The following is an 84,023-nucleotide window of genomic DNA, read 5'->3' on the forward strand; positions in this document are numbered from 1 at the left end:
TCGCGGTGGCCGGGGCGGCGCTGAACAGCGGGGGCGGTTCCGGCGACCTGGACGCGGCGGTCCGGCAGATCATCGCCGCGGTCGAGGCGTCCGAGCAGGAGATCCTCAACCACATCGACGGGCTCGCCAGCGCCGAGGTCAAGGCGTGCGCCCGTACTCACACCATCGAGTTCAGCGACATCGACAACATGAGCCCCACGGTGCGGCAGCTGTGGGCGCAGAACGCCACCAGTTGCGCCGCCTTGGCCACTGCGTACCTGGAGGCGGTGCAGAGCCGGCCGGCCGCCGACGCGATCGGTCTCGCGATCGCCGAGATCTACGCGATCGCGATCGGCGCCCGGGCCCGGGCCAATCTGGTCAACGGCATCGATCTGCTGGTGCGCGACCAGATCCGCAGCTACGAGACGCTGGTCGTCAAGCTGGTCCCGTCGTGTTCGCATCGCTGGGAGTTCGACGACAACCCGCGCCACATCTACCCCGTCTACATCACCTGCGAGGCCTATCCCGGCAAGGTCGGCACCGACATGCGGCTGATCGGCTACCTGCCCGGCCGGCCCGAGCCGCGCGTCCCCTACGAGCGGGCAATCGCCAACACCGACGCCCTGACCAGCCGCGGCGTGGCCATCGCGGCCCTGCCCCGGTTGCGCACCCTGCCGGTCTGACCGCCGATGTGACAGATGCGCTTCTCGGAGCGCATCTGTTGCGGTCGAGACCCGCCCTCGCACCGGCCCTCGCGGAGATACCGCACGAGCCGCGGACTAGCGGATCTACACCTGAGGATCATCGCGTACTCGAGCGAAGGCCAACCGCCGTCCTAATGCCCACGAGGCCGCTGCGGCGAAGGATCTGCCGGCTTCCGTCACTGGCAGCGCCAGACGACCGCCTGGATGGTGCCCGTCGCGTCGTCGGACTGTCCGGCGATGGTACGAGGCTTCGGGTCGACCCCCGCCTCACGGAGGAGGTTGGTGGCCACCCCGGTCGCCCAGCCGTTCCGGATGCTGAAGACCCGGGCGGTCGCGGCCTGCGCACCGCCGAGGCTCGGCATCGGAAGCACTCGGTGGGTGCCGTCCGAGAACCAGACGTACGGTCGGGCATTGTCGACGGTGCCGACCGCGCCGACCGCGCCGACCGTTGTGCCGTCCTCGTCGATGTCGCTGGCCGTGGCCTCCGACGTGCCGGCGGGCACCGGCAGCCGGATCGGCTGCGCGGTCGCGGACGGCCAGACCAGCGCGGCCTGGGCGTTGTCGTCGCCCATGACCGCCCCGGCCTCGTTGATCGCGTACGCGGATCCGCGCCGTACGCCCGGCAGCTTTGCCACCTTGCCGTCGTGGTAGACGTACGGGACCGGGCCGGTGTCCGCCTCGCTGTCGCCGACGTAGCTCCAGCCGACCGCGGTACCCGTCGAATTGACGTCCTGCAGCGATTCCTCCAGATCCCCGGGGAGCATCACCTTCTCGCCCTTGCCGTTGTGCCAGATGACCGCCTGGTAGCTGCCGCCCTTCGGGTACGTGTGTCCGACGATGTACCGGCCGGTCGGGTCTGCGCCGGACACCAGTGCCATCGGTGCGTTGCCGGGTTCCGGCGGGTGTGGAGCTAGGGCCGGTGCGGGCAACCGCTCAAGCCTGCAACTGGTGGGCGGTGTCGCCGTCGGGGCGCTCCAGCCGGCGATGCCCGGGATCGTGTACTCCGCTTTCGGTGGTGCGGGAGCGGCGGTGCGCGGCGTACCGGTCGCCGCGGTAGGTGGTGGTGCGGCGTCGAACACTCCGCCCGCGACCGCGACCGCGACCGCGACACCGGCGACGGCGAGTGCGGTCACCGTCGCGACACCGGCGTATCCGGCGGCGCGTCGTGTCCGGCGGCGGCGCCCGGCGGCGATGGCCCGCCGGATGTCCACTGTGGAAGGAGTGGCGGCTCGTCGTCGAGCGACCGCAGCAGATCGAGTTCGGATGGCATTATCGGCTCCCCAGTTCGTGTCGGCCCTGCGGGCGGGACGGGGCGCCGGGGACCGGTGGAAGGCGAAACCCGATGGTCTTGCCAACTCGGCCCGTGCGATGATCGACATCTGGGTCGCTAGCTCAACTGGCAGAGCATTCGACTGAGTAGCGCGTCCGCTTTCCGTCTGTGCGGTTATGGGCGGGCTTCCTTCTCCTAGTTGGCTCGAAGGGTTCGGGGTTCGAGTCCCCGGCGACCCACTGTGCCGCGGCTGCAGGCCGGCAACTGCCGGAGTCGATCCCCGGGTTGGCGTCCGGTCTGCTGTTTTGTCGGGCGTCGCAACCAGCGGAATGGAGGACCGCGTGCTTGAGAAGCTGATTATCCAGAAGACACTGCGCGTGCCGGCGAGCACCGGCGCGGTTGGCGACGGCACGGCGGTGGCCCGGCAACTGGATGCGGCGCTGCTCGACGTCGGGTTCTCGGCGTCGCGGGCTTTGCTGGAACACGTCGGCGCCCTGGCCCCTGGGCCGGCGCTGGATCTCGCCGCCACGGTCGTGTCCGCGGTGCGCGAGCTGGTCGGCGACCATGTCCAGCACAACGCCTATTTCATCGGCTTCCCGGACGATGTGCCGGACACCGTCGAGTTCTGGATGGAGCGGTTGCGGGCGGCCGTGCTCACTGGCGGCGGTACGGCGACCGACGCGCAGCTGCGGGACGCGGTCGTCTCGGGTGGGGTGAACCTGCTCGACCTGCCGGGCTACGGCGCCTACCAGCACAGCTACGCCGAGCTGTTGGCCGCGCACGACGCGATGATCACCGGGGCCGGTGACCGGGTGACCTTGCTGCGTCTCGGCGACACCACCGAGGTGGAGGCAGCGCGGCTCTATCTGGCCCTGGCCGGTAGCTCGACGCCACACGGCGAGGCGGACCTCGCGATCCTCGGCGAGCTCGCGGTCGCCTGCGTGGACGGCACGCAGCCGGCCGAGATCCCGGTGCGGGAGAACCGTGCCGTACTCAACGGGATCCGGCTCGTTCTCGGGCGGCCGCTGGTTGCCGTGGACACTACGAACGATGTGCTGCGCCTTGCCTGCCAGGTCTCCGGCGGGGACGCCTCGCTCGAGACGCCCACCCGGTTTCGTGCCTTCCGGCGCCGGGAGCGGCGGATCCTGCTCGCCGCGCTGAACGAGGTCGTCGGTGCGAACCCGGCCAAGCTCGGCGACGTCGTGCGCTACGCGGAGCGATGGAAGCGGCTCGGGGAGCGGCTGCACCCGCACGAGTACGCCGAGTTGCCGCACGCGCGGGAGGTGTTCGCGGTCGCCCGTGGCGAGCGGCGGGTACCCAACCTCGCCGGCCGGGCGGAGGCGGCGATCCGCGCCGGAGCCATCGGCCCGGCCGCGTCGGTGCTGTCGGCTGCGCCGGGCCTGCTGCTGCGATCCGCGGACCGGCTCCTGCGGCAGGCGTCGGCGTCGGAGCGAACCGCCGTGGTCGAAGCAGTCGCGGGTGCGCTCGGCTCGGCGTCGGGCCGGCTGCTCTGTTCGCTGCGGGAGCATGTCGGCAACCGGCTGACGCCCGCCTCCGCCCGGATGTACGTGGGCCGCTCGCGGCGCGCGTGGGTCGGGCCGGACGAGCGACCACCGCTGCCAGCCGAGGTGGTGGCCGAGTTGTCGGCACTGCTCGACGCGGAAATCAGCGCCCGGCTGCCGGAGTCGGACCGACCGCTGGTGGTGGACCCGGAGGTGCTCGACGTCGCACTGCCGCTGTCCGGCAAGGCGGCCGAAGGCGGGTTCGCGGTGCTGCCGAGGGGCTCGCGGGCCTCGGTATCCGGTGAGCTGCTTCGCTTCTTCACGTACTGGCGCCAGACCAATCGTCGCACCGACTACGACCTGTCGGTGCTGCTGCTCGATGACGAGTTCCACACCGCGGGCCAGGTGTCCTGGACGAACTACCGCCACGCCGGCGCGGTGCACTCCGGCGACATCACCGACGCGACGAACGGTGCGACCGAGTTCATCGACGTGCCCCTGACAGTCGACGGGCACTATGTGGTGCCGCAGGTCTACATCTATGCGGGCGAGTCGTTCGATGAGGTCGCCGAGTCGATGTTCGGGTACCAGACCCGCACCACGGACCAGCGCGGCCTCCCGTTCGACGCCCGGACCGTGCGGGCGCGTTCGCACCTGCGCGGCCAGGGCCGAGTCGCGCTGCCGATGGTGTTCGCCAGGGGCGAGCGTGGCTGGCAGGCCGTGTGGCTGCACCTGTACCTGCGGGGTGCGCCGTCGTTCAACCGTGTGGAGGAGAACACGTTCACCACCGCCGACCGGGTACGAGCACTGATGGAGCGGCGATACCTCACCGTGTCCTACCTCGTCGACCGGTGGCGTGACCGGACCGAGGTGATGACGTGGAACGGCCGGTTGCCGGACGAGCCCGTCACGTTCATCGGCATCGAGGCGCCCGAGGAGCTGCCGGACGGATCGGAGGCATATACACTGGACCGGCTCACTGAGCTGATCCCGCTGTGAGCGGCGACAGCCGAGGCCATGCGGGCGCTTCCTGCTATCCCGTTCGATTCGGGATCTCCGCGCAAGCGGAGGATCTGGTATTCAGCGCCCGCGCTCTCCTCGGACTGTGGCCGGCGGGCCACGGGAACGCTTCCGGCCACCTTCCGGGCTGACCGAGGGAAATCCTTCAGAGACACAGCACTCCCGATCCCCGTCGCTGCCGGCGAGTAGCAGATACTCGACCATCGATACGCCGACTTCGGATGAAGCCGGCGTGCCGATGGGATCTCCCTCGTCGCTGCCGACGCGGTACCCGACGATGACGACCGCCGCGCCGTGCTGTTCGAGAAGGACCGCGTCATCGTCGTACCCGATATCGGCCGGCCGGCACGTCGTCATTGGTTCCGGGTCGGCGCGCACCCGGCGTCGTACCTCCGTCACCGTCAACCGTGCCTGGTGCGGGCGGACCACCGTCCGACACGTCTGCCCGGTGAGTCGGGTCGGTCAGGGGCGCAGCAGCGTCTTGATCGCTCGGCGTTCGTCCATCGCCCGATAGCCGTCGGCGGCCTGTTCCAGCGGCAGGGTGAGGTCGAAGACCTTGCCGGGGTCGATGGTCCGGTTGTAGATCAGTTCGATCAGCTCGGGCAGGAAGCGGCGCACCGGGGCGGGTCCGCCGTGCAGGTGCACGCCGGAGAAGAACAGCTCGTCGCCGGGCAGTTCGACACCGTGCGCGATGCCGACGTAGCCGACGTGCCCGCCGGCACGGGCGGATCGGATCGCCTGCATCATGGATTCCTGGGTGCCGACGGCCTCGATGACCGAGTGCGCGCCGAGCCCATTGGTGAGTTCCTTGATCTGGGCCACGCCCTCGTCGCCGCGTTCGGTGACGATGTCGGTCGCGCCGAACTCCAGCGCTAGCTTCTGCCGGGGCTCGTGCCGGCTCATCGCGATGATCCGCTGCGCGCCCGACTGCTTGGCGGCCAGCACGCCGAGCAGGCCGACGGCGCCGTCGCCGACGACTGCGACGGTCTTTCCGGGCCCGACCTGGGCGGCGGCGGCGCCGAACCAGCCGGTGCCCAGCACATCGGAGGCGGCGAGCAGGCTGGGGATCAGGTCCTTGGCAGGCATGTCCGGAGTGGCGACGAGGGTGCCGTCGGCCAGCGTGATCCGCGCATACTCGGCCTGCGCGCCGGTGGGGCTGGCGAGCTGCCGGTGTACGCAGTGGGTGTGGTAGCCGGCCCGGCAGATCTCGCAGGTGTTGTCCGAGGCGAAGAACGAGCCGATCACGAACTGTCCGGGCCGCACGGTGCGGACCGCGCTGCCGACCTCCTCGACGATGCCGACGTACTCGTGGCCCATCGGCCGTGGCTCGGTTATCTGCTGGATGCCCCGGTACGGCCACAGGTCAGAGCCGCACACGCAGGCTGCAGCCAACCGGATGACGGCGTCGGTGGGCTGCTCGATGGTCGGGTCCGGACGGTCCTCGACACGTACGTCGCCCGGGGCGTAGAGCACTGCTCCTCGCATGAGAGCTGATTCCTTCCGACAGTGGTGTGAACGCGCCGGGATCCGGGGCGTCCGAATGGTGGATCGGTTCGGTTGCCGCGAAGACCTGCTTGGTGGCGGTGATCGCGCACGTCACCTTCGGTCAGCCGGCGTAGCAGGCCAGGTGGGTGTGGCCAGCGGTGACGACCGCAGGTCACGCTTGACGCATTCCAGGAAACCTGCTGACGGCACCCGGCGGGAGGGCTTGCCGGGACAGGTAATGACAGAACCCCTCTCGGCGAGGCAAGGGGTCGTAGCGTGGTTGCCATGGACACCCGGGACGAGGTTCGCGAGTTCCTGGCCTCCCGGCGTGCCAGGATCACCCCAGAGCAGGCCGGCCTGCCCTCCTTCGGGGGCACCCGCCGCGTTGCCGGGCTACGCCGCGCGGAGGTCGCGTTGCTGGCCGGAGTGAGCCCCGACTACTACACCCGCCTGGAACGCGGCAACCTGTCCGGCGTCTCCGACAGCGTCCTGGACGCCATCGCCCGCGCCCTGCAGCTCGACGACGCCGAACGCTCCCACCTGCGCGATCTCGCCCGCGCGGCCAACACCACCCTGCGTACCCGGCGACGCCCGGCCAAACAGCAGGTCCGGCCCAGCGTGCAGAACCTGCTCGACGCCATGACCCACGCCGCCGCGTTCGTCCGCAACCGTTGCCTGGACATCCTCGCCGCGAACCAACTCGGCCAGGCCCTGTTCGCACCGGCCTTCGACACCCCGGACCGGCCGGTCAACCTGGCCAGGTTCTGCTTCCTCGACCCCCGCGCCGAAGAGCTTTACGCCGACTGGGAGGACGCCGCCAACATCACGGTCGCAGTGCTGCGCACCGAAGCCGGCCGCGACCCCTTCGACAAAACCCTCACCGACCTGGTCGGCGAACTCGCCACCCGCAGCGACGAGTTCCGCACCCGCTGGGCCGCGCACAACGTCCGCCTGCACCACAGCGGCGCCAAACAGTTCCACCACCCTGCCGTCGGCCGGCTCGACCTCACCTTCGAAGCCATGCCGCTACCCGCCGACCCCGGCCTCACCATGGTCGCCTACAGCGCCCCACCCGACACCCCGGCGCACGAAGCCCTCCGCCTGCTGGCCAGCTGGGCGGCGACCACCGCCGATACCCGCACTACCTCCGGCAAACCCTGACAACCACCCGGCCCGAAGCCCACTCTCCGGTGCTGACCCGCCCACTACGGCAGGACGCACGCGCATCGGCTTCTTCTCCGACCAGCACCAGCGGCGGGAGCGGGCCAAGCTGGTGCCGCCCGGCGGGGCGCGGTGGACTCGGCCCGGCCGGGGTCGACCGGTGGGCGTCAGGGTTTGCGGCCGACGACGCCGTAGGCGGTGACGTCGCGTGCGCTGGGCCGGGGTTGCGGTTCCGACTCGGCCCGCCACTCGGCGAGCGGTACGATCCCTGGCGACACCAGATCCAGGTCGGTGTAGAACCGGCGGATCTCCTCGGCGTTGCGGGCCCGGCCCTGCCCGTTCGCCGGGTTTTCTCGCCAGGCCGCCTCGATCTTGGCGGCCTGCTCCGGCGGCAGGAAGTCGTTGGTGAAGTGCGTCATCACCAGCGCGCTACCGGAGGGCAGCGGCGCGAGCAGCTCCTCGACCAGGCCGTACGGGTCGTCCTCGTCGACGATGAAGTGCATGATCGCCACCAGCAGTACCGCCACCGGCCGCTCCAGGTCGAGCGTGCCGAGCAGGCCCGGGTGGTGGAGGATCTCCCGCGGCCGCCGCAGGTCGGCGTCCAGATAGGCGGTACGCCCCTGCGCGGTGCTGGTCAGCAGCGCCCGCGCGTGCGCCAGCACGATCGGGTCGTTGTCCACGTAGACGATCCGCGACTCGGGAGCGATCGACTGCGCCACCTCGTGGGTGTTGTCCACCGAGGGGATGCCGGTGCCGATGTCGAGGAACTGCCGCACCCCGGCCTCCCGGGTCAGGTAACTCACCGCCCGGCGGAGGAACCGGCGGTTCTCCTGGACGGCCATTCGGGCGCTCGGGTAGACCTTCAGCATCGCCTCGGCCGACTTGCGGTCGGCGGCGAAGTTGTCCTTGCCACCGAGCAGGTAGTCGTAGCGGCGAGCCGGGTGCGGCACTGTGGTGTCGATCCGGGTGGCGACACCCTCGACCGACGGTGACGGGGAACTCGGGTCGGGCACCGACACCTCCAGACCTACATCGAAGCCGCGCCCATCGTACGCGTCCCCCGGTGGGGGGCGGCGGGCGCTGGGGCAGAATCTCGTCGCGGCCGGCGTCGGTCACCCTTACGCGCCAGGGCCTGGCCCGAAACCAGCCCACAGGTACTGCCGGGTCCGTCCACGCGGACAGTCGACGGTGTCGCTACCCCTGGTCTTGGGCCGGTTACTGTGATCGGTCCATCCCCAGCTTGCCGCTGATCGCTTGTCATCCTGGAGTCGCGTTGTGACCCCGTCTATCCGGCGAGGACGCCGCGGTTGGTGGCTCGCGCTTGGCGCGGCCGGATTCGTCGCGGTGGGCGCCATCGCGCCGTGCCCGGTCTCGCCGGCCGAGTTCCGCGGCGGCGGGCAGCGGCGCCGACGCATCGAGGAACGCTCCGCCGACCGCACTAGGGTCCGGCAGCCGCTGCTGCCAGCGCTCGTAGCCCACGTCGAAGATCGCCATCAGCACGCCAAGCAGTTGCTCGACCAGGCGAGCGCGGTGGCCGAGGGTGACACGTTCACCGTCGTCGGACGGGTCTACCGGCGATATCTCTCGCCGATGGACTGCAAACGGACCCGGCACGAAACCCGGCCGGTGCGCGCGGTCGGCGTCGCCACCGGCGAAGTCATTCACATCAGCACCCTGGAGGACAACGCCTTCTGGGAGTGGGCGATCGTTGAGACGTTGCGGCACTCCGGCGTGCGCATCGAAGAGCTGGCCGAGCTGTCGCACCTGAGCATCCGGCAATACGAACGCCCCAACGGCGAGATCATCGTCCTGCTGGTGATCGCTCCGTCGAAGACCGATCGGGAACGCGTCATCCCGATGTCGACCGAGCTGTTCCACATCATAGCCCAGATCGTGCGCCGTCACACCCAGGGCGGACAGCCGATCGCGATGGTGAGCCGGTTCGACGCGCACGACAAGGTCTGGAGCATCCCGCTGCCGTTTTTGTTCCAGCGCCAGCGCGGCACCAGCCGGCACGTCATCACGCCATCCACGATGGCGCTCATGCTGCGCCGCCGGTGCGCGGCACTGGCTGAGCAGCACCCAGGCTTCCGCGGCCTGGCCTTCACCCCGCACGACTTCCGACGGATTGTCTCCGCCACCGAGCTGATCAACAGCGGACTGCCGATCCACATCGGCGCCGCGCTGCTCGGGCACCTCAACATCCAGACCACCCGCGCGGCTACGTCGCCGTCTTCGACGACGACGTGGTCCGCCACTACCAGCAGTACCTTCAGCATCGGCGCGACCACCGACCGGCCGCCGAGTACCGCGACGCCAGTGGCACCGAATGGAGCGAGTTCCAGGAGCACTTCGACAAACGCCGAGTCGAGCTGGGCTCCTGCGCCCGCCCCTACGGCACGCCGTGTCAGCACGAACACGCCTGCATCCGCTGCCCGATGCTCAACGTCAACCCGAAGATGCTGGACCGGCTCGCCGAGCTCGAAGAAGACCTCCATGCCCGGCGCGCACGCGCGGAGGCCGAAGACTGGCTCGGCGAGATCGAAGGCCTCGACCTGACCTTGCGGTTCCTCGCTGACAAACGGCAACAAGCCCTCCGGCTGAGCAAAGTCACCGGCACCGCCGGTCTTGGCATGCCCGGCATCCGGCCGCCCACGCGATAGCCGAAATCACCGACGAGCTGGCAGGAGGTTTGATCGCCTCCGGCCAGGCCACAAGGTCATTAGCTGCTGTTGCTTCGCCCGGACGGCGACGTGGTGCTGCTGATAGGAGGCATGGTGACACGACGATGGCGAGGCGTGGTCGCGCTGACCACCATCAGTCCCGGGATCTACCTCATCACCCCCGGTAGCATGCCCGCCTGGTTGTGACGGAGTACGTCGGCTCCACCAAGACGGTCACAACCGGTCCCACCACAGGCTGGTCACTACTACCGGCCGGTCACCGAACGTAGCCTCAGCCCACGCCTCTCACGCGGCGATTGGCGGTAAACCGGGCGTTGTCCGTGGCAGATCCGGATGCCGCTGATGCCTGCCGCAGCCCTCGCTCTTGACCTATAGGTCGATGATCTGCTTATGTTGATGGCATGACTAAATCGTTCGCGGCGATGCGCGAACCCACGTACTTCATCCTCGCCGCGTTGCAGGGCGAACCGTTGCATGGCTACGCGATCGTGAAGCGGGCACAGGAGCTGTCCGGTGGGCGGGTGCGTCTGACGACTGGCACGTTGTACGCCGCGTTGGACCGGCTCACCGGCGAGGAGATGGTGCGAGTGGCTGAGGAGGCGGTGGTCAATGGCCGTGCCCGCCGTACCTATGAGCTGACCGAGCATGGTCTGGCCGCACTGCATGAGGAGGCGGCGCGAATGGCCGCCGCGGTTCGGGTCGTCCGAGACCGTTCCGTTGGGGCGAGGGTCGCGACGGCGTGGACGGTGCCGGCGTGACCGGCTTGGAGCGCCGCTACCGGTGGCTGTTGCGCGCGTACCCTCGGGCCTATCGGCAGTACCGGGCCGACGAGATGCTGGAAACGCTGCTGGCTGCGGGCGAGACGGACCGCAGACACCCGAATCTCCGGGAATCCCTGGCCCTCTTGATGGGGGGTCTGCGGGCCCGCAGCGGCGTGGACCAGCTCGGCTCTCGGGTCGCATTGCGGTACTCCGCGCTGCGATTGACGGCGCTGTCCCTCCTCGTGTGCGGCATCGCTCTCACGGCCCTGCCCGTCGTGTGGCGCTTATGGCTGCTGCTGCCTGGCTCTTCCTCCACCGCTCTAGTCACCGGGAGTCTGGTCACGCCCGCGATATGGCTTCTCGCACTGGCCGCCGCAGCATGGGCTCGCTACCGCCTCGCACTCGCCATAACCATCATCGCGTTCATCGCTGACCACTGGCACTCTGTAGCGCATAACCAGTTGTACGTGGAGCAATGGACGGGGGGCGAGGTAAGTGGGTCGAGGCTTCAGGCGGTTCTCCACCTGGCCGTGGACTTTCCGACGTGGGCATGCGTGTTGGCCGCACTGACGATGCTGCCATTGCTCAGTACGCGTCAACCACAGGTCAGGCGACCATGGATCTGGCTTGTCGTGGCAGCGACGGTTGTGGTGATCATGACGCCTAATCCGCTCAATGGTTGGGCGGGTGGGTTTGGGCAGACAGTCATCGTGGCCGCTTGGCTCATGGCAGCCATCGTGGGGGCGGCATTTGATGTGCGGATATGCGTCGTGGCCAGCGCGCTTCTTCTGGTGCCGATCCTCGGTGTTTTGGCCTACGAACTGATGGGCTGGATGCGGGACGGCTGGGGAATCGGCAACCAGACACTACTTCTCGCAGCGATGGTCGGAATGCTCGCGGTCACACTGACGGTCAGCAGGACGGCTACTCGCCGGCAGATCGCCCTATAGGTCGCCCGGTCGCCTCGCAGACAGCCCTCGATGGGCAACTGCGGGGCGGCCCGCGCCTGTTGGGACTGTGTCCTTCAGGACGCCACCCTCTTCGCGCGATCGAACGCACTTTCCTCGACATGAGCGCGCAGCTCCACGTGTTGCGGCAGCGGTCCCGGCGGTCACGCGCGGCTACGCGATCCCCTGCAGGACCAGCTTGCGGTGGGGCGTCTACGTCCCCGTCTTCGCCGTCGACGGCATCGACGGCATGAGCATCTACGTCAACGTCTTCCTCTTCCTCCTCGCCGTCTGGATCGCAGCCGGCCGCTTCTTCGCCAGCCGCCCCTGATCGTGAAAACATCCAGCCGTTGGGGACACATCCTGCTCCCCGTCGTCCTGATCGGGATTGGCCTGCTCATCCTCATCGAGGGCGGCGCCTTCGGCCTCTAATAGCCAGCCCCACACAGCGGCGGTGCCCACCCGGGCACCGCCGCTCCTCATTCCGGAGCAACCACAACCACAAATCTCGGCCCTCCAGCGCTGCGCACCTGACCAGGTGCGCAGCGCTTTCCACCCCTCGCTTCCGCCCCGACCAAGGTGCAGATAAGAACGAGCTGCCTGAACCGGAGCGGATCAAAGTGCCCGCGCTACTGTCCGAGCCTGGCATGGACTCGGTCCTCGACATTCACATGGCGGCGTTGGTGGCGGTCGACGCACACCAGAGCGGGCGCCGGCCCTCGCCGGACCGGAGCGGGCTCACCGGCTATCTGCTCGACCGCGAGCACTGGAACTGGGTCAACCGGTACGGCCACCCTGGGGACGAACTCACCGGGGGCCGGCGGCGCGACTACCTAACGCCAGCGTCCGAAATGCACCAGGTCGTCTTCGCCGCCGGACTCGCCGGGCCGGTCTCGACCGTGTTCGGGCGCCGGTTGGTCGACGCACTCTGCCCAGACCTGTCGGTCGACACCGCCTCCGCGCTCGCGGACCACGCCGCCTGCTACCCACCGGCTGCCGGCACGGTGCTGGAGCCGTTGTACCCCGACCGGCTGACCGAGGACTTCCTCGCCCTCACGATCCCCGGTCACGACGCGGACTACCTCGCCCAGTCCTGGGCGACCCACACGGTGAGCCGGCTGGCCGACCTGGGCACGGAAGCCGACGAGGTACGCGCCGCCACCCGCGCGGTCACGTTCCTGGTCGCGGCCGCCGAGCGGTGGACACACCTGCCCGGCGCGTGCCTCAACGCCGTACTCGAGCGCCGGCCGGGCCTCGCCGTGCGCGCCGGTCCCGGTACGGTTCGCGTGGTCGCCGAGCTCGGTGAGGTGACCCGCAGTAACCTCGCCGCCAGCCGCCGCTCGGCAGGTCAGCTCGCCGAGGCGCTGGCTGCCGCCCGCTCCGCGGCGGAGACCCGACGCCGGATGGCGGAGCGGCAGCCGTCCGTCTTCCTACCCTCGTACGCCCTGTCCTGCTACCAGCTTGTCCTGCTGCTGATCGAGGACGGCCACGCCGCGTCGGCGTGGCAGACGTTGGCCGAACTGGACCGGTTCTGTGCCGGTGTCGTCAAGGCCTTTGCCGGGCGCCGCTCGGCGGAGTTGGCTCAGCTGCTCGCACCCGCGGCCACCCGGGACGTGGGGGCGCACGGCGCCGGTGCGGCGGCTGACAGCTTCGCCGGGCTCTGCCGGAGCACCGCCCAGGACATCGTCGACTACGAGCAGACCATCGCAGCGCTGTTCCCGCGCCAGGGGGAGATCGTCGAACAAGCGGGGCGCCGGACGGCGCGCAGCGCTCCGGTTGACTTCCTGGCCGATATCGGGGCCGCGTTGCACGCCGAGCACAGGCTGTGGGCGGCGGTTGGCGAGGTACAAACCGCGTGGGTGGCCTGCCGAGGGGCGGTGGAGTTCTTCCGACTGGTGGCCCGCGCCGCGCCGGGCGAGCATCTGATCTCGCTGTCGCAGACGCTGGACGGCACCATGCGGCTTGCGGCGGTGCTGGGCAGGGCCGAGGACGCCTGCACGTATGGCGCCGAGGCGGTCGACGGCTACCAGGCGGCTGCGGACCTGGACCCGACGACGTACGAGCCGCAGCTGGCGACCCTGCTCATCGATGTCACCGAACGGTTCCTCGCCGCCGGCCGGCGCGAGGACGCGTTCGGCTATTCCGAACGGGCCGTGGCGGTTCTGCGGCGCTGTGCCGACCGGGAGTCGGACGCGCTGCCCGTGCTGGCGGGTGCGGAGGGCCAGCACGGGTTGCTCGCCTCCGTGCTCGGTCAGCATGACCTGGCGCTGACGCACACCGCCCGCAGCGTCGAACTCTACCGGGAGCTGCTGCCACGCGGAGGTAGGGAGCACGACCCGGGACTCGGCCTGGCGCTGTGCCGGTACGGCTTCGTGCGTATCGCCGCCGATCGGGACCGGCTGGTGGCTGCCGAGGCCGTCATGGAAGCCCTCGAATGGTACGGAGAGCTCGAACGCCGGGGAGAAACGCCGGATGAGGAGTTCACCACCCTCGTCACCAGCCTGATGCGGTCCGCGGCCGGCGCTCCGGGCGGCGACGAGGAGTGACGATCGGCGGGGCGTGGCGTGCCGGTCCACAAGTGCATGGGCAGCAGGTGGTCGCGCCCAACCAGGTCACCTGGCCAGGTCGGATTGACGCCCTTCTCGCGTTCGACCCGCCCATACCGGCGACCATCGGCCCGCGCGGTCCCTCGGCCGCGACCCCGAGGCTTGGGGCGAGAGGGTAAACGGAAACGGGCTCGACGACAGATTGCGCCGATGGGAGCATCACCGGGTGGTACCACTGCGGATCATCAGAGGCGATGCAACGAGTCCTCAGGCCAAGGGACCGAAGATCATTGCCCACATTTGCACCGATCTCGGTGGGTGGGCAAGGGCTTCGTGCTGGCGGTCTCCCACCGGTGGCCGGAACCCGAGCGCGCCTACCGGCAGTGGCACCGTGAACGCTCCGACAACGACTTCGGCCTTGGCGCTACCGAGTTGATTCAGGTTCGGCCCGACACCTGGGTGGCCAACATGGTCGCCCAGCGCGGGATCCGTACCGGCAGCGGCGGGCCGCCGATCCGATACGACGCCGTCGAGCGTTGCCTGGCTGTGGTCGCCGAGCATGCTGCGCGGCTGTCCGCTACCGTTCATATGCCGCGCATCGGTTGCGGCTTGGCCGGTGGCCGGTGGGAGCGCATCGAGCCCCTCGTCATTGCCACCCTGTGTGACCACGACATCGCCACCACCGTCTACGACCACGATTGACCGGTCGACACGCCGCCTGGCTACCCGCCATCGCGGCGAGGGAGTGAGCCGGATCTGGAGTCCACCCGCCGGGGGTGGACGGCCTCTCGCTGCTGCGGCTGACCGACTTGCGGCACGGCCCAATCCGCTGTTCGGTTGGCTGGACGAAGCGCCGGCCGGCAGAGCAGAGAGCCGGCCTGCCAGGTAGCGGCGAAGGGCGCAGCAGGTCGGGTCTTTGCCCGGCAAGCGTCGCGGAGTAGGGGCATTGACAGCGGATCCTACGATCTCCGGCGTGTCACGTCCCCGACCTTCGCTAACGCGCATGCGGATTGTATTCACCCTCGGGCTGCTGGTGGGTCTCGGCGTTACCGCAGGATTCGTATCGTCGACCTTGCGCGACATGAGGGGATTCGACGTACTCGGTGAAATCGTGAAGGTCGAGCATCACGGCACCAAGACTCTCCTGACGGTCCGTTTCACGGCGAGTGACGGCCGTCGATGCGAGTCGCATTTTCGCTCGTTCACGGACAGGTCAGCACTTGGCGTGGGTGATCAGATCCAGATCCACCATCCGAGCGGATCTCCCTGTATCAACGTCCGCGAAGCAAGCGAGCCGGACTCATGGATGCCGGTCGTCGTCATGGCATTGCTCACCATCGGGTTCGCATCAGGTGCATACGTGGCGTGGTTTCCGCCGACCATTCCGCCCTCCCGATATTCCGGCCTGCCGTAACAAGCCTGAAGTGCCGGTTGATCGCCAGCCGTTTCCGCGCCGAGGCTGCGGCGATCAGCTCGCGGAGCTGCTTTCCACCCGCCTCGGCGAACGCCGCAGCCGGCGGGGCGGCGCGGTGCCGCTCGCCCAGGTCGGGTAGTCGGGGTCGGTGTCCATGCGGCCGGCGGTCGCCTCGCGGATGACGGGCGGGGGAAGTCCGTGTCCGCGATCTACGCGGGGATGGCCCGGTACCAGCCGCAGCCCACTCCACTCCTAGGATCAGCGCGTGAAGCTGGAGGAGGGCTGGCAAGAGTGCACGAGGAGTTGGCGGGGTGGCTACGGCAGCTGCGTGACCTGACCGGACGGAGCCTGCGCGAACTCGCCCGCGACGTCCACGTCAGCAGCTCCTCACTGTCGCGGTACTTTTCCGGCCAGGCCGTTCCACCCTGGCCGACGGTGGTGGCGCTCTGCAAGGCAGCCGGTCGCGACCCCAGGCCACTGCGTGAGGTGTGGGAGCGGGCCAAGGACGGGCCCCGGACGAGCACGGCCGCCCCCGACCCGCAGACCGGCGAGTTCACCGTGTGGGACGAAGCCGAAGGGGGACGTTGGAGCAAGCCTCCGGCGTTCCAGGGCGGCGGCGGTGGGCTGGTCTCCACCGCCGACGACTACCACGCCTACTTCCGGATGCTGCTCAACGGCGGGATGTACGGGAGCGAACGGATCCTGTCCCGGCCTGCCGTCGAGTTGATGACCACCAACCGCCTCACGCCCGACCAACAGGCCGCCCGAGACGCCATGGCCCGCAACAACGTCCATGTGTCGTTCGGTCAAGGGCAGCACGGCGGCTGGGGCTTCGGGATGGCGGTGCGCGCCTACCGTGGCGACTACGCGTCCATCGGCCAGTTCGGCTGGGACGGCGGAAGTGGTACCTCGACCTACGCCGACCCGGAAAACCAGCTCACCGGAATCCTGCTCACCCAGGTCGGGATGTCGGTCCCGAATCCGGCGCGGCTCATCCACGATTTCTGGACCACGGTCTACCAGGCAATCGACGGCTGAGGCCCACGCTGTACCCGCCGCGCTCGGCGTGCCCCGTCTGCCGCTGGCGGACGTGTCGGCGACCATGGCAGGCAGCGGACCGCGCCGAGCCGCAGGACGCCTTCGACTACCAGGACTACCGCATCGAGTAGCCGGGCCGGGAACCAGAGGGCCTGCCACCGCGAACCGGAACCGTGCCTCGGGGAGGGGCAGCCACCGACGGTGTACCTGAAGTCAGCCGACGTTTGACATGAAGCGCGGTTGAGGTTTTAGGGTCTTGGCGGTCAACGCCCAGCGTCCTCGCTGTGCTTCGTGTCAGACCGAAGCAACCCGTGGCGGTCGGCGGCCCGGCGCCCGTCGTCGCTGCCGTGCTCGAGGTCTGTCACGGGTCGACGGGCGGCTGATCGATCACACCAGGACGTTCGTTACCCCAGCACCGTTGCCGGAAGGAACCTGATGTCACTGCCCCGCCTTCTCCGTCCCCGCCTCGTCGCGAGCGCTCACTGCGACCTCCCCTGCGGCGTCTACGACCCGGCCCAGGCCCGCGTCGAGGCTGAGTCGATCAAGGCCATCTGCGAGAAGTATCAGGCCAGCGACGATCCGGAGTTCCGGACCCGCTCGCTGATCATCAAGGAACAGCGGTCCGAGCTGGTCAAGCACCACCTCTGGGTACTCTGGACCGACTACTTCAAGGCGCCGCACTTCGAGAGGTACCCGGAGCTGCACACGCTCTTCAACGAGGCCACGAAGCTGGCCGGCGCCGGCGGTGCGAAGGGCTCCGCGGACCCGGCCGTGGCGGAGGAACTCCTCACGAAGATCGGGGAGATCTCGAAGATCTTTTGGGAGACCAGGCAGAGCTGATCCAGGGAACCGGGTGCGACCCTGCACCCGGTTCCGCAGATGCAACGGCCGCCACTGGCGCGGTACCTGCCGAGCGGGCTGCCGGCCCGGGCCGTAACGCACCGGGGCCGGCAGCCGCGCAGGCCAAGGGCGTCCTGCGTTACATGCTGGCGTTGTAGTAGACGCCCCGGTATGCCCGATCCACCGGGGATGTTTGCAGGATCCAGCCGGTCCATCCCTCGACGCGCGTGTAGATCCGGACGCAGAAGGACCCCGCAACCCTTCTCAGGAAGTCCCCGTGTTCGACGCCTGGCTCGTCGCCCGTGCACTGCGCGGCGTTGTACTGCAGCCGGTGGCTCGCATCCACGTTGACGCCCGAACTTTCCAGGGTGATGTCGTCCTCGAACGACGACATCACCGTCCAGTCTGTGCCCATGGCCGACACGGGCAATGTCGGGCGTCCGCCGGTCCCGGTACCAAGAACCTCGAGTTCATCAAAGAAGACGCTGCCCGGTATCATCTGCCGGCACTGCAGCCAGAAGGCGCAGAAATTGGCATCCTGGGCCCCCTCGTGTGGGGTGGCGAGAGTGATCACGTCCTCGACGTAGAGGTAGGGCGGCCAGCCCGGAGTCTTGCGCTGCACGTTCAGCAGCGCCGAGCGGATCACCAGGCCACCCATGGAGTGCGCCACCACGTCGACCTTGAGGCCATTGCTGGAGTATTCGTTGTAGATGACGTCAGCGAGCCTGTGTGCGACGGTGTGGATCGACGTGTTGCGGTTGCCGTCGTGCTGGAAGGTGCAGTTCGTGCTGCCACCGTAGTAGCCGAATGTCGACAGCGGCCCAGTCCAGCCCTCGTTCCGGAGATGCGTGCGCGCATTCAACCAGGTGCTGCTGCAGTCGTGGCCGCCGGAGGCTGCGAAACCGTGAACGAAAATTATCGGATTGTCCTTGGTGTCGCCACGGCCGGGAGCTGCCTGGGCAGGAGCTGTCACGGCCATCGTCAGGCCGGCGGTAACCGCCAGCGAGGCCAGCATGGTCAGGACTCGTCGCATCTACTGCGTCCTCTCGGACAAACCGCTGATATCCAGCTCCGTTTGCTGAAGTACGCCGATCGTCGCGTTTCGCGGGTTCGCTGTGACCCAACGAATCCGCGAACTTTGTCGGCCTGGACCGTCGGCCACTCGAGGAGGATCATGAGCGGCCGGAACGGGCAGTGACGGGTCGCGGAGTTGCCAGCCTCGTCGAGACGACGACCAGGGCCGGCGTCGATCGGGCGTTCTCGTACTTCATCGCCGGGGTCCGGCCGGGCGCGGTCGCGTAGATGATTCCGGCGGTACACATCGGAGTGCCGACGTCACCGCATGGCGTCGCCTACCTCGCGTGCTGGCTCGCCATCGCCATGCTGTCGCGCTATGCCGACGGTGCCTGGGGTCAGCCCGGCATTCTCCGGAGCCGATGGTTCTGCACGTTGGTCATCGGGGCCGTTGCCCTGCTGGGCGCCGGCATCCTCGTCCTCCGCCGTCAAGCCCGCGTCTAGCAACTCCAGCGACCACCGGCTCTCCGCTTACCGCCCCCGCACGGAGCCTCCGAGCGCGGGCCGGTGCCGTCCTCGACGGGAGGCGCCAGTCGAAGACGAGATCACCGGTCGAGGTCCGCGGCCGTGCCGCCCTCGTCGTTCGGTCCGGCACGTTCCATGCCGATCGCGAGGGTCGCCAGCTTTTCCAGTGCGCTGTTGAGATGGACGATCTCGTCCTCGGTCAGGGCGGAGAGGAAAGCGGTGTTCCGGGCCCGCGCCGCGGCGATCAGACCCTTGTACGTGCGCAGGCCGGCCGGCGTCAGGGAGATGGGTGAACTGTTGCCAGGGCCGCTGGAGCGGACGACAAAACCGCGGTCGGCGAGCTTCGTGACGATACGGCTCATTTGAGCGGGATCGATGCCGGCGAGTCGGGCAATGCGATTCGTGGTACTCGCCACTCCGCCTCCGAGCAGTGCCAGCGCTCGCCATTCGCCCAGGCTGACATCGAATTCCCGACGAAAGAGCAGGGCCGCGCTGCGCTCGAACGCGTTGACCACCCGGTGCAGCCGAAACGAGAGCAGTTCGGTTATCACCAGATCCGCCGCCAGTGTCTCCCTGCCTGCGGTCGCTTCCACCATGCGCGCAAGTTTGCCACGCCGGATCCGGACCACTCCGGGCTGGCCGCGCCACGGCGCCCGCTGCGGCCCGGTGCCCCGGTCGATCTCCGCGGCGTCGGCACGCGCAACCGTGTCGATGTCCGGGGGATCGGGCGTGGTTCACGCCGTCGGCTCGGGCCGTCGCGCCGGTGGCCGACGTGTTACGAGACTGTTGACAATCACAACACCCGGTGCACATACTCTGCGATCATCAACACCGGCCCTGGCCCCGTTCGTCCTGGCTGCGGGCGGTCGGCCTCTGGAACGGAGAACCCATGCAGACTCCGCGGTACGAGTCGATCCGCTACCTGTTGCGGCCGTCGAGCATCGCTGTCGTCGGCGCGTCCGACCGTCCCGACCGGATCGGGGGCCGCCCCCTGCGGATACTCGCCGACCGTGGCTACGGCGGGTCGATCTACCCGGTCAACCCCAAGTACGAGTCGGTGCAGGGCATCCGCTGCTATCCGGACATCGCCTCGCTGCCGGCGGATGTCGAGCTGTTCGTCATCTGCATTCCCGCGGAGGCGGCGGTTGCCGCGCTGGAACAGGCGGCCGAGCGTGGGGCGCGGGCGGCAGTGGTGTTCGGCGGCGGGTTCGCCGAGGCCGGCGCAGACGGAAAGGCGCTCCAGGATCGGCTGTCACGCATCGCCGAATCGGCCGGAATCGCGCTCGCCGGTCCGAACAGCCTGGGGCTCGCGTCGTTTGCCCACCGCTCTTTCGCGACGTTCGCGACGACCCTCGAAACCATGCCGGCGATCGAGGCGGGCGGGGTGGCTCTCGTCTCGCAGAGCGGTGGTACCGCCTTCAACCTGCTGACCGAGGCGTACTGGGCGGGCGGGCGCTTCTCGCACGTCATCGCCACCGGCAACGAGGCGGGTGTGACGTTCCCCGACTACCTCCGCTACCTCGCCGCCGACCCGGCCACCTCGGCCGTGATCGGGTACGTCGAGGGCGTCGCCAGCGGTGACCAGTTGGCGGTCGCCCTCGGCGAGTTGCAGTCCGCGGGCAAGCCGGTCTTCCTGCTGAAGTCCGGAGCGTCCGAGCGGGGAAGCAGGTCGGTGGCCTCGCACACCGCGCAGTTCTCCGGTGTGGACAGTGCCTTCGACGCCGTTTTCGACCGGTTCGGTGCGGTCCGGCTGCAAGGCATGGACGACGCGGTCGACGTCGCCCGCGCGCTGACCATCGAGACGCCGGTCGACGGGCTGGCGGTGGCGACCAACTCCGGCGGCGCCGCGGCGTACCTGTCGGACGCGTGCGACCGGTTCGGCGTACCGCTGACGGACCTCGCCGACGACACGATGCGGGCACTGCGGGCGGCGCTGCCGGCGTTCGCCGGGCTGACGAACCCGATCGACTTCACCGCCCAGGTGATCAACGACGTCGACCTGATGGCGAACACCCTGCGGATCCTCGACCGCGACCCCTCGGTCGACACGCTGCTGGTCTTCCTCGGCAGCATGGAGTACCTCGGGGAGAAGCTGATCGACATCCTCGTCCGGACGCGTGCCGAGCTGCGCAGTCCGCTCGTGCTGTCCTGGCTCGGCGTGAGTGACCGGATCCGCCTGGCGGCCGCCCAGGCCGGGCTGGTGGTCGGCGCCGACCCGGCCCGGGCACTGCGCGGGATGGGACTCGTCCGCGCCGGTCGACGCGGCCAGCGGCAGGCGCCGGGCCGGTCCGGTGCGGCAACGGCGGTCGACCTCGGCGGGGCGCTGCGCGGCGATCTGCCGTGGCTCGGGACCGGTCAGCGGTACGGCCTCGACGAGGCGCGGACGATGGAATTGCTGGATCGGCTGGGCGTACGCACACCGCGCCGGGTCGGCGTCACCACCGGGTCGGAGGCGGTGGCGGCGGCCGAGGAGGTCGGCTACCCGTGCGTGCTCAAGCTCGTCGAACCCTTCCTGGCGCACCGTGCCCGGCAGGGAGCGGTCGAGGTCGGGCTCGACGGACCGGACCGGCTCTCGGCGGCGTACGAGCGGATGACCAGGCAGTTCGGGATGACGAAGGCGCTGGTCGTCGAGCAGGTCCCGGCCGGACCGGAGCTGATCGTCGGGGTGCTGCAGGACGCGACGTTCGGCAGCCGCGCCGTGCTCGGCAGCGGCGGGATCTGGGCGAACGAGATCGGCGACGTACGGACCCTGGTACCTCCGTACGACCCGGCGTACGTCGCGCACGAGTTGCGGCGGCTCAAGCTCTCGGCACAGTTCGAGACGCAGGCGCCGGTCGACGCGTCGGGGCTGCCCAGGGAACTGGCTGCCGTGCTGGCCCGGCTCGACGCCGTCGTGCAGGACGGCGCGGCCGGGATCGGGGAGATCGAGTGCAACCCGATCAGGGTGGTCGACGGCGGGACCGTGGTACTCGACGCGCTGGCCTTCACCACCGAGCGGGCCGGCCGATGAGCGGGGCGGCATCCGAACCGGCGATGCGTCGACCGGGCCTCGGGATCTCCACCGACGTCGGGCACGCGAACGCCCAGCGGATCGAGCTGCGCCGGTACGACCTGGTCGACGAGCTGATCGGGCACACCTCGTACACCGAGACTCTGCTGCTGGCCGTGACCGGCCGGCGACCCTCGGGCGCGCAGGTCCGCGCGGTCGACGCCGTGCTGGTCAGCCTGGTCGACCACGGGATGCAGCCGAGCGCTCTGGCCGCCCGCCTGACCTACTCGGCGGCACCGGACGCGCTCCAGGGCGCGCTGGCCGCCGGCGTGTTGGGCGCGGGCAGCTCGCTGCTCGGCTCGATGGAGCAGGCCGGCAAGATGTTGGCCGACATCGGCGCGCGGGTACGCGCCGGCACCGGACCCCGGGTCGCGGCCGATTACGCGGTCGCCCGGATCCTCGACGACGGCCGGCGGGTACCCGGCTTCGGGCACGGGCTGCACCGGACGGGTGATCCTCGGGCGATCCGGCTGCTGCAGGTCGCGACCGAGCTGGGTGTCGCGGCCGAGGAGACCGGTTGGCTCGCCGCGGTCGGTGCCGCGATCGAGGAGCGGGCCGGTCGCCGGCTCGTGGTGAACGCCACCGGCGCATCGGCGGCGATCCTGCTCGGTGTCGGCGTTCCCTGGCACCTGCACCGAGGGGTGGCGATCGTCAGCCGTACCGCCGGGCTGCTCGCACACATCAACGAGGAACTCGACCAGCCGATCGCCCCGCAGGTACGCAGCGCGTTGCGCGAGGCGAGTTGGCTGGACGAGGAGCGCGGCCCGGCGGGAGGCCACGATGCATGACCCGTCGACGATCGTCGGCAACAGCACCGGCTGGGCGCCGTTCGTCTGCGAGCGCTGGCGGGCCGAGCGGGTCCGGGAGGTCTCCGGGCTCGCCCAGCACCCCTACCTGCCGGTGGACGGCCGGGCCGAACTGGTCCCGCCGTCCTTCCTGAGCGCGCAGTACGTGGACGCCTTCGCCCTGGGCATCCCCGACGCGCCCGCGCGGCTGAACGGCGGGAACGCGTGCCGCTGGCTGGCGGAGGTACGGGTCGGCGACGCGCTCGAACGCGACTCCACCGTGATCGACGCCGAGGTCAAGAACGGCCGGACCGGCCGGCTGGAGCTGTACACCGTCGAGACGGTGTACCGCCGGACCGACTCCCGGGCCGAGGTGGCGAGGCTGCGGTACACCGCGATCCGGCGGTTCCCGGAGTCGCCGACGGCCTCGACGGCGCCGTCGACGGCGACCGGAACGCGGCCGACCGCAGGTGGCCGGCCGACCGGGGCGGACCTGCCCGGGGGCGCGATCCGGGTCTTCTCCGCCAGCGTGTCCAGTCGGGACGTCGTCCGCTACGCGGTCGCCACCGAGGATCTCTACGAGGCGCACTACGACGAGTCCTACGCGCGGGCGAGTGGCCTGCCCGGGACCATCGTGCACGGCCTGTTGAAGATGGCCTGGCTGGCGCGCGGCGCGCTGGAGTACGGCGGCACCGGCAGCGTGCTGCGGGAGCTGTCGGCGTCGTACCGCGGGATGGACCTGGTCGGAGCCGACTTCACGGTGTGGGTCGAGCCCGACCCGGCCGGAGGTGGCGACGGCGGGACGAGACTCCGGCTGTACGGGCAGTCCCAGAGCGGCGCGGTCTCCACCGTCGGTACCGCCCTGCTCGAACCGGCGCCGGCCGCGCCGGCATCCGTCGCGGTCCGGGCTGGCCTGGGCCGCACGCGTACGCAGACCCGATCCCAAACACAGGAAGAGGAGTGAGTGTCGTGGCTGAGCCCGCCACCGCCGAATTCGACGCCGGTCTGCTGCCCGGCGAGCCCGGTCGGACCCTGCTGATCGCCGGGAAGTGGACGACCGCCGGGACGACCTTCGACGTACTCGATCCGGCGACGCTCGACGTCGTCGGGCGGGCCGCCGACGCAGGGGAAGCGGAGGCGCGAGCCGCGGTCGACGCGGCGGTGGCCGCGTACGGCGCCTGGCGTACCGAGGCGGCCGAGACCCGGGCCGCGCGGCTGCGGGCCGCCGTGGAGGCCGTCCGCGCCCACGCCGAGGGGCTCGCCCGGCTGCTCTCGGTCGAGAACGGCAAGCCGTACGCGGAGGCGCACGGCGAGATCCTCCGGGGCGCCGCCATGCTGGAGTGGGGGGTCGAGGAGGGTCGCCGGGCGTACGGCCGGATCACCCCGTCCTCGGCCAACGGCCGCGGCGTCGTCCTCACCTCCCCGGTCGGCCCGGCGCTGCTGGTCACGCCCTGGAACTTCCCGGCGAGCATGCTGATGCGCAAGATCGGCCTGTCGCTGGCGGCCGGCTCGCCGGTGGTCGCCAAGCCGGCCGAGCAGACCCCGCTGATCGCGGTCGCGGTGACCAGGCTGATCAACGAGCAGCTTCCGCCGGGCGTGCTGAACGTCCTTACCACCTCGCGGCCCGCCGAGGTCGTCAACGCGGTCATGGACGACCCCCGGATCCGCAAGGTGAGCTTCACCGGTTCCACCGAGGTCGGGCTGAGCCTGGCCCGCCGGCCGGGTGCCGTGCTGCGGCGCGTCTCGCTGGAGATGGGCGGCCACTCGCCGGCCATCGTCTTCCCCGACGCGGACCTGGACAGCACGGTCGACAACCTGATGTTCGCGAAGTTCCCCAACGCGGGCCAGAGCTGCATCTCGATCAACCGGCTCTTCGTGCACCGGTCCCTGCTGGCCGAACTGACCGGTCGGCTCGCCGAGCGGATCGCGGCACTGCGTCTCGGCCGCGGGCTCGACGCCGGGGTGACGACCGGTCCGCTGATCGACTTCGCCGGCCTGGCCAAGGTCGAGCGGCACGTCGAGGACGCGGTCGCGAAGGGCGCCACCGTGCTGGCCGGCGGCGGGCGCTGGACCCCGGACGACGCCCGGCTCAAGGGCGCCTTCCACGAGCCGACCCTGCTGACCGACGTGCACGAGGGGATGGAGATCGCCCACGAGGAGACCTTCGGGCCGGTGCTCCCGGTCTATCCGTTCGACGACGGCGACGACGTGATCGCCCGCGCGAACGACACGATGTACGGCCTGGCCGCCTACGTCTTCGGCTCGGACTTCAACCGGCTCTGGGACGCGATGGAGCGACTCGAGTTCGGCGTCATCGGGGTCAACGACGCCATGCCCAACCGACCGGAGCTGCCGTTCGGCGGCTTCAAGAACAGCGGGCAGGGCCGGGAGGGCGGCACCGAGGGCATCGAGGACTACGTCGAGACGAAGGCTATCGCGATCAAGCGTTAACGGCGTCCGGCTCCTGGGGATGAGCGCCGGCACCGCTGGCGGTGCAAGCACGGAATTGCGACGTTCCACCACCCGCCCGGTCCGGGCGTAGAGATCAGCCACCACCGGCTGGCCGGAATAGGAGACCTGATGTTCCACCGCAGGCGACCCCCACGTTGGATATCCGCGAGCACACGCACCACCCTGGCCCTCGTACTCGCCGCCGGGGCCCTCTCGTCCTGCTCACTCGACTCCGGCAGCGTCACCGCCGCCGGTGAGGAGTCGGCGTCCGGCGAGGTCCTGGTCGGCGTCGCGCTGCCGTTCTCCGGCGCGGTGTCGCGGACCGGCAACCTGTACCGCAAGGGCATCGAGCTGCGCCTGAAGCAGGCCGAGGAGTCCGGCGAACTCGGCGACATGTCCGTCAAGGTCGACTTCCAGGACGACGCGAACAACCCCAGCGAGGCGGTACCGCTGGTGACCCGCTTCGCCCAGGCCGGCGCGGTCGCCATGTTCGGTGCCCACTCGTCGCCGGTCGCGCTCGCCCAGGCGAACGCGGTCCAGGCGGCCGGGCTGCCGGAGTTCGTGTTCGGTGCCAGCAACTCGATCAAGAACCCGTTCCAGTACCAGGTGAACGCCCGGGACTCGGAACAGATCAAGAACGTCATCAACTTCGCCGCCCGCAACAACTTCCGCCGGGTCGGCATCTTCACCGACACCGGGGCGTACGGCACCTCGGCCAAGCAGCAGCTCGACGCCATCCTCGGCGCGTCCGACCTGGAGATCGTCGGGTCGGAGACGTTCGAGCCGACCGCCTCGAACCTCGCCCCGCAACTCGTCTCGCTGCGGCGCAAGAATCCGGACTTCGTGGCGATGTTCAGCTTCGGCACCCCGTACGCGGCCGTGGTGAAGGGCAAGGCGGAGATCGGGTGGAACGTGCCGATCGTCGGCAACGTGGCCGCCGGTGACATCGCGGTCGGCGAGATCGCCGGCAAGGACGCCGACGGCCTCTACTTCATGACGCCGCTGGGCGACGAATCCCAGGCCAGTCGCGCCCTCGCCGACTCCTGGGCGAAGGCGTACCCGGACGACCCGCTGACCTTCGAGGGCGCGACCGCGTACGACGCCATGACGGTGCTGATCCGGGCGTTGAAGCAGGGCGGCACCAGCCGGCAGGCCGTGCAGGAGTGGCTGTCGAAGGCCACCGCGATCGAGGGTCTCGCCTGCGGCAAGTCGCCGTGGAACCTGACCGAGCGAGCACCGATCAAGGCCGACGACCTGGCGTTCCGGCTCTGGAAGACAGGAGAGACGGTCGCTGTCTGACCGCACCCGGAGATGACTGAGCTACTTTATTTCACGATCATCGGGCTCTGCATCGGCTGCGGCTACGCGCTGGTGGCACTCGGCATCTCGACGCTGTTCAACGGTACCGGCGTGCTCAACTTCGCCCAGGGTGACATCGTCATGCTGGCGGCGCTGTTCGTGGCCGTCCGGACCACCGCGGGCGGCGGGTACCTCAGCGGGTTCCTGGAGGCGGTCGCGGTCGTCCTGGTCGCCAGCGTGCTGCTGGGACTGCTCTTCGTGCGGCCGGCAATCGCCCGGCGCCGGGACATCGACCTGATCATCGTCGGTACGATCGGCGTCTCGACGGTGCTGGCGAACCTCGCGAACAACGTGCTGGGCTCCGAGACGTACCGGCTGGCGAGTCCGGTCACCGCCCAGGCGGTCAAACTGGAGTCGTTCAGCATCTCGTTCGACTACTTCGCGATCCTGCTCGCCGCCGGGCTGCTGATGGCCGCCTTCTTCGTCTTCTACCGGAAGACCGACGTCGGGTTGCAGATGCGCGCGATGTCCGCCGACGTGGACGCCGCGCGGCTGTCCGGGGTGCAGATCGCCCGCCTGACGGTGGTCGGCTGGGTTTTCGCGGGCATCGTCGGCGTGTTCGCGGGCGTACTGCTGGGCACCGTGCTCCTGGTCAGCGCCAGCATGGGTGTGGCGTTGACGATCAGCGGGTTCGCCGCCGCGATGATCGGCGGGCTCCGGCACCCGTACGGCGCCGTCCTGGGTGGCGTGATCATCGGTCTCGCCGAGAACTACGCGGCGGGGTACCTGAACACCGCCGCCCGGCAGGCGATCGCGCCGCTCATCATCATGGCCGTGCTGCTGGTGCTGCCGCAGGGCATCCTGGCCGGCCGCGGCGCCAAGGCGAGGGTGGTCTGATGGCGGCGGCACGCGGTACGACACGAGCGACCCGGCAGGGCCTGCACCTCGGCGAGGCGGCGGCGATCGCCGCCGGGGCGATCGCGCTCGCGGCGGTGCTGGGTCCGCACGAGGCCCAGATCGCGGCGATGACCGCGATCTTCGCGCTGGCCGGCGTCGGGCTGAACATCCTCGTCGGGTACACCGGACTGGTCTCGCTCGGCCACGTCGTCTTCTTCGCCATCGGCGCGTACGGCTGGGCGAGGCTGGCCGAGTCCAGTTCGGTCGCGCTGGCGGTGCTGGTCCCGATCCTCGTCTCGCTGGTGGTGGCGGCGGTCATCGTGCTGGTCACGCTGCGGGTCGTGGGCTACTACTTCGGCATAACGACCCTGGCCATCGGCCTGCTGTCGGTCGTCGTGGTACAGAACGCGACGCCGCTCACCGGCGGGTACGCCGGAATCAGCGGGATCCCGCAGATCGCCGTCCCGGGATTCGCCGGTCCGGGGCAGGTGCTGGTGATGTCCGGCCTGGTGCTCGCCGTGGCGTACTACCTGCAGAGCAGCCTGCGGGAGTCACCGCTCGGGGCAGCGATGCTCGCCACCCGGTTCGACGTCCCCGCGTCCCAGTCGCTCGGCCTGTCGGTGGCCTGGGTACGGCTGCTCGCCTTCATGATCAGCTCGGTGCCGGTCACGATCGCGGGAGCGTTCCTCGCCCAACTCGTCCACTACATCGGGCCGGACCAGATGTCGCTGGAGACCTCCATCCGGCTGATCGCCATCGCCATCATCGGCGGTCGGGGTTGGCGCTGGGCGCCGGTGCTCGGCGCGGTGGTCGTGGTGACCCTGCCCGAGCTGCTCCGGCCACTCGCGGAGTACCGGCTGGTGTTCTACGGCGTCGCGCTCGCCTTCGTGGCGCTGTTCATGCCACGCGGGCTCAACCAGGTCGTGAGCTGGGTCGGCGGGCGGATCCACGCGGCGAGAGGAGGCACCGGATGAGTACCGTTCGACTCTCCGTACGCGAGATGACCGTGCAGTTCGGCGGCGTCGTCGCGGTCGCACAGCTCAGCCTCGACGTCACCGGCGGCGAGATCGTGGCCCTGATCGGGCCGAACGGCGCGGGCAAGAGCACCGCGATCAACGGACTCTCCGGGTTCGTACCGGTCACGGTGGCGACGATGTCCGTGCGGTTCGGCGACGACGTCATCGATCTCCGCCCGTTGTCGCCCCCGCAGCGCAGCCGGCTCGGCATCGTGCGTACCTTCCAGACGCCGCGGCTGATCCCGGAACTGACGGTGTGGCAGAACGTCGCCATGGGCTCGATCGCCGGCGACGTGCGCCACCGGTGGTTCGAGGTGCTCGGTGGGCCGGGGCTGTCGCGGGGCGCGCGGGACCGGCGTGACCGCGCGGTCACGGCACTCGCGGCGCTCGGGCTCGACCGGCTCGCCGAGGACAGTCCGGCCGAACTCAGTCTCGGCGAGCAGCGCCTGGTCGAGATCGCCCGGTCGATGGTGTCCGGCGCCCGGGTGCTGCTGCTCGACGAGCCGTTCGCCGGGCTGTCCCCGGTCGAGCAGCAGCGGTTGGCAGCCGAGATCGACAAACTGAGGTCGGCCTCGGTCGCCGCGCTGCTGGTGGAGCACAACCTCGAACTGGTCCGGTCGCTGGCCGACACCGTGGTGGCGATGGACCAGGGGGCGGAGTTCGCCCGCGGAGACGCGGCCACGGTCCTGGACTCGCACGAGGTCCGCGAACGGTACCTGGGTGAGGTGGCGTGATGAGTGACGATTCGACCCGGGTGCCGGCGGCGCTGGAGTTGACCGGGTTCTCCGCCTACCACGGTGCGGTGGCCGCAGCGTCGGACGTCTCGCTCCGGGTCGAGCGGGGCAGTGCGGTGGGCGTGCTGGGCCCGAACGGCGCGGGGAAGTCCACGCTGTTGCTGGCCGCGGCCGGTTTCGTCCGGACCACGGGTGGGCTGTCGATCGGTGGGCAGGCCGCCAACCGGCTGTCCCCGGCCAGGCGGCGCCGGCTCGGCCTGGCGATGGTGCCGCAGGAGCGGGCCGCCGTCCTGGAGCTCTCGGTCGCCGAGAACCTGCGGCTGTCCTGGCTCACCGGCCGGCGGGCCACCCCGTACGAGCAGGCGCGGGAGTCGGTGCTGGAGATCTTCCCGGTACTGGCGGGCCGGCTCGGCGATCCGGCGGGAAACCTCTCCGGCGGCCAGCGCCAGATGCTCGCGGTGTCCCGCGGGCTCATGGCGACCTGTGACGTGCTGCTGCTCGACGAGCCCACGGCCGGCCTGTCGCCGAAGCTGATCTCCGAGTTGGTGGACGCGATCCGCACGCTGAACGAGCGCGGCATCACCGTCCTGCTCGTCGAGCAGAACTTCTCGGTCGTCGAGCGCACCTGCTCGTACATCCATGTGTTGAACGGCGGGCGCGTCATCTGGCACGGCCCGACCACCGGCATCGACCGGAACAGTATCGGCGACCTGTACTCGGGAGCCCGTCGGCACCAGCCGCCGGCTCCCGGGGCGCCGGATCCGACGCGGAAGGCCCGGGTACGGCCGGAAACGGACCAGGCCGTACCGGCCGGGTCCGGTGAACTGGGGGAGACCTGATGGAGACGGTGTTCCTACCCGGGAGCGGCTCGACCGCCGAGTTCGTCTCGCCGGCCACGGTCGTCAGCGGCCGGGGCAGCACCGGACTGATCGCCCGGGTGCTGTCGTCCCGGCTGCGCCTGTCCGACGGCGCCTCGGTGTTCGTCGCGGTCGACGACGCCGTCGCGGGCGCCGGACTACTCGGGCCGATGCTCGACGCGCTGCGGGCGACCTACCGGGTGACGGTCGTCGGCGGGTTCGGCGCCGAACCGGACGACGACCGCATCGACCGGGCGGCGGCGCGCGCCCGGGAGGTCCGGGCGGACGTCGTCGTCGGGGCCGGGGGCGGGTCCGTGATGGACGCCGCCAAGATGATCGCGCTGCTGCTGGAGAACGCCGGCGGCGCCGCCGACTGGCTCGGCCCGGTCGCGCCGCCCGGCGGTGTCGCCCCGCTCGTCATGGTGCCCACGACCTGCGGCACGGGCTCCGAGGCGACCCGGGCGGCGATGGTGACGGTGGCCGGGTCGAAACGCATCTCGGCCACTGCCGGGTACGTCGGCACGGCGGTGGTGCTCGATCCGGCGCTGCTCGACGGGCTGCCCGGACGGATCGTCGCGATCACCGGGATGGACGCGCTGTCGCACGCGGCCGAGTCGCTGATGTCCACCGACCGCTCGCCGATGACCGTGCACCATGCCAGGGCGGCGATCGCCCTGCTGGTCGACAACCTGGAAGCCGCCTGCCACGGTGACGTCGAGGCCCGCGCCGCCTGCCTCTGGGCGTCGCACCTGTCGGGCCAGGCGCTCAACGCGGGTGTGCTGCTGGGGCACTCGCTCGCCTACTGCGTCGCGCACGAGCGGTCCGTACCGCACGGCGTGTCGTCGGGGCTGGCGTTGCCGTACTGCATCGCGTTCAATGCGAGCGGGCTGGAGCCGGACTGCGCCCGGACCCTCGCCCGGGCCCTCACCTCGGGACGCGGCGACGACCTCGTCGACGCGGCGAGCGAGGTGCAGGCACTGCTCAATCGGCTGGACCTACCGACCACGCTCACGGAACTGGGCATCGGCGCGGACGCCGACGACCGGATCGCACAGCGCTGCGCCGCGGAGTACCCGCGCGCGAACAACCCGACGTCGATGACCGTCGACGCGCTGCGCCGGCTCGTCCCGTCGATGCGTACCGGCGATCTCGGCGCGGCGTTCGAGGCGGCGCTGACCGGGACGACGACCCTGGGCCGCGAATGACGGCCGACCAGGCCGACGGGGCTGCTACCTGCGGACGAACCGGCCGCGCAGCCCGGCCGGGACCAAGAGCGCCTCCGGCCGCATGACAACCGTGTCCGGGTCGACCACCGTGACGTCGTAGTCGCGTACCAGCGCGGCGACGGCGAGCACCAGTTGCAGCAGACCGAGTTGGTTGCCCAGGCAGATCCGGGGTCCGGCCCCGAACGGCAGATATGCGAACCGGGCGTGCGGCTGCTGCGTCCCGAGCCAGCGGTCGGGCAGGAACTCTTCCGGCCTGTCCCACCACCTCGGGTCACGGTGCATCAGATAGACGGGCATCATGATCTGTTGGCCGGGCCGGAAGGTCCACCGGCCGAGCGTCGTATGGGTACGCACCTCGCGGCCCATCAGCCAGGTCGGGAGGTACGCCCGCAGCAGTTCCTTCACCACGGCCTCGGTGTAGGGCAGGTCATCGACCGTGATCGTCCGATGCGCCCGCTGTGCCAGCACCTCCGCCTCCACCCGGATCCGGGCGGCGATCCCGGGTTCCCGCGCGAGGACCAGCACCGCCCAGCCGAGTGTCGTGCCCGGTACGCCGTGCGAGGCCCGCAGCATCACCGACAGCGTCCGGTAGACGGCCTCGTCGTCGAGCGGCTCGGCGTCGCCGCCGAGCATGGTGTCGAGCAGATCGCCGGCCGTGTCCCGGGGTCCGGCACGCCGCTGCCGGATGCGTTGGTAGAGCAGTTCGGCGAGCCTCCGGTTGGCCGCCTTCGCCGAGCGGACCGCGGGTACCGGCATCCAGCTCGGCAGGGACAGCGAACTCGACATCAGGGCGGTCGAGCGCTCCGCCGCCTCGGAGACCGCCACGGCAACCTCCTCGACGGCGGCGGTCTCGTCGCCGGCGGCCTTCTCGGCGCTGCCGCCGAGGCAGTAGTCCGTAGTCGCGTGGATGACGAAGGACTTCATCACCGCCGCCACGTCGACCTCACGGCCGAGCACGGGACCCAGGCGGGCGTGGAAGATGTCCACCAGGCGGTGGCTGTGCGCGTCCGTCGCCGCCCGGTTGACCGCTGGTCGACTCTTCCTGCGGCCGGCCATCGCCGTCGGGGTCTGCCGCGCGGTCGCCTCGGGCGGGGCATCGTCGAACAGGGCGACCTCGATACCGAAGTCGGTGTTCGTGCGTACCAGGACCTCGTGGACGAGGACGGGGTCGGCCACCACACTCGTGCGAGGGCTGAACGCGAACACGTCGCCGTAGTCGTGCTGGCACCGCCGGAGGAACGCGATCCGGTCCTGTTCGTAGTCGTACCGGTTGCCGACCAGGCGCCGCCCGCGCGGCCCCGCCGGGTACTCGCCTGTGGACATCTTCGTGATCCCTCGCACCTGGACGGGTATGAGTCGGCTGGATCCGCGACGGTGCCGCCTGCGCCGCACGGGGTGCCCGCGACGGTGGCCGCCGGACCGGCCGCCACCGTCATCCTCGGGTCAGGGGACCCACGGGTAGCGTCCGCCCATCCGGCCACGGTCGAGCCGCACCAGGCGGGCAAGACCCATCAGAGCGAGCTTCGCCATTGCATTCACCTCCCGGACTACCTCGTCGGGTCGCGTCGGCGTTCACGCTGTCATCCGAGGCATGTCCGTAGGCCTGATCTGCTGTTCGGATCTGTACGGGTCTGTTCGGAACGGGGTCGGAGGCTGCCGGGCCCACCGCCCGGTCGCCGAGCGGCCAGCAGACGGGCGAGCTCGGCGATGAAGCTGTGCTGGAGCACCTGAACCTGCTCGCCCGGCACACCACCCGCGATCACGTCAGCGGCCACCACCGCCAGCACGCGGCAACCGGCAGGCGAGACCCGGCAAGCCACGCCCGGTTGAACAACCTGGGAGCCGGCTACGGCTTGCGGCCGACGGCGCAGTACTGGTCGATGACGTCGGACGGGGTGGACGCGTCGGGCTTCCACCTGTTGACCGACACCACGCCGGGTTCGACCAGGTCCAGGCCGTCGAACAGCCCGGCGATCCGTTCGGGGCTGCGCAGGTGGTACTTCGGGTTTGCCGAGGCGTTCCAGATCCGTGCGGCTTCGGTGACCGCCTCGCTGGTGTCGCTGCCGTCGTACATCGCGAGGTAGCTACCGGACGGCAGGGCGTCCATGATTCTCTTGATGATCGACTTTGCTTCGTCGTCGCTCTCGATGTGACCGACGATGCCCATCAGGAACAGCGCCACCGGCTTCGTCAGGTCGAGCGTCTTGGCCGCCTCGCGCAGGATGATGTCGGTGTCCCGCAGGTCGGCGTCGATGTAGTCGGTGACACCCTCGGGGCTGCTGGTGAGCAGCGCCCGCGCGTGCGCCAGCACGAGGGCGTCGTTGTCGACGTAGACGACGCGGGCGTCCGGTGCTACGGACTGGGCGACCTGGTGCGTGTTGTTGGCGGTGGGCAGGCCGGTGCCGATGTCGAGGAACTGACGGACGCCGGCCTCGCCGACGAGGTAACGCGCCGCTCGGGTCAGATAGGCCCGGGAGAGTCGCGCGTTCTCGGCGAGCTGCGGGAGGGTCTGGATGATCTGGTCGCCGACCGCACGGTCGGCGGCGAAGTTGTCCTTACCGCCCAACAGGTAGTTCCAGATCCGAGCCGTCTGCGGCACGGCCGTGTCCAGCTTGACGATCTCCTGCTGGTCGTCGGCAGCCGAACTCTCTGTCACGTGCGCATCCTTCGGTCGAGCGGGAACGACGCTGTCGGATCGCGGCAAGCATAGTCGGAGTCCGCACAGGACGGTCGGCGTGGCCAGGGAAGGTGTCCGACCGGGCGCCCGGAGGCAGCGGAGGCAGACCTGGCACCGCCCCGCCGGAAACGCCATGGGTGAGGGTCTGCCCGGTCCGGAACGTACGCCCGGACCGAACGTAGCGGCGCCTACGAACCTCCGTCTGACGTGGTGGGTCGGGTGGGGGCGGGTGGTGGGCAGCATTGCGCGAGGTAGCCCTGCAGGTCGGTCAGTCGGGTGACGATGCTGGTGCTGTCGACGCGGTAGCGGACGAGTTTGCCTTCCCTGGTGGAGGTGAGCAGGCCGCCGCGGCGCAGCAGAGCGAGTTGCTCGGACGCGGTGGACTGGCCCAGGCCGCAGCGGGCGGCGACCTCGCCGACGGTGAGCTGCTGTCCGCCGACGAAGAGCGTCATGATCTGCTGGCGGGTCTCGCTGGCGAGGGCCTTGAGAAAATCCTGGGTGTGCCCCTCGAGGGCCGGTGGTGTGCTCATCGCGCTCCAGTGTCCATCGACACATCATTTCATGGTTTCGGGATATGACGATATCTTGCGGTCATGAGTGTTGTCGACATGGTGGTGGTCGGAGGCGGTCAGGCGGGTCTCGCGACGGCGGGTGTGGCATCCGCCCGCGGCCTGTCGGCCGTGGTGCTGGACGCGTCACCGGGGCCGGGTGGATCGTGGCCGCGGTACTACGACAGTCTGACCCTGTTCTCCCCGGCCCGGTTCTCGTCGCTACCGGGCCTGCCGTTCCCCGGCGATCCTGACCGGTACCCGGTGCGGGACGAGGTGGTCGCCTACCTGGGCGCGTACGCGGACCGGGTGGACGCGGACGTGCGGTGGGGTCGGCGGGTCGAGCGTGTCGCCCGGGTCGGGGACGGGTTCGCGGTGGCGGCGACGGATGGCACTCTGCTGCGGGCGCGGACGGTGGTGGCGGCCAGCGGCGGGTTCGGCCGCCCGTACCGACCGGAGTTGCCGGGCCTGGAGACGTTCACCGGCCGGGTCCTGCACTCGGCGGACTATCGGGAGCCGTCGCCGTTGCGCGGGGCTCGAGTGGTGGTGGTCGGGGGTGGGAATTCTGCGGTGCAGATCGGGGTGGAGCTCGCCCGGGTGGCACGGGTGAGCCTCGCGGCGCGGGGGCGGTTGCGGTGGCAGGCACAGCGGATCCTGGGCAGGGACTTCCACTGGTGGCTGACCCGGACCGGGCTGGATTTCTCCCGGTTGGGGCCGCGCCTGGTGAAGGGCACGGTGCCGGTGATCGACGACGGCGGCTACCGGGCGGCGGTGCGCGCCGGTCAGCCCGACCACCGGCCGATGTTCACCCGCCTCGATGGCGACAGCGTGGTGTGGGCCGACGGGGCCCGGGAGCGGGTGGACCTGCTGATCCTGGCGACCGGGTTCCGGCCCGACCTGGCGTATCTGGCCGGTACGTCGGCGGTGGACGGGCAGGGCCGGCCGCTACACGTACGGGGGGTGTCGACGGCGGTGCCCGGGCTGGGGTACGTCGGGCTGGAGCACCAGCGCAGCTTCGCTTCGGCGACGCTGCGGGGCGTGGGCCGGGATGCCGGCTACGTCCTGGGGAACCTGTTGCGATGATCCACCCGGCATCCCGTGTCGATCTCCTCGACCATGCGTAAGATCGGATGCCGATATCGGTTCCGTCACTGTTCGGCGGGTGTGTGGAGGTGGAGCGGGTGCGGGAGTTCCAGCGGGGTGCGGTGCGGCTGCACATCCTGCATCACGCCGCGGAGCAGGAGATCCATGGCGCGTGGATGACCGAGGAGCTGGCCCGGCACGGCTACGACATCAGCCCCGGCACCCTGTACCCGACCCTGCACCGGCTGGAGGCGGACGGGTTGCTGGTCTCCGAGCAGCGGGTGGTCGAGGGGCGGACCCGCCGGGTCTACCGGGCCACCGAGGCCGGCCGGCAGGCGCTGGCCGAGGACCGCAGGGCGCTGCGGGAGTTGGCGGACGAGGTGCTCGGCGACGGCGCCTCCGGCTGACCCGGAGGACCGAAGGTCTACCGCCGTCGGCGCCCGGTGACGGCGCGGCGGATGGCATAGGCGGCGACGCCGGCGGCCAGTACTGCGGCGCCGGAGACGACCGAGGAGATCGGCAGGGTGACGGCGAGCGCCACGCAGCCGGCGAACCCGAGGACGGGGATGGCTCGGGGTGGCCGGTTCTCTGCCGGGGACAGGGTCCAGGCCGAGGCGTTGGCGATGGCGTAGTAGACGAGGACGCCGAAGGAGGAGAAGCCGATCGCCGAGCGGAGATCGGCGGTTGCGGCCAGGACGGCGACTACGGCTCCGACGGCCAACTCGGCCCGGTGCGGCACCTTGAATCGTGGATGCACGGTCGCCAGGGCGTGCGGCAGGTGCCGGTCGCGGGCCATGGCCAGGGTGGTGCGCGAGACGCCGAGGATCAGCGCGAGCAGCGAGCCGAGCGCGGCGACGGTGGCACCGGCGCGTACGACCGGCCCCAACTGTGGCATGCCGGCGGCGTGCACGGCGTCGGAGAGCGGTGCGGCGGTGTCCGCCAGTCGCTGCGGGCCGAGCACCAGCAGCACCGCGACGGCCACCGCCGCGTAGACGCCGAGGGCGATGCCGAGCGCGAGCGGGATGGCGCGGGGAATGGTCCGGGCCGGGTCCCGGACCTCCTCCCCGAGGGTGGCGATGCGCGCGTACCCGGCGAAGGCGAAGAACAGCAGACCCGCCGCTTGCAGGACTCCGCCGGCCGTCGTGTCCGTGCCGACGTCGAGCCGGGTCGCGTCGGTCGCGCCCCAGCCGAGGGTGGCGACCACCACCAGGGCCAGCACCGCGAGGACGGCGGCGACGATCACCCGTGTCAGCAGGGCGGACTTTTCGACCCCGAGGTAGTTCACCGCTGTCAGTGCCACCACGGCGGCCACGGCCACCGCGTGGGCCTGGCCGGGCCAGGCGTAGAGGCCGACGGTGAGTGCGATCGCGGCGCAGGAAGCGATCTTGCCGACCACGAATCCCCAGCCCGCCAGGTAGCCCCAGAAGTCACCGAGCCGTTCCCGGCCGTAGACGTAGGTCCCACCGGAGGCCGGGTACCGGGCGGCCAGCCGGGCCGAAGACGTGGCGTTGCAGTACGCCACCACCGCCGCGAGCCCGAGGCCGGGCAGCAGACCGGAGCCGGCCGCGTGTGCCGCCGGAGCGAGCGCGGAGAAGATGCCCGCGCCGATCATCGCGCCGAGCCCGATCACCACCGCGTCGAACGTCCCCAGCCGGCGCCGCAGCGCCGCTGGCGGCGCGCCGGCCGCTGACTCAACCATGCCCACTCCTCCACCCGGGATCACCGCCGACATTACGGGAACCAATATCGGGAAGCGATATGCGCTGGCGGGTACGTGGAACTTGCCGGGCACCGGTCACGATCTGCCGCGAGCCGTGTGGCCGACGGCGGTGCGGGAGATCCGGGCACTGCTGGTGTGGGGGCCCTTCCCGTCCGGGAAGGGCCCCCAGGGTTTGTCGTGGATCGGCCGGCCGCTCCGGGCCGCCGTCTCAGCGGCCGACCGGCGCCCGCCTGGCCAGCGCGGCCCCGTCGGCGGTCTCGAATGCGGCCAGCACCGAGGTGGCCCGCCCTTCGCCGACCGGTACGAACACCCGCTCGTGCTGCCCGGACCGCAGCTCGACCGTCTGGCTGCCCAGCGCGGTGTCACCGGTCCAGGAGTAGAGGTACGCGGTGCCCTTCCGGGTCGCCCGGACGTCGACCAGGATGCCGCCGTCCACCCGCTTCGGCACGCCCATCGTGAGGGCGCTGGCCGGCAGCCGGTGGACCGCCGCCGGGGCCACCCCGTCCGACGCCGACTGGGCGATGGTCTGCGGGCTCTGCACGCTGCGGGCCGCGGTGTCCGGGAAGACCGGCGCGCTCGGCTCCCGCTGCGGCGGGGTGTAGCCAGGCAGGGTGGTCAGCCCGTACCGGTACGGGTCGGCCCGTACACCTTGGAAGGTCGACCAGCCCAGCCGGGACTGCGAGCTGAGGTCCTGGGTGTCCGAGTCGTAGACCAGGACGTTGAACCCCATGTGCGCCGGGTCCACCGCGTCCGGCAGCACCGCGAACGGAATGCTCGCCTCGATGGTGTACCCGGTGTACGGTTCGCTGACCGTGCTCGCCACGGTCATCCCGGGGGCGGTGACCGCACCCGGCCCCTGCCGGTTGTCGGCGTCCCGCTGGAAGCACGGCGGGTTGCCGTTGGCCGGGTCGTCGGTGGTCGGGAAGATGCCCGCCTTGAAGACCGTCGAGGTGTTCGCCGAGTCGCCCGTCGGATCGAAGATGATCTCGACGCTGTCGGTGCGGCGTTGCCGCTTGCAGTCCTGCGGCACCACCTTGCGGCCGAGTACGTCGTCGGTGACCTGGACGATCACCTTCAGCGCGTCGTCGGTGAAGGCCACCCTGCCGGTGATCGAGGCGTCCTCCGGGGTGGTCGGCTGACCCTCCCAGATCCGGGAGAGGTTCAGCTCGGGTCCGGGGTACTCGCCCGCGCCGGCCATCCCGTCGACCGTGTGTCCGGCACCGGCCCGGGGGATCACCGTGGTCGGCACGATCTCCAGCGCGGCGTCCTCGACGGTGCTCCCGGTCGTGCTGCTGGTGGTGATGGTGATCGGGTAGTCGCCGCCCTCGTTCGCGGTCGGGAGCGCCGGGTCGGTGTTGGTGACCCTGAAGGTGACCGATCCGGTCGCCCCGGTGGCCAGGCCGGCGTACTCCTTGCTGGGCTGGTCGACGGCGAAGCCCGCCGGCACGCCGAGGGTGACGCTGCCGTGCTGCGTGGTCGGGCCGGCATTGCGCAGGTCGATCCGGATGTCCCGGCTCTGCCCGGAACCGATGGTGAGTACCGGGGCGATCAGCGTGTCGAGCTGCGGGAAGCCGGACTCGGCGACCCAGCCGCGGAAGACCGCCACCTCGGGCAGTGCCGCCAGTGTGCCCCGCACGTCGGCGACCACCCGGACCGGCTCGTCCGTGCTGCCCCGACCCTGCCGCTGGGTGGCCAGCGTCGCGCTGAGCAGGTGCTGCTGGTTGGTCGTCGCCTGCCTCGGCACGGTGACGGTGAAGGTGGTCCGCTGTTCCCGGTCCCCGACGGTACGGCCGAGCGAGCCGGAGCCGGTGACCGTCCAGCCGTCCGGGGCGCGCAGCGAGACCCGGGGCGCGGTCAGCCGTTCGCCGGGAGCCGCCCGGACGTGCGCGGTGGCCTGGAACGACTCCCCGGGCGCCACGTCGAACCGGTCGGTGCTCAGGTAGAGCTCGGTGCCCCTGGCCAGCCCGCCCTTGGCGGCCGGCAGCACGGAGCCGCGCAGGATCGCCGCCGGGCTGGTGTCGTCGGGGTCGTACGGCACCCGGCTGTCGATGAGGGTGTAGAAGTCGCACCTGATCTGCGCGGGGTTGGTCGGCGCGGCGGCGGTGTTCGCCCAGCCCTGGGTGACGTACTCCCGTCGCGCCTCGACCTCGGTCTCCGCCCAGGTCCGGCCGGCCGGGCCCGGGGTTCCCTCCCAGACTCCGAAGACCTGGTCGGTGGGGACGGTCGGACTGAAGGAGCCGGCGCACTCCGGGCCCGGCGACGAGCTGCCGGTGCCCCCGGTACGCAGGAACTTGGCCGGACGGAAGGGCTTGAGGCCCTCCTTGCTGAGCTGTTCGGGGAAGGCCGTCGGGTCGGCCGCGGCGGAGTACGCCTCGGCGGCGAACCGGGCGGCCTGCTGGTGGTTGCCGTGGTTGCCCTCCACAGGGGAGGGATTCATCGTCATGACGATCTCGGGCCGGGTCTGCCGGATCACCCGGACGATCTTGGCAAGGGTCTCGTCGTGTCCCCAGATCTGCTCGCTCAGCGGGGCTGACGCGGTGTACCAGAAGTCGACCCGGTCGAGGTTGTAGAGGTTCTGCACGCCGGCCGTGGCGATCGCGGTGCGCTCCTCGCGTTCCCGGATGATGCCCAGCGGCGGGCCCTCCTCCAGGCCGACGGCGTTGCCGCCGCCCTCGCCCCGGGTGATGGTCACGACGCCGGCCTTGGCGCCGTAGTTCTGCTTCCACTGGCCCAGCGTGGCCAGGCTGCCGGCCTCGTCGTCCGGGTGGGCGCTGATGAACAGTACGTCGAGGTCGACGGCGTCCGACGGTCTGCCGCCACCGGGGGTGGCGACGGCGGCCGTGGCCGGGACGAGGACGGCCAGGGCGGTGACGGTGGGAAGTAAGAGTCTTCGTGCAAGCATGTGGATCCCTTCGGACCATGCGAGACGGACACGTGGTGAGACGCGGAGCAGGGTGGACGGCGGGTTGCCGCCATGGCCGGCACGGCTGGGCCGGCGGTGTGGTGGGTGCCCGGTGGGCGCCGGGGCGGCACCGGTCACCGGCGAGTACGCGGCGGGTGCGGCTCGGCCGAGCCCGCCGGAAGGCCTTCGCCGGGTGACGCTAAAGATCCACGGCGGGATGAGTCAATACCCTCGGCCGCCAAATTCTTCTTTCGAGGAAGAAACTAACTTCCTCCCGATTTGCCTGCTAACTACAGCCGATTCCTTTTCTGTCCTGCCAGTGCCCGCTGGTCCCTGAATAGGTAGAGATCCGGCAGCTTGCAGCTCGCCCCGGGGGAGCGAGATGGATTCGTTACTTGACGCCAATAGTTTGTTCGCCGTAGGAAGAAAGTGTGATCGACGTGGTGACCCCACCAACCAGCCCCGTCAGCCGGGAGCGGTCGAAGGAGATCAAGCGACTCTCGGTGATCTCCGCCGCCCGGCAGGCCCGGCTGCTGTCCCGGGCCGAGCTCACCGAACTCACCGGCCTCAGTCCGGCCACCCTCACCCCGTTGGTCCGGGCGCTGATCGCCGAGGGCTACCTCATCGAACGCGGACCGGGCACCTCCCGTACCGGACGGCCCCGGGCCATGCTGGAGTTCAACCCCCGGGCCGAGCTGGTCGCCGCGGTCTCCCTGGAGCCGTCCCGGATCAGTTGCGAGATCGCCGACAGCGACGGTGTGGTGATCGCCCACCGCACCGCGCGGCTGCACCGGGACATCGTCGGGACGATCTGCCGTTTCGTACCGGAGCTGGTCGGGGACGGCCTGCCAGCGCTGCGCGGGGTGGCCATCGCCGCACCCGGGGTCTCGTCCGGCGGCGCGGTCCGGCTCGCCCCGTCGGTCGGCCTGGTCGAGGGGCAGCCGATCGGGGACTCGGTCCAGCGGCAGCTCGGCGTACCCGTGGTGGTGGACAACGACGTCAACCTGATGGCGGCCGGCGAGCACGCGGCCGGGGCCGGCAGCGACGTCAGCGACCTGCTGCTGCTGCACGTCGCGGACGGGGTCGGCGCCGGCCTGATCCTCGGCGGCCGGGTACGGCACGGTGCCGCGGGCGCGGCCGGCGAGGTCGGGTTCCTGCCGCTCGACCCGGCGGACCGGGGACACGACGGGGTCGGCCCGTTCGAGGCGCGCTGGTCGGCGAACGCCATCGCCGAGCGGGTCGTCGCGCTGCGCCCCGGACGGCGTCCCTCGGCAGCCGTCCGCGAGCTGGTCGAACTGAGTCGTACCGACGCGGCGGCGGCCGGCTACCTCGGCGAGGTACTTGGCGCCTGGGCCCGGCTGATCGTCTCCTGCGTCTGCGTGGTCGACCCGGGCCGGGTCCTGCTCAGCGGCGCCGCCGCGGACCTGGACGACGCCGCGCTCGCCCAGCTCCAGTCACTCGTCACCCTGGCCGCTCCGGCTCCCACCGAGGTCCGCCGCGCGGTCCTCGGCGACCGGGCGGTGCTGCACGGGGCGGTGAGCTACGCGCTCTCCGCGGCCGTCCCGGCCCTCCCGGTCGGCTCACCCTGATATCCCCCTCGAATCCCCTCACCCCGGAGGTAGTCCCCATGAGACGTCGATTGGCGCTCGTCGGAGCGCTCGCCGCGATGGTCACCGTCGTGGCCGGCTGTGGCGGCGGTGGCGACGACGACGCCGCAGCCGGCGGCGGCGCCGAGAAGCTGGTCATCTACACCGCCCGCGACAAGAAGGTCGCCGACTTCGTCACCGAGCGGTTCACCGCCAAGTACCCGGAATACCGGGGCAAGGTCGAGGTGCTCACCCTCGGGGCGCAGGAGATCCTGGAGCGGGTACGCGCCGAGAAGGCGAACCCGCAGGGCGACGTCTGGTGGGGCGGCACCCAGCAGGCGTTGGCCAGTGGGGGCACCGAGGATCTGCTGGCCGCCTGGCAGCCGGCGTTCGCCGCGAAGATGGACGCCGCGTACAAGGACCCGCAGGGGCGCTGGTTCGGTGAGATCCTGCTGCCCGAGGTCATCATGTACAACAACAAGGCGCTCACCCCGGAGCAGGCGCCGAAGGACTGGGACGACCTGATCACGCCGGCCTGGAAAGACAAGATCATCATCCGGGACGTGGCCGCCTCCGGCACGATGCGGTCGATCTACGCCTCGATGATCCAGCGGCTCTCCCCGGACGGCGGTAACCCCGAGCCCGGCTACGAGTGGCTGCGCAAGCTGGACGCCAACACCACCAACTACGCCGCCAACCCGTCGGACCTCTACCTCAAGCTCTCCCGCCAGCAGGGCGTGATCAGCCTCTGGAACCTGCAGGACGTGCTGCTCCAGGCCAATCAGGCGAACATGCCGTTCGGCTACGTGATGCCCGCCTCGGGTGCGCCGGTGCTGGTCGACGGGGTCGCCGCGATCAAGGGCGGCAAGAACAACGACGGCGCGCAGAAGTTCGTCGAGTTCCTCTACGACGACGCGCTCCGCGCCGAGCTGGCCCGCGACTACTTCCAGATTCCGGCCGTGCAGATCGCCGAGCAGCCGGAGTGGCTGGCCAACCTCGGCCTCAAACCGATGAACGTCGACTGGGCCGTCATCGCCGCGCACGAGACCGAGTGGATCAACCACTGGAACGCGGAGATCAAGAACAAGGGCTGACGCCCGGACCGGCCCGGGAGTACCCCGGGCGGGTCGCGGGGCGGACCGCCCTCCGGGTGCCGGCCCGGTCCACCTATCCGGGCCGGCACCGCCCGGGGATCGGGCCGGCACCCCTGCGCACACCGAACGGCCACGACGAACCCCGTCGGGGACACCCGAGAACCACCAGAAGACGCGCGTCCCGGTCGGACGCGGGGGAGGGACATCATGATCGGCGTCACGCTGGAGTCGGTGAGCAAACGCTTCCCGGGCACCGGCGACGCCGCGGCGGTGGACGGCGTCGACATCAGCATCGACGCCGGTGAGTTCTTCACGCTGCTCGGCCCGAGCGGCTGCGGGAAGACCACGACGCTGCGGATGGTCGCCGGGTTCTACTTCCCCACCAGCGGCCGGATCCGGTTCGGCACCGAGGACGTCACCCGGAAACCGCCGAACCGGCGGGACACCGGCATGGTCTTCCAGAACTACGCCCTCTTCCCGCACATGTCCGTCGCCCAGAACGTCGGGTACGGGCTCAAGATCCGCAAGGTTCGCGGGGCGGAGGCGCGGCGCCGGATCGCCGAGGCGCTCGAACAGGTGCACCTCGGTGGGTACGGCGACCGTCGCATCGACCAGCTCTCCGGTGGCCAGCAGCAGCGGGTCGCGCTCGCCCGGGCGCTGGTGATCCGGCCGCGTACCCTGCTGCTGGACGAGCCGCTGTCCAACCTGGATGCCAAGCTGCGCGAGGAGACCCGGGCGGAGATCCGCCGGATCCAGCGCGAGGCCGGCATCACCTCGATCTACGTCACCCACGACCAGGCCGAGGCGATGGCGATGTCGGACCGGATCGCGGTGATGGAGGCCGGCCGGGTCCAGCAGATCGGCACCCCGCAGGAGATCTACCACCGCCCGGCGAACACCTTCGTGGCCCGGTTCATCGGGCGCAGCAACGTACTGTCGCTGCCGGTGCTCGCGGCCGGCGCCGAGAGCGTCGACGTACGCCTGCCGAACGGGGCGAGCCGGACGGTGGCGGCGCCACCGGGACACGACCTGGCCGGGTCCGACACGGCCCTGGTCTCGATCCGGCCCGAGCACATCGGGCTCGCTGCTCCGGACGACCCGGAGGCGCTGCCCGGCCGGATCACCGACCTGGAGTTCACCGGGATGGCGACCAACCTGACCGTCGAGGTCTCCGGGCAGGAGTTGATGGTCGCCGCGGTCGAGGTCCCGGGCGGGCCGGCCGTCGGTGACCGGATCGGTCTGCGACTGCCGGCCGCCCGGATGTGGGTGGTGCGGCCGTGACCGTGTCGACGACGACCGCGCTGCGAGCGCCGGGGGCCGATCCCGGCGGCGGCGACCGCACCGGGCCGAGCCTCGGCCGGCGGATCGCCGACCGGCTGCGCGGTGGTGCCGGCGGCGGTTGGTTCCCGTACCTGCTGGCGCTGCCGCTCGCCCTGGTGCTCTGGGGATACGTCGTACAGCCGATGCTGGCCACCTTCGTGGAGAGCGGCGACGGCGACGGGGCGGAGAACTACACCGCCTTCCTCTCCGGTGCCGGAGTCGCCCGCAGTTCCCTGGTCACCTCGCTCGGCATCTCCGCGGCCAGCGTCCTGCTCTGCGGGGTGGTCGGCGTCGCGATGGCGTTCCTGCTCAAGCGGTTCGCCTTCCCCGGCCGCCGGCTGATCGAGGCGATCATCCTGGTCCCGGCCGCGCTGCCACCGCTGATCGGGGCGATCTCGTTCCAGTTGCTCTACGGCGAGACCGGGATCCTGCCGCGCGGCCTGCAACAGCTCCTCGGCACCGACGAGCCGGTGCTGCCGTTCAGCGGCATCGCCGGGGTGCTGGTGGTGCACACCTTCACCATGTACCCGTTCTTCTACCTGGCCGCCTCCGCCGCGCTCGCCGGGATGGACCCGTCGGTGGAGGAGGCCGCCTACAACCTCGGCGCCGGCCGGGTACGGGTCTGGCGGACCGTGCTGCTGCCGATGCTCACCCCGGCGCTGGTCTCCGCCTCGCTGCTGGTCTTCATGACCTCGCTGGCGTCGTACACCGCCCCGCTGCTGTTCGGGGTGGACCGGACGATGACCATGCAGATCTACATCAACCGCACCAACGGCGACCTGCCGATGGCCTCCACGTACGCCTCGGTGCTCGGCGTGGTCTCGGTGCTGTTCCTGCTCGGGATGCGCTGGTACGAGGGGCGGCGCAGCTACCGGTCGCAGTCCAAGGGAGTCTCGGCGCACCGGCGGGAGATCCGCAGTCCGGTCGGCCGCTGGCTCGCCATGGTCGGCTCGCTGCTCGCCACCGGGGTGCTGCTCGCCCCGGTCGCCACGATCGCGCTGGTCGCGTTCTCCGTCGACGGCACCTGGACCACCCAGGTGCTGCCGACCGACTACACCTGGGAGAACTTCGTCAGCATCTTCGCCGAGCCCCGGGCCTTCCAGCCGATCCTCAACTCGCTGCGGATGAGCCTGCTCGCCACCGCCGGCTGCGTCGTGGTCGGCGTCCTGGTCGCGTACGCGGTGCGGCGGCTCACCTTCGTCGGCCGGGGCCTGCTCGACGTGGCGGTGATGCTCGCCTGGGCGCTGCCCGGCACGGTGGTGGCGATCAACCTGATCGCCGCGTTCAGCACCGGCAACCCGTTCAGCCTCGGCCAGGTCCTGGTCGGCACCTTCTGGATCATGCCGCTGGCGTACTTCGTGCGGTTCCTGCCGTTGGTCTTCCGGTCCAGTTCGGCGGCGCTGGCCCAGCTCGACCCCTCGCTTGAGGAGGCGGCCCGCAACCTGGGCGCACCCTGGCTGAGGGCGTTCCTGACCATCACCCTCCGGCTGATGCTTCCCGGGGTGCTGGCCGGCGCGCTGCTCGCCTTCGTACACGGCGTCGGGGAGTTCGTCGCCTCGGTGCTGATCTACACCTCCAGCACCGCGCCGATCTCGGTGGAGATCAACAACCGGATGTACTCGTTCGAGGTCGGCACCGCTGCGGCGTACGGAATGCTCCAGGTGGTCCTGATCTTCATCGTGATGGTCCTCTCCGGCCGGCTGGAGAGCGGCGGCCGGGCGGCCAGGGAGGCGACACAGTGGACGAACTGACCGAACCCAGAGTGAACCTGTTTCCACCTCCCCTGGTGGTCCGACGGACCGCAAGGCCGGACGCGGTGCGTAAGCGCCGCGCGGTCCAGGTGGAAAAAGGTTCAGTGCAGGGCGGCGCCGAGGAGAGCGTCGGCACCGGCCCGGTCGACGACTGGCCGGCCGGCGGCGGGCTGATCGCGGCCAGCCGGATCCCCGGGACCCGGCTGGCGGAGGTCGTCGCCGCCGCCGACTTCGCCGTCCTGCCGGTCGGGGCCGTCGAGTGGCACGGCCCGCACCTGCCGCTCGGCACCGACCTGATCCTCGCCGAGGGCTTCGCCGGGGAGAGTGCCGGAACACACCGGGGAGTTATCTTCCCGCCGGTGGCGTACGCGGCCTGTCCCGGCCAGACCCGGCCCTGGCCGGGTACCGTGGCGATCCGTCCCGAGGTGGCGGTCGGCTACCTCTGCGACGTGATCGAGGGGATCGTCGCCGCCGGCTTTACCCGGTTGCTCCTGGTCAACGGGCACGACGCGAACATGTCCACGGTGCGCGCCGCGATGGAGTGGGTCTCCGGCCGGCGCAAGGCCAGCCTGCTGCTGGTCAACTGGTTCCAACTCGTCACCCCGGACGAGACCGCCGCGCTCTGGGGCGACCGACCCGCCCGCGGACACGGCGGCGCGTACGAGACCTCCGGAGTGCTCGGCTTCGACCCCGGTGCGGTACGTCTGGACGCCGCCGCCGACCTGCCGCCGAGGTCCAGGCTCGGCACGGGGCATCCGTACGTGCTGGTCGAGTCCCGGCCCGACCCGTGGCAGGGCTGGTCCGGGCACGTCTCGCTGGCCAGCGAGACGGCCGGGCGGCGGGTCCGGGAGCTGGCCGGAGCCCGGCTGCGCGAGGTGGTCGACGCCTGGCTGGCCGCCCCGCCACCCGGCCCGCCGGACGCCCGCCCGATCGACGCCGACCCGGCTGATCCCGGAGCGGCGGGTCCGGACGGGTTCGGGGCGGCGGGTCCGGACGGGTTCGGGGCGGGACAGTGATGGTCGACCGGGGACTGGAGGTCGTCGACTTCCATCTGCACTTCCGGATCGGGGCCGACCCGACCATCCGGGCCGCCGAGGAGTCCGTCGGGATGCACCCGGGGGGCGAGCGGGAGCGGGCGGTGCGGGCCGCAGCGGCGGCACCGTACGCGGCGGCCTGGCGCCGGGCCTGGGGATTCCCCGACCCGGAACCGCCGGCGCCGCACTGGCAGGACGAGGCCGACCGGTGGGCCGCCGAACTGCGCGCGCACGACATCCGGCGGGCGGTCTTCGTCACCGGCGGGGGCAACGACGCGGTGGCCGACCTGGTCGACCGGCACTCCGACCTCTTCCTCGGCTTCGCCCACCACGACCCGTTCCAGCCCGGCGCCGCGGCCGAACTGGAACGGGCGGTAGGCGAACGCGGGCTGCGCGGCTGGAAGATCTTCGCCCCGCTGCTGCCAGGCCCGCTGGACGACCCGGCCCTCGACCAGGGCTGGGCGACCGCCCAGCGGCTCGGCGTACCGGTGCTGGTGCACGTCGGTCACTACGGCAGCGCCGGCGGCCACTCGGCCAGCCGGTACGACAACCCGCGGCACCTCGCCGTCGTCGCCCGCCGCTTCCCCGAGCTGGCGTTCGTGGTGCCGCACTTCGGCGTCCAGCACGTGCAGGACCTGCTCTTCGCCGCCTGGGGCTGCGCCAACATCCACGTCGACACCTCCGGCTCCAACCAGTGGGTGCGCTGGATGCCGTACCGGCTCACGCTGGAGGAACTCTTCCGGCGCTGCTACGAGACGATCGGCCCGGGACGGATCGTCTTCGGCAGCGACTCCTCCTGGTTCCCGCGCGGCTACGTGCGCCGGTACCTCGACGACCAGCTACGGATCTGCCGGGAGATGGGAATGCCGGACGCCGACCTGCGCGCGGTGTTCGCCGGGAACGCCGAACGGCTACTGCGGCTGACGGGATGACCACCGCCGGCCCGAGCCGGGCCGGAGCGGACGTACCGCCTCCGGCACCACGAAGGACACGAGGGACACCATGACACGCACAACGTCGCTGACGACCTATCAGCAGCACCATCTGCGCCCCACCTACGACCACCATGCGCCGTACCTCTTCGGCCCGATGGTCCGGGCGAGCCAGGCGCACGTGGTGATGCTCGTCGAGCGGGGCCTGATCCCGGCGGAGCGGGGGACGCGGTTGCTGCGCGGGCTGGGTGAGCTGCGGGCGCCGGCCGGCAGCCCGGAGGCCGCCGTGCCGCCGCCGTTCGACGGCAGTGTCGAGGACGTCTACTACCTGGTGGAGAAGCGTCTCGCCGAGGCGTGCGGCATCCCGACCGCCCAGCTCGACGTACAGCTCGCCCGCAGCCGCAACGATCTGGACGCGGGTGTGTTCCGGATGGTGCTGCGCGGCCAACTCCTCGACGTCCTGGACCGGGTGCTGGCCACCGCGGCGACCGCGCTGTCCAGGGCCGACCGCTACGCCGACGTGGTGATCACCGGGTACACCCACCGCCGGCCGGCGCAGCCGACCACCATCGGCCATGCCCTGGCCGGGTACGCCGAGGCGCTGGCCGGCGAGGCGGTGGCCTACGCCGACCTGCTGGACCAGCTCAACCGCTCACCGCTGGGCGCCTGCGCCTTCGCCGGCACCGACCTGGACATCGCCCCGGCCCGGGTGGCCGAACTGCTCGGCTTCGCCGGCCTGGTGACCAACTCGTACGAGGCGGTGGCCGGCGCGGACCATCTGGTCCGGGTCGCCACGCTCAACGCCCAGTCGCTGGCCACCGGGGCCCGGCTGGCCCGGACCCTGATGGACTGGCTGAGCTGGCGCTGGGTGGAGACTCCGGAGGAGTTCACCCAGGGCAGCAGCATCATGCCGCAGAAGCGCAATCCGGTGGTGCTGGAGCATCTCGTCTCGATGGCCGGTGCGGCGGCCGGTGACGCCGCCTCGGTGCTGAACAACGTCGGTGCGGCGTGGTGGGAGGACTCCAACAACGCCACCACGGACGTACAGGTGCGGCTCTGGGAGAGCTGCGACCGCGCCGAGCGGTTCTTCGCGCTGCTCGGGGGTTTCCTCGACCGGCTCGTACCGCTGGCCCCGCCGAGCCGGGAGGAGATCGTCCGGTCCGGGGCCACCACGACCGCGGCCGCCGACGCGCTGAGCCGGCACGGGGTGCCGTTCCGGGCGGCCCACTCGGTGGTCGGCGTGCTGGTCCGGGCCGGTACCCCGGACACCTGGACGGTGCAGCAGGTCCAGGCGGCGGCCGGGACGGCCGGCGTCGCCGAGAGCCTCGACGAGGCCGCGGCGGCGGACCTGATCTCCGCTGCCGTCCGGCCGGAGTTGGTGCTGGTCCGGGCCCAGGCGGACGGTCCCGGTACGGCCGCGGTACGGGCCCAGGTCGAGACGCTGCGGGCGATCGTCTCCGGCGTACGGGACCGGGGCGACGCCCTCCGGGTGCGCCTGGCCGACGCCGACCAGGCCCTCGACAAGGCCGTCGACGGCCGGATGGCGCAGTGAGCCTGCGGGCCGAGCCGACCCGGGTCGGGGGAGGGCAGCGGATTTCCGGCCCGGCGCCGGACGCCGCGGCGACACCCGGCCGGGTGCTCGGGATCGACTTCGGCGGTACCAAGATGGCCCTCGGGCTGGCCGACCGGGCCGGCCGGCTGCTGGGCGTCGAGCGGATACCCACCGAGGCGGAGCGGGGCGCCCGCCAGGCTCTGGACCGGGCGCTCGACCTCGCCGGCCGGATGCTCGCCGGGGACGGCGGGGAGCTGGCCGCCGTCGGGATCGCCTCGCCCGGAGTGGTCCGGGAAGACGGTATCGACCTGGCCCCGAACGTACCCGGCTGGGACCGGCTGCGGCTGGCCAAGGCGGTCCGCGACCGGCTCGGGGTAGCGGTGGTGCCGGTGGCCAACGACCTGAACGCGGCGGCCCTGGCCGAGCTGCGTCTCGGCGCGCTCCGGGACGTCGACCCCGGACTCGTCGTCGGGCTCGGCACCGGGGTGGCAGCCGCGGTCACCGTCGGTGGCCGGGTGCTGCCCGGGCACCACGCCGCGGCCGGGGAGATCGCGTACGCGGTCACCGGTGACGCCTGGGCCGGCGGCCCGGCGATGCTGGAACGGGTCTTCTCCGGGGGCGCGCTCGATCGGCTCGCCACCCGGTTCGGGCTGACCGGCGGGGCCGCGGCGCTCTGTGCCGAGGCGACCCGGCCTGGGCCGGTCCGGGACGCACTGCGGGCCCGCCTCGACGAGCTGGCCCGACACCTGGCCACCTGCTGCCTGCTGCTCGACCCCGGCCGGGTGGTACTGGTCGGCGGGGTGGCCCGTGATCCTCTGGTCCGGGAACTGCTCACGGAGCGGCTGGCCGAGGTGCTGCCGTACCGGCCGGAGGTCGTGCTCTCCGACTTTCCGGACGACGCGGCGCTGCTCGGCGCCGTGACGATGGCGGCGGAGGCGGCGCCGGCCGCCGGGCTGGGTTGACCAGGCTGCCGGGCTGGGTGACCAGGCCGCCGATGAGCGGCCCGTTGCGCCAGTGCCCTTCCCGTTCGCGTCGGGCGGTACGGGAAGGGCGCTGGCAGCGAGGCGATGCCTGAAACATCGGCTGGCTGGTTCGCGCCGCTGTCTGGTGACGGCCGGCGGCCCACCCTCCGACTGCTGGCGAATCTGCCCGCCGGTCGGGCATTCTTGAGTGAACCTGTTTCAACCCGAACGGCGCGACGCGTCCGTCCGGACTCCACCTGGGCCCACGACGGAGCGCAAGGGGAGGTTGAAAGGTCCGATCGAGGCCGGCGCCGGCGCGCCGAGAAGAGGGTGGGGCCGTGACCTCCGCACCGTCCGATCAGCCGCCCAGAAGAACACCCACCTGGCAAATCGTCGTGGCCTTCATGGGCGCCTCGGCCGCGCTGCTCACCGCCGTCTGGGGCGGTGTGGCCCTCTTCTACCAGGCGGGCCGGTCGAGCGTCGATGCCTCGGCTCCACCGGTGGCCCACTCCGACCAGCCGGCACAGGTTTCCACCTCGCCGACGGGCCACCCGACCGTGAGCCCCGGTCCCGGCGGGAGCGGCGCGGACAGCATCCGCCGCCAGGGCAGCGTCACCATCGCCCGCGACGACGTCATCGACCTCGACACCGGACGCGCCGACTGGGCCGCAGAAGAAGCGCCGGGCGCGACCGCGACCGACCTCGAGTTCACCGACGCCGGACCGACCCTGGTCAGCGTGCACGACGCGGTGATGGCGCGGCTGCCCGCCGACCGCACCGGCGAGCACTTCCGCGACTGCGCCACCCTCTCCGCCGAGTACGGCGGCACCCCGCTACGGGCTGACCAGATGCGCCCCGGTGTCAGGCTCTGCGTCATCACCGACCAGAAACACGTCGCCGTACTCCAGATCACCGACGTACGCGGCGGGGCTGACCGGGAACCGGAGCGGGTAACCCTCGCCGTCACCGTCTGGTCCCGCCGGCACAGCGGTTGAACGTGGCGTGGCGAATACGCGACCCACATGGTGGTGCCGGCGATGGCGGTAGGTTGCACAGTCATGGCCACGACCGCCGACGTCCGTCACGACCTCGCCAGCCTCGCCGACCCGAGCCGGGTGGAGGGAGTGAGCCGGTTTCTGCAGATGGTTCCGGGCGGGTACGGCGAGGGCGACCGGGCCATCGGCGTCGCCGTACCGGACCAGCGCAGGGTGGCCGGCCGGTACTGGCGCGACATCTCCCTGGCCGAGACGGTGGAGCTGCTGACGAGCGGCGTGCACGAGGAGAGGCTGACCTCGCTCTTCATCCTGGTGCGGAAGTTCACCAAGGGGGACGAGGAGGAACGGGGCCGGATCTTCCGCATCATCCTGGCCAACACCGGCAGCATCAACAACTGGGACCTGGTCGACTCGTCCGCGCCGTACATCGTCGGGCCCTGGCTGGTGGACAAGGACCGGAGCGTACTGGATCGGTTGGCCGGGTCGAGCCTGGTGTGGGATCGGCGGATCGCCATCATGGCAACTTTCGCCTTCGTCAAGGCCGGAGACTTCCGGTGGACCTTCCGGATCGGAGAACGGCTGCTGCGCGACCCGCATGACCTCGTGCACAAGGCGGTGGGCTGGATGCTGCGCGAGGTGGGGAATCGCGACAGAGCGGCGGCGGAGGAGTTCCTCGCCGCCCGGTACCGGGTCATGCCCCGGGTCATGCTCCGGTACGCCATCGAGAAGTTCGAACCGCAGCGACGCCGGGAGTACCTCTCCGGGCTGGTGTAGCCGCTCCATATGCCGGGCGCTCTCAGGGTTTCCTGTGAATGAGCTGTCGTGGCGGCGGTCAGCCGGGTGATGGGGCGCTGACCGCGCCGCCGGATTCTCCGGATTCTCCCAGAAGCTCTCAGCAGCTGGTCAGCCCGGCCGGTCAGGCTCTGGCCCATGACAGTGATTGAGGTACGGGGGCTGACCAAGCGGTACGGGTCCGACACGGTGGTGGACGACCTGTCGTTCACCGTCGAACCCGGGCAGGTGACCGGTTTCCTCGGCCCGAACGGCGCCGGCAAGTCCACGACGATGAAGATGATCATGGGTCTGGCCGCCCCCACCCGGGGTTCCGTCACCATCGCCGGTCGCCGCTACCGCGAACTCCCGGTACCGCTGACCGAGGTGGGCGCGCTACTCGACGCCAGCGCCGTGCACGGCAGCCGGAAGGCGTACGACCACCTGCTGGCGCTCGCGGTGAGCAACGGCCTGCCCCGGCGCCGGGTCGACGAGGTGCTCGCCCGGACCGGGCTCGAGGGTGTGGCCGGCAAGCGGGTGGGAGGGTTCTCGCTCGGCATGCGACAGCGACTCGGCATCGCGGCGACGCTGCTCGGCGACCCGCGGGTGCTGATCTTCGACGAGCCGGTGAACGGGCTCGACCCCGAGGGGATCCGCTGGATCCGGGACTTCATGCGCTGCCTGGCCGGCGAGGGCCGGGCGGTGCTGGTCTCCAGCCACCTGATGAGCGAGATGGCGCAGACCGCCGACCACCTGGTCGTGATCGGCCGGGGCCGGCTCATCGCCGACACCGGCATGACCGAGTTCATGCACGCCAACGGCGAGGGCACCGTGCTCGTCCGGGTGCCCGATCCGGGCGCCTTCGCGCAGCGGCTGGTCGCCGCCGGGGCCACCGTGCGGGACGGTCTGGAGGCCTCGCTCGTCGTCTCCGGCATGACGAGCGGGGAGATCGGCAAGCTTGCCGCGTACCACGGGGTCGTGCTCAGCGAACTCACCCCGCAGCGGGCCTCGCTGGAGGACGCCTTCATGGAGCTGACCAAGGCCAGCACCGAGTATCAGGGAGCCGCAGCATGACGTCGTCCGGCACCGCGACCGACCTGAGTTTTGCACACACCCTCCGGGCAGAGTGGATCAAGCTCCGCAGTCTGCGCTCCACCTGGTACACCCTGGCCTGCCTCTTCGCGGTCGGACTCGGCATCACGTTCCTCGCCCTGAGCTCCGCCGGGACGGAATACGAGAGCGCGACGGCCGCGGAACGGCAGGCTTGGGATCCGACCGCCCTCAGCCTGATGACGTACATCGTCGCTCAGTTGATCATCGGCGTGCTGGGCATCCTGGTCGTCACCTCCGAGTACGCGACCGGGCTGATGCAGACGTCGCTGACCGCCACGCCCCGCCGGCACCGACTGCTGGCGGCCAAGGTGGTGCTGGCCACCGCCGTCGCCATGGTGGCGGGCCAAGCGCTGATGTTCACCGCCTTCTTCCTCGGACAGATCCTCCTCGGCGCGCAGGACGTGCCGAACGCGGGACTCGGTGATCCTGGTGTGCTCTCCGCCGTGGCGGGCGGTGGACTCTATCTCTCGGCAATGGCGCTGCTGGCGGTCGGTCTCGGCACGATCATGCGAGCCACGGCGGGAGCCTTGGCCACCCTGGTGGGGATCGTCTTCCTGGTACCCGCACTCGCCGGCCTCTTCCCCTCGTGGATCCAGGATCTCTTCGACTTCTGGCCGACCCTCGGCGCGGCAGCGGTCCTGACCACGGTCCCGGACCCCGACTACCCGCACCCCTGGCTGAACCTTGCCGGGATGTGCCTCGGGGTCGCCGCCGTACTGGCCGCCGCGTTCGTGGTCTTCCGGCGTCGTGACGTATGACGGGCACCGTGGCGGGCTTCGCCGGTCGACTGCGCGGTGAGCTGTTCCGGAGCCGAGCCTCCGTACCCTGGCCGGCATGGAACGATCGGGTCAGACGATGAGCTCCCGGGGAGGTACCGAGCGGTTGCTGGTGGTGGACGACGAGGCCACCGTCCGCGAGCTGCTCGCCGCGACGCTGCGCTTCGCCGGATTCCGGGTGACCTCCGCGGCGACCGCCACCGAGGCGGTCGCCGCGGCCACCGAGGAGCCGCCAGATCTGGTGCTGCTCGACGTCATGCTGCCGGACATGGACGGTTTCGAAGTGGTCCGGCGGCTGCGCGAGCAGCGCCTGCCGGGCCGCAGCGGGCCGGTGCCCGTGCTCTTCCTCACCGCTCGGGACCGTCAGGCCGACAAGATCACCGGGCTCTCGCTCGGCGCCGACGACTACGTGACGAAGCCCTTCGACCTGGAGGAGCTGATCGCCCGGATCCGGGCGATCCTCCGCCGAACCGGGGGGCAACAGGCCGACGTGCTGACGGTGGGCCCGCTCGCACTCGACGCCGAGGGGCACCAGGTGACGCGGGCGGGGCGACCCGTCCGGGTCTCCGCCACCGAGTTCCGGCTGCTGCGCCATCTGATGGAGAACGCCGGGCGGGTGGTGTCCAAGGCACAGATCCTCGACCGGGTGTGGCACTACGACTTCGGCGGCGACGCCAGCATCGTCGACACCTACATCTCCTACCTGCGGCGGAAGGTCGACGCCGAAGAGCCCAAGCTCATCCACACCGTGCACGGCGTCGGCTACGTGATCCGGGAGCCCCGGCAGTGAGGCACCGGCTGAGCCGGTTCTCACTGCGGGCCAGGCTGCTGCTGCTCACCACGAGCCTGCTGCTGGCCGGGCTGAGCCTCATCGGCGCGGTCGTCTCCGACCACCTGGAGCGCTATCAGCTCGACCGGATCGACAATCAGCTGCGCTCGTTCACCGCGATCATCTCCCGGGTGTCGGCCACCGGGCCGCCCGAGGCCGAGGACACCGCCGTCCATCCCGAACTCCTCGACCCCGCCCTCGACCTGATCGGCAGCCCGTACCTGGTGTACCTGGACGCGGACGGCGCGGTGGCCAGGAGCATGCGCTCCTCTCGGCTGGACAGCGCAACCCTGCCGCCGAGCGGCGCGCTGCGTACGATCCGCACCGACGGGACAGCCGTCGACCTGCCCGCCGCCGACGGCTCGGGACGCTGGCGGGCCGTCGCCCGACCGACCGTCGGCTGGGGCGGGACGGTGATCGCGGCCGCACCGCTCACCGAGGCCGACGCCACCGTCGCCCGACTCCGGGCAAGCAGCCTGATCACCGGCGCCGTGCTGCTCGTCCTGCTCACGGCGGTCGGCTGGTTAGCCCTCGACCGTGGCCTGCGACCGCTGCGCCGGATCGAGCAGACGGCCGCCGCGATCGCCGGCGGCGACCTCACCCGACGCGTACCCAGCCTCGCCCCGCCAAGCACGGAGATCGGGCACCTCGCGGTCTCCCTCAACACCATGCTCGGCCAGCTCGACCGGGCCTTTGCCGACCGGGCCGCCTCCGAGTCCCGGATGCGTGTCTTCGTCTCGGACGTCAGTCACGAGTTGCGCACCCCGCTCTTCGTCATCAAGGGCTCGACCGACCTCTACCGGATGGGTGCGCTGCGGCAGCGGGCCGACATCGACGAGGCGATGCACCGCATCGACCGGGAAGCCACCCGGCTGACCGCCCTCACCGAGGACCTGCTGCTACTCGCCCAGCTCGACGACGCGCCCGAAGGACAGCTCGACCCGGCCCCGATGGACCTGCGTACCCTCGCCAACGACGCCCGACACGATCTGCGTGCCCTCGACCCGTCCCGCCCGATCGACCTCACCGGGCCGGGCGGCAGCGGCCCACCCGGCCCAGCCCCGGTCCATGCCGACGAGGCCCGGCTGCGACAGGTCGTCGCCAACCTCGTGGGCAACGCCGTCGCCCACACCCCGCCGGGCACCCCGGTGCGGGTCGGCGTCGGCACGGCGGACGGCCGCGCCGTGCTCGAAGTGGCGGACGAGGGTCCGGGGATGACGGCCGAGCAGGCGGGTCATGTCTTCGACCGCTTCTACCGGACCGACCGCTCCCGAAGTCGCTCGGGCGGCGCCAACGCAGGGCTCGGGCTCGCCATCGCCCGCTCCCTCGCCCGTGCCCACGGCGGCGATGTCGAGCTGGAGACCGCCCTCGGCGAAGGCGCCTGCTTCCGGCTGGCGCTGCCGCTGCTGCACCATTCCCGTACGGGCTGATCTTCCTCGCCCTGCTGGACTTCCCGGACGGCTGAGACGTTGATGATCAGACAGCGTCCGCGCCGCCGTGACGATCTGCGCCGGACCCAGCTCCGCAGAAGTACCGGACCGCCATGGGCACCCGGCGAACTAGCCGTGTTGGTGGGACCCGCGCGGGCAGCAGCGCTGCGGTGGCCAGGTCGACCTCTCCGGCCGGGCCGATGACCAGCCCGGTGAGATGCGACGACCGCTCTTCTCTGGAACGCGTCCCGGCGCCGAGGCGGACTGCCCGAGGATTCCCGGTCGGGCGGCGTATGGTTGGGGGCCTGTGGCCGACCTCCGGCTTGTGGAAAACCAGCAGATCGGTCGTCTGGCCGAGATCCACATCCGCCACCGGCGAGACCTCGGTGGCCAGGGCCTCCGGAGCGAACGGACGTACGGTCAGGCACTCGGGCCGACGGGCGCGTAACCCGTGCCCGACCATGTCGACCGCCAGGGTCGGGCGGTGGTACGGCCCGAGGTGGGCGATGACCTCGTTCCAGCACCAGGCAGCATGCCAGGAGCCGTGCAGGAGCAGAATCGGGGTGGAGGTGGGGGACATGGCCACTCCTTGAGGTGGTGGTGCAGTGGGGGTCGAAAGGACCGCTGACCGTACTGCGGCAATCACCATTCGTGAGGGCTTGACGGTCTACAGCTCACCAGAGGGCGTCATGCGTTGCCGAGTGGGAGATCCCGAGTGTGGACGGGCCGGCTCGATCACGACCTTGATGGCGCCCGACGCGCGATCGGCGGCGACCCGGAATGCCTCCGCGGCCGCGTCCAGCGGGAAGCGGTGGGTGATGAGCGTGGCGGGAACTTCCGGTCTCTCCGCGAGCATCCGCGCGGCCTCCTCGACCTCTCGTACCCCGTCGTGTCGGCCGTAAGCGATGGAGTGCACGAAGGTCAGCTCCTTGGTAAGGCTGACTATTCCGGGAACTGGTTCGTCCTCCGGGTAGACACCGGTGGACACGACGCGTCCTCCGGGACGGGCGGCTGCGGCGGCACTTCCGAGGCTGGACCGGCTCCCCGCGGCGTCGATCACCACGTCGTACTCGCCGCCGGGTTCTCCGCACCCGAGCTCCTCGGCCGCGCGCCGCTGGTGCGGATACCTCGCTTCGACATCGACGTCATGACCCGCAGCCTGTGCCGCTGCGGCGGCCAGTAGCCCGATGGAGCCGCCGCCGAGCACGAGCAGACGCTCAGCGGGACGCGCCTGGGCGCGCCGGACAGCGTGCCAGGCGACCGCGGCGGGCTCGATCAGACATGCGTCACGGACGTCGAGGCCGTCCGGCAGGGACAGCAGGGTGTACTCCGGCACCCGCACCCGTTCGGCCATCCCGCCGTCGCTGAACACTCCGAGGTTGCCGTGAACCTCCTCGGTACAACGCTGGGTACTGCCGACCCGGCACTGTGCACATTCGCCGCCATAGATGGTGGGCTCGACGAACCAGCCCTGTCCCTCGTCGTCGATTCCCGCGAACTCGTGTCCGTAGACGAAACCGGAGACTCCCGCTGCGGCGAAACCCACGTCTGTTCCGCAGATTCCTGCCGAGACGACCGACAGGCGTACGCCGTCACCTTCGGGCTCCGGCACGTCGACGGTGCGTATTCCATCGTTGTTGACGACCGCACGCATCGCGTACCTCACTAAACATAGGAGTGAATTCATTTGCCGCGTCGATCCGCGCTGAGGCGTCCGATGACACCGCTGCCACGTACAGTCCGGGTTCCGAAGGGGATGCGCGCCAGATCTGCCGCTCAGCCGTGTTGGCGTCCGGTGACGGCCAGCGAGCCGAGGAGGGCGAGGGCCGCGCGGCTCGCCGAGGCCGGTTCGGCGTGGTACACGACGAGTTCCTGGCCGGGGCTGGAGCGGACGTCGAAGGTCTGCATCGTCAGGGTCAACGGACCCACGTCGGGGTGTCGGAAGCGCTTGCGTTCGAGTGCCTTGCCGCGGGCGTCGTGCCGGGCCCACAGTTCGATGAACTCCGGGCTGCGTTCCAGAAGTTCGGTGAGTACCTGCCGGATCCGGGGGTCGGCGGGGGCCTGGCCGTGGCCGAGCCGGAATCCGGCCACCGAGTTGACCGCGACATCATGCCAGTCCTGGTAGAAGGTTCGCGCGGCCGGGTCCGTGAAGACGACATGCATGAGGTTGCGCGAGTGTGTCCAGTCGTGGAACAGAGCATCGGCGATGGTGTTGGAGGCGAGTACGTCGCAGGCGCGGTTGTAGATGATGGCCGGGTTGTGCGGCCAGGCGTCCATCAGCTCCAGCAGGCTCGGGTCGACGGGGCCGGTCCCGGCCGCGGTCCTGGTCGACGGGCTGAGCCCGGCCAGCCGGAACAGATGCTGGCGGCCGTCCTCGTCGAGCCGCAGTGCGACGGCCAGCGCGTCCACCACGTGTGCTGACGGCGTCCGTTCACGACCCTGTTCGAGCCGGATGTAGTAGTCGGTGCTGACCCCGGCCAGCAGTGCCACCTCTTCCCGCCTGAGGCCGGGAACCCGGCGATGGCCCGTGCTGCGGAGGTTGGCCTCGGCCGGTGTGACCTGGGCCCGCCGGGCGGTGAGGTAGGCGCCGAGATCAGACCGCGTCATACCGCCATGCTAGGCCCCGGTACGCGGTCCGTCCTGGGTGTGATGCTCCCAGGAGGAACCCGGCCTGCCGGGAGACGCCCGGATCCGCCAGTGTCGAGTCATGTCGATGAACCAGACAGATGCCGGCGGCCGCAAGGTCGTCCTCGTGACCGGGGCCAGCAGCGGAATCGGTGCGGCCATCGCCGCCCGGCTCGCGGCTGAGGGCCACCAGGTGGTCGCGGGCGCGCGGCGGACCGATCGCCTGCGAGAGTTGGCCGAACGCTCCGCGAAGGCAGCCGTCCGCTCCGGCGGCGGCCTGCATCCGGTACGGCTCGACGTGACCGACCGTACCGACTTCGCTGCCGTCGCCCGGGCCGCCAGGGATCGGTTCGGACGGGTCGACGCACTGGTCAACAACGCCGGAGTCATGCCGTTGTCGCGATTGGACTCGCTGCTGCTGGACGAGTGGGACCGGATGATCGACGTGAACGTGCGCGGTCTGCTGCACGGTATCGCCGCAGCCCTGCCCATCTTCACCGCGCAGGGGTCCGGGCACTTCGTCACGATCGCGAGCATCGGCGCCCACCAGGTCGTTCCCACCAGCGCCGTCTATTCCGGCACCAAGTACGCCGCCTGGGCGATCACCGAGGGACTGCGCCAGGAGTCCGATCCCGCCGTCCGGGTCACCACCGTCTCCCCGGGTGTGGTCACCTCCGAACTCGCGGAGTCGATCACCGAACCCGGCGCCGCCGAGGCGATGCGCAGCTACCGTGCGCACGCGATCAAGCCGGAGGCCATCGCCGACGCCGTGTCGTACGCCCTCGCCCAACCGGCCGAGGTCGACGTCAACGAGATCGTCGTCCGGCCCGCCCGGCAACGCTGAGCTTCGCCGAGGCCGCTGGCGGTGGTACCGACGGGCGCGACCAGCGTCCCGGCCGAGGGTGGTCGGGACGACGTACTTCGGCAGTTCCTTGAGGGCGGCGAAGTCCGCCATGTCCGGCCAGACCGGCGCGAACGCCTCGTAGCTGGTCCGGCCGAACATCAGCGCGGTGGCCTCCTCGGTCTCCCGGCCCTTGAGCTCGTACGCCTCAGGTACGAACTCGATGTCCTGCTAGCACAGCCGCCGCTGCGGTGGGCCTCGGATCGGGTGCCGCCGCCGGGGGAGTCGACGACGCCGTCCAACGCGACGAAGGCGCTGTAGATCAGCGTGCGCATCTTCGATGTCCTATCGGTGGTCTGGGTCGGTGTCCTCAGTCTTCGCCGGTCTGACGTGCTCGACCACGATTAGGCGAAAACCTGATCCACGGCGGCCGCCTGATCGAGAGGCAGCTCAGGGTGCCCGGATGGCGCGCCGGACTCTCCGGACTCCGAGCCCCCGCGTACGCCGAGGACGCGCTCGACCTCTACGTCAAGGGCACCGGCCGGGCGATCGTACTGACGTGTCCGGCAGGACACCGGCTACCAGCCCGGTTACGACACCGAGCACGCCGCCGCCGACTACATCTCCTGGTTGCGTGCGGGCAACGAACGCTGACCACCCGACTCGGGGCGTGACTTCATTTGGCGTCAACTGAATGTCCGAGCGGTCAGTCGGTCTGTCTTGTCTGGACGATCCGCCTACGGGAACGTGGACGCACCCGACCGGAGGTGAAGCCCCGATGATCAGTACGGCGGTGTCTCTAGCTATGGCGGCGACGTTGGCCGTTCCACCCGTGGGTACCGGCCGGACCCTCGATTTCTCCACGGCGGGTCGCGGTACGACGGTCCGGGTCAGTGTCTCCGGCACCGGCGAGCAGGGGAACAGCCTCGCGTTCGACGGCGCGACAAGCCGGGACGGGCGCTACGTGGCGTTCTCGTCGTACGCCTCGAATCTGGTTTCGGGGGACACCAACGAGGACGCTGACGTGTTCGTTCGGGACCGCGTGGCGGGCACCACCACCCGGGTGAGCGTCGCCGGCGACGGCAGCCAGGGCAACGCCTGGAGCGTGGAGCCGGTGCTCAGCGCCGATGGTCGCTTCGTGGCGTTCACCTCCCGGGCGTCCAACCTGGTCCCCGGCGACGCGAACGACGAACCGGACGCGTTCGTCCACGACCGGTGGACCGGCACCACCCGGATCGCCAGCGTGTCCACCGAGGGTGCCCAGGCAGACGGCGGGGCCAGCGGTACGCGGATCAGTGCGGACGGCCGGTTCATGGCCTTCGACTCGTGGGCATCCACCCTGGTTCCCGGCGACACGAACGGTATCGCGGACGTCTTCGTCCGCGACCTGCGCAGGGGCGTCACGAGCAGGGTGAGCGTGTCGAGCCTCGGTGCGGAGGGCAACCATCTGAGCCAGGAGCCGGCGATTTCGGCAGACGGCCGGTTCGTAGCCTTCTCGTCGGAGGCCTCGAACCTGGTCCCCGGCGACACCAACGAGTCGCCGGACGTGTTCGTCCACGACCGGCGGAACGGGGTGACGAGCCGGGTGAGCGTCACCGACGACGAGGGCGAGGCGGTCGGGCCGGCAGCGGAGCTCGGCAGCCGGAGCCCGGCGATCAGCGCGGACGGCCGGTACGTGGCGTTCACCTCCTTCGCCCTCAATCTGATGCCCGGCGACACCAACGACTTCCCGGACGTGTTCGTCCGCGACCGCCGGGCCGGCACCACCCGCCCCGTCAGCGTGTCGTCCGTCGGCACCCAGGCAGACGCGGCCGGCCGCGGCCCGTCGATCAGCGCCGACGGCCGGTACGTCGCGTTCAGTTCGGCGGCGACGAACCTGGTCGCGGGGGACACCAACGAGGATCTGGACATGTTCCTGCACGATCGCCGGACCGGCAGCACGATCCGGGTCAGTGTCTCCACCGGTGGCGTGCAGGGCAACGGCAGCGTCCTGCCGGGCCAGGTCAGCAGCGATGGCCAGCACGTCGTGTTCTCCTCGTACGCATCCAACCTCGTCGCTGCCGACAGCAACGAGACCCAGGACGTGTTCGTCTGGGACCGCCGTGGCACGGTCGGCTGACCGGTCTGGCGGCAGCGGCCGGATGACCAGGCACGGCGGCGCCGGACCCGGCGGTCGACCGGTCGCTCGCTGACCAGCACACCAGGTGAGACCGCCGAGCCGTCGATATCCGGCCCGGCGGGACCGGTGCGCCCCACGGCCGGCGGAACCCACTGTTCATGATTCCTTCGACGTCCCGTTAGCCCATCGGTGCTACCAACGAGCACGGTCCAGACAGACGGTCGGCCGGCAGCGTTGGAACGGGAGCGCACGTGCGGGTAAGAGGGCTCATGGCGGTCGTCGTCGCGACGATGGTGATGGCCGCCGGATGCACCAGCGAAAAGTCCAGCGAAGGCGGGGGCGGTGGTGACGGCGGCGGCACCACGTCGTTGAGGATCGTCGCCGGATCCGAGCAGGAGACCGTGGTCAACACGATCGTCAAGCCCTGGTGTGCCAGCAAGGGCTACACCTGCGACGTGACGTTGAAGGGTTCGGTCGACCAGGCCCGGCTGCTCGCTGCCGGCAGCCGGGACTACGACGCCTACTGGTTCGCCTCCAGCGTCTTTTCCCAGCTCGGTGACAAGGCCAACGTGCTGCGGGACGTGAAGCCGATGTTCCTCACCCCGGTGGTGTTCGCCGGTTGGCGCAGCGAGATGCGGCGGCTCGGCTTCGCCGGCCGGCCGGACGTCGCCATCGCCGACATTCTGCGGGCCGTGGAGTCGGGCCAGACGAACGTCTGGGTCACCAACCCGACGCAGTCCAACTCCGGCGCGACCGTGCTGTTCGGCTTCCTGAACTACTTCGCCGGCAACGGCCCGGGTAGGCCGTTGACGCAGGAGCAGTTGGACTCCCCGGCCGTGGAGCAGGGCGTGACCCGGTTCATCAACGCGATGGACCAGACACCGCCGTCGACCGGCACGCTGATGACCGAGTGCGTCGCGCGCCCCGACGCCTGCCGGACGATGTTCACCTACGAGGACCTGGTGATCGAGAAAAACCAGGAGCTGATCAGGGCCGGCAAGGAGCCGCTCGTGGTGGCGTACCCACGCGGGTCGCTGGCGATCAGTGACGCGCCGCTCGGCTTCCTCCCGGATCCGGACAACGCCGACGCCGGCAAGCGGAAGGTCTTCACCGAGTTGCAGGACCATCTGCTCAAGGACGCCGGGGCGCAGGCCCAGCTACTGAGGTTGGGACGGCGTCCGGCCAGCGGCGTCGGGTTGACGCTGGACGACCCCGACCTGTCGGTCTTCAACCCGGAGTGGGGCATCCAGGCGACCGTGAACGAGCAGGGCATCCAGTATCCGGCGACGCCGGTCATCGAGGCCGCGCTGGACCGGTACCAGACCCGCTACCGGCGCCCCGTCAACACCTTCTACTGCCTCGACGGCAGCGGGTCGATGTCCTCGAACGATGGCTGGGACGGCGTGAAGGCCGCCGCGCACCAGGTCTTCGACCAGGACCAGGCCGCGCTGAACTTCCTGCTGACCCACCCGCAGGACGTGACCACGGTCGGGATCTTCAACAGCGGGGTTACCGCCGGGAGCCCCTGGACGGTGCAGGGCAACGACGGGGCGGGGTTGCACGGGCTCACTGAAAAGATCAACAGCTACGAGCCCACCGGCGGCACCAACATGTACACCTGCCTGCGACGCGCCATGGAGGAACTGGGTGGATCGCAGCCCAACGACCGCAGGCGGCTGGTGGTGCTGATGACCGACGGCCAGTCCGACACCCGCTACCGGGAGTCGGCCCTGTCCGGGTTGAAGGCGTCGGGTGTACCGGTGATCGCGATCGCGTTCGGCCGGGACGCGGACCCGGGACAGCTCAAGGAGGTCGCGTCGGCCACCGGCGGCGCGTTCGTCCAGCAGGACGACCTGGTGGCGGCACTGCGCCAGGCGGCTGGCTACAAGTGACGAACGGTTCGGGCGGCGGCCGCCGGACCGGCGTACACCGGCGGGGGTGGTCCCGGTGAGAGGGAGACTGGCGGCGCCGGTCGCGCTCGGCACGGCCGTCGCGGTCTTCGGCGGGATGTTCGTGCTCACCGACAGCTTCCTGTGGGCGCCGCTGCTGGCGATCGCGGCGGCGGTCGGGGTGTACCTGATGATCGACGACCGTAGTCCCGCGCAGGCGCTGGGCGACGACTACGTCGACGAGGCGCGCGCCAAGGTCGGGGAGGCGCTCTCGATCCTGCGCGGCATCGAACGCCTCAACTCCGAGGTCCAGGCGCCGACCGCCCGCGCCGCCCTGGAGTCGGCCTGCCGGTACGTGCCGGAGCTGTTCGACCGGGTCCAGGCCAAGTCGCCGAACAGCCTCTACTCCACCGCCAGCCAGATCGCCGGCCACCTGAGCAGCCTCGACGGAGCGGTGCGGCAGTACCTCGACATCCAGCGTGAGCCGGTGCTCTACACCGACCCGGAGGCGCTCAAGCGCAGTGGCGAGCTGGCGTTCGAACGCTTCGCCGCGTTCGCCCTGGACAGCGTGCGGCTCGTCAACCAGGGAGAGATCGCGCAGTACCGGGCCAACCTCGACACCGTCGCGCCGCCGAAACTTCCTGAGTGGGGATGAAGGAGTAATCGTGAGATCGCCCAACGTTCGGTTCCTGGTCGGACTGGTCATGGTGATCGTCGTCTGCGTCGTCGCCGCCCTGCTGTGGTCGAGGTCCGGCGGGACCTCCACGCCGGCCGCGCTGACCACGCTGACCTGCGTCGGCGGCTCGGAGAAGTCCGAGCTGATGGCCGACCCCGAGGTCACCCGGGTGCTCCGGGACAGGTACCGGCTGGAGGTGAGCTTCCAGCCTCTCGGCTCGTACGACCAGGTGCAGCTGAGCACCGACGAGCTCAGCGCGCGCCGGGTCGACTGCCTCTGGCCGTCGAGCGCGAGCGCGCAGAGTGTCTTCGAGGCGCAGCACCAGGGGGCCTTCCCGGAGTACCGCGCGGAGAACCTGTTGCAGTCGCCCGAGGTGGTCTACGCCGGACCGCGCGGCACCGACGCGCTGGTCAAGCTGGGCGTCGTCCAGCAGCGGGACAGCCGTTTCCACATCGTGAACATGAAGTCCCTGCTGTTGGACTACGTGCTGAAGAAGCAGACCTGGGACGGCAACGGGGCGGCCGAACTACGGGGTCCGATCACGATCTCCAGCACCGATCCGGCCAAGTCCAACAGCGGCTTCGTACTCGCCCAGCTCCAGTTGAGCATCGTCGCCACCGACGACGTGTTCCAGGCGCCGAACCTCGCGCAGGCACGCCTGGCCCTGCCGACCATGCGGGCACTCTACGACGCGCAGGGCCTGCAGGCCCGCACCTCCGATTCGGGGTTCCGGGAGTGGCTGACCCAGGGCGGGGAGTTCAAGTCCCCGCTCTACGCCGGTTACGAGAACCAGCTCATCCAGCAGGTCGTGCAGAGCGGCGCGAACAGCGCCAACCTGCTCAGGAACATACGGGTGCTCTATCCGGACCCGACCATCTACAGCGACCACCCGGTCCTGGCGCTCAACGCCACCGCCGCCGGGTTCATCGAGGCGATGAAGGATCCGGAGATCCAGAGCATCGCGTGGCAGACGTACGGCTTCCGCTCGGCGGTCCAGGTCGGGGTCAACGACGTCGCGGACTTCCCGGACATCGACCTTGCCGAGCAGATCCGTACCACCCCGGCGCCGGCCGCGGACGTGACACTCGCGCTGCTGAGCTGCATGAAGGACGCCAAGACCTGTCAGTGAGAGAGAACGGACCTGTCATGACCGACGGATTACAGATCGACTTCGGCAGCATCGTGGGCGGAGCGGCCGACCCGCCGGCCGGTGCCGCCGACACCGCGATCACCAGTACCCTGACCAGCGGCCAGCCAGCGGAGCTGGTCTGCGTGGACCTGCTCAGCCCGGCGCAGCGGGCCCAGGCCGAGGCGGCGGCCGGGCAGCTCTACCCGGCGATGCTGGCCAACACCGACCAACTCGCCTCGTTCGGCAACAGCGCGATCGACCAGGTCAATGCCCAGGTCAGCCGGATCTTCCACGAGGTCGGCCGGGTCAACATCCCCGAACTCACCGGCATCATGCACGAGCTGAACGACCGGATGCGCACCTTCCGGCGCAAGTACGACCCGAGCGACCCGAAGATCCGGGAGACGTTCAACAGGTTCTCCGACGCCGTCAAGGGGCTGTTCCGGAAGGGCCGCGACCTGCTGGAGATGCTGTTCGAGGAGGCCAGGACGGTCGAGCAGCAGTTGGACCGGGTAGCCGGGCAGCTCAGCTCGAAGCAGGTGCAGCTCAAGCGCAACGTGGTGCTCTGCGACGAACTCTACAAGGCCAACGAGGCGGCGATCGGCCAGCTCATCGGGGCGATCGCGGTGATGGAACTCGTCCGGGAGGTGGCGCTCGCCGACGCCCGGTCGATCACGGTGACACCGGGTGCGGTCGACGAGCGTGATCAGCAGGAGCGTCTCTCGCTGGTCACCGAGTTCATCCAGGCCCTCGAGGTACGCATCAACGAGTTCCAGCAGCGGCTCTTCGTCGCCTGGTCGACCTCCCCGCAGGTGCGCAACATCCGTACCCTGAACTACGGGCTCGGCCAGCGCCTCGCGCTGCTGATGAACCTGACCATCCCGACGATGAAGCTCACCATCGCGCAGTGGGCGCTGCTGTTGCAGGCCAACCAGGCCGCCGACATGCAGCAGGCGGTCGCCGACGGTGCCAACGACGTGCTCTCCGCGTACGCGCGGGCGTCGAAGGCCGCCGTGCCGCAGATCGTCCGGACGATCCAGACTCCGACGATCCGCCCGGAGACGCTCCTGGAGGTCGCGGAGTCGATCGACGCACAGGCCCGGGGCATTGAGGAGGCCGTCAGGTACGGCCAGCAGAAGCGTGCCGAGGTGGTCACCGCGATCGTGACCGCCAACGGATCGATGTCGCAGTCGGCGAATCGGCTCTCCAAGACCGTGGTCGAGCTGGTCAGCCGGGCGAAGGAGCCGCTGGCGCTACCGGCCGGGCCGCACCTGCCCGCTTCGGTGCTGGAGCAGGCGTCGGCGGTCGACCTGACCCGACAGTCCGGCTGATCCCACCGACCGTTCCGCCGGCCGGATGGGTTAACTCGGTCGTGCGGGGTTCCGAGCCGTGGTTGACTCGGGCGAGGTCCAACCGACGAACAACCTTTTCCACCTCCCTTGCGGTCCGTCGTGGCCGCGAGGAGGTCGGGGCCACGCGCCGCGCGGTTCAGGTTGAAAAAGCTTCAACGACCAGGGAGATGATATGCGAGCCACGTCCACCTCCATCGGACAGGAAACGTCGATTTCTTCGAGGGGTGTGGCGGTTGGCGCGGAGAACGCTGAACCTGGGGATCCTGGCGCATGTCGACGCCGGTAAGACGACTCTGACCGAACGGCTGCTGTACGCGGCCGGGGTCATCGACACCGTCGGCGAGGTCGATGCCGGCACGACCCGCACCGACACGCTGGCGCTGGAACGCCAGCGTGGCATCACCATCAAGTCCGCCGTCGTGTCGTTCGAGATCGCCGGCGTGACGGTCAACCTGATCGACACACCCGGCCACCCGGACTTCATCGCCGAGGTCGAGCGGGTACTCAGCCTGCTCGACGGCGCCGTTCTGGTGATCTCGGCGGTCGAGGGCGTCCAGCCGCAGACCCGCGTCCTGATGCGCGCGCTACGGCGGTTGCGCGTACCGACGCTGCTGTTCGTCAACAAGATCGACCGGGGCGGTGCCGATGCCGGGCGGGTACTCGAGGCCGTCAGGAACCGGCTCACGGCCGCGATCATCCCGATGGGTACGGTCGGCGGGATCGGTACTCCCGCGGCAAGGTTCGTCCCGTACGGTTTCGGCGACCCCGTGTTCCGGGTGGCGCTGACCGAGGCGCTCGTCGACCGGGACGACTCACTGCTGGCCGCGTACGTCGAGAATGAGCGCGCCGTCACGGACCGGCGGCTGCGCGGGGAACTGGCGGCGCAGACGCGGCGGTCGTTGGTCCATCCCGTCTTCCTCGGGTCGGCGATCACCGGGGAGGGCGTGGCCGTGCTGATGGCCGGCCTGGCCGAACTGCTGCCCGCGGAGGCCGGCGATCCCGGAGCCGCTGTCTCCGGCCGCATCTTCAAGATCGACCGTGGGCCGGCGGGGGAGAAGATCGCCTACGTCCGGATGTTCGCCGGCACGCTGCGCGTCCGGCAGCGGTGCTGCGTCACGGGCGTCGGTGGCGCCGAGGCCGAGGCCAAGGCGACGGCCATCAGTGTCTCGGACAACGGTGGGTGGGTCCGACGCCCGGAACTCGCCGCCGGCGAGATCGGCCGGCTGTGGGGTCTGACCGGGGTACGGATCGGCGACACGATCGGTCGGCCACCCCCGACCGGCAACGAGCACCATTTCGCCCCGCCGACGATGGAGACCGTTCTCGCCCCGGTACGCCCGGCTGACGACGGCGCGTTGCGCGCCGCGCTGGCGTGGCTGGCCGAACAGGATCCGCTGATCGCCGTCCGGGCGGACGACACCGGCCGGGAGGTCTCCGTCTCGCTCTACGGTGAGGTCCAGAAGGAGGTCGTCCAGGCGACCCTGGCGACCGAGTTCGGCATCGAGGTCACGTTCCGCGAGACGACCGTCGTCTGTGTCGAGCGTCCGGTCCGGCGCGGCGAGGCCGTCGAGATCCTGAACACCGAGTCGAACCCGTTCCAGGCCACCATCGGCCTGCGGATCGAGCCCGGTCCGGCCAACTCGGGAACCGAGTTCCGGATGCGGGTCGAGCCGCACGCAGTGCCGATGTACGTCTACCGCAACGCCGGCACTTTCGCGGAGCACATGAGCCAGTACGTGCGCCGGGCCCTGCGCGAGGGCAGGTTCGGCTGGCAGGTCACCGACTGCGTCGTCACCATGATCGACTGCAGCTACAGCCTGGCCGACGGCCCGCCGTCGAGGCGGGGCCCGCTGAGTACCCCGGCGGACTTCCGCAACCTCACGCCGATCGTGCTGATGCGGGCGCTCGACCTGGCCGGAACCGTGGTCTGCGAGCCGGTGCTCCGGGTGAGCCTAGAAATCCCGGTGTGGGCGATCAGCGCCGTGCTGACGGCCCTGGGCCGCCTCGGCGCGGCAGTACGGCAGCAGTCGGTACGGGGCGACCTGACCACGATCGGGGCGGTCGTACCAGCCGCGCGACTGCCGCACCTGCAACGACAGCTACCGGGACTGACCGGGGGCGAGGGCGTCGTCGAGTCCACGTTCGACGGCTACCGGCCGGTCCGCGGCGAACCACGGACCCGGGCGCGGACCACCGCCGATCCCCGGCACCGCGAACGGTACCTGGCCTCCCTGACCCGGCAGGGTGCCCGGGGTTGACGCGACCGCATCGCCGCTGGGCCGGTCGCATGGTACCCGCCGGTACCGGTACCGGTACGAGTGCGACACCCGCGCGATCACCGGCAGGCAGGCGACGGAACGCCGTGAAAGCCGGCTGCTGTCCTGGATGGACGGATGGCCGGCTGACGGAGGCCTGTGTGACACTCGTTGCGTGACCTGGCCTCCACCGCCGGGCCCGCCCGGCTATCCGGGCGTGCCCCCACCGCAGACCGGCATCGCCGTGCCAGCACCGGCCCCGCCGAAGTCCAACGGGCCGCTCATCATCGGCCTGGTCGGTGGGATCCTGGCCCTGTGCCTGGTCGGAGTCTGCGGGGTCGCGGCGGTCGGCGTGGTGATCAACAACCGGAAGGACAGTTCGCGGACCACCGTCGGAAGCACCTACCCGCCACCCGAGGCGGTCCGCACGACCGCGCCGGCACCGCCGACCAGGCCGGCGCCGCCACCGCCGCCGGCCAGCATCGGGCAGTGCATCGGCGTCGACCAGGCCGGGAACTTCCTCGGGGTCGGCAACTGCAACGGCACCAGCGGCACCTACCGGGTGGTGTCGGTCGACTACGACCAGCGCAACTGCGCCGACCCCGACGCCCCCTACATCACCGAAGACGGATATCGGCTCTGTCTGGAGCGCCACCTGGTGCGCTTCTTCTGCTACCGGTTCCCGAAGGGTGACGGCTGGATCGTCCACGCGCCGAAGTGCAAGGCGAAGGGCACGGTTCACATCATCGACATAGTCCCAGGCGCATCCAACGGTGACAGGTGCACGCGGGACCACAGGTGGAACCGCTGGTACCGGTTCACACATCCGACCGTCGTCTACTGCGTCATGCAGTACTGACGCCTGTCGCGGCGCCGTCCGCGTCTTCCGCGGCAACGCTTGTCCCCCGGGCGAGCTACCAAGGAGTGTCCACCGTGCGGTGACGATTCCGGGCCGACGAATCCATAGCGTTCGAGACAGCCACGGCGCTTCGGCCGTGGCCTTCTCGCGAAGGAGTCGTCATGCGACTGTTGAAGCAGTTCGGGGCCGTCGCGGCGGTCGCCCTCGCCGGCAGCCTGGCCGTCGGTGCGGTGCGGGGAAACCCGTTCCTCACCCTGGGTCTCGGTCTCGCGACCGCGGTGCTCGCGTTGCTCACGTACGCGTGGGTGGTGCGGCGCACCGAGCGTCGGGCGCCGGTGGAGGTGGCCGGGAAAGGCGCTGGTGCTGCCGTCGGCCGGGGACTGCTGATCGGTGTCGGGATGTTCGCGGCTGTCATCGCGAACATCGCGCTGCTCGGCGGCTATCGGATCGACGGCATGGGCTCGGCGGCGGGCGCACTGGCGCTGCTCGGTTTCATGGCCGCAGCTGCCGTGACGGAGGAGCTGATCTTTCGCGGCATCCTGTTCCGGATCGTCGAGGAGCGTATCGGCACGTGGGGATCGCTGGTGCTGACCGGCCTGCTGTTCGGCCTGGCGCACCTGTTCAACGCGCACGCCACCCTGTGGGGCGCGATCGCCATCGCGGTCGAGGCCGGTGGCATGCTCGCCGCCGCGTACGCCGCCACCCGCACCCTGTGGCTGCCGATCGGCCTGCACTTCGGCTGGAACTTCGCCCAGGCCGGCGTCTTCGGCACCACCGCCTCCGGCAGGACCGGGCCGGAGGGTCTGCTGGACGGCGTACTGTCCGGGCCGACCCTGCTCAGCGGCGGCGGGTTCGGGCCGGAGGCGAGCCTGTACGCGGTGCTGGCCGGCGTGGTGCTGACCATCGTGTTCATGTGGCTGGCCCGCCGGCGTGGCCACCTGGTGCCCCGCCGCCGGCGCTCCGCCCGGACCGACCCGACCGCTACGCTCGCGCGGTGATCGACCTTCGACGGGTCCCGGACCGGTGGCGGCGGTATGACGTCACGGTCCGGGATCTCCCGTTCGCGCTGCTGCTCGCCGTCGCGTCGCTGCTGCCGGCGTTCCACGGCCAGGGGACCCAGGTCGGCGACCTGCCAACCCGCCCCTTCGACGCGCTGGCCGTCGCGGTGATCGCCCTGCAGGCCCTACCGCTGGCGGTACGCCGGCGGTGGCCGGCCGTGTGTCTGGTCCTGGTGTCGCTCGGCTTCGTCGGCGACCAGCTTCTCGGTTACCACGCGTTCGCGGGCACCGCGCTGCCGATCGCCCTGCTGAGCGCGGGCGCCTACCTGGAACGTCACCGGCGTGCCGCGGCGGTGCTGCTCTCCGCGGCGTACCTGCCGCTGGCGGTCGCGCTGCACCGGCTCGGCGCCACCGAGCCGGTGGAGGGATTCGTGGTGTTCTACCTGGCGCTGGTCCTCGCCTGGGGAATCGGATCGTGGCTGCGATCCACCCGGGCCGCCGAGGCCGAGCGCCGGCACCGCGTCGCCGAGGCCACCCGCACCGCCGAACGCACCCGCATCGCCCGGGAACTCCACGACGTGGTGACCCACCATGTGACGGCGATGGTCGTGCAGGCGGAGGCGGCACGATACCTGACCGCCGCCCCCGCCCGGCTCGACGAGACCCTCAGCGCCATCACCGACACCGGCCGGCGGGCCATCACCGATTTGCGACACCTGCTCGACCTGCTCAACCCCGACCACGGGACCGACGCCAGGATGCCGTCCGTCGGCGACCTTCCCGGGCTGGTGGAGCAGACGCGCCGGGCCGGGCAGCCGGTGGAGTTCACCGAGCAGGGCAGGCCGGCGGAGTCGACCGGCAGCGCCGAGATGGCGGCCTACCGGGTGGTGCAGGAGGCCCTGACGAACGCCCTCAAATACGCTCACGGCAGCCGCACCGTGGTCCAGGTGCAGCACGGCGCAAGGGAGATCACCGTGGAGGTCAGCACCGACGGTTCCGAGTCGCGGACCGCCTCGCCCGGCGGAAGCGGACGGGGCCTGGCCGGGCTCCGCGAACGCGTCGACGTGCTGGGCGGCGAGTTCAGCGCGGACCGGCAGCCGGGCGGCGGCTTCGTCGTGCGGGCCCGCATCCCCGCGGGGAGCCGCTCGTGACCACGCCGGTCCGGGTACTGGTCTGTGACGACCAGGCGCTGATCCGCACCGGGTTCTCGACGATCATCGACGCGCAGCCCGACCTCGAGGTGGTGGGCGAGTGCGGGGACGGGCGCGGCGCGGTCGACCTCGCCGGCCGGCTGCATCCGGACGTGGTGGTGATGGACGTACGGATGCCGGTACTCGACGGCATCCAGGCGACCCGCCTGCTGGCCGGGGTCGGGGTGGCGCAACCGGTCAAGGTGCTCGTGGTGACGACGTTCAACCTGGACGAGTACGTGTACGAGGCGCTGCGCGCGGGGGCGAGCGGATTCCTGCTCAAGGACGCCCCGCCGGCACAACTGCTGCACGGCATCCGCACCGTCGCGACCGGTGCCGCACTGCTGGCACCCGAGGTGACCCGGCAACTCGTCGGCAGGTACGCGGCGCGGATCCGTCCCGCCGAGGGCATGCCGGACGGCGCCGGGTTGACCCCGCGCGAACTGGAGGTGCTGCGCCTCATCGCCAACGGCCTGTCCAACAGCGAGATCGCCACGACCCTGGTGATCAGTCAGGAGACCGTCAAGACGTACGTGTCGCGCATCCTCACCAAGCTCGACCTGCGCGACCGCGTACAGGCGGTGGTCTACGCCTACCGCAGCGGCCTGGTGACCTGAGACTTCCGCCGGCCGGCCCGTGTCACCCGCTCGGTCGGTACGCCCGTCGAGAGGAGTGCCCGGGGTCACCGGCCGGGCGGATCGAATCAGACATCGGTTGTCAGGTAGCGATGCCACGATCAGAACCACGAGTCACTTCGCGCTCCCGCTGCTGATCCGGAACCCGGGCGGGCTCGTGGTCGAGATGACCGACGGCACCTTCGAATACAACCGTGCGTACCGTCACCGGGTGGGCGTCTACTACGACCTGGTCAAGGGGGCGGTGGAACGGCTCACGCTGGCGCAGAGCCACGAGCCGGCGCCGTACGCGAGCGCGGCGGTCGCGGTGACTCCGGGAGGCTGCGGTCGGAGCTGATGCTCGACCTGTTCGGAGTGACCGAAGCGAACTGGCGGGAGGCGGCGGTCAAGGAGGCCCGCCTCGTCATCTCCGAGTCGCCGACCTACGTCGGCCGGGGAGTCGCCGCGCTCGCCGCCGATCCCGACCGGGCGCGCCGGTCGGGTACGTCCGTCTCCAGCGGCCAGCTCGCCCGGGTCTACGGGTTCACGGACGTGGACGGCAGCCAACCCGACGCGTGGCGATACATCGTGGAGGTGCAGGATGCCGGCAGGCCCGCCGACGCCACCGGCTACCGGTGAGGCAGGACCGTGTCCGCCGGACCACGGTGCCCTGCGGGCAGCCGCCTGCCATCCTCTGCCCGGATGAGCAACGATCCTGCCGACGAGGTGCAGCGGGTGGCGGGTCGGCTCAGGCGGACAACATCCCGTTCTTCTACCCGGGATTCGCCCGGCGGGCACGCGGCCCCGCCGAAGGCGAAGCCGTGCTGTACGTCCAGGCCGACGATTTGGATCGCCGGCCGAGTCGCTGACCCAGGCGAAGCCTGACCGGCCGCCACGGCCGGGCGTGGCGCCAGACGGAGGGACCGCCCGCGAGGCACCAGATGGCGATCACCGGGTCGCAGATCGCACAGCCGAACGAGGAGTCGTGGGCCGAGGGGATGATCGGCTCACCGCGTAGGTGGTGCACGACGTCCCAGGCGGTGTGCAGCAACCAGCCCGCCCCGATGAACGTCCACGACTCCAGCCCGCGATAGGCCAGGTAGGTGAGCACGGCGGTGAACGCGAACTCCCCGATTCCCAACCCGCCGCCGCTGAGATAGGCCGCTCCCGCCCCGCCGAGCATGACCGCGTTGAAACGGCGGCGGTGCGGCTCGGCGATCAGGGAGTTCACCAGGACGTAGAGCACACCGATGAACAGCGGCACGAGGACGGTCATGGTCACAAAACGTAGGTGTGGCAGTCGTCGACCGGCAGTGGCTGGCGAGACAGCCACCGACGGATTCCAGCCAGAATGGGGTATGCATCGCGTCGTGATCCTCGCCTTCGACGGCGTGGTCCCGTTCGACCTGTCCGTGCCGATCGAGGTCTTCGGCCGCGCTCGGCTGGCCGACGGCCGCCCCGCGTACCAGCTTCGGGTCTGCGCGGCCGCCGACGAGGTCCGGGCCGGGCCGATCACCATCCGTGCCCCGTACGGGTTGCCCACGCTGGCCGAAGCCGACACGGTCGTCGTCCCCGGTGTCGCCGACATCGACGCCCCGATCCCGCCCGGACTCGTCGCGGCGCTCGCCGCCGCGACCGGCCGGCTGGTCTCCATCTGTACCGGTGCCTTCCTCCTGGCCGCCGCCGGACTGCTCGACGGTCGCCGGGCCACCACGCACTGGGCTGCCGCCGCGCAGCTGGCTCGTCGCCACCCCGCCGTCGAGGTCGACCCGGAGGTGCTGTTCGTCGACGACGGGTCGGTACTGACCTCGGCGGGTGCCGCCGCAGGACTGGATCTCTGCCTGCACCTCGTACGGCGTGACCACGGCGCCGCGGTCGCCGCGCAGACCGCGCGAACCTCGGTCATGCCGCTGGAGCGGGCCGGTGGCCAGGCGCAGTTCATCGCGCACGAGCCACCGACCCCGGCCGGGATCTCCCTGCAACCACTGCTGACCTGGCTGACCGACAATCTCCACGCCCCACTGACCCTGGCCGCCATTGCCCGCGAAGCGTCGATGAGCACCCGGTCGCTGAGCCGGCACTTCCGCGACCAGACCGGAAGCACCCCCATGCAGTGGCTCAACCGGCAGCGCATCCGCCGCGCGCAACTCCTGCTGGAGACCGGCGACCAGCCGGTGGAACACGTCGGCGATCTGGTCGGGTTCACCTCGGCGACGGCGTTCCGGGAGCGGTTCCGGCAGATCGTCGGCGTGAGCCCGCGCCACTACCGCCTGGCGTTCTCGTCCGGCGCGCGGCCCGCCGTCATGCCTGCCCGCCGCGCCCGCCCTGGCCCGGGCGGACGCCCGGGCGCGGCTACGAGGTCGCGGTGAAGCTCGGGTGGCCGGCTGCTCAAAGGTCCCGGCGCTGGAAGGACACCGCCGCGAGTCCGAGGGCGAGGGCGATCCAGAGGCCGGTCCAGGCGAGATAGGTGGGGGTGAGGGCCGCCTCGCTCAGGAAGGGATGCCCCTTGAACGCCTCCTGGAACTGGATCAGCAGGGTCGGGTCCTGGAAGGCGTTCATGGCTCCGCGCCACAGGCCGTCGGTCGGGAGCAGCATCCGGGAGACGGTGCCGATCCGGGCCACGCTCTCGTTGCCGAGCGCTTCGCCGAACGCGCCGACCACGCCGCCGATCCAGGTGGCGCCGAAGAGCCCGACCGCCACGATGCCCGACGCCATCGGAGAGACGGCGGTGGAGAGCAGCAGGCCGAGGGTGAGCAGGACCGCGGCCTGCGCGGCGAGCAGTGCCAGACCGGTCACCGGCCGGGGTGGCCAGTAGCCCGTGGTGGTTCGGACGATGAGGAGTTGGGCGAGTCCGGCCACGGCCACGAAGCCGCCGCCGAAGGTCACGAGCCCCAGCCACTTGCCCAGCAGCACCGCCGAGCGGCGGACCGGTCGGGCCAGGACGGAAAGCGCGATCCCGGTTTCGGTCTCACCGGCCAGGGTGGGACCGGCGAGGAACGCCGTGCCGAGCGCGGCGGTCAGGCTCAGGCCGAACATCACCAGGTTCAGCACCATCGCGGCCGCCAGCCGGGCCTCTCCGGTGGTCAACCCGCCGAACGTGGCGTCGATCCGGGAGAACCCGAAGGCGCTGACCGCGAGCAGTACGACCGTCAGCGCGATGAGCGCGAGCAGTACCCGCCGGCGGGTGGCCTCCTTGACGGTGAGCGTGGCGACGGTGAAGACGGTACGGGCGGTCATCCGTGCTCCTCGGTAGGGTTGGTACGCAGGATGTCGAGCAGCCGCTGTTCGAGGCTGATCCGCCCCGGCTCGACGGCGTGTACGCGTACCCCGAGGCTGACCAGATCCGCCACGAGGTCGGGCACGTCGGTGCCGTCCTGCTCTGCGGGGAGGGTCACGGTGAACGCGTCCCCGGTACGGGTGAGCGGGCCGGCGGCGGCCAGCCGGGCCTCCGCCTGCGCGCCCACCCCGTCGAGGCGAAGTCGCAGCTCACGCTGGCCGAGCAGCTCCGGCAGGGTACCGGATGCGGCGACCCGGCCCTTGTCGAGGATGACGACCCGGTCGCAGACCCGCTCCACCTCGCCGATGAGGTGGGAGTTGAGCAGGACGGCGACCCCGCGAGCCTTGAGGGAGAGCAGCAGGTCCCGCACGTCGGCCCGGCCGACAGGATCGAGGGCGCTCGTCGGCTCGTCGAGGATGACGAGTTCGGGGCGGGCCACCAGCGCCACGGCCAGCCCGAGGCGCTGCTGCATGCCCTTGGAGAAGCCGCCCACCCGGTCGCCGGCACGGTCGGCGAGGCCCACCATGGCCAGGCATTCCTGCCGCTCCACAGCCGGCACCGTGGCGCCGGCGAGCCGGGTGTGCAGGGCCAGCACCTCGGCGGCGGACAGCCACGGCTGATACCGGAAAAGCTCCGGTAGGTAGCCGACGTGGGTGCGGGAGTGCGGGTCCCGGGCCGGTCGCCCGAGCAGCAGCACCTCGCCGGCGTCGGGTCGGACGAGACCGAGCAGCATCTTGATGACGGAGGTCTTGCCGGCTCCGTTGGGCCCGAGCAGGCCGACCACCTCGCCGCGCCCGACGGTGAGGGAGACGTCGTCGACCGCGGTCCGGCGCCGGTACCGCTTGCGCAGGCCCGAGCACCACACCGCCGGTGACGGAGGCAGGTCGGCTAGGAGTTGCGCCGCAGCGTCGGGGGAGGGGAGGTCGCCCTGCCGGGTGGTGGGCTCGGATGTCATCGGCCCCACCGCAATCCGCGAGCCACCGACAGCACCTCGTCGGTGCCGAGCGAGCCGGCCACCGCGTTGAGGACGCCGTCCTTGACCCAGAAGACGGCCGCGAGAGTGCCGCCCCTGGTGCTGAGGACGGTGGCCGGTGCGCCGTCGACCTCGGCGGAGAAGCTCGTCTCCTTACCGATCTTCACGATCAGCGGCAGCGTCGTGCCGTCGTCGGTGAAGCCGCGCAACTGCGACGCCACGTCCTCCGGCAGGCCGGGCAGTGAGAGCAGGTAGTCGCGGGCGGTCTCGAACGGGATGCCTGAGGAGTAGACGGCCGGTGCGACCACCCGGCCGACGATCATGGCCGGCCTTCCCTGGGACTGCGACCAGATCGCGGCGAGGCCCGGGCCGGCGGTCATCCTGAACGGGCTGCCCTCAAGGCCCGGCGGCGGTGGGGGCAGCGGCCTGCCGGCGGCCGCCGCGGTCTGCGCCGCCTTCTCCGCCGAGAACGTGAACGTGGCGCTCACCTGGTTGCCGACGTGGAACGCCGGTTCGCCGGTCACACCACGGGGCAGCTTGCGCACCCGAGGCGCGGAGAGGCCGGTGGCCTGCTCCGCCGCGGTGGCATCGGCGACCGGGCGGATGTCGGCGACCTTGGTCACCTTGGCCTCGCCGTACGCCGAGAGGTCCGGCAGCCGGAGCAGATCGGCCTGGGTGACCGTGATCGGCGCGATCCGCTCGGTACGGAAGATCGGCAGCCAGTTCGCGGCGGCGGCGGTGGTGGCCCCGGTCAGCAGCGCGACCGCCGCGACACCGGCGAACAGCGGGCTGCGCAGCGCCGTACGCCATCGCGGTGGGCGGGCGGCCACAGTCACCTGCCGGGGACGGTCCGCGGCGATCGCCCGGGACAGGCGGTGCCAGCCGTGCTCGACGTCGGTGCTGACCTCGACATCGAGCGCCGCACCGGCGAACGCGGCGTCCCGGCGGGCGGCTGCCAGTCCGGACAGGCATTTCGGGCAGTCCGCGACGTGCTCGCGGTCGGCGTCAGCGACGCCGACGGGCTCGTCCACAAGCCGGCGCAACATGCCGTCAGTCGGATGGCGCATGACGGTTCAACTCCTTGCGTAGGGCGGACTCGGCGCGGCGCACGACGGTGCCCACGCTGCCGGGGGACAGTTCAAGAGCGGCCGCCACCTCGGCGTAGCTCAGGCCGCTGTGTCGAAGCACCAGGGCCACGGCCTGCTTGCGGGGCAGCCGTGCCAGCGCCCTGCGCACACGACGGCGCTCGTCGAGGGTCACGACCACGTCCGCGACGTCAGGGCTGACGGCATCACCGACACCGGCGGCCTTCTCCCGGGAGGCGCGACGTCGACCGGTTCGGAGATGGTTCAGTGCGGTGTGCGCCGCGGCGACGCACAACCAGCCCACCGCCTCCGCCGCCGGCACGCGGGAGCGTCCGAACGTCAGGAACACCTCCTGCGCCACGTCCTCGGCCTGGTCCCCGGAGCCGAGCACCCGCGCGGCGACGGCGACTACCCGCGGGTAGGCGGAGCGGAAGACCTGCTCAAGATCGGAACGGACCGCTTTCCGTCCCGGAGGAGTCGACACGGCCACGGCATCCCTCCGTCCGGCTCGTCCGGCCGCCCTGCCACCGCCGGCGGACGGCACCGCAGCGACGGCCGTGGCCAGTACGGTCGCACGGCGCCCGGCGAACTCCACATCTTCCTCCACATCTTCAAAGCACCGCCGGCACCCGAGATGTGACACCAGACGTCGACATGCCCGGCGGAGCGCGTTCGCCGGTTCGTCGGAGCAGAGGACTTCATCGGACGGGACGATCCAGTAACTCTGGGTCACCGGCGGCGGATCGGGGAGGAATCCAACGAGCCGGCCGGCCGGGCGAGAACTCCGCCTGGCCGGCCGGTGGGAAAGGATCTTTCGTGCCGCCCGCTGGCGTGCTCACCGCACCCGGCGGCGGCTGGTGGCCGGGGCGGCCGGGTGGAGGTCAGCCGGCGGTCGAGGCCGCCGGCATGTGGTCGCTGAGCAGCAGTTGGTGCAGCTCGGCGGAGGCGGCGGCGACATCCTCCAGGTGGGCGTTGTGCCCGAACGAGCGCGGACGCGGGATGTCGATGTCGACGAGCTTGCGCAGCCGGCCGGGCCGGGCACTCAGTACCGCCACCCGGTCGGCGAGCAGCACCGCCTCCTGGATGGAGTGGGTCACGAAGACCACGGTGGTGCCCAGTTCCATGTGGATGCGCTGCAACTCGACGGCCAGCTCCTCTCGGGTCAGCGCGTCCAGCGCGGAGAACGGCTCGTCCATCAGCAGCACCTTGGGCCGCTGGATGAGGGCCCGGCAGAGCGAGACCCGTTGCTGCATGCCGCCGGAGAGTTCATGTGGAAGGCGGTCGGCGAAGCCACTCAGGCCGGTCATCTCCAGCAGCCGCTCGGCGTGCTCGCGGTGCTCGGCCCGCCGCCAGCGGAAGATCTCCACCGGCAGCAGCACGTTGTTCCGTACGCTGCGCCACGGCAGCAGCGCCGGGCGCTGGAACACCATCGCGACGTCCCGGCGGGGCCGACCGACCGGCTCGCCAGCGACCATTACCTCGCCCCGGCTCGGCCGGATCAGCCCGGCGATGATCCGCAGCAGCGTGGACTTGCCGCAGCCGGACCGGCCGATCACCGCCAGGAACTCGCCGTTGCCGACATCGAGGTTGATGTCGCGCAGCGCCTCCACCGTCCCGGATTTCCCCTGGAAAGTCCGGGACAGTCCGGCAATCTTGATCATTGTGCCCTCCTAGCGAGGTGTGTTCCGGTCACGACGAGATCGCCCGGGCCCACGGCACGAGGATCCGCTCCAGCGCCGCGACCAGGTAGAACAGCCCGGCGCCCATGATGGCCAGCAGGGTCAGCGCGGCGAAGGCCAGCGGCGTGTCCGCGGACTGGCTGGAACTGACGACGACCGAGCCGAGCCCGCGGTCGGGGTTGGTGAGTTCACCGATGACCGCCCCGATGATGGCCAGCGAGGAGGCCACCTTCAAACCGACGAAGACCTGCGGCAGTGCCCAGGTCAGCCGGACCTTCAGGAAGGTCTGCCACCACGAGGAGGAGAGCGAGTGGGCGAGTTCGCGCAGGTCGTTGGGGACGGAGGTCAGCCCGGCCATGGTGGAGACCAGGACCGGGAAGAAGCAGAGCAGCACGACCATGACGACCTTGGCCTGGGTGTTCAAGCCGATCCAGACGATGAGCAGGGGGGCGAGCGCGGCCTTCGGCACGGCGTTGACCGCGGCGATCAGCGGCATGGTCATCCGCTCGATCGTGCGCGAGGCGGCGAAGAGGACCGCGACGGCCGCTCCGCCGATCGAGCCGATGGCGAAGCCGACGACCGTCTCCATCAGCGTCACTCCGGCCTGTTCGACCAGGTGACCGGAGAGCCGCTGGAACGCGTCCACCACGTCCGGGGGTGCGGGTAGCCAGAACGGTTCGATGCTGAAGACGATGGTGACCAACCACCAGAGCGCGAGCGCCAGCAGCGTACCCAGCGCGGGGAGCCCGGCGTTGACCCAGAGACGTCGCAGCCCGGCGTCGGTCCTCTTGTCAGTCATGGTGAATCCCGTAGGGTCCTTTCGGGCGGCGATGAACGTGGTGTTCGAGGTGCCGGGCAGCGCCCGGCGGTGGGACGAAGAAGGGACGGCAGCCGCTCCGACCACCGTCCCCTGTCCGTCAGGTGCGCCCGACCGCTGGCGAGGAGCTCTCGACAGCGGTCGAGATCGTGCTGGTCGTTGTCAAGGCAGGCGTCGTCAGGTCTTCGGCACGACGTTGAGGTCGACCACGCTGGCCGGGCTGAGTCCGGCCGGCATCAGGCCGGAGCCCTGCAGGATGGCGATGGTCCGCGCCACCCGCCCCTCGTCCATCGAACCGATCGGGGCGCCGCCGGCCGGCACGACGTACGGGGTCATCGCCTTGATCTCGCCGACCCCGGAGGCCACCGGGTACGTCGGCTCCGCCTTGTTCAGGATCGTCGCCGCCTCCTCCGGGTGGTCGACGGTGTACTGCAGGCCCTTCAGCAGGGCACCGGTGAACCGGCGGACCAGGTCCGAGTCCTTCTCGATCAGGCCGGGGGTGGTGATGATGGCGTTGCCGAACAGGTCCCGCAGGTAGTCGCTGTACGGCAGGACGACGACCTCCTTCTTGGAGGCCGCCGCCAGCGCGTCCCGGCTGAGCAGGAAGGTGCCGAGCGCGTCCACCTGGCGGCTCGCCATCAGACCGTTGAGCGCCGTGGCCTGCACACCCTCGATCTTGACGGTCGCCGGGTCGAGGCCGGCCAGCTTGGCGTACGCCGGGAAGAGCAGTTCGGTGACCGAGCCCTTGCCGGTGGCCATGGTCTTGCCGGCCAGGTCGTTCGGGCCGGTGATGTCGGTGTCCTTGGTGGTCATGACCGAGATCAGCGTCTGCTGATGTACGGCGGCCACCGCCCGCCAGTCGGTGAACTCGCCCTTGCCGGCCTGGATCACCGCGCCGGTGAAGTCGAGCGAGGCGAACTGGACCTGCCCCGACTTGAGCGCCGTGAGGTTCTGCGCGTTACCGGCGCCCTTCTTGATGTCGACCTCGATGCCGACCTCGGCGAAGTAGCCCTTCTCCTTCGCGACCCAGGCGAAGGAGTCCCGACCCACGGCCCCGAACGCCGTGATGTAGGCGACCTTGTCGGTCCCCTCGGCGGACGCGCCGTCGCCGTCGTCGCCGCTGCAACCGCTCATGGCCAGCGCCGTGGCGAGCAGCGTTGCCGCCAGGACGCGAGAGCGTCTGAACATTTATGCCTCCAGCTTTCGCTTGTGGATGGGCGGTCCCAACGCACCCGCGCCGAGGATGTGGCCCCTGATCTGAGCGACACCAACCGCGCCGACCCTCGCCCGGTCGAGAATCGTAGATGACTCATGTCTGGCTTGTCACCGACGAAATTGAGCTATTTTTGGGGGCTCTGACCGAGGGCTCCCCGCTGTCGTTGAGACCTTTCCGCAGCTCAGGGCGTTGTTGACAAGGGAAGTTCTGGCAGCAATCCTGTCAACACGATTGTTGATAATCTAGGAGACAATGTTGCGGGCTGGCGGGCTGTACCGGGGGACGGCGAGCGGCGGCGGACACACCGCTCTGGACACTTCCCGGCCTGCCGTCTCCGGGTACGCCCGGTCGGTGGGTCGCGCGGCAACCGTCTGGTCAGGCTGTACGGCCGGCGGGGTGGCCCGTCCGGCATCGACGGTGACCACCTCGTGAGTGACGCCGCACGAACCCCGGCAACCGCCGCACGGCGAGCGGTCGGCACCCCGCGCCGCCCGCCGGCCCGCTCGGCGGACGAGGCGTACCAGGAACTCCGCGAGGCGATCCACCGGGGCGAACTGATGCCCAACGAGCGGCTGATCGAGGTCGAGTTGGCGGCCCGGCTACAGGTCAGCCGGGCGGTGGTCCGGACCGTGCTGGTCCGACTCGTCCAGGACGGACTGGTGGTGAGCACCCCGAACCGGGGCGCACACGTCCGGCTGGTCACCGAGGAGGAGGCGGTCGAGATCCTCCAGGCGCGGGCGGTACTGGAGGCGCTCACCGCGCGGCAGGCGGCACTGCACGCCACCGCCCGGGAGATCACCACCATTCGCCGGGTGCTTGACAGGATGACCCAGAAGCTGGAGCAGGACGACCTGCTCGGCTATTCGGAGGGGAACGCCGACCTGCACGCCGCGATCATCGCGGCGGCCCGGCACGAGACCGCGGCCCGGATGATCGCCGGGCTCCGGGCCCAGCTCGTCCGGTTCCAGTACCGCACCATCCTGGTGCCCAGCAGGCCGGCCCAGTCGCTCGGCGAGCACACCGCGGTCGTGGAGGCGATCGCCAACCGGGACCCGGACGCCGCCGAGGCCGCGATGCGGCGGCATCTCGGGCACGTCGAGTCCACTTTGGCCAACACCGCCTCGGCGGCCCGGCGTGGGGCCGGCCCGTCCGACGGCACCCGTACGGCCTGAACCGGCCATGCCTATCCCTTCTCCTCCAAGGAGCGTCATGTCAGATCACCCCGTCCCGTCCGCCCGTGCCCGTGCCCTGGTGCGGGGGGCGTACGACACCCACGTGCACATCGCACCCGACGTGATGGAGCGGCGCATCGACGACCTCGACCTGGCCGGCCGGTTCGCCGAGGTCGGACTCGCCGGCTTCGTCCTCAAGTCCCACTACGTGCCGACCGCCGAACGCGCGGCCGTGGTACGCAAGGCGATACCAGGAGTGGACGTCCTCGGCGCACTCACCCTGAACGGCACGATCGGCGGGATGAACCCGGCCGCCGTCGAGATCGCCGGCCGGCAGGGCGCCCGAATCATCTGGATGCCCACCGTCGACTCCGGCAACCAACGCCGCAGCACCGCCACCGACCTACCCGGCGCCAAACCGGCAATGTGGGGAGCACTCCAGGCCGACCTGCACGCCCAGGGCATCGTCCCCGACATCGTCGAGGTACTCGACCCGCACGGACACGTACTCGAACGAGTCCGCCAGGTACTCCGGGTCATCGCCCGACACGACCTCGTCCTCGCCACCGGACACCTCAACGGCCCGGAAATCCTCGCCGTGGTCCACGCCGCCAGGCAGGAAGGGGTACGCCGGATCGTCGTCACCCACCCCGAGTTCACCTCACAACGCCTCTCCGCCGACCAGCAACGCGAACTCGCCGAAGCCGGCGCCCTGCTCGAACGCTGCTACACCACCGCGTACACCGGAAAGGTCTCCTGGGACAACCTGTTCGACAACATCCGAACCGTCGGCATCGCACACTCGATACTCTCCAGCGACCTCGGACAACCATTCAACCCACCGGTCGAGGACGGCCTCGCACTCTTCGCCGACCGCCTACTCGAAGCCGGCTTCACCGAGCAGGACATCCAGACGATGGCGGTGGAGAACTCCCGCCGGCTGGCGGTAACCGACGCGGACCGGGTGCCGGCATGACC

74 protein-coding genes, 1 tRNA gene and 2 pseudogenes (1 of these 77 cut by a window edge) are annotated in these 84,023 nt (G+C 70.7%); 54 read left to right on the forward strand and 23 right to left on the reverse strand.

What is annotated here, in order from left to right:
- Positions 1-662, forward strand: the 3' portion of a protein-coding gene (locus R6Y94_RS31745; RefSeq protein WP_318399600.1) for a hypothetical protein. It extends 151 nt beyond the left edge of the window; the window shows 662 of its 813 coding nt (coding positions 152-813); its start codon lies off the left edge, out of view; it ends in the stop codon at positions 660-662.
- 197 nt (positions 663-859) lie between these two features.
- On the opposite strand, the gene R6Y94_RS31750 is transcribed toward R6Y94_RS31745, so the two are convergent.
- On the reverse strand, positions 860-1,894 hold the full coding sequence (locus R6Y94_RS31750; RefSeq protein ID WP_318399602.1) for a hypothetical protein: 1,035 nt from the start codon (positions 1,892-1,894) through the stop codon (positions 860-862).
- A 170-nt stretch (positions 1,895-2,064) separates the two neighbouring features.
- Here R6Y94_RS31750 and R6Y94_RS31755 point away from each other — a divergent pair.
- Positions 2,065-2,192, forward strand: a tRNA-OTHER gene (locus tag R6Y94_RS31755).
- A 102-nt stretch (positions 2,193-2,294) separates the two neighbouring features.
- Positions 2,295-4,454: a hypothetical protein gene (locus R6Y94_RS31760; RefSeq protein ID WP_318399604.1), complete on the forward strand. Its 2,160-nt coding sequence runs from the start codon at positions 2,295-2,297 to the stop codon at positions 4,452-4,454.
- 81 nt (positions 4,455-4,535) lie between these two features.
- Here the strand turns inward: R6Y94_RS31760 and R6Y94_RS31765 are convergent, their stop codons facing one another.
- Positions 4,536-4,853 carry a hypothetical protein gene (locus tag R6Y94_RS31765; RefSeq protein ID WP_318399606.1) on the reverse strand — a complete coding sequence of 106 codons (318 nt, stop codon included), beginning with the start codon at positions 4,851-4,853 and terminating at the stop codon, positions 4,536-4,538.
- A gap of 84 nt (positions 4,854-4,937) precedes the next feature.
- The gene (locus tag R6Y94_RS31770; protein WP_318399608.1) at positions 4,938-5,960 is read right to left on the reverse strand and encodes a zinc-dependent alcohol dehydrogenase family protein; all 1,023 of its coding nucleotides are present in this window, start codon (positions 5,958-5,960) and stop codon (positions 4,938-4,940) included.
- Positions 5,961-6,245: 285 nt separating this feature from the next.
- Between R6Y94_RS31770 and R6Y94_RS31775 the strand changes: the two genes are divergently transcribed.
- Positions 6,246-7,121, forward strand: a complete 876-nt coding sequence (locus R6Y94_RS31775) for a helix-turn-helix transcriptional regulator (protein ID WP_318399610.1) — start codon at positions 6,246-6,248, stop codon at positions 7,119-7,121.
- Between the two features lie 167 nt (positions 7,122-7,288).
- On the opposite strand, the gene R6Y94_RS31780 is transcribed toward R6Y94_RS31775, so the two are convergent.
- Positions 7,289-8,134 (reverse strand): SAM-dependent methyltransferase, encoded by an 846-nt coding sequence (locus tag R6Y94_RS31780; RefSeq protein WP_318399612.1) that lies wholly within the window; start codon positions 8,132-8,134, stop codon positions 7,289-7,291.
- A 331-nt stretch (positions 8,135-8,465) separates the two neighbouring features.
- Between R6Y94_RS31780 and R6Y94_RS31785 the strand changes: the two genes are divergently transcribed.
- The 9 genes from R6Y94_RS31785 to sodN all read left to right on the forward strand — a co-directional run bounded on the left by R6Y94_RS31785 (position 8,466) and on the right by sodN (position 17,351).
- On the forward strand, positions 8,466-9,680 hold the full coding sequence (locus R6Y94_RS31785; RefSeq protein ID WP_318399614.1) for a site-specific integrase: 1,215 nt from the start codon (positions 8,466-8,468) through the stop codon (positions 9,678-9,680).
- A 526-nt stretch (positions 9,681-10,206) separates the two neighbouring features.
- Positions 10,207-10,563: a PadR family transcriptional regulator gene (locus R6Y94_RS31790; RefSeq protein WP_318399616.1), complete on the forward strand. Its 357-nt coding sequence runs from the start codon at positions 10,207-10,209 to the stop codon at positions 10,561-10,563.
- Entirely contained in the window at positions 10,560-11,516 is a 957-nt protein-coding gene (locus R6Y94_RS31795) for a hypothetical protein (RefSeq protein ID WP_318399618.1), read from the forward strand. Before R6Y94_RS31790 ends, R6Y94_RS31795 begins: the two co-directional genes overlap by 4 nt.
- A gap of 196 nt (positions 11,517-11,712) precedes the next feature.
- Positions 11,713-11,844: a hypothetical protein gene (locus R6Y94_RS31800; protein ID WP_318399619.1), complete on the forward strand. Its 132-nt coding sequence runs from the start codon at positions 11,713-11,715 to the stop codon at positions 11,842-11,844.
- A gap of 316 nt (positions 11,845-12,160) precedes the next feature.
- The gene (locus R6Y94_RS31805; RefSeq protein WP_318399621.1) at positions 12,161-14,059 is read left to right on the forward strand and encodes a hypothetical protein; all 1,899 of its coding nucleotides are present in this window, start codon (positions 12,161-12,163) and stop codon (positions 14,057-14,059) included.
- Positions 14,060-14,377: 318 nt separating this feature from the next.
- A complete protein-coding gene (locus R6Y94_RS31810; RefSeq protein WP_318399623.1) occupies positions 14,378-14,761 on the forward strand; it encodes an Appr-1-p processing protein in 384 nt (127 codons plus the stop codon).
- A 301-nt stretch (positions 14,762-15,062) separates the two neighbouring features.
- Positions 15,063-15,473, forward strand: coding sequence for a hypothetical protein (locus R6Y94_RS31815; protein WP_318399625.1), 411 nt, complete (start codon positions 15,063-15,065; stop codon positions 15,471-15,473).
- Positions 15,474-15,764: 291 nt separating this feature from the next.
- Positions 15,765-16,511 (forward strand): helix-turn-helix domain-containing protein, encoded by a 747-nt coding sequence (locus tag R6Y94_RS31820; protein ID WP_318399626.1) that lies wholly within the window; start codon positions 15,765-15,767, stop codon positions 16,509-16,511.
- Between the two features lie 435 nt (positions 16,512-16,946).
- On the forward strand, positions 16,947-17,351 hold the full coding sequence (gene sodN, locus R6Y94_RS31825; RefSeq protein WP_318399628.1) for a superoxide dismutase, Ni: 405 nt from the start codon (positions 16,947-16,949) through the stop codon (positions 17,349-17,351).
- Positions 17,352-17,490: 139 nt separating this feature from the next.
- Here sodN and R6Y94_RS31830 read toward each other — a convergent pair whose 3' ends face one another.
- Positions 17,491-18,384: a lipase/acyltransferase domain-containing protein gene (locus R6Y94_RS31830; RefSeq protein WP_318399630.1), complete on the reverse strand. Its 894-nt coding sequence runs from the start codon at positions 18,382-18,384 to the stop codon at positions 17,491-17,493.
- Positions 18,385-18,970: 586 nt separating this feature from the next.
- On the reverse strand, positions 18,971-19,486 hold the full coding sequence (locus R6Y94_RS31835) for a MarR family winged helix-turn-helix transcriptional regulator (RefSeq protein ID WP_318399632.1): 516 nt from the start codon (positions 19,484-19,486) through the stop codon (positions 18,971-18,973).
- Between the two features lie 293 nt (positions 19,487-19,779).
- Between R6Y94_RS31835 and R6Y94_RS31840 the strand changes: the two genes are divergently transcribed.
- The 10 genes from R6Y94_RS31840 (at position 19,780) to R6Y94_RS31885 (ending at position 31,183) form a co-directional block, all read left to right on the forward strand.
- Positions 19,780-21,900, forward strand: a complete 2,121-nt coding sequence (locus R6Y94_RS31840; RefSeq protein WP_318399634.1) for an acetate--CoA ligase family protein — start codon at positions 19,780-19,782, stop codon at positions 21,898-21,900.
- Positions 21,901-21,923: 23 nt separating this feature from the next.
- Complete coding sequence (locus R6Y94_RS31845; protein WP_318399636.1) at positions 21,924-22,727, forward strand: citryl-CoA lyase; 804 nt, start codon at positions 21,924-21,926, stop codon at positions 22,725-22,727.
- Complete coding sequence (locus tag R6Y94_RS31850; protein WP_318399637.1) at positions 22,720-23,688, forward strand: MaoC family dehydratase N-terminal domain-containing protein; 969 nt, start codon at positions 22,720-22,722, stop codon at positions 23,686-23,688. Before R6Y94_RS31845 ends, R6Y94_RS31850 begins: the two co-directional genes overlap by 8 nt.
- A gap of 5 nt (positions 23,689-23,693) precedes the next feature.
- Positions 23,694-25,175, forward strand: a complete 1,482-nt coding sequence (locus tag R6Y94_RS31855) for an NAD-dependent succinate-semialdehyde dehydrogenase (protein WP_318399639.1) — start codon at positions 23,694-23,696, stop codon at positions 25,173-25,175.
- A 129-nt stretch (positions 25,176-25,304) separates the two neighbouring features.
- Positions 25,305-26,474 (forward strand): ABC transporter substrate-binding protein, encoded by a 1,170-nt coding sequence (locus R6Y94_RS31860; protein WP_318399641.1) that lies wholly within the window; start codon positions 25,305-25,307, stop codon positions 26,472-26,474.
- 12 nt (positions 26,475-26,486) lie between these two features.
- A complete protein-coding gene (locus R6Y94_RS31865) occupies positions 26,487-27,371 on the forward strand; it encodes a branched-chain amino acid ABC transporter permease (RefSeq protein ID WP_318399643.1) in 885 nt (294 codons plus the stop codon).
- Positions 27,371-28,345, forward strand: coding sequence for a branched-chain amino acid ABC transporter permease (locus R6Y94_RS31870; protein WP_318399645.1), 975 nt, complete (start codon positions 27,371-27,373; stop codon positions 28,343-28,345). Before R6Y94_RS31865 ends, R6Y94_RS31870 begins: the two co-directional genes overlap by 1 nt.
- A complete protein-coding gene (locus R6Y94_RS31875; RefSeq protein ID WP_318399647.1) occupies positions 28,342-29,121 on the forward strand; it encodes an ABC transporter ATP-binding protein in 780 nt (259 codons plus the stop codon). The genes R6Y94_RS31870 and R6Y94_RS31875 overlap by 4 nt, the downstream gene beginning before the upstream one ends.
- Positions 29,121-29,960 carry an ABC transporter ATP-binding protein gene (locus R6Y94_RS31880; protein ID WP_318399649.1) on the forward strand — a complete coding sequence of 280 codons (840 nt, stop codon included), beginning with the start codon at positions 29,121-29,123 and terminating at the stop codon, positions 29,958-29,960. Before R6Y94_RS31875 ends, R6Y94_RS31880 begins: the two co-directional genes overlap by 1 nt.
- Entirely contained in the window at positions 29,960-31,183 is a 1,224-nt protein-coding gene (locus tag R6Y94_RS31885; RefSeq protein ID WP_318399650.1) for an iron-containing alcohol dehydrogenase, read from the forward strand. The genes R6Y94_RS31880 and R6Y94_RS31885 overlap by 1 nt, the downstream gene beginning before the upstream one ends.
- 24 nt (positions 31,184-31,207) lie before the next feature.
- Here the strand turns inward: R6Y94_RS31885 and R6Y94_RS31890 are convergent, their stop codons facing one another.
- From R6Y94_RS31890 to R6Y94_RS31900, 3 genes are all read right to left on the reverse strand, one after another.
- Complete coding sequence (locus R6Y94_RS31890) at positions 31,208-32,527, reverse strand: cytochrome P450 (protein ID WP_318399652.1); 1,320 nt, start codon at positions 32,525-32,527, stop codon at positions 31,208-31,210.
- A 523-nt stretch (positions 32,528-33,050) separates the two neighbouring features.
- Positions 33,051-33,860 carry an SAM-dependent methyltransferase gene (locus R6Y94_RS31895; protein ID WP_318399654.1) on the reverse strand — a complete coding sequence of 270 codons (810 nt, stop codon included), beginning with the start codon at positions 33,858-33,860 and terminating at the stop codon, positions 33,051-33,053.
- A gap of 209 nt (positions 33,861-34,069) precedes the next feature.
- Positions 34,070-34,411 carry a metalloregulator ArsR/SmtB family transcription factor gene (locus tag R6Y94_RS31900; protein ID WP_318399656.1) on the reverse strand — a complete coding sequence of 114 codons (342 nt, stop codon included), beginning with the start codon at positions 34,409-34,411 and terminating at the stop codon, positions 34,070-34,072.
- A 63-nt stretch (positions 34,412-34,474) separates the two neighbouring features.
- Here R6Y94_RS31900 and R6Y94_RS31905 point away from each other — a divergent pair, with 63 nt between their 5' ends.
- Entirely contained in the window at positions 34,475-35,512 is a 1,038-nt protein-coding gene (locus tag R6Y94_RS31905; protein WP_318399658.1) for an NAD(P)/FAD-dependent oxidoreductase, read from the forward strand.
- Between the two features lie 98 nt (positions 35,513-35,610).
- Entirely contained in the window at positions 35,611-35,919 is a 309-nt protein-coding gene (locus R6Y94_RS31910; RefSeq protein WP_318399660.1) for a PadR family transcriptional regulator, read from the forward strand.
- A 17-nt stretch (positions 35,920-35,936) separates the two neighbouring features.
- On the opposite strand, the gene R6Y94_RS31915 is transcribed toward R6Y94_RS31910, so the two are convergent.
- Entirely contained in the window at positions 35,937-37,211 is a 1,275-nt protein-coding gene (locus tag R6Y94_RS31915) for an APC family permease (RefSeq protein ID WP_318399662.1), read from the reverse strand.
- A gap of 229 nt (positions 37,212-37,440) precedes the next feature.
- Positions 37,441-40,134: a PIG-L family deacetylase gene (locus R6Y94_RS31920; RefSeq protein ID WP_318399664.1), complete on the reverse strand. Its 2,694-nt coding sequence runs from the start codon at positions 40,132-40,134 to the stop codon at positions 37,441-37,443.
- A 431-nt stretch (positions 40,135-40,565) separates the two neighbouring features.
- Here R6Y94_RS31920 and R6Y94_RS31925 point away from each other — a divergent pair, with 431 nt between their 5' ends.
- From R6Y94_RS31925 to R6Y94_RS31990, 14 genes are all read left to right on the forward strand, one after another.
- Positions 40,566-41,723, forward strand: a complete 1,158-nt coding sequence (locus tag R6Y94_RS31925; RefSeq protein ID WP_318399666.1) for an ROK family protein — start codon at positions 40,566-40,568, stop codon at positions 41,721-41,723.
- 38 nt (positions 41,724-41,761) lie between these two features.
- Positions 41,762-42,814: an extracellular solute-binding protein gene (locus R6Y94_RS31930; protein WP_318399668.1), complete on the forward strand. Its 1,053-nt coding sequence runs from the start codon at positions 41,762-41,764 to the stop codon at positions 42,812-42,814.
- Positions 42,815-43,021: 207 nt separating this feature from the next.
- Entirely contained in the window at positions 43,022-44,095 is a 1,074-nt protein-coding gene (locus tag R6Y94_RS31935) for an ABC transporter ATP-binding protein (RefSeq protein WP_318399670.1), read from the forward strand.
- On the forward strand, positions 44,092-45,885 hold the full coding sequence (locus R6Y94_RS31940) for an iron ABC transporter permease (protein WP_318399672.1): 1,794 nt from the start codon (positions 44,092-44,094) through the stop codon (positions 45,883-45,885). Before R6Y94_RS31935 ends, R6Y94_RS31940 begins: the two co-directional genes overlap by 4 nt.
- 65 nt (positions 45,886-45,950) lie before the next feature.
- Complete coding sequence (locus tag R6Y94_RS31945; RefSeq protein ID WP_318399674.1) at positions 45,951-46,901, forward strand: creatininase family protein; 951 nt, start codon at positions 45,951-45,953, stop codon at positions 46,899-46,901.
- Positions 46,901-47,851, forward strand: a complete 951-nt coding sequence (locus R6Y94_RS31950) for an amidohydrolase family protein (protein ID WP_318399676.1) — start codon at positions 46,901-46,903, stop codon at positions 47,849-47,851. Before R6Y94_RS31945 ends, R6Y94_RS31950 begins: the two co-directional genes overlap by 1 nt.
- Before the next feature lie 70 nt (positions 47,852-47,921).
- Positions 47,922-49,403: an argininosuccinate lyase gene (locus R6Y94_RS31955; protein WP_318399678.1), complete on the forward strand. Its 1,482-nt coding sequence runs from the start codon at positions 47,922-47,924 to the stop codon at positions 49,401-49,403.
- Positions 49,400-50,365, forward strand: a complete 966-nt coding sequence (locus R6Y94_RS31960) for an ROK family protein (RefSeq protein ID WP_318399680.1) — start codon at positions 49,400-49,402, stop codon at positions 50,363-50,365. Before R6Y94_RS31955 ends, R6Y94_RS31960 begins: the two co-directional genes overlap by 4 nt.
- A gap of 338 nt (positions 50,366-50,703) precedes the next feature.
- Complete coding sequence (locus R6Y94_RS31965; protein WP_318399682.1) at positions 50,704-51,360, forward strand: hypothetical protein; 657 nt, start codon at positions 50,704-50,706, stop codon at positions 51,358-51,360.
- Positions 51,361-51,423: 63 nt separating this feature from the next.
- Positions 51,424-52,134 (forward strand): DNA alkylation repair protein, encoded by a 711-nt coding sequence (locus R6Y94_RS31970; protein ID WP_318399684.1) that lies wholly within the window; start codon positions 51,424-51,426, stop codon positions 52,132-52,134.
- Between the two features lie 162 nt (positions 52,135-52,296).
- Positions 52,297-53,205, forward strand: a complete 909-nt coding sequence (locus R6Y94_RS31975) for an ABC transporter ATP-binding protein (protein ID WP_318399746.1) — start codon at positions 52,297-52,299, stop codon at positions 53,203-53,205.
- Positions 53,202-54,002 (forward strand): ABC transporter permease, encoded by an 801-nt coding sequence (locus R6Y94_RS31980; RefSeq protein ID WP_318399686.1) that lies wholly within the window; start codon positions 53,202-53,204, stop codon positions 54,000-54,002. The genes R6Y94_RS31975 and R6Y94_RS31980 overlap by 4 nt, the downstream gene beginning before the upstream one ends.
- Positions 54,003-54,078: 76 nt before the next feature.
- Positions 54,079-54,810 (forward strand): response regulator transcription factor, encoded by a 732-nt coding sequence (locus tag R6Y94_RS31985; protein ID WP_412102930.1) that lies wholly within the window; start codon positions 54,079-54,081, stop codon positions 54,808-54,810.
- Positions 54,807-56,279 carry a HAMP domain-containing sensor histidine kinase gene (locus R6Y94_RS31990; protein WP_318399688.1) on the forward strand — a complete coding sequence of 491 codons (1,473 nt, stop codon included), beginning with the start codon at positions 54,807-54,809 and terminating at the stop codon, positions 56,277-56,279. Before R6Y94_RS31985 ends, R6Y94_RS31990 begins: the two co-directional genes overlap by 4 nt.
- Before the next feature lie 46 nt (positions 56,280-56,325).
- On the opposite strand, the gene R6Y94_RS31995 is transcribed toward R6Y94_RS31990, so the two are convergent.
- From R6Y94_RS31995 to R6Y94_RS32005, 3 genes are all read right to left on the reverse strand, one after another.
- Positions 56,326-56,859 carry a hypothetical protein gene (locus R6Y94_RS31995; RefSeq protein ID WP_318399690.1) on the reverse strand — a complete coding sequence of 178 codons (534 nt, stop codon included), beginning with the start codon at positions 56,857-56,859 and terminating at the stop codon, positions 56,326-56,328.
- 87 nt (positions 56,860-56,946) lie between these two features.
- Entirely contained in the window at positions 56,947-57,966 is a 1,020-nt protein-coding gene (locus R6Y94_RS32000; RefSeq protein WP_318399692.1) for a zinc-dependent alcohol dehydrogenase, read from the reverse strand.
- An 89-nt stretch (positions 57,967-58,055) separates the two neighbouring features.
- Entirely contained in the window at positions 58,056-58,886 is an 831-nt protein-coding gene (locus tag R6Y94_RS32005) for a helix-turn-helix transcriptional regulator (RefSeq protein ID WP_318399694.1), read from the reverse strand.
- A 106-nt stretch (positions 58,887-58,992) separates the two neighbouring features.
- Here R6Y94_RS32005 and R6Y94_RS32010 point away from each other — a divergent pair, with 106 nt between their 5' ends.
- Positions 58,993-59,748 (forward strand): SDR family oxidoreductase, encoded by a 756-nt coding sequence (locus R6Y94_RS32010; protein ID WP_318399696.1) that lies wholly within the window; start codon positions 58,993-58,995, stop codon positions 59,746-59,748.
- 42 nt (positions 59,749-59,790) lie between these two features.
- On the opposite strand, the pseudogene R6Y94_RS32015 reads toward R6Y94_RS32010, so the two are convergent.
- Positions 59,791-60,080: pseudogene (locus R6Y94_RS32015) on the reverse strand (deaminase); the annotation flags it as partial.
- A 443-nt stretch (positions 60,081-60,523) separates the two neighbouring features.
- On the opposite strand from R6Y94_RS32015, the gene R6Y94_RS32020 reads away from it, so the two are divergent.
- The 11 genes and pseudogenes from R6Y94_RS32020 to R6Y94_RS32070 all read left to right on the forward strand — a co-directional run.
- Positions 60,524-61,864 (forward strand): hypothetical protein, encoded by a 1,341-nt coding sequence (locus tag R6Y94_RS32020; protein WP_318399697.1) that lies wholly within the window; start codon positions 60,524-60,526, stop codon positions 61,862-61,864.
- 269 nt (positions 61,865-62,133) lie between these two features.
- A complete protein-coding gene (locus R6Y94_RS32025) occupies positions 62,134-63,756 on the forward strand; it encodes a VWA domain-containing protein (RefSeq protein ID WP_318399699.1) in 1,623 nt (540 codons plus the stop codon).
- Positions 63,757-63,811: 55 nt separating this feature from the next.
- A complete protein-coding gene (locus R6Y94_RS32030; RefSeq protein ID WP_318399701.1) occupies positions 63,812-64,408 on the forward strand; it encodes a hypothetical protein in 597 nt (198 codons plus the stop codon).
- Positions 64,409-64,418: 10 nt separating this feature from the next.
- On the forward strand, positions 64,419-65,558 hold the full coding sequence (locus R6Y94_RS32035; protein WP_318399703.1) for a hypothetical protein: 1,140 nt from the start codon (positions 64,419-64,421) through the stop codon (positions 65,556-65,558).
- 17 nt (positions 65,559-65,575) lie between these two features.
- Positions 65,576-66,889, forward strand: a complete 1,314-nt coding sequence (locus R6Y94_RS32040) for a toxic anion resistance protein (RefSeq protein ID WP_318399705.1) — start codon at positions 65,576-65,578, stop codon at positions 66,887-66,889.
- 254 nt (positions 66,890-67,143) lie between these two features.
- Positions 67,144-69,168 carry a translation factor GTPase family protein gene (locus R6Y94_RS32045; RefSeq protein WP_318399707.1) on the forward strand — a complete coding sequence of 675 codons (2,025 nt, stop codon included), beginning with the start codon at positions 67,144-67,146 and terminating at the stop codon, positions 69,166-69,168.
- 172 nt (positions 69,169-69,340) lie between these two features.
- A complete protein-coding gene (locus R6Y94_RS32050) occupies positions 69,341-70,024 on the forward strand; it encodes a hypothetical protein (RefSeq protein WP_318399708.1) in 684 nt (227 codons plus the stop codon).
- 161 nt (positions 70,025-70,185) lie between these two features.
- Complete coding sequence (locus tag R6Y94_RS32055) at positions 70,186-71,022, forward strand: CPBP family intramembrane glutamic endopeptidase (RefSeq protein WP_318399710.1); 837 nt, start codon at positions 70,186-70,188, stop codon at positions 71,020-71,022.
- Positions 71,019-72,173 (forward strand): histidine kinase, encoded by a 1,155-nt coding sequence (locus R6Y94_RS32060; protein WP_318399712.1) that lies wholly within the window; start codon positions 71,019-71,021, stop codon positions 72,171-72,173. Before R6Y94_RS32055 ends, R6Y94_RS32060 begins: the two co-directional genes overlap by 4 nt.
- Complete coding sequence (locus R6Y94_RS32065) at positions 72,170-72,829, forward strand: response regulator transcription factor (protein WP_318399714.1); 660 nt, start codon at positions 72,170-72,172, stop codon at positions 72,827-72,829. The genes R6Y94_RS32060 and R6Y94_RS32065 overlap by 4 nt, the downstream gene beginning before the upstream one ends.
- A gap of 127 nt (positions 72,830-72,956) precedes the next feature.
- A pseudogene (locus R6Y94_RS32070) lies at positions 72,957-73,465 on the forward strand (short-chain dehydrogenase); the annotation flags it as partial.
- A 133-nt stretch (positions 73,466-73,598) separates the two neighbouring features.
- Here the strand turns inward: R6Y94_RS32070 and R6Y94_RS32075 are convergent.
- A complete protein-coding gene (locus R6Y94_RS32075) occupies positions 73,599-74,102 on the reverse strand; it encodes a DUF6010 family protein (RefSeq protein WP_318399716.1) in 504 nt (167 codons plus the stop codon).
- Between the two features lie 82 nt (positions 74,103-74,184).
- Here R6Y94_RS32075 and R6Y94_RS32080 point away from each other — a divergent pair, with 82 nt between their 5' ends.
- Complete coding sequence (locus R6Y94_RS32080; protein ID WP_318399718.1) at positions 74,185-75,195, forward strand: GlxA family transcriptional regulator; 1,011 nt, start codon at positions 74,185-74,187, stop codon at positions 75,193-75,195.
- Between the two features lie 19 nt (positions 75,196-75,214).
- On the opposite strand, the gene R6Y94_RS32085 is transcribed toward R6Y94_RS32080, so the two are convergent.
- The 7 genes from R6Y94_RS32085 to R6Y94_RS32115 all read right to left on the reverse strand — a co-directional run bounded on the left by R6Y94_RS32085 (position 75,215) and on the right by R6Y94_RS32115 (position 81,845).
- Positions 75,215-76,063 (reverse strand): ABC transporter permease subunit, encoded by an 849-nt coding sequence (locus tag R6Y94_RS32085; RefSeq protein ID WP_318399720.1) that lies wholly within the window; start codon positions 76,061-76,063, stop codon positions 75,215-75,217.
- A complete protein-coding gene (locus R6Y94_RS32090) occupies positions 76,060-77,058 on the reverse strand; it encodes an ABC transporter ATP-binding protein (protein WP_318399722.1) in 999 nt (332 codons plus the stop codon). Before R6Y94_RS32090 ends, R6Y94_RS32085 begins: the two co-directional genes overlap by 4 nt.
- Positions 77,055-78,143: a hypothetical protein gene (locus R6Y94_RS32095; RefSeq protein WP_318399724.1), complete on the reverse strand. Its 1,089-nt coding sequence runs from the start codon at positions 78,141-78,143 to the stop codon at positions 77,055-77,057. The genes R6Y94_RS32090 and R6Y94_RS32095 overlap by 4 nt, the downstream gene beginning before the upstream one ends.
- Positions 78,127-78,651: a sigma-70 family RNA polymerase sigma factor gene (locus tag R6Y94_RS32100; protein WP_318399726.1), complete on the reverse strand. Its 525-nt coding sequence runs from the start codon at positions 78,649-78,651 to the stop codon at positions 78,127-78,129. The genes R6Y94_RS32095 and R6Y94_RS32100 overlap by 17 nt, the downstream gene beginning before the upstream one ends.
- Positions 78,652-79,042: 391 nt before the next feature.
- Positions 79,043-79,822: an ABC transporter ATP-binding protein gene (locus R6Y94_RS32105; RefSeq protein ID WP_318399727.1), complete on the reverse strand. Its 780-nt coding sequence runs from the start codon at positions 79,820-79,822 to the stop codon at positions 79,043-79,045.
- 28 nt (positions 79,823-79,850) lie between these two features.
- Entirely contained in the window at positions 79,851-80,639 is a 789-nt protein-coding gene (locus R6Y94_RS32110; RefSeq protein WP_318399729.1) for an ABC transporter permease, read from the reverse strand.
- Positions 80,640-80,834: 195 nt separating this feature from the next.
- Complete coding sequence (locus R6Y94_RS32115) at positions 80,835-81,845, reverse strand: ABC transporter substrate-binding protein (protein ID WP_318399731.1); 1,011 nt, start codon at positions 81,843-81,845, stop codon at positions 80,835-80,837.
- Between the two features lie 456 nt (positions 81,846-82,301).
- On the opposite strand from R6Y94_RS32115, the gene R6Y94_RS32120 reads away from it, so the two are divergent.
- Together R6Y94_RS32120 and R6Y94_RS32125 are read left to right on the forward strand one after the other, a co-directional pair.
- Entirely contained in the window at positions 82,302-83,045 is a 744-nt protein-coding gene (locus R6Y94_RS32120) for a GntR family transcriptional regulator (RefSeq protein ID WP_318399733.1), read from the forward strand.
- 37 nt (positions 83,046-83,082) lie between these two features.
- Positions 83,083-84,021 (forward strand): DUF6282 family protein, encoded by a 939-nt coding sequence (locus tag R6Y94_RS32125; RefSeq protein WP_318399735.1) that lies wholly within the window; start codon positions 83,083-83,085, stop codon positions 84,019-84,021.
- The last annotated feature ends 2 nt before the right edge of the window (positions 84,022-84,023 follow it).

This window comes from Plantactinospora sp. KLBMP9567, assembly GCF_033446045.1.
In the GTDB taxonomy this organism is placed as follows: domain Bacteria; phylum Actinomycetota; class Actinomycetes; order Mycobacteriales; family Micromonosporaceae; genus Plantactinospora.

Excerpts from the sequence above, each read along its gene's own strand:
- R6Y94_RS31770 (WP_318399608.1), bottom strand. The coding sequence starts at position 5,960 with ATGCGAGGAGCAGTGCTCTACGCCCCGGGCGACGTACGTGTCGAGGAC.
- R6Y94_RS31775 (WP_318399610.1), top strand. The coding sequence starts at position 6,246 with ATGGACACCCGGGACGAGGTTCGCGAGTTCCTGGCCTCCCGGCGTGCC.
- R6Y94_RS31790 (WP_318399616.1), top strand. The coding sequence starts at position 10,207 with ATGACTAAATCGTTCGCGGCGATGCGCGAACCCACGTACTTCATCCTC.
- R6Y94_RS31805 (WP_318399621.1), top strand. The coding sequence starts at position 12,161 with ATGGACTCGGTCCTCGACATTCACATGGCGGCGTTGGTGGCGGTCGAC.
- R6Y94_RS31815 (WP_318399625.1), top strand. The coding sequence starts at position 15,063 with ATGCGGATTGTATTCACCCTCGGGCTGCTGGTGGGTCTCGGCGTTACC.
- sodN (WP_318399628.1), top strand. The coding sequence starts at position 16,947 with ATGTCACTGCCCCGCCTTCTCCGTCCCCGCCTCGTCGCGAGCGCTCAC.
- R6Y94_RS31830 (WP_318399630.1), bottom strand. The coding sequence starts at position 18,384 with ATGCGACGAGTCCTGACCATGCTGGCCTCGCTGGCGGTTACCGCCGGC.
- R6Y94_RS31835 (WP_318399632.1), bottom strand. The coding sequence starts at position 19,486 with ATGGTGGAAGCGACCGCAGGCAGGGAGACACTGGCGGCGGATCTGGTG.
- R6Y94_RS31840 (WP_318399634.1), top strand. The coding sequence starts at position 19,780 with ATGCAGACTCCGCGGTACGAGTCGATCCGCTACCTGTTGCGGCCGTCG.
- R6Y94_RS31845 (WP_318399636.1), top strand. The coding sequence starts at position 21,924 with ATGCGTCGACCGGGCCTCGGGATCTCCACCGACGTCGGGCACGCGAAC.
- R6Y94_RS31850 (WP_318399637.1), top strand. The coding sequence starts at position 22,720 with ATGCATGACCCGTCGACGATCGTCGGCAACAGCACCGGCTGGGCGCCG.
- R6Y94_RS31860 (WP_318399641.1), top strand. The coding sequence starts at position 25,305 with ATGTTCCACCGCAGGCGACCCCCACGTTGGATATCCGCGAGCACACGC.
- R6Y94_RS31865 (WP_318399643.1), top strand. The coding sequence starts at position 26,487 with ATGACTGAGCTACTTTATTTCACGATCATCGGGCTCTGCATCGGCTGC.
- R6Y94_RS31870 (WP_318399645.1), top strand. The coding sequence starts at position 27,371 with ATGGCGGCGGCACGCGGTACGACACGAGCGACCCGGCAGGGCCTGCAC.
- R6Y94_RS31875 (WP_318399647.1), top strand. The coding sequence starts at position 28,342 with ATGAGTACCGTTCGACTCTCCGTACGCGAGATGACCGTGCAGTTCGGC.
- R6Y94_RS31880 (WP_318399649.1), top strand. The coding sequence starts at position 29,121 with ATGAGTGACGATTCGACCCGGGTGCCGGCGGCGCTGGAGTTGACCGGG.
- R6Y94_RS31885 (WP_318399650.1), top strand. The coding sequence starts at position 29,960 with ATGGAGACGGTGTTCCTACCCGGGAGCGGCTCGACCGCCGAGTTCGTC.
- R6Y94_RS31890 (WP_318399652.1), bottom strand. The coding sequence starts at position 32,527 with ATGTCCACAGGCGAGTACCCGGCGGGGCCGCGCGGGCGGCGCCTGGTC.
- R6Y94_RS31900 (WP_318399656.1), bottom strand. The coding sequence starts at position 34,411 with ATGAGCACACCACCGGCCCTCGAGGGGCACACCCAGGATTTTCTCAAG.
- R6Y94_RS31905 (WP_318399658.1), top strand. The coding sequence starts at position 34,475 with ATGAGTGTTGTCGACATGGTGGTGGTCGGAGGCGGTCAGGCGGGTCTC.
- R6Y94_RS31915 (WP_318399662.1), bottom strand. The coding sequence starts at position 37,211 with ATGGTTGAGTCAGCGGCCGGCGCGCCGCCAGCGGCGCTGCGGCGCCGG.
- R6Y94_RS31920 (WP_318399664.1), bottom strand. The coding sequence starts at position 40,134 with ATGCTTGCACGAAGACTCTTACTTCCCACCGTCACCGCCCTGGCCGTC.
- R6Y94_RS31930 (WP_318399668.1), top strand. The coding sequence starts at position 41,762 with ATGAGACGTCGATTGGCGCTCGTCGGAGCGCTCGCCGCGATGGTCACC.
- R6Y94_RS31935 (WP_318399670.1), top strand. The coding sequence starts at position 43,022 with ATGATCGGCGTCACGCTGGAGTCGGTGAGCAAACGCTTCCCGGGCACC.
- R6Y94_RS31950 (WP_318399676.1), top strand. The coding sequence starts at position 46,901 with ATGGTCGACCGGGGACTGGAGGTCGTCGACTTCCATCTGCACTTCCGG.
- R6Y94_RS31955 (WP_318399678.1), top strand. The coding sequence starts at position 47,922 with ATGACACGCACAACGTCGCTGACGACCTATCAGCAGCACCATCTGCGC.
- R6Y94_RS31970 (WP_318399684.1), top strand. The coding sequence starts at position 51,424 with ATGGCCACGACCGCCGACGTCCGTCACGACCTCGCCAGCCTCGCCGAC.
- R6Y94_RS31980 (WP_318399686.1), top strand. The coding sequence starts at position 53,202 with ATGACGTCGTCCGGCACCGCGACCGACCTGAGTTTTGCACACACCCTC.
- R6Y94_RS31985 (WP_412102930.1), top strand. The coding sequence starts at position 54,079 with ATGGAACGATCGGGTCAGACGATGAGCTCCCGGGGAGGTACCGAGCGG.
- R6Y94_RS31995 (WP_318399690.1), bottom strand. The coding sequence starts at position 56,859 with ATGTCCCCCACCTCCACCCCGATTCTGCTCCTGCACGGCTCCTGGCAT.
- R6Y94_RS32000 (WP_318399692.1), bottom strand. The coding sequence starts at position 57,966 with ATGAATTCACTCCTATGTTTAGTGAGGTACGCGATGCGTGCGGTCGTC.
- R6Y94_RS32005 (WP_318399694.1), bottom strand. The coding sequence starts at position 58,886 with ATGACGCGGTCTGATCTCGGCGCCTACCTCACCGCCCGGCGGGCCCAG.
- R6Y94_RS32010 (WP_318399696.1), top strand. The coding sequence starts at position 58,993 with ATGAACCAGACAGATGCCGGCGGCCGCAAGGTCGTCCTCGTGACCGGG.
- R6Y94_RS32020 (WP_318399697.1), top strand. The coding sequence starts at position 60,524 with ATGATCAGTACGGCGGTGTCTCTAGCTATGGCGGCGACGTTGGCCGTT.
- R6Y94_RS32025 (WP_318399699.1), top strand. The coding sequence starts at position 62,134 with ATGGCGGTCGTCGTCGCGACGATGGTGATGGCCGCCGGATGCACCAGC.
- R6Y94_RS32040 (WP_318399705.1), top strand. The coding sequence starts at position 65,576 with ATGACCGACGGATTACAGATCGACTTCGGCAGCATCGTGGGCGGAGCG.
- R6Y94_RS32055 (WP_318399710.1), top strand. The coding sequence starts at position 70,186 with ATGCGACTGTTGAAGCAGTTCGGGGCCGTCGCGGCGGTCGCCCTCGCC.
- R6Y94_RS32075 (WP_318399716.1), bottom strand. The coding sequence starts at position 74,102 with ATGACCGTCCTCGTGCCGCTGTTCATCGGTGTGCTCTACGTCCTGGTG.
- R6Y94_RS32080 (WP_318399718.1), top strand. The coding sequence starts at position 74,185 with ATGCATCGCGTCGTGATCCTCGCCTTCGACGGCGTGGTCCCGTTCGAC.
- R6Y94_RS32085 (WP_318399720.1), bottom strand. The coding sequence starts at position 76,063 with ATGACCGCCCGTACCGTCTTCACCGTCGCCACGCTCACCGTCAAGGAG.
- R6Y94_RS32090 (WP_318399722.1), bottom strand. The coding sequence starts at position 77,058 with ATGACATCCGAGCCCACCACCCGGCAGGGCGACCTCCCCTCCCCCGAC.
- R6Y94_RS32095 (WP_318399724.1), bottom strand. The coding sequence starts at position 78,143 with ATGCGCCATCCGACTGACGGCATGTTGCGCCGGCTTGTGGACGAGCCC.
- R6Y94_RS32105 (WP_318399727.1), bottom strand. The coding sequence starts at position 79,822 with ATGATCAAGATTGCCGGACTGTCCCGGACTTTCCAGGGGAAATCCGGG.
- R6Y94_RS32110 (WP_318399729.1), bottom strand. The coding sequence starts at position 80,639 with ATGACTGACAAGAGGACCGACGCCGGGCTGCGACGTCTCTGGGTCAAC.
- R6Y94_RS32115 (WP_318399731.1), bottom strand. The coding sequence starts at position 81,845 with ATGTTCAGACGCTCTCGCGTCCTGGCGGCAACGCTGCTCGCCACGGCG.
- R6Y94_RS32125 (WP_318399735.1), top strand. The coding sequence starts at position 83,083 with ATGTCAGATCACCCCGTCCCGTCCGCCCGTGCCCGTGCCCTGGTGCGG.